Source organism: Photobacterium ganghwense, from assembly GCF_017329545.1.
Taxonomy (GTDB): Bacteria; Pseudomonadota; Gammaproteobacteria; order Enterobacterales; family Vibrionaceae; genus Photobacterium; species Photobacterium ganghwense.
In genome coordinates this window covers 1495248-1610590 of sequence record NZ_CP071326.1, presented here as the reverse complement: position 1 = coordinate 1610590, position 115343 = coordinate 1495248, and the positions used below count along the sequence as shown (strand labels likewise).

The following is a 115343-nucleotide window of genomic DNA, read 5'->3' as shown; positions in this document are numbered from 1 at the left end:
CAGATTAAATGAATCAAGAGTCATACGGTTTTCCTCACTATTTTCGTCGGTAGTGACTTTCTCGCTGGGAGCCATCACTGTTGTTGAGGTAACCATAGCAACAAAAAGAAACCTCACACAAATAAAATTGAAAAAGCGTTTTAAAAATATTGATGGAGATCTGCTTTTTAGGGTTATTAAGGGGTGAGCGGTTTCAAAATTTTGAAAAGCGATTTTAAAAAATCTGGTTCATGATGCATCTTGAGGTATAATCACCAGCAATCGGACACAGAAAGGATCAATAATGGAAAAGTCAACGCAGCCTGAAGCGGTTTCTTCCGTCCTCAAGGTTTTTAATATCCTTCAGGCTTTGGGTGAACAAAAAGAGATTGGGGTGTCTGAACTGTCTCAGCGCCTGATGATGTCAAAAGCCACGACCTACCGTTTCCTGCAGACCATGAAGTCAATGGGATATGTTGCTCAGGAAGGTGAGGCAGATAAGTACTCGCTAACTCTGAAACTCTTTGAACTTGGCTCAAAGTCGCTGGAATACGTCGACCTTATCGCACTGGCAGATAAAGAGATGCGCATTATTTCCCAGCAAACGAATGAAGCATTGCACCTGGGTGCGCTGGATGAAAATGCCATTATTTACATCCACAAAATCGACTCAGGCTACAACCTGCGCATGCAATCTCGTATTGGTCGCCGTAACCCGCTTTACAGTACTGCTATTGGTAAGGTGCTGCTGGCAGAACGTGATGAGCAGTTTGTGCGAGACACGCTGGCCGGTGTTGAGTTTATTAAGCACACGGAAAAAACATTGGAAAATGTGGACCAGTTGCTTGAAGAACTGGTGATGGTGAAAGAGCGCCATTACGCGGAAGACAATGAAGAGCAGGAGCCGGGTCTGCGTTGTATTGCGGCACCGATTTATGACCGGTTCGGAAATGTGATTGCTGGTTTGTCGATGTCGTTCCCGACGATTCGTTTTGATGTGGATAGTTTGTCGAGCTATGTTGGCATGTTGCAACAGGCCGGAAAAAACATTTCAGAGCAACTGGGTTACCACGATTACCCGGCATAAGCTAAGAGGAGCAGCCGCTAGGCTGCTTTTTTTGCCGTTAATCAAACCATCGAAACGCTGTTTCAATTTTGTGAGATAAGAGTATGGGAACATCACTGACCTGCAATATTTTTGACTTTCTGGTCACCATTGATCCGTTCGATAAACTGCCTGAAGCCCTGGTGCGAGCACTGTCAAAGGTTGTGAAAGTCCGATACCTGGCTCATGGCGAAGAAATTGAATTCAGCGCGCAGTGTGCGCAGCGGTTTCTTTACATCATTCGAACCGGCGCGATTGAGCAGCGTCGTTCAAACGGCGAACTTCGCGCACGTCTTGGTGCCGAGGATCAGTTTGGTTTCACTTTCCTCAAGCCGATGACGAATGCTGAAGATGGCTACCGGGCACAAGCGATCGAAGATTCGCTGTTGTACCTGATCCCGCATCAGGAATTACAGCGGATTTGCTCCGAATACCCCGAGTTTGAAAATTATTTTGCCAGTCAGGCACAAGTGCGTCTGCATTCTGCAGTGAATGACGTGTGCCGCAAGGAAGAGAAAGGTCTGTTCTTTCGGCGGGTCGGGGAAATCGCCAGTGAAAACATTACTATCGTGACAGAAGACACTCCGATACAGGAAGTGGCGCGTCGGATGTGCTGCGGCGAGCGCAGCTCTTGCGCGGTAGTGAAAAAAGGCGATGAGATTGTCGGGCTGGTCACCGACCGTGATATGACAAGCAGTGTCGTGGCGACCGGCATTGATACCCGTCAGCCTATCAGTACCGTGATGACTCAGTCGCCGGTACTGATTCAGAGTGATGATAAAGTCATTCAGGCGGTATCCCTGATGCTGCAATACAACATCCGTTGTCTGCCGGTGGTGAAAGGCAACGAGGTCACCGGTCTGCTGACCACTTCGCACCTGGTACATAACCACCGCACACAGGCTCTGTTTCTGATTGAAAAAATCAAGTATGCCAGCTCAGTCAATGCGTTGGCTTCACTCCGTGATGAACGCCAATCGATTTTTGAAGCACTGGTCGAAAGTGGCGTCAGCGCCGAGATTCAAGGTCGGGTGATGTCGATGATCATGGACGCTTTCACGCGTCGGATCATCCAGCTGACGGAAGAACTGCTTGGCCCGCCACCCTGTGATTATGCCTGGGTCGTCGCGGGTTCTCATGCCCGCAATGAAGTCCACATGCTGTCAGATCAGGACAGTGCTATCGTTCTGTCCGATGCCGTCAAAGAAGAAGATAAACTCTATTTCACGCATCTCGCGATGCGGGTCTGTAACGGGTTGGCCGCGTGTGGCTACCCGTTGTGTGACGGTAAGTATATGGCCGCCTCACCGAAGTGGTGCCAACCATTGTCACGCTGGAAAGAGTATTATCAGAAGTGGGTGAACAGCCCTGAATACAACAAATTGCTCAGTATCAGTGTGTTTCTGGAGGTTCGGGCGATTTACGGTAATGGCGAATTGGTCGAGCAGATGCAGCACTATCTGCATCAACGGATCCAGAGCAGTTATAACTTCATTCCGGCACTGGTAAAAGACGCCATTGAAACGCAGCCGCCGCTGGGGATCTTCAATAATCTGGTGCTGGAAAAAGGGGGAGAAAACAGTAACACCCTCAATATCAAGAAGTATGCGCTTAACCTTATTATTGATCTGGCTCGGATATTCAGCTTGTCAGCCGGTGGGTCAATGACCGGGACTGAAGAGCGGTTCCGATATGCTGCCGAGCAGGGCGCGATGTCGCAGGACAGCTGCGATAATATTATAGGAGCATACCGGTTTATCACTCAGGTCAGATTCAAACACCAGTTGCAGGCTATCAAGGCCGGCAAAGAGCCGAATAATCATATTGCTCCGGACAACTTCAGTAGTTTTGAGCGCAAGCATTTGAAAGATGCGTTCAAAATTATCAATGAGATGCAGGATGTCGCCAAGTTGCGTTACCTGAAAGGATAAGCTGTATGTTACGCAAACTAAAATCATCGTTGGCCAAGAAACCCAATCCGGAACAACATCGGCAATCGATTCATATTGATGCGCACTGGCCGGAAGGGGTGAACCGTTATCTGTCAACGCCGTTACCGGATATCCGCAGTCGGCTGGAAGATGTGTCTTTTGTGGCGCTGGATTTTGAAACAACCGGTGTCGAACCGGGGAATGACCAGATCCTGAGCATTGGCTTTGTGCCGCTGACGCTGAACGAAATTGCGGTTGAACAATCTGCCGAGCTGTTTGTGCGGCACGGACAGTTTGTAAAAGCAGTCAGTGCCGAGGTTAACCACATTACCCCGAAACTGCTGGAAAATGGGGTGAGCCTGGATCAGGGGATGAGCGATTTATTTCGTGCCATTGCGGGCAAAGTTGTTGTCGTTCATGGTGCCTGCATTGAAAAGGGCTTTCTTGAGCACTACTTTCGTACCCGTTATCAGTCAACCACCTTACCGTGCGTTATTCTCGATACGCTGCTGATTGAGAAACTCTGGACCTACCGAGGCAAGACCGGTGGCCATGCGAGTTTCCAGCTATCCGATTTGCGCGAAACCTACAAACTGCCCGCGTACCATGGGCACTCAGCAGCCATTGATGCGTTGGCCTGCGCGGAGTTGTTTCTGGCGCAGTACAGAAAAATCCCTGACCTGGCAACAGCTTCACTCTGTAAGCTGATGGTGCACTAATGGCCTCTTCTCGTGCGAATACGGGCGCCCGTTTTCTTTGCTAAACCGACTAATAGGAGAGGCGATTGGCTTTGGTTGTGCGATATTGCTCTGTTGAGATATTGCATCTGGCCTCATTAAGAGCCCGGATCGCTGACAGCAAACTCAGCCAGCAAAAACAGTTGCACCCGCAGTTGCAATGGATAGAGATAAATCTATTGAAAGAAAAAGAAAAAGAAAAAGAAAAAGAAAAAGAAAAAGAAAAAGAAAAAAAAGGCTGACCCCTGATTACGGTCTGGGTCAGCCCAAAAGGACACCTGAGCAGGTTGGCATGTCGTAAGGCTCAGGTGTGCCGGTGCGCATGAGTATGGTGGCACTTAGTGCCGCTAAATCGCTGCTAGGAAAGCTGTGTGCAAATAAGCAGTGGTTCAGATGTTGCAGTGACACAGTTGTTGCATTGGTTCAAATGGTTCAAATGGTTCAGTAGTAGCCAGAGCTCAGTAGTCGCAATAGCTCAGCAGTACCAAAGGTTCAGCTATAGCCGCAGTTCGTCAAGTGGTTACGTTGACGCATCAAGCTATCAAGCTATCAAGCTGTCAGGCTTACTGCAGGTAAGCGTTCAGCATCCAGGTTTCTTTCTCTTGCTGACTGATGTAATCGCTCAGTAGTCCGACGGTACCCTCATCACCCAGTTCACTGGCCGTTGTCAGAATCTGCCGTTGTTTCACCAGCAGGGTCTGGTAAGCCGCCAGCACATGTTTAATCGCCGCAGTCCCTTCAGTGACATCCAGTGTTTCACTGATATCAGACAATGCCAGGTATTTTGAGTAACCGTGAACCGGTTGCGAGCCCAGAGTCAGAATACGCTCAGCCAGCTCATCCACCTTCACCACCAGATCGGTATACATCTCTTCAAATTTTGCGTGCAGCTCGAAGAAATCGCGCCCCTTGATGTTCCAGTGGTATCCGCGAACGTTCATGTAGAGCACCTGATAGTCCGCCAGTAGCTTGTTCAGTTCGTCAGTCAGTGCCTTCGCTTCAGTTTTGTTCAGGCCAATCAGATTCTTTTCCATATGTCCTCCGGCTTGTTGCAATCGAATGTGACAGTAAATGCTTATTCCGTATCGGATATGGGATTAGATTACGGTGGATGTGTCTATTTGAGAAATCGATTGAAATTATTGTTTCGATAGGCAAAAACTATGGATGCGTGGGGGAGTGGCGTTAAGCCATCAAAAATTTCGTGCGCAAACAGATGTATGGAAGATCACACTTTTCATCTGAGGCACTGTATGGAAAAGGGGACAATGACACAAATTTATAAACTGGCATTAAAGTTACGGCAGATTGTTCAGATATAGTGACCACTTAGTCACTTATAAGATCAATGAGATAGCACTCGGTTAGGAGGGCTCCTCAAAAAATGATCAATCCACTCAGTTGCATTGGGACACTCAGAATGAAAAGAATAATCCTGCTGGTAGTCTGCGCTATGTTCGGCATTGCCGTCATAGCGAGTATGGCTTCGACTTACTTTATTTCCAGCCAGAAAATCGACGAAATCATATTAAATAAATCTCAGGTTCAGGCTGAATTTCTGGCTGAAAATGCGGCATACATTCTGGAGCATTCTGATCGCCCGCAAGCCGATTTGCAGGCATTGGTTGATTCTCTGAAGCAGCGCTCTGACATCAGCTATGCCATCGTTATTGATAGTCATGTGAAAGCCGTGGCACACAGTGACAAACAAAAGCTCAATAAGGTGTATGACGACAGCTATACCATAGACGGCGCGACCAAAGGTGTTCAGCAGTATTCAAAATGGTATGCCGATGTTCAGAAAGTCTGGGTGTTCGACATCATGTCGCCAATTTATGTCAATGGACAGCTGTACGGGACGTTAGATATCGGTATTCCCATCACGGAAGTCAGCGAGGCGACTAACGGGATCATCACGTATCAGCTGATTTCTATTGTTGCCATTTTCTTACTGTGTGTTGTTGTGCTTTCCGGATTACTGGGTCGACTGCTTAAGCCACTTTCAGTGCTGAAAAATGCCCTGCAGGACATTTCTAAAGGTGATGGTGATTTGACGGTGCGCCTGCCGGTGAAAGGGAATGATGAAGTGGCGCAAATTTCTTCTGCATTCAATACCTTTGTGAATAAAGTCCATGAAATTATCTCGCAGGTGGTGAATACCGGGGTTGAGCTCAACGGATCGGCCTTAGCGCTGCGTCAACAGTCGCAAAATGCGCTGCAACGAGGTCAGGAACAAAACGAGCAAACCATGCTGGTGGTGACCTCGATGAATGAAATGATCGCGACCGTAAACGAAATCGCTTCCAATGCGGCTGGTGCCGCAGATGCAGCCAGCAATGCGAATAACGAAACTCAGTCTGGTTATCAAACGTTGCAAAAATCGACTACGGCGATCAGCAATCTTGAAACCGAAATGAATAATACCTCGAATGTGATTTTGACTCTGGCGGATAAAACACAATCGATTGGCTCTATCCTTGAGGTTATCCGCGGTATTTCAGAACAGACCAATCTGCTGGCTCTGAATGCTGCCATTGAAGCGGCAAGGGCCGGTGACGCTGGCCGTGGTTTTGCGGTTGTTGCTGATGAGGTTCGCAATCTCGCTACGAAAACGGCACAGTCTACGGATGAGATCAATGCGATGATTAATCAGTTGCAGGCGGAAGCACAAAATGCGGTGACGTCGATGGAAAGCAGTAAATCGCTGATTAAGGAAGGGGCGAGCGAAACAGAGCTGGCACGTAAGGCGCTGGAAGAAATTTCCCGTCAGGTCATGACTATTCTGGATATTAATACTCAGGTCGCGACGGCAACAGAACAACAATCCACGGTGGCCAATGAGATTAATATGAACATGGATACGGTCAGTCATTTGGTCAAAGACGGGCTCAGCGCCAGCCAGGAGCTGGAAGTGTCCAGCAAGCAGCTCGCAGAGCTGTCTCAGGTGCTTGACCATCATGTCGGCGCGTTTAAAATCTAGCCGAGCATAAACTTCTGGCACAAACGACCAGGTGTGAATAGCTAAGGCATTTATTGCTAAGGTTTTTATCGCCAGGGGTTTCTCTGGTAACGCCTGCGCTATCGTGACCTGTGCTGGCCTGATGCTTCCGACCCGGAAAATAGCTTTCTGTCTCGCTTACAGGAAGCTATTTTTTTATCATTAACAGAGAGAACACCACGAATATGAACGACGTATTTATGCTGCGCGCATTGGAAGTGTCACGCAATGCACTTCCGCTGTGTCGCCCCAATCCTCCGGTTGGCTGTGTGCTGGTGAAGCAGGGAGTTATCGTTGCTGAAGGCTATACTCAGGCAATTGGCGGTAACCATGCTGAAGTTGAGGCATGTGCGGCTTACACTGGTTCGCTGGAAGGCGTAACGGCTTACGTCACGCTCGAGCCTTGTGCCTTTGTCGGCAGAACACCGTCATGCGCTCATATGCTGGCAAAGAGCGGGATAAAGCATGTTGTGGTAGCCATCCTCGACCCCGATCCAAGAAACAGTGGGAAGGGCATCGACATTCTCAGAACCGCCGGTATCAGAGTGGATATCGGGTTGTGCGGTGAAGCTGTCTCAGAATTCCTGATGCCTTATCTCGGCCACGCATAAGTGCGGCACTGTGCCGTGTCGTGTTGTGCCGTGAAGTGTCGCGCATCATCAATTGCGATGTGTTTCGTATGAGTTTGGCTGGCTTATCAGTAGAACTGCCGATGATTCTTTTAGTGCAAAGAAGTGGAAGGGGAAAAGTATTGATGGGTAATTCTGAACATGGTTATCAGGAGCAGCTACTGTTTATGATCAAACGCGATTCATTCCGGGTCAAAGCGCTCGATTGTGTTTGGCAACTGGGTCTGCCGCAATGTTATCTGGCTGCCGGTTTTGTTCGAAATTTGGTGTGGGATCATCTTCATCAGAAAGAGCATCCAACCGCCCTGAACGATCTGGATGTTGTTTATTTCGACCCAACCGAAGAGTGTGACGTTGCCTATTTAGACTTTGAAAGCAGGTTGCGGAAAATGATGCCTGAAGTCAACTGGCAAGTACGTAATCAGGCGAAAATGCACAGTCGCAACGGTGATATACCTTATACCAGTACGCTTGACGCTTTATCGTATTGGCCGGAAAAAGAAACAGCGGTGGGCATCAGAAAAATCAATCAGCATGACTATGAGTTGATTACCGCATTTGGGTGGGATTCTTTGTTCAATTTGCAACTGACGGCTAATCCCAAACGTTCTCACGCACTCTTTGCACAACGGGTCAGGGACAAACGGTGGCTAACACTGTGGCCGAAATTGCAAATTGTTGAGTCGATGCCTTGAGCGTCAAAAGCCATAACATGTATTCACCGAACAATGTCTATTGCTTCTGTTAGAGTGTGCCTGTCGCCGATAACCTGGCTGACTATTCTGGCGCCAGAATTTCAAAGCACCGGTTTTATCCATGAGCACTCCAGTCTGTCAATTTTCTGCCCGTGTTCTGGAAATAAAAAGATAACCAGATAAAAAGATAAATGGCGCGAATGCTTTTTCACCAAGATCCAACGCTTTATATTTTCGTAATACAAAAAATTGCTCAATATTATAAATTGATGGTTCTTTAGAATAGATTGATTGTTCTTCAGAATAGATTGAATACTCAACCGTAAAGTCTGATTGCGCGGTTGGATATTCCCAGATAAGCGCAAATCAGATTAATTTACCCTCCATATAAATAAAGTCGGGGATGTGGTTTTTTGCGCGCCAATATTTACCTAGCGGCTTTTGCTACAGCTACAGCGATGTTGATACCAGATATATAAGTGATTTGGTGACGCTGTCACTTATTGGGTGGCGGAACGTAATGCGTTTACCTGAGTTAGCCGATTTCTTGATAAGACGGTGCCGAATACGCGCTGACTGGTGCTGGCTGGGTACGGTTTGAATTTAACATCGTTGAGTCTGTTTATTCCCAAGGTCTTGATACCAAAAACAGTGAAGCGAATGCGATTAAATTCAATGCCATGAACCCATGACGAACCCATGACGCTACGTCGAACGGCAAGATGGTGGTCGCTTATGGTAAGCTGGCGAGCGGGAAAAACAGAGTGATACAGCATGCAAATTCCAAAGTCGGTCAACGTTGATGTGGTGACAGCGCTGGGCGCTGAGGCAATCAGACAAACAGCTATCATTCAGTCTTTGTGGGGCGGGTACGGGGAATTGTTTCGAGCCACCCTACAAGGCGGGGCATGGCCATCCGTGATTGTGAAGCATATTCGATTGCCTCAGCCGGAATCTCATCCCCGAGGCTGGAACACACCGGTATCGCATCAGAGAAAGCTGGATTCTTATCAGGCTGAGGTGAACTGGTATCGCCACTATGCCAGTCAGTGCTCTCCCGAAAGTCCGGTTCCGCAGTGCCTGTACGTTTCACAACAGGGGGATGAAATCTTGCTGGTCTTGGAAGACTTACATACCCTTGGTTATTCCAGAGTGCTGAAACAGGCAGATAGACCGGCGATTTTTGCTTGCCTGCGTTGGCTGGCCGAGTTTCATGCCCGGTTTATGGGGCAGGAGCCAGCCGGGTTGTGGCAGACTGGGACCTACTGGCATCTCTCGACGCGTCCGGATGAATGGGAGGCGTTGGACGATCCAATATTAAAAGCGGCGGCTGAGTGTATTGATCGTGCTCTGGCAGATTGCCCGTACCAGACATTGGTACATGGCGATGCCAAACTGGCAAATTTCTGCTTTACACCCGATCACAGCAAAGTTGCCGCGGTTGATTTCCAATATGTCGGTAAAGGCTGCGGGATGAAGGATGTGTGCCTGTTTCTGAGTAGCGTTCTGACCTTTGAGGAAAACGACATCCAGATAGCGGAATATCTGGAACACTATTTCTCCTGTCTGAAAGCAGCTGTCGAACGCCATCAACCAGCGTTAGACGGCGAGGCGATAGAGGCGGCCTGGCGGCCGCTGTACAGTGTCGCCTGGGCTGACTTTCAGCGCTTTGTGAAAGGCTGGAGCCCCGGCCATTGGAAGATAAATCCTTATACTGAAAACCTGACCCGTCTGGGCTTGGAACAGGTAGGGATAAAGGAAAGCCTGAATGCAGGGAGCGAGAGAAGGTCCTGATGATCTGCCGGGTGTTTTTGTGGTGAGATGAAAAAAAGAAACCCACTGCATGGCAGTGGGTTTTTTAGCGAGTCAGCTTAGCGCGCTCGATTGGTGAGACTCAGCCTCAACATCGCGATACTGGCGTAAGGGCTTTCAGGCTGTTTCTTCCAGCACGTCGCCGATGAAGCCACCGGTCTGATGTGCCCACAGCTGAGCGTACAGGCCATTTTTCTCCAGCAGTGCCTTGTGGCTGCCTTCTTCGACAATCTTGCCTTTATCCAGCACGATCAGACGATCCATCTCTGCAATGGTCGACAGGCGGTGAGCAATTGCAATCACTGTTTTGCCTTCCATCAGCTTGTACAAACTTTCCTGAATCGCCGCTTCGACTTCCGAATCCAGGGCCGACGTTGCTTCATCCATCACCAGAATCGGTGCGTCTTTCAGCAGCACCCGCGAGATGGCAATGCGTTGGCGCTGACCGCCGGAGAGTTTCACCCCGCGTTCACCTACCTGAGCGTCATACCCCACGTTGCCGTGTGGATCTGACAATCTCTCAATAAACTCATGAGCATGCGCCTGACGTGTGGCACGTAGCAGATCGTCTTCGGTGGCATCCGGGCGACCATAGAGAATGTTTTCACGGATCGAGCGGTGCAGTAGTGAGGTATCCTGCGTTACCATGCCAATCTGGCTGCGCAGTGAGTCCTGGTTGACGTCGGAAATGTTCTGACCATCAATTTTAATGGCACCGGACTCGACGTCGTGGAAACGCATTAGCAGGTTGACCAGGGTGGATTTACCGGCACCGGAGCGACCCACCAGGCCCACTTTTTCACCCGGTTTGATGGATAGGTTGAGTTTCTCCAGAACGCCTTCTTCTTCACCGTAGTGGAAGCTGACATTGTCAAATTCAATGCTGCCATGATTGACGTTCAGTTTCGGAGCATTGGGCTTGTCCTCAATCGCGATAGGTTTAGACAGTGTCTTCATGCCATCAATAACGGTACCGATGTTTTCAAACAGCGCCCCGATTTCCCACATGATCCACTTCGACATCCCCTGAATACGCAGAGCGATACTGATGGCGACAGCAATCACGCCGACGGTCACAGCCGCGTTCATCCACAGGCCAATCGACACTGCCGCCACGGTAAACAGCAACAGGTAGTTAATGGCATCAACACTCAGGACAAAACAGGTCGCCAGACGCATCTGGCCGTAAACTGTTTTCAGAAAGCCACGCATACCCTGCTCGGCATATTCCATTTCACGATTTGTGTGAGAAAACAGTTTGACCGTTGCGATATTGGTGTAGCTGTCAACGATACGGCCTGTCATTAACGATCGGGCATCAGCTTGTTCTGTGGCGACTTTTTTCATTCGCGGCACGAAATAGAACTGAATACCGATATAAGCTAACAGCCAGGCAAAGATAGGCAGCATCAGGTAAAAATCGGAGTTACCCATCATGATGATCATCGAGGTGAAATACACACTGATATACACCAATACATCGACAAGTTTCATCACGGTTTCACGCACTGCCAGTGCTGTTTGCATCACTTTGGTGGCAATACGGCCAGCAAAGTCGTCCTGATAGAAAGACACGCTCTGACGCAGCAGATAGCGATGTGCCATCCAGCGGATCGACATCGGATAATTACCGAGTAGTGACTGGTGCATGATCATTGAGTGGCAGAATGCCAGCACCGGAATTACCACGATCACCAGAAAGCCCATCATCATGATGGTTGAGCCTTCTTCTGCCCACAGTGTGTCCGGGTTGTGGTTGGCCAGCATATCAACCAACTGGCCCATGAAGCCCAGCAGGGTAACTTCGACAATCGCAACCAGCGCACTGAGTATCGACATGGCCAGCAGGGGAAGCTCAAACCCACGCGTGTAATGACGGCAGAACGCAAACAGGCTGCCGGGTGGCTGTTGCGGTTCCTGCCGGGGAAAAGCCGCCGTTAAGTTTTCAAAAAACTTGAACATATTTTCATCTATCCATTGTTTGGAAAAGCATTCAGACAGGCTCGGTTTTCAGCCTGAAGAGGGTATTCTATCTGACAATTACCAAAGATAAAAAAGTCTTTATTTTTAAATAATTAATAAAGATAAAAACCGGAGTTTGTCCACTTTTATAATAGGGTTTAGTGGCAAAATATTGGTGCTAAATACGAAAAATTGCCATTATGCAGTGTTATTAATATAAGTATTAATTAAATATGAAAGAGTTGATTTAAGGCATTTATTTTACCGCAAAATAACCACATAATACTAATGATAATAATTCCCATATTTATTACGAGTGGTATTTCGAGGTATTTAAACGGATGTCGCCGACAATTCTTCCGATGCAAAGCAAACTTGCCCGCCTGATCAAGCAAACCTGCCAGGCACCTCTTTTTCCCCTTTCGCTGGCTGTGTTGTGTACACCGGTTGTCGCGCAGGCCAGTGAGCAGGCTCAGGCACCTGATGAAACCATCGTGGTAACAGCCTCGGCGCTGAAAGTGGCCACGCCGATGGCAGAATCGCCGACTTCAGTCTCTGTGGTCAATCGGGACGATCTGGACATTCATCAGGTTCAGAAGCTGGATGAAGCATTTCGCTATAACGCGGGTGTGCTGTCGGCGCCATACGGTGCAGATAACGATACAGACTGGTTGAAGGTTCGTGGTTTTGATGCGGCAACGTATCTCGATGGCAGCCGTCTGTTCAAAGACGGTTACTACGGCTGGATGATTGAACCTTATGGTCTCGACAGGGTTGAGCTGCTCAAAGGCCCGGCCTCTATCCTTTACGGTGAGGCACCTCCGGGTGGGGTGATTAATGCGGTCACCAAAAAGCCAACGTACGAGCCGCGCGGGGAAATTAATGTTCAGGCTGGCAACAAAGACCACAAACAGGTTGGCATTGATGTTTCCGATTCGGTGAATGGCCGCGATGATATGCGTTTTCGTATCGTGGGTATGTTCAAAGACGGCGACGGTGAGCTGAACGGCACGGAGAACACCCGTTACTACTTCGCGCCAAGCCTGGTGATTGATCTTTCTGCCGATACCACGCTGACCCTGCTGGCCAGCGTGCTGTATGACGACGGAGTGCCGACCAACGGTTTCTTCCCGGCGTACGGTACCTTGATTGACACGCCGTTTGGGAAAATCGATCCAAGCACTAATCTGGGTGAGCCGGATTATGATCGCTACCGTCGTACTCAGGTCTCTCTGGGCTACCAGCTTGATCACCAGATTAACGATACCTGGGAGTTCGCTCAGAACGCCAAATACGGTTACAACAAGTTGTTGCTGCGCAGTACTTATGCTTTCCCGAGCGATTCATCGACTACGCTGCAACGCGGTCTGGTTTTCCGCGATGGTGATACCGAAAGTTTCACCGTGGACAACAAAGCGGTAGGGCGCTGGTATAGCGATTATACCGAGCAGACTCTGTTGCTTGGCCTCGATCTGCAATCGCACCGCAACAGTGGCAAAGAGCTGGACAGCTACAGTTTCGGCACCATTGATGCGTTTGACCCGCAATACGGCAACTTTACCCCGATTGACCCGAATACGGCGATTGATCGCCGCATCAGTAAGCAGCAGGCGGGTTTGTATGCCCAGTATCAGATGCGTTTGTATGACCAGTGGGTAGGTATTGTTGGCGGCCGTTTTGATTACGTCGAAACACAGAACAAAAACGGCACGGCCGATACCCGCGAAGCGCGTTACGACAGCGAGTTTTCGCCGAATGCCGGTCTGATGTACCTGGCTGAGAATGGTATGTCGCCTTATGTCAGCTACTCAGAATCGTTTGAAGTGCTGACCACTATCGACACAGCCACGAACGAACTCTATAAACCGCTGAAAGGCAAGCAAACCGAAGTCGGTGTGAAATATACGCCAGATGCGTTTGACGGTTACATCAACCTGGCCTGGTTTAATCTGGAAGAGGAAAATGCGCTGGTGACAAACCCGAACACCTGGGTGAAAACCCAGACCGGGGAAGTGAAGTCTAAAGGCGTGGAGCTGGAAGGGGTCGGGTACATTACCGATGACCTGAAACTGACCGCCAGTTACACCTATACCGATGCACGTACTGATGAAACCTACGGTAGAGGCAAACAGCGTGCCGGGATGATTCCTCGTCATATGGCTTCGGCATGGTTTGACTATGATTTTACCTCAGCAGGTCTGGAAGGCTTCCGCCTGGGCAGTGGCATTCGCTATGTCGGCACGACGGTGGACAATCCGGCGAGCAGTCATCGTCAGGTCGCAGCGTACACCCTGTGGGATGCGGTGGCGCAGTATAACATCAACCGTGCATGGCAGGCACAGCTGAACATCAACAACATCACCGATAAAGAGTATGTATCGAGCTGCGATTACTACTGCTACTACGGTGAATCACGCCGCGTAGTGGCCAGCCTGAATTACCGTTGGTAATGCACTTCAGCGCGCCGATCATATCTGGCGTTAATGACTAAGCCGAGTCGGGTGTTTTGCCCGGCTCGGCTTGCCTATTTCAGTAACAGCCTTTTTGGGGAAGACTGAACCATGTTTGAACTGAATAATATACGTATGCATCGCGATGGCCGGGATATCCTGGCTATCGAGACACTGAACATCAAAAGTGATGCCTTGACGGTGGTACTTGGCCACAATGGCTCCGGAAAATCGACGCTGGTGAATCTGCTGTCGGGTCAGGTAGCTCCGGATGCCGGTACCGTCAGCCTGAACGGGCACATTCTCACTGATTTGTCAGCTAAAGGACTGGCCCGCGAAATCGCATTCTTGCCGCAGAAACTGCCGGAAGTAGCCGGACTGACCGTCCGGGAGCTGGTTCGGCTAGGGCGTTTCCCGTGGCGGGGTACCTTTGGTCGCTGGCAGAAACAGGACAATGACATTATCAACGAGGCGATGGCACAGACCGGGACATTGCCTTTTGCTGATAGTCTCGCGGATCAGCTGTCCGGCGGGGAGCGCCAGCGGGCATGGGTCGCGATGTTGCTCGCTCAGCAGTCGCCGGTATTAATTCTGGATGAGCCGACCTCGGCGCTGGACATCAGTCATCAATACCAGCTGATGGCATTACTGGCCGACCTCAATGCCCGTACTGGCTGTGGAATTATCGTGATCCTGCACGATTTGAATCTGGCACTGCGTTATGCCACGGACATCGTGGCGCTGAAGCAGGGCCGAGTGGTGTTTAACGGCCCGAGCCGCGAGATGCTGAGTGAAGCGCAGCTGTCTGAACTGTACGGCACTGACATTAAACTGATTGATCATCCTGTTCCGGCGGCATCGTCACAATCCAATAAGGTAGCCGTGGTATGTTAATGCTTACTTCTCTATTTTCCTTCGCAGGCTCGGATTCAGCCTCAAAATCAGCCGGTGGACCGCGTTCTTCATGGTTATCTGTGTCGCGGTTTTTCCCGTCACGGATTTGGCTGAACCGGTACATCAGGGCTGCGGTGATCGGTACGGGCTGTCTGATGAGCCTGCCGGGCGTCGCTGCTATCACTGTGACAGACAGCCGGGGACAGCATGAGCTGCAAACTCCGCCCAAACGCATTGTTGCACTGAACTGGGATCTGGCAGAGCAGCTGCTGGAGCTGGATGTTGTGCCGGTTGGCGTGCCAAATATCAAAGATTACGGCGAGTGGGTGGTCAAGCCTGCGATGCCTGATGGGGTGGACGATCTTGGCACCCGCGCTGAGCCGAATATGGAAAAGCTGGCCGCGCTGAAGCCGGATTTGATCCTGGCGGCGACCCCGCAAAAAGACCTGATCCCGCGTCTGGAAAGCATCGCGCCAGTGCTGTATTACAGCACTTACAGTAAAGAGACCAACAGCGCCGAAATGGCGATTCAGAACTACCGCTACATCGCAGAAGCGGTGGGTAAATCCACGCTGGCGGAGCAAAAATTGGCCGCGATGGATGCCCGTTTTGCAGAGCTGAAAACCCAGTTGACCACGGCATTTGGTGAACCGTTGCCAAAAGTGGCGGCGATGCGCTTTGCCAACAAGACCTCGGTGTACATCTACGGTGAGAACTCCACCACCGAATACGCGTTGCAGAAGCTGGGCTTGCAAACGGCCTTGCCGCAGCCTGCGACGGAATGGGGCATTGTGCAAAAGCGGATTACCGATTTGCAGCATGTCGGCAATGGTTATGTACTGTATTTTGAGCCGTTTAATGATGCCGAGGCATTGAAGAAATCTGTACTGTGGAAAGCGATGCCGTTTGTACGCCTGAATCATGTTAACAGTGTGCCATCGGTCTGGAATTATGGCGGCGCGATGTCGATTCGCTATATCGGCGAGGGAATGGCACAAAGCCTGCTGGAGATCGCACCGAAATAATGTCTCGTTCAATGACTTATGTGCCATTTCTGACGCTGGGCCTGGGCCTGGGCCTGGGCCTGCTGGCTGCAGGTAGTCTGCAAATTGGCAATGATGTAACACTGGCTCGACAGATTGATTTGCTGTTTGGTACACCGGCGGAAGAATTTGCCGATTTTGCTTTTGTTTACGCTCAGTTGCCGCGAATGGTGATGGCAGTGATGGTGGGCGCGATGTTGGGGCTGGTGGGCAGCCTGATGCAGCAGCTGACCCAGAATTCACTGACCTCGCCGCTGACGCTGGGAACCTCCTCCGGTGCCTGGCTGGCGCTGATTATTCTGAATGTCTGGTTTCCTGATAATGCCGCCGATTTGCAGGCACTGGCGGCGATGGTCGGGGCGATGTCGGCGCTGTTGTTGGTCATTACCATTGCCGGGCCGCGTAATATGACCGGTTTACCACTGGTACTGGCCGGAATGGTGGTGAATATCCTGTTGGGTGCCTTGGCGACAGCCATCATTCTGCTTAACGAGCAATATGCGCAGAATGTGTTTATCTGGGGAGCCGGTGATTTAACCCAGAATGGCTGGGAGTGGGTGCAATGGCTATGGCCGCGGCTGACAGTGTCGGTGCTGATCCTGCTGTTCGCACCGCGGGTACTGACGTTGATGCGGTTAGGTCATCAGGGAGCAGCAGCCCGCGGCTTGAACGTGATCCCGATGTTTATCCTGCTGATCGGGCTGGGATTGTGGCTGGTGGCGGCTTCAATCACTGCGGTAGGCGTGATCAGTTTTATCGGGTTGTTGACCCCTAACATAGCTCGCGCAGTGGGGGCTCGTACTCCACGTACTGAGCTGTTGGTGAGTATGTTTCTCGGTAGCCTGCTGCTCCTGCTCACTGACAGCGCTGCCCTCTGGCTGAGCCAATGGACAACGGATGCTCTGCCAAGTGGCACAACGGCTGCTGCTATCGGCGCACCGGCGCTGATTTGGTTTGCCCGGCGCAAACTCAAAGCGCAGGATCAATTGTCGATCAAACTCCCGCCAAGCCGTGATCGGCTGGCAACCGCAACGCTTCCTGTGCTGGGTCTGATGATTATCGGGCTGGCGGCGCTGAGCCTGACATACCATCCCGCCGAGTCGGGTGCTTCTTTTGCGTTACCGGGGGACTATCAGTGGGCACTGCGCTGGCCGCGGTTGCTGACTGCAATGTGTGCTGGTGTCGGGTTGGCCCTGGCCGGGACCATTTTGCAGCGGCTGATTTATAACCCGCTTGCCAGCCCGGATATTCTCGGGATCTCTGCAGGGGCGACGTTTGCCCTGGTGGCCAGCAGTATTTTTCTCGGCAACAGTATCTTTGCCGCCGGATCGCTGACTGCATTTATTGGCAGTATGGCGGTACTGGCTGTGATTTTGCTGCTGGGACGACGCCATCAGTTTGCCCCGTCCAGTATGATTCTGATTGGAATTGCCGTCAGTGCGCTGATTGAAGCACTGGTCCAGTTTGCCCTGGCTCGGGGAACGGAAGACAGCTACAGCATCATCAGCTGGCTGGCAGGGTCAACCTACCGGGTAACGCCGGAGAAAGCCCTGCTGTTGATGGCCGTAGTGGCTGCTCTTACAGCCTTCACGCTGGCGACATCCCGCTGGTTAACGCTGATTTCCGCCGGGCGGCAGTTTGCGGCTGCACGAGGGCTGAATGTGCAACTGACCAGTGTGATTCTGCTTGGTGTGGTGGCGCTGCTGTGCGGATCGGTGACGGCGACAATGGGGCCGGTGGCCTTCATCGGATTGCTGGCGCCTCACATGGCAGTGATGCTGGGGGCAAAAGTGGTGAAGTCACAACTGACGGTGGCGGCGCTGGTGGGAGGCTGCTTGATGGTATTTGCTGACTGGTTGGGGCAAGTGATGCTGTACCCTATGCAGATCGCTGCGGGTACACTGGTGTCTGTGATAGGTGGCAGTTACTTCCTGTTGCTGCTGATCCGGGGGCGTAGCCACACCTGATTGGGTTTCTGAAAGCTTTACCTTGAAACCTGCACCTGAACTTGTATCTGAAACCTCGACGTCAAGTGTTTACGTCGTGACGTTACAGACAATGGCTCCGTAAGACGGAGCCATTTTTTTATCCTGTGACACAGGTTGCAGAGCAGTACTATGTCAGTACTACGATTTCAGTACTACTATGTCAGTACAACCCGACAGCATAGCTCGGCAACACAATCCGAAATTCTGCAGAGGAAACGGGGCTTAGTCGCTTAAACCGGCGTCGGATGCCACCCCTTTCAGCCAGTGGCAGAAGGCATCAATCGCCGGGTTGGTATGGTGCTGAAACAGATAGTATCCGGCTTGTGCAGGCACCGGCTCAAACGGAGAAACCAATGAGCTGCGTGTTCCGGATGTTGCTTGCTCTGGTGTTTTCACCTGAGTTTGGACTTGGGATGGACTGATCAACGCCCGTCGAGCCATGGCAATACCCAGCCCGGCCTCTGCGGCAGCCATTGCCATATCGGTTCGGTTGAAATAGTGCCCCTGGGTGTTTTCGTAGGCCCAGCCCTGACTGTCAAACCAGAAACGCCATTCATCGTCTTTATCGGCTCCCTGCCACGGCATCGCATCGTGCAGCAGGGTGACATTCTGCCAGCTTTTAGGCAGATGCCAGTCAGCGCCGGAAAAATAATCCGGGCTCATCACCGGTACCAGATACTCTTCCATCAACAGTTTGGCCTTTGCCGGTGCATTGGCAGACTGGCAGTAATCAATGATCAGATCGACACCGGAATCTCGGTGATCAACCAGCGCGCCATCGGCAAAGGTCAGTACCTTGATGTCAGGATGCAGGCGATAAAAATCCTGTAATCGCGGCACCAGCCATTTAAATGCAAACGACGGTGTGAGCTTGAGCCGTACTTCATTGTTCTGCGAGGGCCCTTGTAACTGCTCCAGCACTTTTTCGATGGCTTCAATGCTGTTATTGACCACCATATACAGCTGTTTCCCCTCCGGCGTCAGGGTCAGGCCGCGCGAATGGCGTTCAAACAGAGTTAAATCTAACCGCTGTTCTAACAGCTTGATCTGCTGGCTTAATGCCCCGGTTGTCAAATGCAGCTGTTTCGCAGCCTGAGTCAGGCTTCCGTGACGGGCTACGGCCTCGAAGGTTGCCAGTCCGGCGAATGTGGCGCTTTTCATGTGTCAGACGAATTCCTGATAGATTTTATGGGTTTGTTTGACTGACTCGGTAAGACAAACAGAATCCGGATTTTAAAGGTTTTAGAAAAACTAAATACTGCTGTTAAATAATATCGATTGTTAGGGAAATGTAAATCCCGCATTCTTCACTCGTTTTCATTTATACCAATAAGAATCAGCCATAAGTGAGGAAAGGGATGGAAGTTATCGTATTAGGTAGTGGCGTTGTCGGTCTGACATCAGCCTGGTTTTTACGTCAGGCAGGTCACGATGTGACTGTGATCGACCGTCAGCCACGCAGCGCAGAAGAAACCAGTTTTGCTAATGCCGGCCAGATTTCTTACGGCTACTCATCGCCGTGGGCTGCTCCGGGTATTCCGACCAAAGCGATCAAATGGCTGATGCAAAAACACGCGCCGTTTAAAGTACAACCTTCAGCGTCACCTGAGCTGTACCGTTGGGCGGCACAAATGTTGGTGAACTGTAGCTACCGTCACTATCAGGTGAACAAATCACGTATGCTGCGCATCGCGAACTACAGCCGTGACTGCCTGATTGACCTGCGCAAATCACACGATCTGAATTACGAAGGCCGTCAGCAAGGTACGCTGCAGGTGTTCCGTACCGAAGCTCAGCTGGAAGCTGTGAAGAAAGACATCGAAGTACTGGCTGAAAGCGGCACGCGTTTCGAAGAAATGGACGTGGCGGGCTGTATCGCTGTGGAACCAGGTCTGGAAGGCGTGAAGCACAAGCTGGTGGGTGGTCTTCGCTTGCCTGACGATGAAACGGGTGACTGCTACCTGTTCTGTCAGCAACTGACTGACATGGCTGAAAAAGCCGGTGTGAAATTCCTGTTCAACACACAAGTTGAGCGTCTGGTGGAAGAAAACGGTCAGATCCGTGGCGTTCACACCGACAAAGGTCTGCTGAAAGCTGACAACTATGTTGTTGCAATGGGCAGCTTCTCACCGCAGCTTCTGTCACCAATGGGTATCAAACTGCCGGTTTACCCTGTTAAAGGTTACTCACTGACAATGCCTGTTACCAATGAAAGCGAAGCACCGGTTTCAACGGTAATGGATGAAACTTACAAAGTGGCCATGACACGTTTCGATGACCGTATTCGTGTTGCCGGTACTGCAGAGCTGGCTGGTTTTAACTACAACTTGCCACAGAAGCGTAAAGAAACCATCGCGATGGTTATCAGCGACCTGTTCCCGAACGGTGGCGATATCAGCAAAGCGGAATACTGGACTGGCCTGCGCCCAATGACGCCGGACGGTACCCCAATTATCGGTAAAACGCACATCAAGAACCTGTACACCAACACAGGTCACGGTACTCTGGGCTGGACGATGGCGTGTGGTTCTGCTCGTCTGCTGGCTGACATCGTGAGCGGTAAGCAAACGGATATCGACTCAACAGGTCTGGATGTATCTCGTTACGCTAACTAAGCTGACGGGGTATTAAGAAGCTAACGAGGTTAATGTTGCAGTGATGCGTCAGTGGTATTCGCTGATGCATCATATGAAAGTAGCTTTTGAGTAGCTTTTGAGTAGCTTTTGAGTAGCTTTTGATCGTAGCTTCTATCTCGTCCGTGATAACGACCATACAAAAAAACGCTGGTTACCTTAACCAGCGTTTTTTTATTTTTTGGCAGGCAAGAATCAGCAATTGCCTTTCTTGGCTTGGCCCGGAGGGCAGAAGCCGCCACCGTGGCTGTGTGGACCGCCGTAATCACGATCATTGGTGGTTGCGCGAATATTAACGCCGTCAACTTCACCTTCAACATGTGTCAGTTGGCAGCCTGTGGTTGTCAGCACCATCAGCATTGCTGCAAACATCGCCATTTTTTTCATTGTCATTACCTGTAATGGATAAGAGCCATTGGTTTCAGTATGTTGTCAGCACATATTGTAAACGGTGATCTTCGCCAGAAATGTCAGGGAAATGTCAGGGTGAATCGGCACCAGTAAGAGGCAGATTGCCCATACGTTTTGACGTCAATGTAGTAAAATTATTAACACACCCGTCAATATCGAAATGTCAGGAGGCCGAAATGATTCGGGTCTTTTACATTAGCGATGACTTAGACGACCTTGAGTTAGTGGAATATGAATTAGAACTGAGCGGGATAGGCTCTTCACAAATCCACGTACTTACCGACAATGATGCCGAGGTTGCCAGCCATCATCACCTGCATCCGGTGAAATCTTTTTTGCGCAATGATGTGATTCATTCAACGGAAATTGGAGCTGTTATTGGGGTAGCCGCTTCCGGGCTGATTTTATTTTTTGCGTATATGTCAGGCGTGACCGACACCGTAGGTTGGTTGCCGTTTATTATGTTGGCAATTGTTGTACTGGGATTTATTACCTGGGAAGGCGGGCTGTTTGGTTTTCAGGAGCTGCATTATCAGTTCAGGAAATTCAAGCAGGTGCTGAAATCCGGTCGCCATGTTCTGATGGTGGACGTTGAGCCCGAGCAGGAGTTGACGCTGGCGAACGTAACGCTGGCGCATAATAAGCTGCAGCCTGCCGGTACCGGTAAATCGCCACCGCGATGGTTGGTCTCACTGCATAACCGCTGGGACAGGTTTCTGCATGTGATGCCGTAAAGTAGATAAGTAGATGTGACTGGTGAGCCAGACGTAATTCGTAGTTAGAATTAATTGTTAGATAGAATTAATTGTTAGATAGAAGTAATTGTTAGGAGCCGTTGATTGTTAGAATCAACCAGATTACGTACAACGAGCTTACAAATAGAAACTCCCCCTGCTATTTGCTGGGGGAGTTTTTTGTGGGTTCCGCGAGGTCATTCCGGATTTCTGACGTTTCTTCTAATATCGACTTCATCTCGAATATCGATGACGGCGATGATATCGACAATGCCTCTGATATTAAGTGTCAGAGTGAATTCAGCTAAGAGTGTTCAGCCTGATAATGTTGTAAAGAAAAACTCGCGGAGCTGGAAAATGTAGTCAGCTTCAGTCGCCATGAGGCCGATTAATACCAACAATACCAGCGGCGGCAGAAAGATCGTATAAACCAGTGCCAGCCTTTCCCAGCGCATGTGCATGAATACTGCAGCGATCAGCCCGGCTTTCAGTGCCATAAACAGCAGGATCAGGCTCCAGCGCAACAACCCTTCCAGATGAAAATAATCCACCAGGTAGGACATGGTGCTGAGAAAAAACAGCATCAGCCAGACCTTCAGGTAGATGCCAATCGGGTGTCGCTGCCCCTGAGCGGTGTGGCCGGAACCTGTTTCGGTTGGCGAAGTGGTATTGTACATACATCCTCCTTGCTGCCGGACTGGTTTAACATTCGATGAAAGCGGGTATCACCACAGATAGAACAACGCGAAGATGAATACCCAGACCAAATCTACAAAGTGCCAGTACAGACCAGCAATTTCGACGATTTCGTAATTGCCCCGCCGCTCATAGTCACCCCGTAACACTTTTAAGGCGACGGTTAGCAGATAAATGACCCCGACACTGACATGTAACCCATGAAAGCCAGTGATCATAAAGAAACTGGCACCAAACTGGGCTGCACCGCTTTCATTCCCCCAGGGACGGAAACCTTCTGCAATCAGTTTGCTCCATTCAAAGGCCTGCATGCCGACAAAACTCATGCCGAGCAGAGCAGTGATCACCATCAGCAGGGCAGTCATTTCCCGCCGTTTCTGATACCCGAAATTCACCGCCATCGCCATGGTGCCGCTGCTGGTGATCAGGATAAAGGTCATGATGGCGATCAGGATCAGCGGTATCGACTGTCCTCCAATGGTCAGGGCGAATACTTCACTGGGCAACGGCCAGGGATCTGTGGTGGTCATCCGTACTGACATATACCCGACCAGAAAACAGCTGAAGACGAAAATATCGCTGAGCAGGAAAATCCACATCATGGCTTTCATGGGCGAGATGTGAAATACCGCCTTATCACCGGCATAATCTTCAATAATGGATGCCCACTGACCGTCGTCGGGCAATGTGTCTGTGGTAACCGTACGGGAGGCAGGTTCATTCATAATGGGAATCCTCAGGTAAAGCGCAGCAGTCCGAGCAGAAACAGCCAGACGAACAGCAGAAAATGCCAGTAGCGGGTACACAGTCGAAGCGCCGGGTTCAGTTTGTTACGCTGACCGCGAAAGGCTTGCCAGACCACCCAGCCAAGGGCGAGCAGGCCGCCCAGCACATGCAGTCCGTGCATACCGGTTAACAGATAAAAAAAACTGCTGGCCGGATTGCTGCTGACTCCCAGTCCGCTGTCTATCAGAGACTGCCAGGCCCATAACTGTGAGGCGATAAATGCCAGTGTAAACAGGACGGTCATCCTCAGCAGGGTAATGCTCGCACGAAGAGAAGGCAGTAGGGTTGATTGGCGGTAGCACAAATGCATGGTGATACAGCTCATCACCAGCATGGCAGTGCTGATGCCAAGCTGCCACGGTTCATTGAGCGTCTGCCAGTCAGGCAGGGTCATGCGTATCCGGTAAGCGGCGGTAAACAGCAGAAACATCACGGTTATGACCATCATGAGTACCCACAGTCCGGTGGATGCGGGAGGTGTGATGCCGCGTGGGATGTACCGCGCATCCGGGTCTGTGGTCAGCGTCGCCAGTCGCATTGTTACTTCGGGCTTAGACTGCGGTGAAGATGCCGGTTTGGAATCGGGATTGGCCATCATCGCTCCTTATTTGCTTTGACGGGGGTATCCGGGCCACCCCCTTTTGAAGCTGCAGTGGGGGATTCTGGCTCAGGACTTTCCGTAACGGGGTGTTGCGGTTCTGTCTGCGGAATGAAGTCTCGGTCATGACCCGGCACGCTGAAATCGTACGCCCAGCGATACACCACTGGCAGAGAATCGCCCCAGTTGCCGTGGCCGGGTGGGGTTTGTGGTGTGAACCATTCCAGTGAGGTGGCTTTCCACGGGTTACTGTCAGCGACTTTGCCGTATTTTCGGCTCCAGAACATGTTAAACAGAAAAATCAGCTGGCCCGCGCCGACAACCAGCGCCGCAATGGTGATGAATGCATTCAGACTTTGGGCAGACTCCGGAATAAAGGTGTAATTCTCATAGGCGTAATACCGGCGGGGCATGCCCATGATGCCGAGGTAGTGCATCGGAAAGTAAATGGCGTAAGTGCCAATAAAGGTGATCCAGAAGTGGATATGTCCCAGTGCCGGATTGAGCATGCGACCGGTGACTTTGGGATACCAGTGATAGATACCGCCGTAAATCACCAGAATCGGGGAAACCCCCATGACCATATGGAAATGTGCCACCACAAAGTAGGTATCAGACAGCGGAATATCGACCACCACATTACCCAGGAACAGTCCGGTCAGCCCCCCGATAATAAAGGTGCTCATAAAAGCAATGGCAAACAGCATCGGCAGGCTGAGATGAATATCACCGTTCCACAGTGTCAGCAGCCAGTTATAGACTTTGATTGCAGTGGGAACGGCGATCACTAGCGTTGTGGTCGCAAAAAAGAAACCGAAATACGGGTTCATCCCGCTGACATACATATGGTGCGCCCACACAATAAAACTAAGCGCTGCAATACCCACAATGGCCCACACCATCATCCGATAGCCGAAAATGTTTTTTCGGGCATGAATACTGATGAGATCAGACACAATCCCGAACGCGGGCAGGGCAACGATGTAAACTTCAGGGTGGCCGAAGAACCAGAAAAGGTGCTGGAACAGAATCGGGCTGCCGCCGCCGTAATCGGCCTGTTGTCCCATGGAAATGACGGCGGGCATGAAAAAGCTGGAGCCCAGCAGTTTATCGAACAGCATCATGATGGCGCTGACCAGCAGGGCAGGGAACGCTAATAAAGCCATCACAGATGCGGTAAATATTCCCCATACTGTTAGCGGCAGGCGCAGCAGCGTCATACCCTGGGTACGCGCCTGCAAAACCGTCGTGACATAGTTCAGGCCGCCCATCGTCGCGGCAACGATGAAGACCGCCAGAGAAATCAGCATCAGCACGATGCCCCAATCGGTACCGGGTGTACCGGGTAAAATGGCCTGAGGCGGGTAAAGCGTCCAGCCTGCGCCGGTCGGGCCGCCAGAGACAAAAAAGCTGGCAACCAGAATCAGTGACGCAACCAGATAGAACCAGTAGCTCAGCATGTTGAGAAACGGGAATACCATGTCTCGCGCGCCAACCATGAGTGGTATCAGATAATTCCCAAATCCGCCTAAAAATAGGGCCGTCAGCAGGTAAACCACCATGATCATCCCGTGCAGGGTCAGTGACTGGTAATAAGTATGTACATCAATAAAATCAAATTGGCCGGGAAAGCCGATTTGCAGACGCATCAGCCATGACAGCACCAATGCGATAAAACCCATCGCGATTGCGGTCAGCGAGTACTGAATCGCAATCACTTTATGATCCTGACTCCAGACGTATTTTGTCCAGAAGGACTGGGGATGAGCTTTGGGGGCATAGTCACTGGTGTCAAACATTACTCGGCTCCTTCTGACTGGTTACTGCCTGTCGGTTCCCCGGAAGGCGGCGGAGCAGAAATCGCTTTGATATAGGCAATCAGGGCATCCACTTCCTGATCGGAGAACTGGTAAACCGGCATAATACTCGGAAACCCTTTGACGATTTCGGCACTGGCATTGAGGATCGACTTTCTGAGATAGGCGTCATCGACCTTGACGTTCGTGTCGTCCGACAGCGTTTCGGTTTTGCCGTATAAGCCTAGCCAGGTTGGTCCCACGCCGGGTTTACCGTCCAGACTGTGGCAGCCGATGCATCCGTTCACTTCAGACAGTGTTTTGCCCATTGCCACAAGATCGGTTACTTCGCCAGCCTCTTTAGGCTGCTGCGTCTGGGCAAAGGTTGGTTGTTGTGCCAGCCAGCGGCCGAATGCCGCATCGTCTTCAACCACGACCCGGCCTCGCATGTTGAAGTGGCCGACACCACAGAGCTCCGCACAGAGGATGTCAAAGGTGCCGCGTTGGGTCGGGGTAAACCAGAAATGGCTCACGGTGCCGGGCACCAGATCCATCTTGGCGCGAAACTGAGGAACGTTGAAATCGTGCAGCACGTCTTTGGAGCGGAGCAGCACCTTATACGGGGTATAAAGGGGTAAATGCAGTTCAGGGCTGACGATGATTTTGTCATCGGCAGAAGCCGGATCATTCGGATCCAGCCCCAGCGGGTTGCCGGGGGAGACAAAACTGATACTGGATTTTCCCAGTTGATCATCGTCGCCGGGAAAACGAAAGCTCCATTTCCATTGCTCCCCCACAACTTCAATGATTTTAGCGTCGTCCGGCACACTGACAAATTTGGCGTAAACGAACAGGCCCGGAGCCAGCAGGCCGATAATCCCTATGGTAGTCAGTCCTATCAGCCAATGTTCCAGGCGTTTGTTATCCGGCTGATAAGAGGAAGTGTGGCCTTTACGATGGCGAAAGCGAATCACTAACCAGGCGATAAGCAGGTTAATGCCGATAAAAAACGCCCCGGTAATGACAATAGTCAGTGTCAGGGCGTCATCAATTTCCCCCCAGTTTGAAGCAGCAGGCGTTAACCACCAGGGGCTGAGGAAGTGGAATGCGATTGAAGCTATGACAATCACAATCAGGGCAATGGCAATTGCCATAGGCACAAAACCTCGCACAAGCCAGCTGTGTCCTTGGCAATGAGCCTTATGATTAACCGGGAACCCCTAAAGTGACATAACCCAATGAGCAGTCAGGTAATTTATGTCTAGCTACATAAACAAATAATGGTAATATCCTGTTACATTTTAGTGGGCGTTTGCTGTCATCGCGAGATAATCAGCAAAAATAAAATTGTTCACTAAGGTGTGTTGGCCTTTCAGGATGGCGCTTATCAGGGCCTGTCGGGATGCTTTTCTACTGAACGATTTTCCGCCACGAAAGGCTAACTGGCCCTATGGTTAGAAACAGTAATATCGATAAATATTGAGGTGTCTGGTGGCTGGAGCAAGTTTATTAACCCTGTTAGATGACATCGCAACGGTACTGGATGATGTCGCAGTCATGAGTAAGGTCGCGGCGCGAAAAACAGCAGGGGTGTTGGGTGATGACTTAGCCTTGAACGCACAGCAAGTGGCTGGTGTCCGGGCTGAACGAGAAATTCCTGTCGTCTGGGCAGTGGCCAAAGGGTCGTTTCGGAACAAGCTCATTCTGGTGCCGGCAGCCTTGCTCATCAGTGCCTTTGCGCCTTGGCTGATCATGCCGATGCTGCTCATGGGGGGGCTGTTTTTGTGTTTTGAAGGCTTCGAAAAGGTGCTCGAAAAAGTGCTGCACCCTGCTCGCCCTGAAGAGTCTGATCAGTTGGAGATGATGGATGCGGCTGAGGATCTGGTTGAATTCGAACGCAATAAGATCCAGGGGGCAATCCGTACGGATTTTATCCTTTCTGCTGAGATCATCGTGATTGCCCTCGGGACGGTGCAGGAGGTGCCTATTCTGACCCAGGTGCTTGTGGTCAGTGCTATTGCTATCGTTATGACCATCGGAGTTTACGGGCTGGTGGCCGGCATTGTTAAGCTTGATGATCTCGGGTTGTATCTGGAAAAACGGAGTGAACCGGGAACGTTTAAGCGTGGGATCGGCAACAGCCTGATAAAATCAGCACCATATCTGATGAAGACGCTGGCCGTTGTGGGCACTATCGCCATGTTCCTGGTCGGGGGAGGTATTGTGGTGCACAGCATGCCACACTCGCACATTATTCTGGACCATCTGGCTGAGCGGGCATCGGTGGTGCCGGGCGGTAGCTGGATGTTACCGGCGTTTGTTAACGCGGCTGTGGGTCTGTTTAGTGGGGCTGTTGTGTTGGTGGTTGTTAAGATGTTCAGCCGTCTGAAATCGACGTTCGTGGCGGCTAAATAAGTACAATAAAACTGATTCAATAACCTCTATCCAATAAACAAGGCGTTCAAAATGAGCGCCTTGTTTATTTGCTCCGCATAAAAGAAGCAGAAAATGCCTGAGCGGGTGTCTGGAGAAAGGCTTTAACCCAGTTACCGGTTATTTCGTCAGAATCGATTCCAGCGACGCCTCTTCCATGAACAGCGCATTTTTCTTGTAGAAAAAACTGCGGCATTCATGGCGTGCTGGCTTGGTAAATGATTTATCAACCTGATAAGGCGTGCCTTTCGCCATTCTCCACATAAATTGCTCTGCGGCCTGATCAAATTGCTTTTCGTCCAGCTCTGGAATGGGATGCATAAAAATAAATCGCGTCAGACCGGACTTTATATCGGCTTCAAGATGGTGTCTGCTGACTTCACGGAAGCCAAATACGGACGCCTCCGGTTCAATGCCGCCAGGCAAAAGATGTGCAGGGAGCGTCAGAGTCGCTTGAACGAGGGACATTGTTCCTCCTTATCATTGAATTTATCCGTCATCTTGGCATAACAAGCATGATTCGTTTCAATTAATATGCGCTATGTTGGTCACTGTTTGCCAGTGTCTATTTACAAAATGAAGCAAAAATCAACAAATGTCCCCTTGGTGGCGGCTAAGTAATCACTTGGTTTCTATGTGCCTTTACAACCTGAACGGACTCCATTACTATGCCTGCACTTACGGAGAGATGGCTGAGTGGTTGAAAGCACCGGTCTTGAAAACCGGCATACGTTAATAGCGTATCTAGGGTTCAAATCCCTATCTCTCCGCCACATTAAAAAAAGCCGCTGTTTAACAGCGGCTTTTTTGTATCTGAAATTTGGCTCATCCAACCCATACAAATCCAATTTTTCTGAGCTCTTAGAGAGCTAGTCCTTGGAATTTAAAGGGCTTGGCGTCATGAAAATGTGCTGAGACTTCGCCCGCGTAGATTTGGCCGGATGAGACATCCAGCATTTTTGCCGAACTGCTTTCGGAAAAATCCAACTGTTTCAAATCTACCCAGAAAGTGTTGGGTGAGAGAACTGTTTCAAAGGTATATCGTAAATTTGTCTGATCGGCGACGACTCGCCATTGAGTGCTGGACAAATTCGGATGGCCCGCGATGGAATAGCCATACGGTACTGAGGTATGACGCATGATGCTCATGAGAACGGCTGTCGCCACGCGTTCATCATCCGTTTTTGGGGTATTGTTGATAAAGTAATTCGCTCTGACAAATCGATCGGATGATTTTACCGTACCCGGCATAAAATCAGAGCCGCTAATGGTTTGCCAGTACTTCTGAATTGCTAATTGTTCAGGGTACGGCGGATCGTTTGTCATGACGAGATAATCGGGGTTGTGATGAATCACCAGTTTCCCGTCAATATACTCCAAAATGGCACTGTCACCCGTAGCATCCGAGATAGACATATGCACCGTAGTCATTTTCTGTGTGCCCGGAATCATGTCCGTGACGACAACAAATGACTCTTTTGATAATTGTTCTACTGACTCAGCAACTGTTGCAAAGTTATCTAACACATATTGCGCCCACATCGAAATAGCCAAACCAGGATGAGTTGACGAAGGTGCTGACTCCGGATAGCGACTTTCCAGTAACCACAGCAAATTCGCGACTAACCCTTTCTCATTCATTCCGTCTGTTGTGGCAATATCCCAAGAACTGGCGATCAGACTGCCATATTTTGACTTCCATTGAACGGAATGCGGACCCACACTACCGTCTCTGTCCATTCCTTTTGGAAACAGCCACAGATTGGCCGGAATAGGCAGGCTAAAATCCATGTTTCTTCCTGTCATGACCAGGTTCTCTGTTCCTTTGTAGATCACCCGGGTACAGGCCTGAGCCGTATTAATTATTGCTCCTGTCCCTAGGGTAAGGGCAATGCCCATCAGGACTTTTTTGATGTTATTCATTGTATCCTCTGGCAAGAATTGTGAATTGAGGGCAGCTTTTTACATATATTAGAATATCGAACCAAACCCATAAATGGGAGATTTAATTCTCTGAAATAAGAAGATTGATTTTAATTTATCTTCCTAATTTGATAGATGTTTACGGTATAAAATAAATATGAGAATAGTCAGTTATTTAATATGGCTTGATACCTGTTTTTTTAAAGTGGGCTTGTTTTTAAAAAATAAATATAAATTAGTGATCTATCATTTTTATTAAAATGATTTCAATTAAGTCATTTTAGGAAAGTCAGTCAATAAAACCGTACCAGTCCAATGAAAAGCAGTCTTCGTGGTATGGCTCGGCAGTGAGGAAAGGATGCTGTCTTTCTTTATCTGTGATCTCACGGTGTTGCTGCCTCTATCTCAGTACTACAGTTACTTCACTTGAGTGCTCAACCGTGCCTGCCGTTATTGGGGTGAGACAGTGAATTTTAGATTCTCTTGAAATACACCCTCTTTTCTGTTTTTTCAAATGTTTGCTGGGTGTTTGCTGGGTGTTTTTTAGTTGTGTTGTGTCTCAGCAAAGTGACTCAATAGCCGGGCGTATCAAGAAAGGAATGATGTGACTTCACGATTTGGTTCATGATTATTAGGTGAGCTAAGCGCCGAAATACATCATTACTGAAGAGATGCAAAATAAAGCTGACCAGTTATGGCATGAGATGGCATCGGAAGATGCGATTGATACCCTGAACGCAAACAGAGACGGGCTGTCTTCTGATGAAGCAGCGAAGCGTCTCAATGCCTATGGTCCCAATTGCTTACCGGCTCCTCCTCGACAGCATCCCTTTCTCCGCTTTTTGCGTCAGTTTCACAATATTCTTATCTACGTGCTTCTTTGCTCTGCGGCGATGACGGCGGTGCTGGGCCACATTGCCGATACCTGTGTAATTCTGGCTGTTGTTATTGTGAACGCAGTTATCGGGTATTTTCAGGAGGGGAAGGCCGAAGAAGCAATGGATGCTATCCGCCATATGCTGGCACTGAAAGCCTCGGTGCGACGGGAGGGTATCCGCCGTTCCATAGATGGGGAAGAACTGGTGCCGGGTGACATTGTGCTGTTGGAAGCCGGTGACAAGGTATCTGCCGATTTGCGACTTGTGCAGGTCAACGGGTTGCAAATTCAGGAAGCGATACTGACCGGTGAGTCTGTTCCCGTGAAAAAAGACACTGATGCCGTTGCGCCCAGCACGCCGCTTGGTGATCGGGTATGCATGGCATACAGCGGTACACTGGTGACCAGCGGGATAGGATGGGGAGTGGTGGTGGCCACCGGTGCTAGCACTGAGCTTGGCCGGATTAGCGGTATGCTTTCCACCGTTGAAACTTTAACCACCCCGCTGCTCCGGCAAATGGATGTGTTCGCTCGTTGGTTAACCGCCCTCATTTTGCTGCTTGCCGCCGTGCTGCTGGTTTTTGGGTATGTTGTCGAAAACTTTGCATTTTCCGATATGTTCATGGCTGTGGTTGGCTTGTCCGTTGCGGCTATCCCGGAAGGGCTTCCGGCGGTACTGACTATCACGCTGGCCGTAGGTGTACAGGCCATGGCGCGTCGCAATGCGATTGTCCGGCGTTTGCCTGCGATTGAAACCATAGGCGCAGTATCGGTGATCTGCACGGACAAGACCGGCACTCTGACCTGTAATGAGATGATGGCGGTGAGTGTGGTAACGGAATCGCACGTCTTTTCCCTGGATGGTGTGGGATACGAGCCGGAAGGAGAAATCCGCTTAAATGAGGTGGCAGTCAGTGCGAGCGAGCACGCTATTTTGGATGAGATTGGCAGAGTGGCGGCGCTGTGTAATGACGCGACCCTGCATTGCAGTGACGGTGCATGGGCGGTGCTGGGTGACCCGATGGAAGGCGCTTTGCTGGCACTGAGTGGCAAGCTCGGTCTTGATCTCACCGACGAGCTGTCAGGATGGATGCGAACTGATGTGATTCCGTTTGATGCCAAACACCGCTTTATGGCGACCCTGATTCATGACCACGAGAACCACGCGTTTATCGCAGTGAAAGGAGCGCCGGAGCAGATTTTTGTGATGTGTACCCGGCAACGTACGGTAGTGGGCGACAGTGAAGTGTTTGACCCTGGCTACTGGCATGAGAAGGCAGAGGATATTGCGTCGCAGGGACAGCGCGTACTTGCCTTTGCGGTCAAACCGGTACCGCCGGAGCATACCGTGCTGGAATTTACCGATGTTGAGCAGGATCTGGTTTTCATTGGTATGGTCGGGCTGATTGATCCGCCGCGCCCAGAGGCCATTGCTGCGATCGCTGAATGCCATACCGCCGGGATCCGCGTAAAAATGATCACCGGCGATCACAAAGGAACCGCGGCGGCCATTGCCAAACAGCTCCGGCTGCAGAACCCTGACAAGGTGTTAACCGGTGCTGATCTGGCTGGCATGGACGATAGCTCGCTGGCGGCGGCAGTGATGGAAACCGACATTTTTGCCCGCACCAGTCCGGAAGACAAATTGCGGTTGGTCATGGCACTGCAGTCGCATGGCCTGACGATTGCGATGACCGGCGACGGCGTCAACGATGCACCTGCACTCAAGCGCGCCGATGCCGGGATCGCCATGGGGCGAAAAGGCAGTGAAGCCGCGAAAGAAGCGGCGGAACTGGTGTTGGCTGATGATAATTTTGCCTCAATCGTTGCCGCTGTGCGTGAAGGGCGAACGGTCTATGACAACATCAAGAAGGTCATCAGTTGGACCTTGCCTACCAATGCCGGTGAAGCGCTGACGATCGTGGTTGCGCTCCTGTTTGGTATGACGCTGCCGATTACCCCGATCCAGATCCTCTGGGTGAACCTGATCACTGCGATCACCCTTGGGATTGCACTGGCGTTTGAACCGACAGAAAAGAACACCATGCAACGACCGCCGCGACCGCGGTATGAGCCCATTCTGAATGGTGAGCTGGCATGGCGAATTATTTTTGTGTCACTCTTGCTGCTTGGCGGGGTGTTCGGGATGTACGCCTATGCTGTCGAGCAGGCGTATTCCGTCGAATTGGCGCGTACCATTGCCCTGAATACGCTTGTGGTGATGGAAATCTTCCATCTGTTCTTTATCCGAAATATTTATGGCACGTCATTGAAATGGGAGTTGATTGTCGGAACCAAAGTGGTTTGGGCAACAATCGTGTGTGTCACGGCGGCACAGTTTGCCATGACGTATCTGCCGCCATTGCAGGCGCTCTTTGCCACCGAGGCCGTGCCGTGCTGGGACGGGGTGATCATTGTCGTTGTCGGAGTGGTGTTTTTTGCAATCATCGAAATTGAAAAGCGACTTCGTTTGCTGTTGCATGATATTCGTACCGGCTTGCTTCCGCCGAGATCTTGATTGGCTGCGTCCTGTAACTCTCATTTTTCAGAGAATCGTATTCAGGTGCGCGCGTTCAGATAATTCACCAAAGCGGAGAACGATCTGATTTGCGGGTAGTCAGACTCCGGAATGCTGACGCCGCAGCTTCGTTTCAGGGCATCCAGCAGATTGAGGAAATCCATTGAATCGAGGTCGCATTCCTCGCGCAGATCTTCATCAGGATCAATATCGCTTTCGGTGATTTCCGGCGCAATGTTTTGGATAGCCTGCATGACCAGGTCCCTGATGTTGTCGTTATTGCCGTTGGTTGTCATAGCTGCTCCGGTTTTTGTAATTGCTGCGACAGGGCATGTAAAAACTTCGCCCCCTGTATGCCGTCACTGACCCTGTGGTCGGCACTGAGCGTGACCGTCATGGTGTCGCAGATAGCGATTTGGTTGTAACCCTTGTCATCGGTTCTGACCTGGAGCGTCTGGCGTAAACGACCCGCGCCCAGAATCGCGACTTGCGGTGGGTAAATCACACCAAACACACTGTCAGAGCCTCTCTCACCGATACTGGTCAGGGTGATTGTGGCGTCGGTCAACTCAGAGCTGCGCAGGCGGCCAGTACGGCTCCGGTTGCTGATATCGCGCAGTGCCAGCATGGTGTCATCGACCGAGAGCCGGCTAACATCATGAATAGCCGGCACCATAAGCCCACCTTCACGCAGGCTGATTACCGTCCCGATGTGCACCGCTTTCTCAGGTTTGAACTCACCATTTTGAAAATAACCGTTTAAAGATGGGAAGTTAGGCAGAACCGTTGCAATGGCTTTGAGTAGTAAAGCAGGCAATAGGAGACGGTGTTCGGGATCACGCCCGGCGTTTTGTTCATTTAGCCATTGTTGAGTGCGGGTAAGATCCACGTCCAGGCTTAGGTAATAATGGGGAATTTCCCGTTTCGATTTTTCCATTGCTGCGGCGATTGCTGCTCGCATCGCGGCCGGATCCCGGTTGTCGCGGCTGTCACGGGAGGCGGTGTTTTCAACACTCTGGGTTGAAGGGCCTGCTGCGGTGGCCATCGCAGCAGGCACGGCAGTTTGCTGAGCAGAAGCGGTTGGTTCGACGTTGTAGCCCGATACCACTTGATGTGCGGTGTCGAGATCCCGCAGCAAGATGGCACCCATCGGCCCGCTGCCGACGATGCTTGCTAAATTCAGATCGTGCTGACGGGCCTGTGTTCTGGCTGCGGGGGAGGCCAAAATTCTGATCTCTGATGGTGCAGGTTGTGCCATGATAGGCCCGGAGATGCTGGGTTCAGAAACGTTGGGCCCAGAGATGCTGGCTTCAGAGACGTAAGCCTGCGGTGAAAGCGGTTCCGGTATTTCCGGTTGAGACGTCTCCGATTGAGGTATATCGGGCGGTGCCATAACCTGTTCGGCGGTCGGCAGTGTGTCAGCCTCTATCGTGTCAGCCTCTATGCTGGCCAGGATGGATCCGACCGGCAGACTGATGACCGGCTGCACCAGAATTTTGCTGATGGTGCCGCTGTGGTAGCTTTCCATCTCAATAGCGCCTTTACTGGTTTCAATGACGGCGATGCTGTCACCTTTGTTGACATGGTCACCTTCGGCCACCATCCATTCCGTCAGGGTGCCGTCTCGCATGTCAGCACCCAGTGAAGGCATCACAATATCAAATGACTGGCTGCTCATCAGCGGCCATCCATCGTCGCTAAGGCGGCGGCAACAATCTGTTCGACCTGAGGCAGGGCCGCCTGCTCCAGATGCTGAGGATAGGGGATGGGGACTTCCGCGCTACAGATTCTTTTGACCGGGGCATCCAGGCTCCAGAATCCGTCCTCCATGATGATGGCACTGATTTCGCCTGCCAGGCTGCCGGTTTTCCAGCCTTCATCAATGATGACAGCGCGGTGCGTTTTGCGAACGCTTTCCAGCAGTGTTGATTTGTCCAGCGGGCGCAGGCAGCGCAGATCCACCACTTCGGCTGAAATGCCATCCTGTTCCAGTTGCTCGGCGGCCGTCAAGGCTTTGTGCAGGTTACCGCCGTAGCTGATGAGGCTGATGTCGGAGCCCAGACGTCGAATAAGGGCTTTTTCCATCGGGGCATCCGGCGAATCCGGCACGGCGCCGGGTTCATTGAGCAGCATGACATGCTCGAAAATCAGCACTGGGTCCGGATCAGCCAGCGCCTGCCCTAACATATGCCGCGCATCACCGTGCGTCGCCGGGCTCAGGACTTTCAGGCCGGGAATATGGGCGTAGAAATTTTCCCAGCTGTGTGAGTGCTGGGCGGCAAGCTGTCTGCCGGCACCGCAAGCCATGCGGATAACCAGAGGAACATTAAACTGACCACCTGACATATGGCGTAGGGTGGCTGCGGTATTGACGATCTGATCCATCGCCAGCAGGCTGAAATTGACGGTCATGACTTCGACAATGGGTCGCATCCCGCCGAGAGCCGCGCCAATGCCGACCCCGACGAAACCGGATTCGCACAGCGGAGTATCGATGATGCGGTCAGCACCAAACTGAGCAAGCAACCCCTTGCTGACCGCATAGCAGCCCCCATAGCGCCCGACATCTTCACCCATCAGGAAAACCCGCCGATCCTGTGTGAGTGCTTCGACCAGTCCGGCCCGCAATGCCTCACGGTAGCTCATGGTTTCTGAGCTTGTCTCTGGATTTGTGTCTGAGAGCATGGGTTTACCCCCTGTATTCCGGTCTGCTGTTGTGGTCTTTAACTCGGCAGCTAGTTCGTCAGCACGTTCATCAACACGTTCTGTACGGGCTGTGAGCATTTGCTGGTGCCCTGTCATCACTTTCTTTGTGGGCTATAGACATCCCGAGCCAAGTCTTCTATCGGCTCCCAGGCTCCGGCTTCAGCAAATTGGACGGCGGCCTGAATTTCTTGTTCCACATCTTTTTCCAGCTCATCCAGTTCGTTATCCAGCAGGTGGCTGTTGTTTCTCATCCATTGCACCAGTTGCTTCACCGGCCCTTTTTCTTCCCATAGCGCGATTTCTTCTTTTTCGCGATAGAGCTGGCTGTCAAAACTGGAGTGACCGCGAAAGCGATACGTTTGGCATTCCAGAAAATAGGGTTTCTGTTCTTTGTGAATGTAGTCGCAGGCTTCAAGGGCGGCTGCCTCTACATTGACCACATTCATGCCATCCACTTGTGCGGCTGCGATACCATAGCTACGCGCTTTTTGAGCGATGTTGGTTTCAGATTCGGACAGGGCAAGGGCGGTTCCCATGGCATAGCGGTTGTTTTCACAAATAAACAGTACCGGCAGTTGCCATAACGCTGCCAGGTTAAGACTTTCATGAAATTCCCCTTCGGCTACCGCACCTTCACCGAAGAAGCAGGCTGTCAGCGCTGTCCGTTGCATTTGTTTATTGGCCATGGCCAGTCCGGTTGCTAACGGCAGGCCGCCACCAACAATGGCGTTCCCGCCGTAAAAGTGGGTTGCCCGATCAAACAGATGCATGGAGCCTCCGCGTCCGCGGCTGCATCCGGCGGTGCGACCGTACATTTCAGCCAGAATACTGCCCATGCTGACGCCCCGCGCGAGCGCGTGCCCGTGTTCACGATAGGTGGCCACGACCTGATCATCGCGGCTGAGTGCGCTCATAATGCCGACAGCAATGGCCTCCTCGCCGATATAAAGGTGAAGAAAACCACGAATTTTCTCCAGGGCGTAAAGCTCGGCACATTTTTCTTCAAAACGGCGAATGCGCAGCATTTGCTTAAGTTGCTGCAATAAATGGGCTCGGTTGATATGGAGTCTGCTGGTCATTGTTCATCGCACTCCAGTGTAGAGGTATCGCCTTCAGGCAGCCCCAGTTCCCGGGCTTTGAGCAACCGGCGCATGATTTTTCCGCTTCGGGTTTTTGGCAGGCTGCGGCGAAAAACGATTTCTTTTGGTGCAACTGCCGCTCCCAGCCGTTTGCGGGCAAAACCCAGCAACGTTTTTTGCAGTCCCTCGTCCGGTTCAAACCCGGTTTTGAGGGTGACAAAGGCTTTAACTATTTCACCTGCGACAGGATCAGGTTTGCCGATGACCCCGACTTCGGCGACCGCTTCGTGTTCCATCAGGGCGCTTTCAACCTCAAATGGGCCGATTAAGTGGCCTGAGGATTTAATGAGATCATCCTTGCGACCGACAAACCAAAAGTAGCCGTCTGCATCGCACATGGCCAGATCGCCGCTCATGTACCAGCCGTTACTGAAACAGCTGCGGTATTTGTCTTCCTGATGCAGATAGCCGCGGAACATGGAGGGCCAGCCCGGCTTCAGTGCAAGTTCGCCGACTTCCATCGGCGTGGTGATGACGGACCGGGAACCATCGTCGTTCTGTCCCAGAATCGCCGCTTCAATGCCGGGTAGCGGCCGGCCCATCGAGCCGGGTTTGATGTCCTGACTGGCGGTATTGGCGATCATGATGCCGCCGGTTTCGGTCTGCCACCAGTTATCGTGGAACGGGATCGGAAGCGTTGTCTGGCTCCATAAAACGGCTTCAGGATTGAGCGGTTCGCCCACGCTGGCGATAAACCGCAGGGCGGATAAGTCGTAATTCCGGCAAATCGCCGCCCCGGCTTTCATGAGCATACGGATGGCGGTCGGGGCGGTATACCACACTGTAACCTGATGGTGTTGCAGGATGTGGTACCAGCGTTCGACGTCAAATTCGGCTTCATCAATGATCATCGTCACCCCCAGGCAGAGCGGCGCGATAATGCCGTAGGAGGTGCCGGTTACCCAGCCCGGGTCGGCTGTACACCAGTAGATATCGGACGGTTTCAGATCCAGCGCCCAGTACGCCGACAGCTGGTGATAGGCTACCGCCTGATGGACATGAATCACCCCTTTGGGCTTGCCGGTTGTACCACTGGTGAAATGCAGCAGTGCCATCTCTTCCGGCTGCGTGCTGACGCAGGGGAAGGCGGGATCGGCCTGTTGCATGAGGTCGGACAGGCGATAGCAGCCTGAGTCGGGCTCTGATTCACCATCAATTAACAGGATGGCTTGGAGATGGGGCAGTTCGTGACACCACGCTTTGACTTTTTTTTGATAAAGGCTGTGCGTGGTCAGCAGGACCTGCGCTTCGCCGATTTCCATCCTTGAGCGGATAGGCTCGGGGCCAAAGGCGGAAAACAAGGGGGTAAACACACAACCTGCCTTTAAGGTGCCCAGCGCGGCGATATAGAGCTCTGGCCGTCGCCCGGAGAGGCTGAAAATACGTGCTCCGGGCGGTAAACCTAAACGGTGCAGTACGCTGGCGAACCGACTGGTCAGCTGGCACAGGTCACGATAGCTGTATTCCAGTATTTCATCATTTTTGCTGATCCAGCGGAGTGCCAGTTTGTCTGCGACAGGGGTAGTCAGATGGCTGTCCAGTGCCTGGAAACAGATATTCAGCCCGCCATCCGGCAGGTGTTTCAGCGTGGGTTTGCCGCCTGTTGAGTCATCAGGCTCAAGGGTGAAATCTGTGTCGAGGCAGTCACGTTGATAGTCGGATAAATAGTCGGATAAATTGGCAGAGGCCGCATCAGCGGATTTTTTGATGATTGGTACCGCCATTCCAGTTTCCCCCTGTACACGACATGCTGATCTCACGCTGGCAATCGGTGTTGCTGCTGGTGTCACTTTCACTGCTGGGTATAAGAATAGTGTGTTTCGCCGCAAGAATACGTGGATTCGGTGAGACAGAAAATAATCGGTCAGGTCAACCAATTGATTTATCTGGAATGTTTTCGTTGAGAATTGAGCCGGCTTTCTTGTTAAGACATGGCATTACCTGCCGGGAGGCTACACTCTGTACGCGAAGGCGTATCCGCTGCTCATTGCAACCTGGAGAGTCAACCTGAACAGCGACCAGTAAATCGCTTTCTTATGACTGAAGCGAGAATGAAAGATGGCAGATATTTATGGCTTTGATGCTTTTTCTCCGAAGCAAATTGCTGAAAAGGTTGACAACATAGGCGTGACTAAAGCGCGTCTGCCGCTGTTGTCGATGGTCATGCTGGGGGTTCTGGCGGGGGCGTTTATCGGCTTAGGGGCGCTGTATTTTGTGCTGATAAAGTCGGACGCTAATTTGGGGTTTGGCACCAGTCAAATGCTCGGCGGGCTGGCGTTTTCACTGGGCCTGTTGCTGGTGGTGGTAGCCGGTGCGGAGTTATTTACCGGTAATAACCTGCTTGCGATGGCTTGGGCCGATAACAAAATCACGACCACAGAGTTGCTCAGGAACTGGCTGGTGGTTGCTTGCTCAAATTTCATTGGGGCGGCAGGGCTGGCCGTGCTGGTTTATGTGTCGGGACACACCGAGCTGAACCACGGCGTGATTGCCGAGCGTTATCTGCAAATCGCACAGGCAAAATGCAGCTTACCTTTCTGGACCGCTTTTTTTCGCGGCGTGCTGTGTAACATTCTGGTTTGTATGGCGATTTGGATGGCCATGGCTGGCAGAAGTGTGGTGGATAAGGCGGTTGCCATTGTTTTTCCGATTTCGGCTTTTGTTGCTGCCGGGTTTGAGCACAGTATCGCGAATATGTTTTTCATTCCACTGGCCATGTGTATCAAGGCTTTTTCTGGTACGGCGGCAGCAACGGCTACTGACGCTGTAGGCTGGCTGGGGTTTATCGGTAATCTTATTCCGGTGATTCTGGGAAATCTGGTTGGCGGAAGCGTGCTGGTGGGGCTGGTTTATTACGTGATTTACCTGAGAAAACCGGTATTACCGTCAGATAAGACGTAATGTTTTCAGGGTAAACGCGGGTATTGGCGGCAATTCCCTCAGAACTGTGTGGCTATACTCAATGTCAGAATCCACCGATTGATTGTGAGCGACCATGGTTTCCTCTAAGGCGGTTTCATCTAAAGCGGCTTCACCTAAAGCGATTGTCTCTGAGGCTGCGGCTTCAACGATGGCTTGTGCGACGACGGCCACTTCCATAGTGAAAACCGTTTGCCCCTTTTGTGGCGTCGGTTGCGGGATCAACCTGAAAGTGGATGCGCGGGGCAATCTGGTTGGGGTTGAGCCCCAGCAGAGCCATCCCATCAGCCGCGGAAAACTGTGTGAAAAAGGCTGGAGCACGGCTTATGCTATCCGGCCGGACAACCGCATCACGGAACCGCTCAAACGCATAAAGGATCGCTTTTATCCTATCAGCTGGGATCAGGCCCTGAGTGAGATCAGCGAAGCGATCCGCGATATTCAGGCGGAATCGGGCAATGATGCCATGGGTGTCATCAGCAGTGCCCGCGCCACCAATGAAGACAATTATGCCGCGCAGAAATTTGCCCGCGCCGTCCTCAACACCAATAACATCGATCACTGCGCCCGCATTTGCCACAGCCCGACGGTGGCCGGATTAAAACAGACTTTAGGCTCAGGGGCGATGACCAACAGCACGAAAGACATCTTCGAGACGGAGTTGATTGTTGTCATCGGTGCCGATCCCACAGAAAATCACAGTGTGCTGGGCGGGCAAATTTTTGATGCCCGGCAGCGCGGAGTAAAGCTGGTGGTGATTGATCCCCGGGTAACCCGGTTGGCAAAAGTGGCCGATATCCATCTGCAGTTGAAACCCGGCAGTAATATCGCACTCATTAATGCCATGCTGCATGTGATTATTGAGCAGAAACTGTGTGATACCTCTTTCATTCATCAGCGCTGTGAAGGTTTTGAGGGGCTGGCGGCCAGCGTGGAAACCATTACGCCGGAGTCGGTGGAAAACAGTACCGGGGTCAGTGCCCGGCAGATCAGGGCCGTGGCTGAACTCTATGGTCAGGCCAAAACAGCCATGATTTTGTATGGAATGGGCATTACCCAGTTTGTCAGCGGGACCCAGAATGTGATTGCCCTGTCTAATCTGGCGTTGGTCTGTGGCCAGATTGGCCGCCCCGGCACCGGGATCAATCCACTCCGCGGACAGAATAATGTGCAGGGCGCGTGTGATATGGGCTGTCTGCCGAATGTATACCCCGGTTATCAGGCAGTTACCGATGCCACGGCGCAGCGTAAATTTGCACAAGGCTGGGGCCAGCCAATTGCGCTACAACCCGGTCTGACATCACTGGGAATGACCAAAGCAACCTTGGCGGGGGCATTTCGTGGTCTGATCATTTTTGGTGAAGATCCGGTGGTAACGGATCCGGATCAGAACCATGTCCGGGCCGCCATGAAAAAGATGGAGCTGTTGGTGGTGGCAGAGCTGACCATGACCGAAACCGCCAGACTGGCCGATTATATTTTACCGGCTGCCTCTTTTGCCGAAAAAGAGGGGACTTTTACCAACTGTGAACGGCGGGTTCAGCATATTGCTCCGGCCTTGTCGCCTCCCGGAATTGCGATGGGTGACTGGCAATGGCTGAAAGCGCTGGCGGAAAAACTGGGGAGTCAGGCCCTGAGCTGGAGCTGCAGTGAAGCGGTGTTTGACGAAATGGCCTCGTTGACTCCGTCCTATCAGGGCATGAGCTATTCGCACCTTCAGCAGGCACACGGTCTGCAGTGGCCCTGCAATCAGAGTGCGCCGGAAGGGACGGCCATTTTGCATCAAACTACGTTTCCGATTGGCAAAGCCCGACTGATTCCGGTACACCAGATTGCGGTGGATGAGCCCCCTGACGACCAGTATCCGCTTATTCTGACCACCAACCGGCTGCATTTTCACTACGGCTGCGGATCCATGACCCGAAAATCGCCACTTCTGGAACGGGAAACCCCGGCCGGTCTCTTGTTTATCAATCCGCAAGATGCCCGAAACCTGCTCATACATCGCTACTCGCCGGTTGGCGTGCGCTCGCGTCGTGGCTATATCGAGACACGTGCGATGATCACTGACGATGTACCACCTGGCTTGGTGGCCATGCCATACCACTTTCGGGAAGCGCCATCGAATCAGCTGACAAACACCGCTCAGGATCCTGTCACTAAGATGCCGGAACTCAAAGCATGTGCCGTATCGGTCGAGCCTCTGCCTCCGGGACAGGAGCCCAAAGACATCGATCGGTTATTGGAGGAGCCATAATATGCAGCAGTATTTGCTCGACTCACTTCATGAACTGCAAGCGCATTTAGCTCAGTCCTACCAACTTTATCAGGTCATCGACAACGACGGTGATACCAGCTGGCAGCATGTGGTGCAAGCACCTTACGGGGAACTGGTGTCAAAGCTGCCGCAGAGTTCAGCCAAGGGCTTTTTCTTTACGGAGCAGGAAACCCTGTATGTTTTCGACGGGCAGTATTTTCGCGAAACCATTCCGCAACCGGAACCCTTTGTGTTGTTCGGAGTGCAAAGCTGCGACCTGATGGCTATCCACTATCAGGATATCTTTTTTGAAGAAGACCCTTACTATCAGGCTCGACGGCAACAGGCATTGCTGGTGGGCATAGATTGTGTGCAACCTTGCCAGCAGGGGTTTTTGCTATCTGGTGAATGCCGGGCCGGGTGTCAGGGATACCACCGCTGATCTGATTCTGCACCCGCTTGAAAACAGCCAATGGTTACTGATTGTGGTGTCTGAGCGGGGGAACGCTGCCCTGCATGGGCTGACGCTGACACCCGCCTCGAGCGATGACAAAAAGCAGCGCTGGGATAACCTGAGTCAGTGCGAGCATCAGTTTGGCGATCATTCCTATATTCTGGAAGGCATTGATAAACTGAACCGCGATTTGCCGTCTGATGCATTCTGGCAGCAGGTGGCGGTGCAGTGCATTGCCTGTTCCGGATGTACGACCTTGTGCCCGACATGCTCTTGTTACGGAACCCAGACAAAGGTGATGGTGCCGGCAGCCGCCATCAACTCACCTGAGACGGGAACTGAAGGTGGGGAACCCAACGGGGTGAAATCCTCAACGGTGCGATTCTGGGATTCCTGCCTGTACGAAGGGTTTCAGCGCGAAGCCAGTTTTCATAACCCGTCGGAACAGGCGGGTGATCGGGTAAAACGCTTCTGGTATCACAAATTCAGTCATGATTTTGTGCCGGAATTCGGGCGGTATGGGTGTATCGGTTGCGGACGCTGCGAGCAAACTTGTCCGGGAGTGATTGGGGTTCACTCGGTCATGAAGAGGATCGTCAAAGATGCATAACCTAACGCCAATGGCTATTCGTCTGCTTGATTTCTATGAGGATGGCGAGCACACGCGCCATTTCACTTTTCGTCTGTTAGATCCAGAGCCTGATAATCCTGAATCTCAGGTTTCTGGAATAGCCGAATCTGAAGAAGCAGGAACTGAATCTCCAGTATCGGCGCGGCAAAGTGACTGGATGAAAGCCCAGACAGGACAATTTTTTATGTTGTGTCTGCCTGCGGTTGGCGAAGCGCCGTTTACTTTTACTCAGCTTCCGGATCAGCAGGGGACATTTCGTGCGCTGGTCAGAAAAATGGGCAGCGTCACCTCCGCCTTGTTTCAACTTGAAGCGGGGCAGATTCTGGGCGCCCGCGGGCCCTATGGCAAGGGCTGGCCGATGGCAGAGGTGATAAATAAAAGGGTACTCGTTGTGGGAGGCGGCTGTGGCCTCGCACCGCTGGTCGGCGTGGTGAATCAGTTGATCGCGCAACAGGAATACACCCAACTGATGGTGGTGTATGGTGCCAGAAGCCGTCAGGCGAAGATGCTGACACCGGAGCGTAAACACTGGCAGCAGGTTGTTCAGGTGTTCAATACCATTGAGGACGGCGATATCGATACCGGTGAGAATGAGTATGCTGGCACTCCGCTTGATATTCTGCCGATGGTGCTCAGTCAGTTTGATGAAACGCCGGATGTGGTACTGCTGGCAGGACCCCAGGCGATGATGTTCGCAGTAGCTAAACAGCTGACTGCCGGTGGTATTGCGGAATCGGCGATCTATTTGTCGATTGAGCGTCGCATGCACTGCGGCCTGCAGACCTGCGGGCACTGTTACCTGAAAGATAAGTACGTCTGCACGGATGGCCCTACATTCCGCTGGGATCAGTTGAAGCAGCACCTGCCTGACAGTTATTAGCTATTAGCGAATAGCTAATAACTAACAAGTAATCAATGATAGCGGTTTTATCACGAAGTGACCCGATGTGTATAACCGCTATCATGTTGTGACTCAGCTTTTTGTTTATTGTGTTGTCTATTGTCCTGTCTATTGTCCTGTCTATTGTCTTGTTTATTGCCGTGATTATGTTTGTGGTGGCTTAATTTTCTGGTGGTTTGACGTTTTGGCGTTTGCTTTCCGCCAAGGCGATTTGTTGGCAGCCTCTGGCGACGGAATCGGGATTCAGGGAAATCGAATCAATGCCGCAGTTTACCAAAAACTCCGCAAATTCAGGATGATCCGACGGTGCCTGCCCACAGATGCCCACTTTGCAGCCATACTGGTGCGCGACGGTGATGACCTGAGCAATCATGTCTTTGACCGCATCGTCTCTGGCATCAAACAGAGGTTTCAGCTCAGCGGAATCCCGGTCAATGCCCAGGACCAATTGAGTGAGGTCGTTACTGCCGATGGAAAACCCGTCGAAACGCTGGGCGAAACGGTCAGCCAGAATGACGTTCGAAGGGATTTCGCACATTACATACACCTGCAGGCCATTTTTTCCGCGTTTCAGCCCCGCTTCCGCCATGACTTCCAGCACTTTGTCGGCTTCACCTGTGGTTCGGCAAAACGGAATCATCACAATGATATTGTCAAAGCCCATCACTTCGCGGGCCTCGACAATGGCCTGGCATTCGAGCTTGAACGCTTCACGGTAAAGCGGATGGTAATAGCGAGAGGCACCGCGCAGGCCGAGCATCGGGTTTTCTTCGTTCAGTTCGAAAAACTCTCCCCCCAGCAGGCCTCGGTATTCATTGGATTTAAAATCAGACATTCTGACAATGACCGGGCGCGGGTATTGTGAGGCCGCGATTTTTCCGACTCCCATGGCAAGATTATGGATAAAGTAATCCGGCTGATGGGGGTAACCATGGGTGAGCTGGGCAATTGTCTGGCTGATGGTTGGGTCTGTGACTTTTTCAGGATGGATCAAGGCCATGGGGTGAACACGGATCTGGCTTGAAATGATGAACTCGATACGGGTCAGGCCGATGCCGGCAACCGGTAACTGCCACCAGCGAAACACGCCATCCGGCATTGCCGCGTTAATCATGACGGCGGTGTTGGTACGGGGGATGTCATCCAGATTGACCTGTTGGGTGTCATAACGCAGGATGCCGTTATACACTTTTCCGACGGCACCACCGGCACAGCTCAGTGTGACGGGTTGACCGGTTTTCAGCGTTTGGGTCGCGCATCCCGTTCCCACAATTGCAGGTACTTTGAGCTCGCGGCTGACAATGGCGGCATGACTGGTGGGGCCGCCGGTATCGGTAATAATCCCTGCGGCTTTTCGCATTAAGGGCACCCAGTCCGGATCGGTGCGTTCGGTGACAAGAATGGCTCCGTCCGGAAACTGGTCGACATCACGCGGATCTGTGATAAGAAATGCGTTCCCGGTGGCGATTGCACTACCCACACTGGCCCCTTCCAGCAACAGGGTCGATGTTTCTTTCAGGCTGTAGTTCACCAGCACGGCCTGGCGTTTTTGTGACTCCACTGTTTCGGGGCGGGCCTGAACCAGATACAGTCCGTGGTTGCCTTTTGCCCATTCCATATCCATCGGACAACCGTAATGGCGTTCAATGATTACCGCCCAGCGAGCCAACTGCAGTACGTCATCATCGGTGAGCACGAGCGTGTTTTGCTCTTGTTCTGTCGTGGCTAGTGTTTGGGTTGCACCCGTGATGTTGCTGAAGGTTTCAGTAGTCACTTTACTGATTGCTTGGTTGTTATCTTGGCTTTCAGTGTGGCGTTCCGCATGGCTTTCAGGGGCATACACCATTTTCTGCAGCTTATCCCCCAGCTGTTTTTCAATAATGGGGCGTTTTCCTGCCACCTCAAGCAGCGGTTTGTACACCATGAACCGATCCGGTGTGACGCTCCCCTGTACAATGGTTTCGCCCAGTCCCCATGCGCCGTTAATCATCACAACGTCAGGAAAACCATTTTCGGTATCTAAACTGAACATCACCCCGGCAGCTTTGGATTCGACCATTTGCTGCACCCCGACGGAGAGTGCCACTTGCTGGTGTGCAAACCCTTTTTCCTGACGATAGACAATGGCTCTGTCAGTATAGAGCGAGGCAAAACAGTGTTTACAGGCCAACAGAACGTCCGCCTGACCGCGAATATTGAGATAGCTTTCCTGTTGCCCGGCAAAGCTGGCGTCAGGCAGATCTTCCGCGGTAGCTGAGCTTCGGACGGCAACACTGACATCGGGTATCTCCAATTGCTCGCACAACTGCTGATAGGCTTCAGTAATGGCATGTTGTTGCTCGTCGCTGAATGTGCCCTCGGCGATCAGCATCCTGATTTTAGCCCCTGTCTCTGCCAGCGTTGCATTCCCCGTATCCATATCAGCCAGAAGCCGTGAGATGGGCTCATCGAGGCCATTTTGTGCCAGGAAATCGCGATACAGCTGGGCGCTGGTGGCAAAGCCAATGGGAACCCTGATACCGGCGTCTTTTAATTGACTGATCATTTCGCCCAAGCTGGCATTTTTACCGCCGACATAAGGAATGTCGGTGGTACGCAACTGGTGATACCAATAAATGGCTGATTGGGCGGTACTTTGAATGGCGGAAGCGTGAGACTCCGGATTTTGTTGCTCTGGAGATTGTTGTTCTGGGGATTGATGTTCAGAAGCTTGATGATCAGATGCCATGCTGCTCTCCTTCAGGTCGCTCTGGCGCTCATACATAACCCGGGGCGTGGACTCGTCGACAGGGACTCATTTATTTTAGGTGCAATTTTTTTGAATCGTGCAAAAAGCCCACATTAAACGTGGGCTTTTTTAGTGCTTTTGATGGGCTGCCTGCGGCTTGCTATTTCTAAGCATCTGGCAGCTAAGTCGCAGTCTGCTTTACAGCATCATTACCTGAGCGATAAGCAGCAATGAACCAAAGCCAAGCAGGAAGATCACGATAGGCAATACGAACTTCACCCACTTGTTAAAGGGAATATCGAGCATTTGCAGGGTCACCAGTACCAACCCGGTTGGCGCCAGGAACAACATGGCATATTGCCCCCAGTTATAAGCAGAGACAACGATGTCACGCGGAATCATCACGGTATCGGCTAACGGTGCCATGATCGGCATCGACAGTACCGCCAGCCCGGATGATGACGGAACCACCAGACCCAGCAGGAAGAAAATAAACATCTGAGACACGGCAAACACGCTGCCATGCATACCCGCAACCAGCTCAGATGCCCAGGCGAGGATGGTATCGGACACCATGCCTTGCTCAAGAATGATGTTAACGCCGCGGGCCATCCCGATAATCAGGGAGACTGCAACCAGTTCTGAAGCGCCCTGGGTAAAGGCTTCAACGGCTTCTTTCTCTCTCAAACCGGAAATGAAGATGATCACAATGGCAATCGCCAGGAAAGAAGCCGCCATTTGGCCAAACCACCAACCCTGTGTTGACACGCCCCAAATCATCATCGGGAAGGCGATGGCGAAAAGGGTTAAAATAATTTTGCGGCGCAGGGTAAAAGGGACTTTCTCGTTGAGATCTTTGCCTTTGAGGAAACGCTCTCTGAAAGCGTCACGGTCTTCATAGGTATAAGAAAATGACGGATCCGCTTTGATTTTCTTGCAATACCAGTACAAGTAGCCAATGACAACGGTCATACCCACGGCTAAGCCGAACGTCCGTACGCCAATCCCTTCGGTGAAAGAAATCCCCGCGGCGTTGGATGCGATAACAACGCTGAATGGGTTGATGGTTGAAAATGCCGTACCGATAGAGGCAGCCAGAAAAATGGCGCCGACACACACGATCGAATCAAACCCTAAGGTCAGGAAAATCGGAACCAGAATGGGGTAGAAAGCCACGGCTTCTTCTTCCAGGCCACAGGACGTGCCCCCGAGCGCCATGACGATGCAAACCAATGCGACAAACAGGAACTCTCTGCCTTTGGTTTTCTCTGACAGGGTGACCAGTCCGGCATTAAATGCCCCGGTTCTGTTGATGACGCCTATCATGCCCCCGAGAATCAAAATAAACACAATAATATCGGCACCTTCCACCGTCCCTTCCACCATGGAGATAGCGATGTCACTGAGGCCTTTGGGGGATTGCTCCAGCTTTTCGTAAGTGTCGGGAATAGCGATAGGCTTGCGTATTGTTCCGTTAATGAATTGATCGATACCGATATTGATTTGTCGTTTTTTTAGTTCCTCCTGATTGGCCGGTACGATAGTGACGTCGCCCTGAGGGTTCTCTACCAGCAAAGTATTTTGTGAAGCATCGTAAGACAGTTTGGAATAGGATCCTGCCGGGACAATCCAGGTAAGACCGATAGCAAAAAGCGTGATCGCAAATAAAATGGTGAATGCAGTAGGGAATTGAAATGTTCTGGTTCTTTCTTTTGTTAGCAGCATAAGAATTTCCTCTAAGCCGAATAGCTAGATAAAAAATCATTCAACCTATTCACTTAAAGTATTATGTTGCAAATTGTAATAACACAGCGGTGATCACAAATTAAACAAGATGAAAATAGGAATAACTTAGCCAATTATTCCGATTAAATATCCATGGATTGAATAAAGCATGATAACTATATTCTCGTTTACAGTTTTTTATTGTGGTGTGAATATATATAAACAGAAAAAATTGTAATGTGAAATTAAAATAATGATTCTTATTGATACGTATATTTAAAAATATACGTATCGGATATCAATACTGTTTTCATGTAATAAAAAATAAATAAAAGTACAAAAGAAAATCAAGATAGACGTATAATCAATGACCTGCCGGCATATCGCTGGCAGGGTGCCTCAAAATCCAGCAGGCTGACTGCTAACTGTTACACTTGAAAGTACCTTTTAGGTTTTGAGGTTATTCACAATGAAAACTCGAACAGCAAAACCAGCCGGACGGGTACATGCTAATCAACCACTTCTGCTCTGTTCACTGACGGCTCTCGCCATGCTTTCTGCCTCCTATGCTTATGCTGATCACCACAAGCTGACGGTGGCTATCGCAACGGATATGCCACCTTATGTCTCAGACAGTGCAAAGACTGGGCTGGAAGTTGATATCGTCAAAAAAGCCCTTGATGGGTATGTCGTTGAGTTTGTGCAGATGCCGTACAGTCAACTGCAAGACGCGGTGCAAAAGCAAAAGGCGGATGTATCTATTGGCGTGGTTGCGGATAACACGGATAACACGGATAACAGTGATGTGTTTTATTCCGACCCGCTCATCTCGTTTGCAAACTTTGCCATCAGTAAAAAATCTGACAACCTTGATATAAACAACATGGACGATCTAAAAAAATATCAGGTGTTGACCTGGCAAAACGCCTATCTTGAATTGGGTGATGAATTTAAAAAGCTGTTTTCACCAGAGTCTGAATACCGGAAAAATTACCATGAATTCTCCGATCAGGCGGAGCAGGTGGCACATTTTTGGAAAGAGAGCCAACAGGTAGCGATTATCGATCGAAATATCTTTGCTTATTTCACTAAAGCCCTTAAACCGTCTGACGGTGAGGTTGTCCACCACAGTTTGTTTCCCGCTGTAACTAATTTCTCCGCCAGTTTTAAAGACGAATCTGCGATGAAATCTTTCAACAGTAAACTCAAAGCGATGTGCCAAAGCGGAGAGTACGGTAAACTGCTGGAAGAGTATGAGGTTCAATTAGAAACGACGGTCTGCGGCGATAAGTGATTTTTAAAGCGTAAGCACACACTGTAGGTTATGCAGTGTGTGCAAAATGGCTTTTAATTATGACATGCCTTTCATTGGTGATATGGCTTTCATTGGTGACATGATATTTATCGATGGCACAGCTTTTTATTGAGGACACAGCTTTTATCGATGCAAAATCCTCCTCAGAAAACAGCCTATTTTTCGGTGAAATTCCTGAGTTATCAGAAAATAAATGGGATCAGTGAGCGGCGCTTAAATCTTAGCTATGTTTGTGGCCTGCTTTGGTTCATGGAAAAACCGAATATCGAGTCAGATATTTGAGCCACTCATTCAAGTTATTTACGTGCGATGCATAAGCGGCTCAGGTATGAGACGTCAGCAAGACAAGGAGGTCAATTGAACATTTTGGTGTTAGGCGGCACCGGTTTTTTAGGTGCGCAAGTCGCTCAGCAGTGCCTTGTTCGGGGCCATAATGTGAGCGTTTTTAGCCGCGGGTTATTCGTCGAATCACCAGGCTATCGCCTTGCTGGCATGGCTACCCTGAAGCATGTGCAGCATTTTTATGGCGATCGGAATAAGGGCATTGACGCTCTAAAGGTGTTAGACGACTGCTGGGATGTCTGTATTGATCTGTGCGGCTACACCGCACCACAGGTACGGGAAAGCACTACTTGGTTGCGTGACAGAGTCCGGCATTACATTTATATCAGTGCCGTTCGTGCATTTTTGCCATCCCCTGAGCGCATGATTAATGAAAGCAGTGAGAGATATTCACCGATCGATGAAAATATCACATGTGTCGACAATGAAACGTATGGCCCGTTGAAAGCGGCTTGCGAGTCTATTGTGAATGAAATATTTGAGGGTCGAAATACCATACTTCGTCCTCAGGTGATGGTTGGTCCTAACGATCTATCCGGAAGAATGACCTACTGGTTGTTACGTGCCAAGAATCAACCAGTGATGTTGCCCGGTGATGGCAATGATTTTCTTCAGGTGGTTGATGTTACCGATGTCGCCAGCTTTATTGTACGAGTCAGTGAAAACAGGTATCTCGGTGAATTTAATCTGGCGGGACATAAAATAAGCTGGCGAGCGTTTTCGCAGTTGCTGGGTATTCAACACGGTGTGTGGGTAAACAATCAAATAATCAAGAACGCAGGCTTAACGTTCAGGGAGCTGCCACTGTTTCGGCCCAGAGGTAATAATGAAGCGTCTTACATGAATATCTCTCACGACAAGGCCGTGTCATGTGGTTTCAGGATCAGTGAAATGAGTGACACAATATCAAGAATAATGGAATGGATAGGTCACACTGATATTACGAAGATGATTCCCGATGATATTCAACATGAGCAATTAAGCCCGGAAGCGGAAGCACAGCTCATCAGAGAGCAGTTGTTCTTTCGGGCAATTCAGGGATGGCCATTCACAAAAAGCTATTGAATAAGAGCGAATAAGAGGACTTATTCAAAAGACATTTTTAAGAGAACAATTAACAAATGAAAAAAGTCAGTGCTAAAGGCTGTAAACAGAGGTTCATTGGCTTTAGTATCACGTTATTGAATATCTCACAGGTTAGTGGGTTATCTATGGAAAAGGAGTTTCCAGATGACACTTGAAATATGGATGGTTTATGCATTAGCCGTGTTGGTTTTAACGGCTTCACCCGGCCCCAGTTCTCTTTTATGCATGACCAAAGGCGTGACCTCGGGCTGGAAAGCGGGGGCATATACCGCTTTGGGCAGCTTAACTGCTATCACAGCCATAATGACTTTGTCTTTTACCGGGCTGGGGATGGTGATTGCGTCATCTGAACTGGTGTTCAATATCGTGAAATGGACTGGGGCGGCTTACCTCGTTTATCTGGGAGTGAAAGCACTGACATCATCCCAGGACAGATATGAGCCGGTCACTATGTGCGGTGACAGCCAAACTCGATTTACGCAGCACTACGTCAGTGGCTTTATTGTCGGTGCCAGTAATCCCAAAGCTATCCTGTTTTTTACGGCATTGTTTCCACAATTTATTAATCCTTCTGCGGGGATGCTGACTCAGTATCTGGTCTTTGCGGCGACCTTCGTGACGTTAGAACTCTCTTGGTTACTGACGTATGCCTATCTGGGATCAAAGTCATCGTCCTGGGTATTTGGTTCAGGTAAGGCGAGGTTGTTTAACCGTATTACGGGAGGCGGGTTTATCGGGGCGGGTGCTTTACTGGCGTCGGTGAATCGTGGTTAACAGAGTATGAGGCAATGTGTGACATTTATTGACCTGTGTGATGTTCCGCCAAAAGAACTTGTCGCTATGTTGAATGAGTGTGAGGTCAGGGCGCATTTAATCAAACATGAGTTGTTTACGGTTCAGACGGCTTACGAGTGGGTAAGCCGTAAAGCTGAAATGAATGCCATCAAAGGCTGTTATATCCAAGCTATTGACGTTGACGGTCAGTTAGCCGGATGGTGTGGAATCCAGCCAGACGGTGATGACTACGAAGTCGCCGTTGTATTGCGGCAGCGTTATTGGGGGATCGGTATTTCGGTTTTCAGGGTGTTGCTCGACAAGGCGAAAAGTATGGGACACAAAGAAGTGGTGTTGAACCTGCTAAGTACGCGTCCAAAGTATGAAAGTCTGGTGCGTCGGGCGAGTAAAGTGGAAATCAGGCAAATACACGGAGGTTGTTTTACCTCGTATTTTATTCCGCTGTAATGTGGCGGCTTTTATGTTGTTTTACTGTTTAACAGACTTGAACCCGTGGACGGGGAATGCACTGTTTTCATTGAATGGTCACGGCAACAAAGTAAGGATAAATGTTGAAAACTGGCATCAGGATAAGTTTGGCTCAGATTCCGGTCGTAAAAGGAAATGTGGTTGCAAATCTTTCCAACCATCTAACTATGATTGCGCAGTCTTCATTGTACGGCGCGAATGTCGTCGTATTTCCAGAATTATCATTAACTGGATATGAACTGGAGTTGGCTCAAGAACTGGCTTTTAGCCCGCAATCACCGCATTTTTCTACGTTATCCCGAGCTTCAATTGAAAATGACATCGTAGTGATTGCCGGTTGCCCTCTTAACATAAAAAACTCAGCCAAACCGACAATTGGCGCGGTTATTTGCTTTCCCGACGGAACCATTGAGTTTTATTCAAAGCAATATTTGCATGAAGGGGAAGGGACGTTTTGCGCGTCAGGTTCCGAGGACTATGTCTTCAATGTCGAAGGTTATCGAATTGGGCTTGCCATATGTGCTGATTTCTCATCAACAGCGCATTCACTCAACGCTCGAATGTTGGGTGCCGATGCTTATATCGCCAGTGCGTTGATTTCGGACTCGGGCTTTGAGGCTGATACCAAAATATTGTCCAACATTGCATCAAAACACCGTTTTCCGGTGCTGTTAAGCAATCATATATCTTCGACAGGCGGTTGGTCTGCATGTGGGAACAACACCATTTGGAATGCTAGCGGTGACGTTGTGCTGAGTTCTGCATCAAAAGAGCACTGTTTGGTCATGTGTTCAATAAACGGACATGAGGTTTACGCCGCTCAAGTTCAGCAAATTACCTAAAAGGGTTGGTACGTGTAACCGGTTTTGCTTGTGTTTTCTTTGTCATTCGGTTGCTTCGGCATTCTGTTGCTGAAACATTGTGCATTGTGCATTGTGCATTGTGCATTGTGCATTGTGCATTGTGCATTGTGCATTGTGCATTGTGCGTGGTTTGATTGTTTCGCTCTTAACTCTAAAAAGTCGTTTTTGAAAGGAAAAATAAAAGTGGGATTGTTTCGTAAAGTAATGGTATGCGTTTTCATATTTCTTATAGCGGGTTGTTCCCACAGGGAATTTTTGGAATCTAAGTCGCTTACGGAATCTGTATGGGAACAGTCATCCTATCAGGAGAAGATAAAGGGATTCTATGTCGATGAGAAAGCGTCAATGTTGCTCATTCTGGGAGAACAGTTTAGCTATGTGATTAATTGTGATGACTTGCTGTGTGACTATGCGAAAGCAAGCAGAGAGATTGATATTAATCTTGAAATTTTTGACTTAAAGCTGGTCGAAGGCGGTCTGGTTAAAGGCAAGCTTTTAATTAAACCGTATTCTACTTACCCAACGCCACATTATTCAGATTTTTATGATAAAGAACTTATCAATAGATATATAGATTTAAATGTACTGGAAACCAACGATAAAGGCGAAATAAAGTATCAGTCAAAAGGCTTCAACTTTGAAGCTAAGCGATATGAGATTGAAGGCGATTTCCCCTTTGACGTGTTGGAAAAACCCATTGTCGTTAATATAAAGAACGTAGTTCCAGATTCAGCAATAGTGAAAGCAGGAAAAATATCAATCACTCCGGTGACTGTGATCATTGATGGGGTGATATTCCCAATAAAACTTCTGTCATTTGCGCCTTATCTTCTGTTTTATAAGCATTCAATTTAAAGGATGCATGTTGCAACGGATATCAATTAAAGAAGTGATGTATGAAGCATTAGGAATGAAGAGTTAGGAAGAAGCATTAGAGATGAAGGCAAAGTCTGGAAGGATAAATACGTAAATACCCGCACATATTTATTCTAAAAACAGGCCCTATTTATAAGGGCCTGTCATCAATCACTTCTTACACTGAGCGTTAACAATGTAACTTGTCTGATCAAACTGTGTCCAAGCCCCGGTTCCAATACCATCAACAACCAAGATTGAAACGACACCAAAATCAATAAATACCCCTAATAGGGTGGTAGCATCGAATGACTTAGAGACGGGAATGGTCACAGAGGTGCAGTTGTCTTCTTCGACACGGATCGTGTAATCGTATTTCTTCTTAAAAGAAGTGATGACGTTTCCATCACCCAAATAGGCCTCATTAACATAAATGCGGGCATCAGGATTTTTACTGCGAATTGAAACTTGCTGGCTTGTGCCATTAAACATTGCTGCGCAACCACTTAGCGTGAATAAAGTGATAAAAGCAATTAGTAATTTTTTCATAGAGTTGTGATTCATAAAGCGTGCAAAGGGCGGCATTATAGAGATGGCCTGCACATATGTCTATTTCCTGAGTTATCTATCATCAAGAGAAGTGACTCTGTTTTTATACCTAAAACGAAAAAAAAAGCGGGATGACGTTTAATGCAATGTCATCCCGCTTTTAACATTTGGTTTTATTGTCAGCTTATAAATCGTTTTTCTGGAAAATTTACTCCTCTCAGACGACTTATCTTACACGCCAACCGTCATATGCAGACCATAAAAGACCCCGCGGCCAATCAGTTCTGAACACAGCACCAAGATAAAGCTGAGCGCGATGATCGCAACTCCCGGACGGCTATTCATCAGGCGGGGAATAAACCACACTGCGAGGGCTCCAATCAGTAAGCCGACCCGCAGGATCTGTAACTGAGCCAGATTCGGGATCAGCTCGGAAGCGCTGACGACGGCACTGTGAATTTCACCCAGACTCAGCATCTGACTGATTATTGCCACCAGACTGACTGCCACGGCAATTGCCCCAAACAGCGGAAGCGCGTTATCCAGCCTTGCTAATTTGTGCTGCGCGCCTGCCAGAATCAGGTGACCAAAAATCAGCCCCGAGATGATGGTGGTCAGCACAAAAGCCAGTGGGGTGTACACTGTGTTCCAGGTAGGCACGGTATCAATCAGGTACACCTTAATCATGGAATACATGAAGGCGATACCAACGGTCATTGCTGCGAGAAGCAGAACTTTACGCAGGCTTTGTGCCCCCTTATCGAGGATTTCCAACAGCCAGTAGCCACCCCCCAGGGCAAAGAACAGGCTGCCGGTGAAAATCTCATTCGACAACCAGGAACTGCCGACCTGATTCAGGGCATTAAAAGCACGCAATGGACTGCCAAGGTGCATGGTGGAGGCCATAAATCCCAGCCCCATTAATACCCAAATAAAGAACATGCCTTTGTGCAGGCGGTCAGTAACCCCGACGCAGAGCTTGTTGCCCAGAATCACCGCCCCCAGCAGCAAAAATGCGCCAACAGCGGTTTGTGCCAGTACCGTGAACAGAATCAACGGCCATTCATGCCAAGCCATGTTATACCTCCTTCGGATTGACCAGGAAGCCGCTTTGATCGCCGGTCGGGCGCGCATGGCGGTTCGGTTTGATGACAATATTCGGTTTGGTTTTCAGTGACGACGGCAATGGTGCCACGTCAGCATTGGAACCATATTTGGCTCGCAGTTCGGCGATAGGGCCAAACTCCAGGGCTCGCAGTGGGCATGAACCGACACAAATCGGCTCCAACCCTTCAGCCACGCGTTCGTAGCAGCCGTCACACTTGGTCATGTGGCCTTTTTCTTCGTTATACTGTGGCGCACCATAAGGGCAGGCCATTGAACAGTATTTACAGCCGATGCAGACATCTTCATCGACGATCACGAAGCCGTCTTCCCGCTTGTGCATGGCACCGGACGGACACACCTTGGTGCAGGCTGGCTCATCACAGTGGTTACAGGCAATTGATAAATAGTACGAGAACACATCCTGGCGGAAAGTGTCTCCCTCTTTGACCCAGTTGCCGCCGTTGTATTCATAAACACGGCGGTAGTTAACGCCGACATTGAGATCTTTGTTGTCTTTGCACGACAGCTGACAGGTTTTGCAGCCGGTACATTTACTTGAATCAATATAAAAACCGTATTGTTTCATGGCTTAAACCTTATGCTTTCTGCACCAGTTGCACTTCCACCAGGTTGGTGTGCTGTGGATTGCCTTTTGCCAGCGGGCTAGGACGCTGAGTTGTCAGAACGTTGATGCAACCACCGTGATCCACTTTCTTACCATCCGGCGCATACCATGCCCCTTCACCCAGGGCGACAACGCCAGGCATCATCCGAGGGGTAACTTTGGCATTGATATGCACTTCGCCGCGATCGTTAAAAATACGGATCAGATCGCCGTTTTTGATCCCGCGGGAGTCGGCATCCATCGGGTTAATCCACATCTCTTGCCGGGCGGCTTCTTTCAGGATATCGACGTTACCGTAGGTTGAGTGACAGCGTGATTTGTAGTGGAAACCGGTCAGCTGCAGCGGGAATTGGCTGCGCGCTGGATCATCCCAGCCTTCAGCGGTTGACGCATAAATCGGCAACGGGTGAATTACATCACCTTCCGGTAACTCCCACTCTTTGGCAATTTCAGCCAGCCGCTCAGAATAGATTTCGATTTTCCCGGACGGTGTGCTCAGTGGGTTATTCAGCGGGTCTTCACGGAACGCTTTATACGCGACGTAATGGCCGTTCGGATCGCGACGTTTGACGATGCCCTGTTTACGGACAGTCTCAAAGTCAGGTAGCGACGGATCTTTTTCGCGTGTCAACTGGTACAGATGACGTAGCCAACCTTCCTGATCACGCCCTTCAGTAAAGGCCTGCTCTACGCCAAGCCGCTTGGCCAGCTCGGTACAAATCTCGTAAATTCCTTTGGATTCAAATTGCGGCTCAATGGCTTTATCGGCATAAATGAAGTAAGGCATATTGGCGGCTTTTCCATCCATACAGAAGTCCGCCTGCTCGGAGGTGGTTAAATCCGGCAGCACAATGTCGGCGTACTTAGCGGACGACGTCATGTGGTTATCGATCACAACAATCATTTCACAGGCTTTGTCGTCCTGAAGGATTTCGTGAGTGCGGTTGATGTCTGAATGCTGGTTAACGAGGCAGTTCCCGGCGTAGTTCCAGATAAACTTGATTGGCACATCGAGTTTGTCTTTACCACGAACCCCATCTCGGGTGGCCGTCATTTCCGGGCCACGAATGATGGCGTCAGTCCACAGGAACATAGAAATGGCCGTTTTGACCGGATTTTCCGGGATCGGGAAGCGGACAAACGGGATGTTGTAGTCCGATTCTCGGGCACCGGTGCCGCCACCATTGATGCCTACGTTACCAGTCAGCAGTGCCAGCATGGCAATCGCGCGGGATGCCAGCTCGCCATTGGCGGTACGCTGCAGTCCCCAGCCCTGGAAAATGGCACATGGCTTAGCCTGACCGATTTCGCGGGCCAGTTTGACAATGATGTCGACCGGAATACCGGTAATCGGCGAGGCCCATTGCGGCGTTTTCTCAATGCCGTCTTCACCTTGACCCAGAATGTACGATTTATAGTCTGAATTGGCAGGGGCGGAAGCTGGCAGGGTTTTCGCATCGTAGCCGACACAGTATGTGTCCAGAAACGGCTGATCGACCATATTTTCGGTGATCAGCACGTGTGCGATGGCTGCAACCAGCGCGGCATCGGTACCGGGACGAATTGGGATCCATTGATCTTCCCGGCCACCAGCCGTGTCGGTGTAACGCGGATCGATCATGATCATTCTGGCGTTGGATCGCGCTTTGCTTTCCATCAGGTGGTGGATAAGCCCGCCACCTGACATGCGGGTTTCAGCCGGATTGTTACCAAACTGCACAATCAGTTTGGTGTTTTCTAAATCAGAAAAACTGTTGTTGTTTGCCCAACCACCGTAGGTGTAGTTCAGACCAGCCGCAATTTGCGCCGTGGAATAATCGCCATAGTGGTTAAGGTACCCACCGGTCAGGTTCATTAGCCGGGCAATCAGGGTGCCGCCCGGCGGCCAGGATTTGGTCACAGTCCCGCCCAGCGTGCCGGTGCCGTAGTTCAGGTAGATGGCTTCGCTGCCGTATTCTTTGCGGATTCGGTTCAGACTGTTCGCGATGTCGTCGTACGCTTCTTCCCAAGTGATCCGCTTGAATTTTCCTTCTCCGCGTTTGCCAACCCGTTTCATCGGGTATTTAAGGCGGTCAGGATTATAGACACGGCGGCGCATTGACCGGCCTCGCAAGCAGGCCCGAATCTGGTGGCTACCGTAGGTATCATCCCCGGTATTGTCGGTTTCGACCCATTTGATTTCGCCGTCCGCAACATGCATACGTAGCGGGCAACGGCTGCCACAGTTAACCGTACAGGCACTCCAAACGACTTTTTCTTCAGATTGAGGAGAGGCAGGCTCAGATGCGGCCAGGGCAGGGTTGGACTTGAATGGCAGGCTCATACTGCCGGCTACGGCGGCCAGGCTCCCCAGCGCTGAACTTGATTTGACGAAGTCCCGCCGGGTGAACTTAGGTGCCAATAGCTGTTTTAGTTTTGATTTCATGACACGACACTCTTTGCAACGCACACACACCACTTTGGTGGTAGTTCCTGTTATCGATTGTCGTTAAGGGAAAACGTTTAACCTTGTTGTTTGTCAATAAACCATACAGAAAGTACGTATACCGGGCAGGTATCAATAAGTAATGTGAAACCGATCACTGATAGAAGAAAAATAGTGCCTCTACATCAATGTGTTATAAGTGATAACCGTTCGTGTTTGCTTCCTTGTTTAAGAAGGTTATCGGGAAAAGGAAAGTCGTCGCGTGAAAAGGCTAACTTTGTTCTAAAACAAGTTACTGTCGGGTCTCTTAGGCTAAGTTATTAGCTGATAACTTGCTTGATTACACTGCCTGATAAGGCCGGGTGACAATCACAGCGACACAAACCTGGGGATGGAGAGCCTGTATTTATGGAGCATATTGCCACCATTGCAAAACTGCTTGGCAGCCTGTTTTATTATCCGGTTACACACAAAAATAATCAGTTGATGTGCCATACGTTACGGCAGAGTGAAGGATGGCAGGAGAGTCCTTTTGCCCCCGTCTTGGTGGCTATTGAACAGGAATCGGCAGCGCAACTGGCCGACGATTTTCAGCAGCTGTTTGAAGGCTGTGACGTGATGCCAGCACCGCCATGGGGCTCTGTGTATCTGGACCGAGAGCAGGTAATTTTCGGGGAATCGACCATCCGATTCCGCCACTTTTTAAAAGATAACCAACTGGCGTTGGATACGGGTATGCGAGAGCCGGAAGACCAGTTCGGACTCATGCTGATGGCACTGGCAAAGCTGGCTGATGAGCAGGATGGCCTGTCGGTGGATAGGTTGCTGCAAACCCACCTGTTACCTTGGGCTTACCGGTATCTGACGCTGGTGCAGGAACATGCCCGGACTCAGACTTATTGCTTGTTAGCGGATATTGCCCGGCAGTGGTTACAGCTGGTTCAGGAAGAACGGGGTATTACTGCGGAGAACCTGAAGGTGTATTTCTGATGAGCAATCATCCTGATCCCGGCAGGGACGAGCGGTATTACAAGGCGTGTCTTGAGCATTACACCGTCAGCCGGCGTGGTTTGTTTCGGGGGCTGATCGCCGGTGCGCGCAAAGCATCAAAGCATATTGAGGTGCCGCTGGTGATCAGGACGGTACCTCGCCCTCCCGGGGCGGTCGATGAAGTGTTGTTCCTTGAGTTTTGTGAGTCTTGTGACCTGTGCAAACAAGCGTGCCCTAATGGCGTGATTGAGAAGGAGAAGGAATTTCCTCAGCTTAACCTGGAATATAATGACTGTAGTCAGTGTGGTGCCTGCCAACGAGTGTGTCCGACCCCCGCGTTATCTTCTGCCTGTCGGGATATCGGAGTAAGACCGTACTTTTCTGATGGGTGCGCAAATCGCATGTCTGGTGCATGCCATGCCTGTGCTGAGCAGTGTCCGCAGCAGGCGATTAGCATATCTTATGGCCAGATCCCTCGGGTTGATGACTCGCTTTGTGATGGTTGCGGGCAATGCCGTACTGCGTGTTATCAGGGGGCTATTCAGTTGCGTTTCAAAGCGTACTAAATTTAAAGCGTAATAAATTTAATGATTAAAAAGAGAGTATTTTAAACGCCAATGCTTTACTCACTTAACTAAATGCTCTCTGTTATAACTCTGCGATATCTTTGCTTTATGGTTCTATTGGGATAATCCATTGGATTTAATTTTTCTCTGTTATTCAAACATTGAGTGCTTAAAAAAACATCCCTCTGTTCGGGGTGAGCAGAGGGATGTGTGAGCCGCTTAGATATTAATCTTTGAGTCGGTAGATGACCGTGATGAAATTTTTAGCCATTACTGACTTTGGCCAGTGTGCTGGTCTGGGCTTTCTCCTGGTGCCAGTGGCGGAAATCGCTGCCGGTAGGGGCTTGCGCCACACGTAAATCAAACTCCGACATAACCGCATATAAATGGTCAAAAATATCGGCCTGAATGCGTTCGTATTCTACCCAGGCCGTAGTGTTAGTGAAGCAGTAAATCTCCATGGAGATACCGTCATGGCTAGGAGCAAGCTGGCGAACCATTAACGTCATGTCTTTGCGAATTTCAGGGTGAGCGCGCAGGTAACGTTCCAGATAAGCTCGGAAACTGCCGAGGTTCGTCAGACGGCGGCCATTGATACAACAGCTCTCGTCCACATGGTGTTGAGCATTGTAGTCAGTGATCTCTTTCACCTTGTGTTTGATATAAGGTTCCAGTAACTGTGCCCGGTTTAAATGGTTTATTTCCTCTTTGCTCAGGAAATGCACGCTGGTGGCATCAATCAGTACATGGCGTTTAATGCGTCGTCCGCCGGACTCGGTCATGCCCTTCCAGTTTTTGAAGGAATCTGAAATCAGCGCATAAGAAGGGATGGTGGTGATGGTTTTATCCCAGTTCTGGACTTTCACTGTCGTCAGGCTGATATCAATCACGTCACCGTCAGCACCGTATTTCGGCATTTCCAGCCAGTCCCCAACACTCAGCATTTTATTGGCTGATAGCTGAATACCGGCAACCAGCCCCAGAATAGGATCTTTGAACACCAGCATGATGACAGCGGTCATTGCACCTAAACCACTGAGCAGAATCACCGGTGATTTCCCGATTAAAATCGAGGTGAACATTAGGGCCGCAATAACGAATAGGACAATCTTGATGCTCTGAATAATGCCTCGCAACGGCAGATTGCGGCCTACCTGAGTACGCCCAAGCAGGGTTTCCAGCACACTGAGCAAAGAATACAACGTCAGCAAGGTGTACATGACCACCCAGAGGTTAACTAACGTCAGGAGAACTTCCCGTACGGCGCTGTCTTGGGACAACCACAGGTTGGCCTGAATCCCAATCACGATCCCCTGAATCAGCAAAGCAATACGACTGAACAGGTTGCCGCTAAATAACGCGTGGTGCCAGATGGCCTGTGATTTGTCAGCGCGTCGCTTAAGCCATGACACTACACCACGGTGCAGAACAAGGTGAATGATCACCGCGATAAGTACAATCAACCCCAACGCTTCGGCAAGTTGGGTAAGCTGCGACATTTGAATATTATATTGACTGAACCAGTCTTCGATTGACTGCAACATAATTGTCTCCAGATTATAAGAGTAATCGTTTAGGTTTGATTTTATGTTAGGGAAAAGACTACTACGCGTATATATCAGACACAACCCCTGACATTATTTATAGAGAGCATGGAATGTAATAAGTGAAATTAAATAATGTTCAAAGTTGAGATATTTACCCAATAAATCATATAGCAATGTTTATATATGAATTGAGGCGGTTCTTGCTTGTTTTTAACAATCTTGAAATACTCCGTGTCACCCCAGTGATTTGTCAGTAGACACGTTAAAAATCCGGGTATATGCCAGCGGAAAAATGCAAGCTGATAGACTGCGGGAACAGGGGACGCCGGCCTGTATCCATCCGGATGGCTCTTCTGTCAGGTGAGTGTCAATTTTTCATCGCAAGTTACATTTAACCTCTTTGACATTAATCAAAACTACTATATCGTGCGAAAAATCTGACACATGTATTTGTAATGTAATTACCGCAGTGAAAGATAAACATAATATTAACAACTATCCGGTTTATTCGGGAGAGATAGGATGACTGTCGAGTCAAAAAATATTCCGCTTGCTGACAATATTAATCAGGTTAATGACTGGTTGATTGGGCATTCTGGTTTTTTTATTCAATATGGTGTGAATATTGTTTCTGCCATCATCATTTTGTTTTTGGGCAACATGGTAACGAAAGTAATTTCGAATAACGTTGCTAAAATTTTGCAAAAAAACAAAATTGATGATGCCGTCAGCGCCTTTATTTGCAGCATTATTCGTTACGCTTTGTTTAGCATGGTGCTGGTCGCGGTACTAAGCCGAGTCGGTATTCAGACTGCCTCCATTATTGCTGTTATTTCGGCCGCAGGCCTGGCGGTTGGTCTGGCACTGAAAGGATCGCTGTCTAATTTTGCTTCCGGTGTACTTATTGTTGTTTTCCGTCCTTTTAAATCCGGAGATTTCATTGAAGCGGGTGGTGTTGCTGGCTCGGTTCAATCGATTCAGCTGTTTCAGACAGTACTGAAAACATCGGACAACAAAATGGTAGTGGTGCCAAACACTTCTATCATGCGCGGGCCGATTACCAATGTGTCTAAATACGACACCCGCCGCATCAACTTCGTGTTCCGTGTATCGTACAAAGCGGATCTGCAGAAGGTGAAACAGATTCTGAAAGAAACAGTGGAAAGCGATCCTCGTGTTTTGAAAGATCCTGAGGTGGTGATCGGGGTAACAGAGTTGGCAAATTCGTCAGTGAACCTGGTGGTACGTCCTTGGGTACAGCGCTCTGATTATTGGCCGGTTACCTGGGATTTGAATATGGCGGTTAAGGAAGCACTGGAAGCGAACGGTATCGAGATTCCATATCCACAAATGGATGTTCACTTAAACACTGAGCCTCAACCCCTGACTAAAAACGCCTAATACTGACGTCAGGCTTTAAAAGTTTAAGGTTTACGATCATCGGGCGGCAACGGCAGTTGTCGCCTTTTTTATATCTGCCTTTTTTCAAAATATTAAAAAGCCAGTGTTTTATTTAATCTTTGTTTTATGTCACCGTTGGCACTTTCAAAAGAAACATTCATGTGCGTACCTGAGAGAGAATCACGGCATTAAACGCATAACTCTGGCCGCAGTATTGGCTGAGTCATCTACCCTGAATAACCCTCTCGCTTACCTGAATGACACCACATTTCGATTGAGCATTTCGGGCGCCGGACTGTAGAGCCGGGGCGCAGTATGTTGCGGCAGGTGGATCAGGTTCAGGTGGTTCCTGCGTGCCCATTGTACGGTCAGCGCCGTAGGGGCTGAGAGGGTGACCAGCGTCCCGATACGGGCGCGAACGGCCTTGTGGATCAGCTCCAGGCTGCACCGGCTGGTCATCACAGCAAACCCTTCACGGGGATTAATCCGCTCCGTTGCCATGGCGCCAATGAGTTTATCCAGTGCATTGTGACGGCCGATATCTTCCCGGCACAGCACAATATCACCGCTCCGATCGGCATACAGGGCCGCATGCAAAGCGCCACTTTTACGCGCAACAATTTGGGCTTCGCTGATACGATCCCGCAAACCGGCAAACAACGTTGCATCCGGCGGAGTGACCGGCTGCAAGGGTTCAAGATCCGGCAGGGCTTGCTCCAACGCTTCTACGCCGCAAATACCACACCCGCTGGTACCGGCTAACTGACGACGGTGGCTCTTAAGTGCCCAGAAGGCTCGATTGGAAATCTCAACGGCGGCGTGGTGTGACTCGCAGGCGGCCGATAACTGAATATCGTAAATCTCACTGAAAGAATTAACGATACCGGTGCTTAAACTGAAGCCTTTGACAAAATCTTCGATATTTCCCGGCGTCACCATCATGACGGCCTGATTGATACCGTTGTAGCTGATAGACAGTGCTGATTCACTCGCCAGCGCAAAATGGCCAACGCTGCTTTCATCCCCCAGCGTTTGATAGCTGAACGTATCTGGCGAGGGCGGGGCAGAATTGACGTCCGGAATATCGATGAGGTTTATCGCAGAATCAGTCATGATGATGTTTTCCTTAAGTCCTGGTCGTAACGGGAAACGCCTGAGTGTTACAGCGTGCTGTCAGCGGCAAAAATGGCCTGTGCTTCTGCAAAGCATTTTTCGGCCAACGCTGAGCGAGGCTCAGAACGCCGCATCAGCAAGCCGATGGGCGATTGCACAATGGCACCGTCAATGGGCACGATTCGCAGGTAATCATTCAGATCCTCCAGCCCGCTGTTCAGCGGCATAATGGCGCAGCACATACCCGCGCTAACGGCTTGAATAAGCTGGAATGTAGAATCACCCTCGACAACGATATTGGGGGTTAGCCCTTTACTGCTGAACCGGATATCAATGGAATGGCGGTAATGCATCCCTTTGGTCAGCAAGCCGAGAGGGATTTGGTCAAGACCGTCCCAGGTGAGCTCGGACTCAGGAAACGCAAAATGTCGGACGTCATGCAGCAACCCCATGCTGGTGGCTGAGAGTTTGATGACGTCAAAGTGCGTGGTATCGACCTGATCCAGATAGCAAAGCCCTAAGTCCAGCTGGTTGCGATTCAGTCCATCTATCACTTGTTCTGAAGTCATCGATAACAGTTGAAAACGCAACTCGGGATAGCGTTGGGACAGCGGTTTCAGGAGTTGCATCGGATTCTGGCTTGCCAGCGGAACCATACCCAGGCGAAGGCTACCGACCAACTGACCGCGGCAGTTAGCCGCTTCTGCCTGAAGGCCGTCATGTGCTGTCAGTACGGTACGAGCCCAGGCCAGGATTCTTTCACCGGCCTCGGTAAAACCTTCAAAACGCTGACCGCGTTCGACCAGAACCAGGTTGAGCTCATCTTCCAGATTTCTGATGCGCATCGACAGGGTCGGCTGCGTAATATGGCACAATGCGGCGGCTTGCCCGAAGTGTCGGGTCTTATCGAGCGCGATGAGATACTTAAGCTGTTTAATATCCATGAAACTTCCTATTTTCAGCGTCTTGTTGTGCTTAGGCTCAGGCGCTTTATTTCTTCAATCTTGTGAGAGCTGACTTAAATCACTTCGGATCTTTATTCGTTTTATTATTTCTGTACATGTACATATGACACCTGTGTTCAGGTTCAGGTTCAGGTTCAGCTGAGTACATAGTCCACCGGTTGAAGCGAAGGTGGCAGCTCTGTGGCACCCAGGGCATCAAGAATATCGCGTTCTATCGTGCGCACCATGGCATCCAGCGGCAGATCGTTTTCTTCACGGCCGAACGGATCTTCAAGCTCATCCCCGATAGCGTCCAGACCAAAAAAGGTATAGCTGACGATGGTGGTAAAAATCGGGGCTATCCAGCCAAGTGGCTCTGCCATGGCAAACGGCAGCAAGATACAAAAGATATAGTTGGTGCGATGAAACAACAGCGTATACGGAAACGGCAACGGGGTTGTTTTTATTCGCTCACAGCTTGCCTGGGCTTCCGATAACTTCTGCAGTCGCTCTTCAAGCGTGACATAGCGCCAGTCACTGATAATCTGATCCGTGGCCAGTTTTGAACAGCGCTCGCTGATCACCCGTAAAATGCCGTCACACAGGTTGTGGCCGTATCGTTGCCGGGGTTGCGACAGCCAGTTTCGTGCTGCTTCAAATTCATCATCACCGCGAAGCTTGGCGCTGAGTGCATGGGTGTAACCGCACAGCTCTTTGAGTAATGTTTCACGTAATGCCTTGTCTGGAATCACGGCGCTGGCCCGCGAAAAGGAGCGAACTTCGGTGATCACATGACCCCACGCCTGACGTCCTTCCCACCAGCGCCCGTAGCAGGCATTGTTGCGAAAACTCATAAAAATAGAGAGTGAGATACCCAATAAGGTGAACGGTGTTGCGTTCACATGGGTAAAAAATGCCGGTAGCAAGCCTTCAACCAGCACAATCAATGCGGCTAATACCGTTACCATAAAACTGCGCAGGGCAATACGTTTCGCAATCGAGCCTTTCAGAGAGAACAGGATATTGAATAAGTTGGGTTTGGAATGAACAATCATATCTGTTTCGTTCTCGGCTGTACTCTTGCTTCAGGCAGTTATTTATTCTTTTAGGTCGTGTCTAAATAAAAAGTGTTCTGGATAAATTCTGTTTATCACTGTGCACAGAGAAAGAAAGTACCAAGTAGGATTATCGAGTATGCTTTTTTGCAGCTTTGCAGCTTTGCAGCTTTGCAGCTTTGCAGCTGGTCGATGTTTTCTTGACCGCGCTGAAATACTTTCTTACACGTCGTTTGTAGAGTCGGTGAAAAACTCGTTGTGTTTTTGATCTAAATCAAGAATAGGGATGGCTATACCCTCGGTCAAATCAGTTATTTTTATGGTGTGATAGATATCATCTATTGATGTTTAAGTCCGTTGATTTACAGGTCTGGCAGGCTGTTTTGCGGGATTTCTCCGCGGCCATCAGTCGCTTGTTCTAGTAAGACATCAATAATTTTAGATAAGTGATAAGCGATATCGATGATGAAAAGGGGAAACGCGCCTGACGCTATTTTGAGTCCTGTTCAAAGCGGGAGCGAAGATGGAGTAAGTCGTTAGCCCGCCCAAGGGGCTGTCTTATATATCTGATTGAAAATAATAAGGTTATTAATCGGTGTGGGTATGGATTTTAAAGGGACTAAAACGTCGTGATAGATGATATCTATGATGGGGTAAATGTTTTCAATTGGACGGTTATTCACAAACTCAATAATCTTTGATGCAGATCAATGTAATTGCATGTCTGCATTTTTGTCGCAATTGCTTGTACCGAACTATCAATGAGCGATTCACAGCTCGTTTGAGAAAAACCCGTTTTCTGATAACCCGTTTTTATTCAAACGCCCGGTGTCTGTACCAGGTTCAGAATACTTGCTGTCTCGTTCATTGTTCTTCCCCACTGAGGAGCAACTTCATGAGTCAAAAAGAACATATCAGGGATTATAACGCACCGGCTGGTGGCTGGGGAGCCCTGAAAAGTGTCACGAAAAGCTGGCTGGGCAGTGAGAACGCATTCCGTAACCTCAGAACCATGTTAAAAACGAACCAGAATGGCGGGTTTGATTGTCCGGGCTGTGCCTGGGGTGAATCGCCTGAAAATGGCATGGTTAACTTCTGTGAAAACGGTGCCAAGGCGGTGAACTGGGAGGCCACCGGCCGTCTGGTGGACCCGGACTTTTTTGCGAAATACAGTGTGTCCGAGCTTGCCAACCAGACCGACTACTGGCTGGAATATCAAGGACGGCTTACTCACCCAATGCGCTACAACGCAGAAACTGATCGCTATGTAGAAACGTCATGGGAAGAGGCTTATGCACTGATCGCTCAGCACTTGAATAATCTTGACTCTCCGGATCAAGCCGAGTTCTATACATCGGGTCGAGCCAGCAATGAAGCCGCCTTTATTTATCAGCTATTCGTCCGTGCGTTCGGCACCAATAACTTCCCTGATTGTTCAAATATGTGCCACGAAGCCAGTGGCCTTGGCATGTCGGAGACTATTGGGGTAGGTAAAGGCACGGTGGTGTTTAAAGACCTCGAAGAGGCCGATGCCATTTTCGTGATTGGTCAGAACCCGGGTACTAACCATCCGCGAATGCTGGATCCGCTGCGTGAAGCGGTAAAACGCGGTGCTCAGGTGATCTGTCTGAACCCGCTGAAAGAGCGTGGCCTGGAGCGATTCCAGCACCCACAACATCCGATTGAAATGCTGCGCAATGGCTCAGAGCCAACCAATACGGCGTATTTCCGTCCGGCGCTTGGCGGCGACATGGCTGTTTTCCGTGGTATGGCGAAATTCCTGCTTAACTGGGATCGGGAAGCGCGGGAAAACGGGGAACCTGCGGTTTTTGATCACGCCTTTATTAACAAGCACACCACAGGGCTGGATGCATACCTGAACGCTGTGGATGCAACCAGTTGGGGCCACATTGTTGAGCAATCAGGCTTAACGATCGAAGAGATTGAGGTGCTGGCTCGGATGTACCGCCGGGCGGACAAAGTGGTGATGTGCTGGGCGATGGGACTGACTCAGCACCGTCACTCTGTACCGACTATTCAGGAAGTGGTGAATTTGCAACTGCTGCGCGGTAACGTCGGTAAACCGGGCGCGGGTTTGTCGCCGGTTCGAGGCCACAGTAATGTGCAGGGTGACCGTACCATGGGCATTAATGAGCATCCGCCAAAAGCGTTGCTGGATGCGTTGGAAAAACGTTTCAAATTCAGCGTGCCACGTGAGCATGGCCACAATTCGGTTCAGGCGATTCAGGCTATGGAAGAGCAACGATCCAAGGTCTTTATCGGACTGGGCGGAAACTTTGCACAGGCCACGCCGGATACGACAAGAACGCACCGTGCGCTGCGCAGCTGTGAACTGACGGTCCATATTGCAACCAAGCTGAACCGCTCTCACCTGGTGACCGGGCGCGATGCGCTGATTTTACCTTGTCTGGGACGGACTGAAATCGACATGCAGGCGGAAGGGCCGCAGGGCGTAACAGTCGAAGATACCTTCAGCATGGTTCATATCTCTTTTGGTCAGCTAAAACCGCGTTCGCCGATGCTGCGTTCTGAAACGGCAATTTTAGCCGGTATCGCCAAGGCGACGTTGGGTAACCATCCGATTGACTGGGATTGGGCCATTGCCGATTACAGCCGTATCCGTGATTTGATCGCGGAGACTATCCCCGGTTTTGATAACTTTAATGAAAAATTAAAGCATCCGGGCGGTTTTCACTTGGGTAACGCGGCGGCTAACCGGATCTGGAACACGCCGAGCGGTAAGGCGCAGTTCAGTGCAGCGGCACTGCCAACACAGCTGGTCAACGAAGGTGTACTGGAAAAAGGCGACAAGCCGGATCTGATCTTGCAAACCATGCGTTCGCATGATCAGTACAACACCACACTGTACGGGTTGGATGACCGATACCGTGGCGTGTTTGGTCTGCGTGAGGTGGTGTTTGTCAATGAAGAGGATATTCGCCGCTTAGGTTTTGAGCCGGGCGAAAAAGTAGATTTGGTTTCGCTGTGGGACGACGGGCGTGAGCGTCGAGTGTCTGATTTTGTGCTGGTGGCTTACGATATCCCGGCAGGGCAGGCGGCGGCCTACTATCCGGAAACGAATCCACTGGTACCACTGGAAAGTTACGGGGATCGTACCTTTACACCTACTTCGAAGTTTATCGCAATCAAGATTGAGAAAGCGAAACCCAGCCAAACCATCTTAACCACGGCTACTTTTGAAACGGCTACCCCGACAAAAGCAGAACCCGGCACAGCAGCGTAAACCCGTTTCTTACTGGAGCCGGTTCGCTTACAGCGTGCTTTAGCGTAACAAATGCGCTGGTAAAGCACTTTGTGATAAAGCCTCCGTTATCGACTCAGATAACGGAGGCTTTTTGTTTATTAACGTTTACGTTTTAGCTTGGAATCAAACCGTCCGGACTGAGGTTACCGCGCGCTGTTAACTGCGCATGTTGGACCAAGAGCTTTAACCGAGCGTGATTTTTCAAAAGCGATTAACCACTAGCGATTAACCACTAGCGATTAACCACAATCGATTTATTCGTCGCGACTAACTAATAACAACCCCAATACTGAGCAATACCATCACCATAGCGGTCAGCATACCAATCAGTGGGCCAATAAAGCGTAGCCAGGAAGAGTAAGCCACCCGCCCGATTGCCAGGCCACCCATCACGACGCCGGAGGTTGGTGTCACCAGATTCGGTAATCCGGAAGCAGACTGATAAGCCGTTACTACCAGTTCACGCCCGACCCCGACAAAATCGGCCAGTGGGGCCAGTACCGGCATCGACAGTACCGCCAGGCCGGAGGATGATGGCACCACCAGACAAAGCACCGCTTCCACCCAGTAAATCGCATTGATGAACGCAATATCATTCAGCCCGCCCAACAGACCTTCGGCATAGTGCAAAATGGTATGGGTGATATTCCCGTTATCCATGACGACCACCAGCCCCCGGGCAATTGCGATGATCAATGCCACACCCAGCAGATCCCTTGCGCCGTTGACGAAACTGTCCGTGATTTCTACTTCCGACATCCGGCCGACAAAGCCGACTACGATACTCGCGCCGATAAACAGCGCCGACAGTTCGGCCATCCACCAACCGGCAACTGAGACACCCCACATCATGACGGCGAACGTCAGGCCGAAAATTGCCAGAATCGCTTTGCGGGTTGTCGTCAGCTCTGGTGTTTGTTGCTGCTTACTGTGCAGGAAGTAACTGAGGTTGTCTTCGCGCTGGTGGGCGACAATAGACTGTGCAGGATCTTGTTTGACTTTTTCGGCATAGCGCATGACATAAATCACACAGACCAGCCAGCCAAGCACGAGGATAAGCGCACGCAGGGCAAAGCCATCCATAAAATTGATTTCAGCGGCATTAGAAGCGATCACCGTCGCAAATGGGTTGATTGTTGAGCCCAGGCAGCCGATACCGGCCCCCACCATGATGATTGCGACCCCGACAATACTGTCGTACCCGGCTGCAATCATGACCGGGATCAGAAGGGCATAAAAAGGAATGGTTTCTTCTGCCATGCCATATACGGTGCCGCCGAGCGCAAACAGCCCCATCAGAATCGGAATCATCCATTTTTCCCGCCCGGCCAGTCGTTTCATGGTGCCTGAGATACCGGCATCAATGGCGCCAGTTTTGGTAACCACCGCTAGAAAGCCGCCGATCACCAGCACAAACAGGGCGACGTCGACGGCCCGTGCCGCATAGCTGCTCGGGTCATAGAAACCCTGAATCGGAGCCATCAGTACTTCGACCATGCCTTGCGGATTCGCATCGACGATCTGGTACGTACCAACCTGCGGCACCATGCGCCCGAGCGTTTCGTTTTTCTCCATCTGATACTGTCCGGCCGGAATGACCCAGGTCAGCACCGCCATCAGGACGGTCAGTATCATCAGAATGGTGTAGGCAGAGGGAAATTTGAGTTTTGTCATAAGGGTGTCCTCTTATCTTTCAATGGGGCCGTAGCCCCATCACGCGGGCGTTGTTCGCCTCTTGTTGTGCAATCTTATCCGTCGCATGTTGTTGATGCGTTTACGCGACGAAATCCATGATTTCCTGTGCAGACAGGTTATCCAGTCCCATTTTTTTCAGCGTTCTGCCTGTCTCGAAATAGTTGGTTTCGTTATAGGCGTTGTCGATGTGCAGGCATGAGGTCACCATGGGGGTATCGATCCCTACCAACTGTCCCAGCTCATAACACGGCACCAGCAAATAAGCCGCATCTTCCGTGATATAGCGGTTGCTAGCGGAATTCGGCGCGCTGTTGAGTTTACCGTGGGTCTCTGACGTGCGGTTCACTTCGTACACACTTTCACACGCCATGTTGTACAGGGCGTTCATGGCATCCAGTTCCGGTTGCAACGTCAGGCCAAGTGCTTTGCCCACGGCCTGCCGTTCAGCTTCCATCACTACCGCCGCTTTTGCCGTCGAGACGGAGCAGCAGTCCTTATAGTAATTGAACTGGCCGTCAAAGTTCTCCAGCAATCCCATGTTGAGGGTGGTCAACAGGGGGTGGCCGCCAAAGTTAATGTTTTCTAACCCGGCTTCTATCACGTTCCCCAAGGGTTTCAAAGGCAGAGGCATAACAGGTTGCAGCTTGGTTATCGCCGCTTCGGTTTGTGTGGCAGGAAAAGCCGCCACAGGCAGAAATTCTTTCATTCCGAGAATCGCGATGTCAGCAGGGCCGACAATTCGGGTTGCCCACGGAATTGAAATGGCATCGACAAACGTGATGTTGAGGCTGCCGTAGCCTTGCTCCTGCTTAATGCGGTTCAGGACCAGTGAGCCATAGTTGCCCGGCATCAGCATGATAATCTGGCCATCCCTGAGGTGTGGCAGCATCTCAGTGAACAGGGGCTCCTGGGCAAAGGAAGGGACGGGTAAAATCAGCAAATCGCTGAAGGCGATAGTTTCGGCCAGATCGCGGCTGATGGTGTGGATCGGCTGAAAGCCAGCATAGGTCAGGGGCACATCGTTGTAGCGGGACAGCGCACGGATGCCGCCCCGCTGTTCGATGTCCCGTAGCGGCTGATCAAAGCCCGGCGCACCATACAGGCACACATTCGCACCCTGCAGAGAGAAGTGATACGCCGCAGTCAGACCGGCATTACCTGAGCCGATGACGGAGACACGAGGGTTCATAGGTTCATCCTTTTTGTTATCTGGTTTATCCGTGTTCCAGACTAGGGAAGAACCGTATTCAGCCGCCAATGAGCAAGGTGGCGACCACTATGCAAAAAAGTAATACTCTGTGTGTGATATGTTATTAACTGTTTGATTTGTTGGTAATTGCTTTGAGTTAGGCCGCTATCACCAACAGGCGTGTTAGTGTGAAGTGAAGCGGCCAAGGTCTGTTTAAGACCTAGCCGGGGTGGTATTCATTCAGATCACGCATTGGACCAATTTTCAGGCGAATGTCCATTTGATCAGCCTGCAGCATGAACTGCTCAACAAACTGCTCCGCATGGCGATGGATAGGCTTGAGCGCCGGGTAAAGAATATCGAACTCAAACGGCAGGCTGAAAGCCAGCGGCCGCATCACAACTTGCGGATGCTCATCTTCCATGTAGGCCGTAAAGGGGTCAGTGATGGCAATTCCTACGCCTTCACGAACCAGTGCCGCCGCCGTGCTGGCCAGCGAGACTTCGATTTGTTCTCTGGTCGTCAAATCGTACCGGCGGAGCAGGGCGTCGATCCGACGCTGGGTAACATCTTTTTCATGGCGGATAAGAATGTGCCCGGCCAGGTCGGTAATGTCGACCACCGGAAGCAAGGCCAGCGGTGAATCGGCAGGTAGCAGGCAAACACATTCACTTTCCACTCTCTGCGCTTTCACACCGGCAAGAGATTCATCCACAAATGCAAAGCCGATATCGGTCGTCTGGCTTTGTATCCGGCGAATGACTTCCTCTGAGCGGTAAGTTTTAAAGCCAACTTTTAATTGCGGTGCATTGGTCAGGAGTTTCGCCAGAATACGGGGCAGAAACGCGTTTGACAGCAGCGGCATGGCTGCAATATTCAGGCTGCCGAAATGGTGGGAGCGGATGGAATTTGCGGCATGGTCCAGCCCGGATACGGCGTCGAAAACTTTGGCAACTTCCAGGTAAAACGCTTCCCCTTCATCACTGAGTTCAAGCCGGTTACCTTTGCGGATAAACAGCTTGAACCCCAGCCTTTCTTCCAGGGCGGCTAACAATCTGCTGACGGCGGGCTGACTAAGATTAAGACGCGTTGCGGCGGCGGTTACGGTCTGGCATTCCACGACGGCTTTAAACGCATTGAGCTGAGCTAACTTCATACTTTGCCACAAAAGCGGCCGAGCTTTGGCCGCAACACAATAAAGGGTCAGTTATAAGCAGTAACACCGTAAGGGGCAATGGTTTTGAGTGATTGCCTCCCCAATTTGCCTGTGTCATCAACCTCTGAATCGGACAAACTGGGCTGACCCGCACGTATACGCTTGATTTGTGATGTACTCATGATCTTCAGTGAATCCTCTGTACCCACTGATCATTACCGCCTTAAGTATTGACATCACTATCGTCATTAGGCTAATTTGCCGCCAATTGTTTTTAAACAGCTCTCTACCATGTTGTACATTCTTTTTAAGAACTTCCTTAGAAGACGTCGCTCCGCGCAGATACACGATGAAGTGTTGCTCGGAGCTTGATAAACCTGAATCTTCATCAGATGTCATGTGCGTATTGGGCGCAGGTGTTATAGCACCTGTCGGTTACCTGTAGGACAACATCTGATTTCAGTAAGAGAAACAGGTAGAGAGAGTCGGCCGGTGATGCTTCATCACCGGCTTTTTTGTATCTGAAATTCGTCAGTGAGCGATTCAGGTACAAGGTTTAATCGAAAGAGTAACCTCGGGGCCGGTGCATTCCATGCATCCGGCCCCTTTTTTATGGTTTAAAAACATGAGCTTATTAACTATTAAATATCTGACTTATCAGGTGGCAGACAAACTGTTGTATCAGCAGGCAAATTTCTCGCTTCATCCTGGTGAGCACCTTGGTGTAACCGGAAACAATGGGGTAGGAAAAAGTACCTTGCTGAAATTGCTGCAGGCGGAGTATTTGCCGGATCAGGGCGACATTAGCTGGCAACCCGGCGTGATCGTCGGGTATCTCGATCAGCATGCGCAGGTTGATCTGACCCTGTCGATTCACGCTTATCTGGCTTCGGCATTTGTAACGTTATTTGAGGCTGAAAAGGCGCTGATGGCCTTATATGCCGATATGGCGACGGATGCTTCGGCATCTTTGCTGAACCGCGCGGCGCAGTTGCAGTCTTTGCTGGAGAAAGAGCATTTCTACAGTCTGGATCACCGCATTGAACAAGTGGCAAATGGGCTCGGGATCGACTGCTTCGGTCTGAGTACACTTATGGGAAATTTGAGCGGTGGCCAGCGCCATAAGGTGATGCTGGCGAAACTCTTGCTGCAACAACCGGATGTGTTGCTGCTGGATGAACCAACCAATTACCTCGATACCGATCACGTCACCTGGCTGGGTGAGTTTCTGAGTCAGTATCGGGGAGCTTTCATGGTGGTGTCGCACGATACGGCGTTTCTCGACAAGATTGCAAATGGCATCTGCGACATCGACTTCAGGCAAATCCGCAAATACAAGGGGCATTATGCCAAGGCGATGGCGCAGAAAGCACATGAGCTGAGCAATCAGGCCAAACAGTTTGATGCGCAGCAACGAGAGATCCAAAAACTGGAGCAGTATATTGCCAAAAATGGTGCCGGGGTGAATGCCAAAATGGCTAACGGACGTAAGAAGCAACTGGCGAAAATTGAGCGTCTGGACAGGCCGGAGCACAAACTGACGCCGGTGCTGAACTTTGCCTCTGCGCCGCTCAATGCCCAGCAAGCTATTGTGGCTCGCAACCTGCACATTGGATATCAGCATCCGTTGTTACCCGCTATTAATCTGCATGTTCAGCGTGGTGAGAAGATTGCGATCACCGGCTTCAATGGCCTGGGAAAATCGACATTATTGAAAACCCTGATTGGGGAAGTGACACCGCTGGCGGGACAGGTAGAAACCGCCAAAGGGATCCAGTGGGGCTATTTTGCCCAGGATTTGCACTGGCGTTATCCCGAGAGCACACCGCTGCAGGTTGTACGGGCGGCATGTTCGGCACTGAATGATAAAACGGCGCGTCAGAAACTGGCGCAGTTCGGGATTTCTGGCCGCAAAGCACAGCAAGCGCTGGCAACGCTGAGCGGCGGGGAGCAGACCAAAGTCAAACTGTGTTGCCTGGCCGTGACCAACACCAATGTGCTGATTCTTGATGAGCCGACCACACATTTGGATGTGGATGTGAAATCGGCGCTGAAAGAGGCACTGATCCGTTATCAAGGCACTGTGGTTATTGTCTCCCACGAGTCTGAGTTTGTCAGCGGCTGGCCGGACAGGGTGCTGGATATTTCGCGGCTGGGGCATAAGCACCAGATCAGTGAGCATCAGGAGACCACTCATGGTTAATCGTCACCACAACCCAAAAATAATGCCTTTTGTATTGTTTATGGTGGCGTTTCTGGTGGGGGCCGACGAGTTGCTGCTGGGGCCGATTCTGGCACCTGTCGGGGACGACCTCGGCGTGGCACCGGAGCGGATCACCTTGTTCATTACGGCTTACAGCCTGGCCATTGTTTTTGCGGCACCGTTCTTTGGTCGATTGTCAGACAAGATTGGCCGCATACAGGTAATCCTGCCGGCTTGTGCTTTGTTTGGCCTGTCGTCGGTGGCGACCGGATTGACGGATCACTTTGGTCTGGCGCTGGCGACACGGGTGATGACCGGATTAGCCAGTGCAGGCATGCTGCCGATTGCGTTCGCATTGGCCGGGGATCAGCCGGGATCAAAATCAATGAAACAGATCGTGCTGGTACAGGCGGGGCTGACGCTGGGAATGATCACTAGTCCGGGGATCGGCGCATTGCTGACAGCGTTTCATTCCTGGCGATTTGCGTTCATTGCGCTGGGCTGTGCGGCGTGGTTGGTCACGCTGTTACTGTTGTTGGTCAGTCGGAAAGCAACACCGCCCGCATCGGCGTTATCTGCAACGGCTTCTGAGCCTGATTTGTTAGTGCCGGATTCGCCAGTATCTGATCCGTTAATACCCGAGCCGTTAATACACGATCTGTTAGTACCCGATCTGTTAGTGCCTAGGCAAGCCAGCTTCCGCCCTCTGTTGATTCCAGGAGCACTGGGTGCATTGCTGGCCATGGGGTTTGGCCTTGGCGGCGGCATCGGGATCTTTAATCTGGCAGGGCAACACTTGCGGGATACAGAAGGGCTGACTGTCGGATGGACAGGCATGATGTACGCGGGACTTGGGGTCGTCAGTGTGCTGGGGAACATGGGCACATCTCATGCGATGAAGCGGTTAGGGAGCGGTCGTGCTGTGATGCGGAGTGCGCTGATGGTGTGCATGTTCAGCAGTGTTTGCCTGTTTAGTCCGCTCGGGGAACTCAGTAGTGAGCAACAGACGAGTTGGTGGGCTATTACCTTGTTGCTGGTGGCGTGGTCACTGGCTGGAGGCGTTGGCTCTCCGGCCCTGCAAAATCATATTTCGCAGCTTTCAGAATGCCACCGAGGTGCACTGATGGCATTGGGCATGAGTATGATGCACCTTGGCGTTGCCGTGTGGTCGGGCACTGCCGGTTTTGCTTACACGCAAGGGGCCGGATGGGTCGCCGCTTTGTCTGCGGTGCTGTTTTCTGTCGCCATTATTGTATTGAAACCGGCAGAGCGGCCAATGGAGACCTCGGCCACCGAATAAACGACAGCAGAGCGAACCCATAACCCGATAACGTCCAAGGCGGCTTTCTGCAAAGACAGCCGCCTTTTTATTAGGTGCAGGTTTGCCATATGTGCTGAATCGGATTCTTCGCTTAGCTGAAGAGTGTGATCTTTTGTCCTCTGAATTGTAACCATCACAAGAAATGGCAGGCCATTTCTTGTAGCGACTCGAAGGCTGTATAAAAAACAAATTGCGTATGCTTGTCGAAGTTGATGTATGTCTATGGAGTCATATTCTTATTTCACTGTGTGAAATAAATAAGGAAAAAAGATGAACTGGACTGCTTCTGCTATCGCGCTCACCGTTGGGGCTGCGTTGTGCTCTTCCCATGCTTTTGCTTTGACTCAACAGCAAATCAATCAGTTAGGTGACACCGTTGATCTTTCGTATCACGTTCTGGATAACACGCAAGATGAATGGCGTACATTCCGCGGTAAAATCACGCTGAATAATACCGGACAAACCGAACTGCCGGCCTCTGGCTGGTCTATCTGGTTTAGTCATATCCGCCAAATCCCGACTGTGTACAGTGACCAGTTCACTATCAGTCATATTAACGGCGATATCTTCAAACTGTCGCCTACATCAGCATTTAAAGGATTGGCAGTCGGACAATCACTGGATATCGTTTTTGATGGCTCAGACTGGGCAGTAGCAAAAACGGATGTCATGCCAAACTGGTATTTTGCCTCTGAGCATCAGGGGGGACAGGTGACGGCACTGATTAAAAGCACCAGTAACTCGGTAGCCGGTTCGGTACCGGTGAAACCGGATGAAGAATTACCGTTTGTGGCGGATTTTACCAGTGCCAAGCAATGGAAACGTTACGACTCCGCGAGTCTGACTGACCACTATGATCCTTTTACCCCAGCACAACGTTTCGAACGCAACGCAGAACTCACGGCGCTGGTTAACCCGGTAGGCATTGTGCCCGCACCGAACGAGCTGGTGTTGGGAGAAGGACAGGTCAGCCTGGATGACAGCTGGAGCGTTGTTTATGACGCGGGTTATGAAGTGGAAGCGGAATACCTTGCCAAACAATTGGGTCTCAACGCAGTGCCCTGGTCACCACAAACAGCCAAGACCATTAAAGTCGGCTGGGGGCAGGTGTTGCAAGACCATAAACTTCGCTGGCGTGAAGCATATCAGTTGAATGTCAATGCGGCACAAAATCACATTCAGATCCATGCTGTCGATGCCGCCGGTGCCTTTTATGCCGCTCAATCACTGTTGCAGTTGGTTGATAACCGGATCGTTCCGGCCGTGAAAATCAGCGATGCCCCGCGTTTTGATTACCGAGGCTTCTCGATTGATACCTCGCGTAACTTCCGCAGTAAAGACAATATCCTGAGCCTGCTGGATCAAATGGCTCGGTTTAAGCTGAACACGCTTCATTTACGATTGGCCGATGACGAAGGCTGGCGAATTGAGATTGCGGCACTGCCGGAGTTAACGGACATTGGCGCAAAACGCTGTCACGACCCGGATGAGCGTACCTGCCTGATGCCATTCCTTGGCGCAGGGCCGGAAGGCACCCCAGAATCAGACGGTTTCTACACCGCAGCGGACTATCGTGAGATTCTCGCCTACGCCAAAGCGCGCAATATTACCGTGATTCCGGAAATTGATATGCCGGGCCACGCCCACGCCGCAATCAAAGCGATGGAAGCTCGTTATCATCGCCTGATGGCAGAAAATAAACACGCTGAAGCGGCTGAGTTCCTGCTGAGTGATCCGCAGGATACCACGCAGTATTTGTCTGTTCAGATGTTCACCGATAACGCCATCAACGTGTGTCTGGAATCCAGCTTTAACTTTGCCGATGTGGTCGTTAAAGAACTGGTTGCGTTGCATGACGGTATCCAGCCGTTAAAAACGTTCCATTTTGGTGGCGATGAGATTGCCGGAGCATGGAAAAATTCCCCGGCCTGTGCAGATTTCTTTGCCAGCAATGACAAAGGAATCACCAACGCTGATCAGTTAAGCCAGTATTTTGTTGAGCGTATCTCTGCGATTACCGCCGGATACGGCCTCAACTTAGGTGGGTGGGAAGATGGCCTGATGCATGGCGAAGTGTATCCACGCAGCGCGATGGTAAATGCGGAAGTGACCGGAAATGCCTGGCAGAATATCTGGGAATGGGGTGTGGCCGATCGCGCTTACAAGCTGGCGAATAACGGCTTTAACGTAATACTCAACCACGCCACTCACCTGTACTTTGACCATCCATATGAGCCGGATCCGGCGGAACGTGGTTATTACTGGGCACCACGTTTTATCGACACTCGTAAGACATTCGGTTATATGCCTGATGACGTGTATGGCAATGCTGATTTCACCCGCGCTGGTGTCGCGATCAGTAAAGCAGAAGTGCTGGCATCGGCCTCGGATGATGCGAAAAAGCTGGTTCATCCGGAAAATGTCGTAGGAATCCAAAGCTCACTGTGGGCTGAAACCGTGCGCACAGAATCTCAGTATGAAGGTATGGTCTTCCCGCGCCTAATTGCGATGGCCGAGCGTGCCTGGCACGAAGCCGGTTGGGAAGCGGATGATCGTGCAGGCAAGGCGGCAGATGTAACTTATCGTGACCAGGACTATAACCGCTTTGCGAACCTGCTGGGCCAACGTCTGTTCCCGATGCTTGAGCAAGACGGTATTGCTTTTAACCTGCCGGTGCCGGGAGCGAAGTTAGAGCAGGGCGTGCTATTGGCCAACTCCCCATTCCCAGGGCTGGCGATCCAGTACTCCACGGATCAGGGAGCAAGCTGGCAAGCCTACAGCAGCCAGAATCCACCGTCAGTCACTGGCCGTGTATGGCTTCGCACTGTATCTGGTGAACGCAGCAGCCGCATTGCGAAACTGCACTGAGGTTCGTTTGATTAGTTGAAACGAAATAGCCCGGACATATGTTCGGGCTTTTTACTATGGAAATACTGACTGCTTATCACTCATAGTTAAAAATCAACAGATACTCCTGCAGATAAATAAGAATATGGATGTCCAAAGAATGAGGCCGTTTGTTGGTTATAAGTTCCAGGATAAATACCGAGAGTATAATTAGAGGCCGCGTGCCAACTAGCAAAGATTGATGTGTTGTTTGTTAAACTATACATCAGTCTTGCATCAACGGTGGCGTTAAATTTCTCCTTGTAGCCTTGCTCATAATTTGATTCAGTTACGTAATATCCGCTTAAGGCAGTAATCCCTTTCAATTTTTCATTAAATGACAAAAGATAGATAAGCTTTACATCAAAAATATGCTCATACCACTTATCATTTTGCGGGGACTTTCTTTTCAAAGTACTTATATGATCTCGAATAGCAGATCCATTTACTTCCATATCAAGAAAATTTTCATCTTTGATATGGAACAGTCGAGAGTCAACCTCTGGTGTAATTTCAGACAATCGGTATCCAATAGAAAAATGTAATGGCTTGTGTGGTGTAAGCTTTGTTAAATAGTGAAATGAAGTGCCTATCTCTTTGTTTTCTATTTCGAGTAAAGGCAATGGTTTCAGAGTTGTCGGATCGTATAACACAATATCCTCACCAAAAATTACATTTCCAATTTGGTACTTATGAAATTTTTTATTTGGGAACTTACTGTGATAAAATCCAAATTCAAAGCCGTTAGAGTTATCTTCATCCATAAGTTGTAGTTTTATGGCAAGTCCATATTGATCAACTTCTAAGCTTTTAGGCTCAACCGTTCTATCAACTGATAACGTTCGGTAGAATATGCTACCCCGAGAAATTATTGTATAATCACTTAATTTATAATTAGTATTATAATTAAAACCTAAATTCACAGAAAGCTCATTATCAAATTTAGTTGTGCTTGATACTTTTTCTGAATAATTAAAAGCATCAAATTTCTCAGTTGAATATGAAGTGTTTACCCAAAACTCATTGATTTTTGATGCATCAATAGGTAAATCAAGTATAGAGGGGTAGGCACCCCTCGATACTAGAAGCAAAATGAAAATAGCAAACCGCATAACTGGCTATTTCCTATAGTGTAGAGTTTTGGTTAGTGTTGCTGATGCACCACCAACAACATCTTTAACAGTTATTCTTAATGAATAAGTTCCTTCGGCGATATTTTGCATGTCAATGTTCGTATCAAAGCTCTTACCAGTAGTGTCTAACACATTAATACTTCCTAGTGTGACAGTGATTCTAACTGGATTATTGGTTGTGCCTATGTTCCCGAGAACACGAAGTGTATTGCCTTTAACGTCGCTGTTTGATGGAGACAATAGATCAATAGATATTGGCACATTTAGTTTTGAGTGGATCTCTCTTTTCTCCCCTCTGTTAGACTCAGCAAGAATTGTATAGAAGTGGGAACCAGGCAGCAGATTGTTTAATGGCCAAGTATATGCGTTCTTGTCTTTACAATTATTAGGGTAAACTTTGCAGTAGTTTTGTGAACGATACCATGTTGAGTTAGGTGCAGTGAGTCGAATTGGAGCCATGTCGTCCATTTGCAACTCTAGGTAACTGATCCCTGTATCATCAGAAGCCGATACTTGGATTTCATAATCTCCGATATCCGGCGTAGTTGTGCTACTAGATCCAGTATGGATATGTTGGCTGATTTTTGGGCTAACAATCTGAGCTGGGTTGTTACTTGAAAAGCTGGATTCAACATCAATATAAGATGATTGTTGCAGCATGGCCCGAACTATTACTGAATGGATTCCATCGGCCATTCGTGTTGTGTCTATCCGACAAGATGGCTCTGTCCCAGTGCATTTATGTGATAAGTCAACATACCATGTGATGTTTGATATTAATGTGGATGGATCACTAATCGTTGCATTCAGTAATCCCACAACAGGGGATGACTGGTCGTAAACTACAGTTGGATGATAGTCAGCATTTGCAACTACAACTCCTGGTTTAAGCAGCGCGTCGCCATCAGGTAGCATTGCAAACACTCGGTAGTAGGTGCGTTCACTGACATTTCGTTTCCATGACAATGGTAACCCGCTTTCTGGTGAGTAAGCTAAAAGTTCAGCTGTTTCCCAGCAGTCACAGCTTTCCCTATACTTTTCAACTTTAAATCCTATTTCGTTCTGCCATTTGTCTAGCCAGGTTAATTCCAGCAAAGATGTCTTAGTGTTATAAATTGCTTTAAGTGATGCAGTTTCTGTTGCGGTGTCATCAGTAATGTTTAGTCTAACCTTAGAAACATTTGAATCGAGGAAACTGTCATTAACTTTATAACTAAAGGCATCATCAACCAAAAGGTCAGGGCTTAATGGAGCATAAACTACCATTCCTTCATTGGGATCGGTTAATGTTGCAGTTCCAGTAATAGCTGGATTAACTTTTGAAAATACGAGAGGGCCGGTACCGCCATATCCAGTTAATTTCACTGACTGTTGAATTAGCTGCCCCTGCCTTACCAATAGAGTTTTATTGACATTTTGAGTTAATGGCACTGGCTTATCAGTGACATTAAAACCACCACTAAAAGAGGTGAAGTTTTCACCATAGGAGTCTACTGCTGGGAAGTTTGAAAAGTTCACTTTGTATGAGTAATAACCATTCCTCATACCTGTATTGCTCAAAGCTACACCTAATTGCTCATCATCGAAAAGCGAAGCAACATTAAATAACAGTGAATTATTTGCATCTACACTGAATATTGATGAATCGTTTTCAAGCTTCAGTCTTACGGCTAACTCTCCGTCTTTTGTGTAGTAGGTGGCTGTAGCGGTACCATTTTGGGTTGGATTGATTTCTAAGGTTGTACCATCAGAAATCCAATCGTACACATAAGAGAATGTTACTTGACGTTCACCGATTGAACGAACCACATCAGAGCCATCAACCAATGTCACTTCGATTGTCGTTGTTCCTTTTGCTTTTGGTAATTGAGCAACATTTAAGCTTACTGAAGGAGCAATGGCGCCATCTTCCTTATCCGCTAATGCCTTGAGGTTGAGTGCACTAATCGCAGCTGGTGAAGCAAGGTCAGCAACAATATTGGCTTCAATATTTTTTCCGCTAATAGAAAAAGTGCGGGAGGTAATACCGTCTGGGTAATCTATAAATTGAATATTATTTGTATTGATAAGAAAATGGCCTTTAGGAGGGGCTATATCTGAAATGTTAAATCGAATTTCACCTTCCGTAGACTGATTTTTACCATCATCAGCAACATAGTAGAAGGTATCAACCCCAGAATAATCATTGTTAGGTTGGTAAGTGAATTCACCAGTGAGTGAGTTGAATGTAATAATCTGTCCATTGGTAGGGTTTTGAGTTACTGCATAGGTTATACGATCATTTTCAATATCTGAGGCAGAAAGTACACTGGTTAATGAAGTATTGATGGCAGTATTATGTATAGTTAATGCAGGAACAGTTGGTGGAACGTTCTCTCCTGGTGATTGGTTATAACAGGTATAATGCTGGGTTATCACTTCATCATTGTCCAGTACACCATTGCGATTGTTATCCGAACCAACTAATACTACACTACCGCCAAAATCACAGCTTTCGCCGGGACCTTCGCCACGGATACGTACTAAGAAAATGTAGTCATCATTTCCATTGTGGCCACTGCTGTTACACATAAATGATGTTTCTATAATCTCACTTTCTGAGAGTTTGCTATCGCCATTAACATCCATTCCAATTGTAAACTCACTGCCACCGTTAGCGCAGTGAGCACCAGAAGGAATTGATTTAATATCAATTAATGACGCATTTCCAATGCTTCCATTACAGATGGTTTGGTAACCAGTAATTTCATTTGGTTCAAGAGAGCCATTGCCATTTAAGTCTGTTCCCATTACTATTTCTAGTCCGCCACTGGTACATTGCTCAGAAGCAGGGATAATTGATGACTTAACTAGAGTTCGGCTTCCTAATTTAGTTTCTGGATCATCACTGTTTCCGCCACCACAACCAAATAGCGTAAAAGCAGTCAAAACTGCCATACTTCCTAATATGCGCATTTTTTTCCTCAAAATTTAGATAAAATACTTTTTAAGTCCACGTAAATTTCTTAACTTAAAAAAGCATTACTTAGTAAATTAATAATAACCACCGTTTACTGCATTGAAATTTATTCATCGATGGCTAGGTTATATTTTGTTATGTGCATGTGTCAAAGAGCTATGGATAAAAAAGTGTACGTCTCTCACATATATGAATCACTTTAACGATAAAATGATAGGTGCAATATATGACTGAATAATTACGAGTTTCCTATAATCATAACAATATCTTTAATGATGATTTTAGTTATAATTAAAATTGTAATTTAAGGTGATATTGGGATTTATTATTATTTTTAGTATTATTGTTTTTAATGTTTTGGTGTGTATGAAATTAAATTGAAAAAATCAAATAAATTTAATTTATGAAAAGTGTTTTTAGCTCAACAAGGCAAAAAAATTCTTAGAACGTTCTCAATGTTTCATCTACTACCATCAAATTACCCAATCTTCACAACAAAAAAAATTTGATTTCATTGCCCTAATTTTTTATTGCACCAGTAACTTTATGACCTTACTATCGCGCTGCTTCTTGATGATAGCCAATCCGAGTACATCACATCACGTTTTGTGGCAAGGCGATAGAGCAACTATCCAAGAGTGACTTTGACTGCGCAACTGCGCTTTTTTTGACGCTCCACTTTTCATCACTATGTAAATGAAAAGTGCTTATGTACTGGAGACTTGCAATGGCTCACGCTCATTCTGTTCTGGATTTCCAATCTTTTTCTTCTCAGGCGCTTTCTGCTGACGAAACACAATTAATTACATCGTCGGTAGAGCAATTTGGTGCACCGTTACTTCTGCTTGATTGCGACGTGATTCGCCAGCAGTACCGTGCGCTGCACAATGCGTTGCCGGGAGTGACTCTTCACTTTGCGTTAAAACCTCTGCCGCATCCGGCAGTAGTCAGGACGCTATTGGATGAAGGCGCAAGCTTTGATTTGGCAACCAGTGGTGAAGTTGAGTTGGTCGCGCAGGAAGGTGTACCTGCCGAACGCACAATTCACACACATCCTATTAAGCGTGATGCTGATATTCGTGATGCGCTGGCTTATGGCTGCAATGTGTTTGTTGTCGATAACCTTAATGAACTGGCGAAGTTCAAAGCGTATCAAAATGACGTTGAGTTGTTGGTACGCCTGAGCTTCCGTAACTCAGAATCGTTTGCTGATTTGTCGAAAAAGTTTGGCTGTTCACCAGAACAGGCGCTGACCATTATCGAAATGGCGAAAGAATGGAATATTCGCATTAAAGGCCTGTCATTCCATGTCGGGTCACAAACCACGAATCCACAAAAATATGTTGAAGCCATTCGCACCTGTAAAACGGTGATGGAGCAAGTGGTTGCACGTGGTCTGCCAGCACTGAGTACGCTGGATATCGGTGGCGGTTTCCCTGTTTCTTACTCTAAGCAGGTGATGCCTATTGATCAGTTCTGCGTGCCAATCAACGAAGCGCTGAACGAGTTGCCTGAGACTGTTCAGGTGCTGGCTGAACCAGGACGTTTTATTGTGGCGCAGTCTGTCACCAGTGTGGCGTCCGTTATGGGACAGGCCGAGCGTGAAGGTCAGATGTGGTACTACCTGGATGACGGTATTTACGGCTCGTTCAGCGGACTGATGTTTGATGATGCTCAGTACCCGCTGGTGGTGCTGAAACAGGAAGGCGAGTATGTACCAAGCGTGCTGGCCGGACCAACCTGCGACAGCATTGATGTGATTGCTGAAAATATCATGCTGCCGAAACTGGATAATGGTGATTTGGTGGTTGGTCGTATGATGGGGGCTTACACCAGTGCGACAGCAACCGATTTTAATTTCTTCAAACGAGCGCAGACAGTACTGCTGAACGAGCATGCTGAGAACAGCGAACGTATGATTGGCTGAGTCAATCAATAACTGATTGCAACGGATTATTGCTCAGCCTGATTACAGAGCTGTGACTGATTAATCGGCTAACGAATCCAGAGAAGCTCTCACCTTGGTGAGGGCTTTTTTATTGGTGATTGATTTTGCGCTTAGCTGACCCGTTTTCATGCTGAACTTGTCCCGGCCTTTATGCACAGCGTTTAAGCATAGCATTTATGTACTGCCTTCATGCGCTAAATTCCGATGTTGTTTTCAGATAACAGATGACGATAAGTCTAAAGTCATTCTTTCCAGAGACTCTTTATCCAGCAAAGGATGGGGATAGACGCCGGATACCAGCGCAATGTCCACCGCAGGAAGAGGGGGCATGTTGTCGAGAATGCGCAAATCGTCAGTGACGCTGAGCCTGCCCATGGCTCCAATGGCCAGTCCTTCCCTGACAATCGCCCGTTGGGCGGATGCGGTGTTGCAGCAGGCAAGCAACAAATAGGACGTGCCCCGCTTGGTTAAGCCGTCGATTGCGGCGGCGTGATACTTACAGTCTGTCTGGAACAAGGCCAGAGGCACAGGCTGGGAGTCATCCAATGCATACTCTTTGCTTGCAATCCAGACCCCCTGATCGTGCATCAGCCAATGGCCTTCTTCGCTACCGGGTGCTCGTGTGAGAATCGCGGCGTCGATTTTGCCTTCATCGAGCCATTCTCTCAGCGTCACACTCGGCTGGCTGTAAACCTGAATAGAGCAGGTGGGTTCGGCTTGCTTAAGCACACGAATCACTTTAGGCAGGATAATATCGTTGTAGTCTTCCGGACAACCGAGCCGAAGCGAGCGTTTGTTCTCGTAGCGTTTTACTTGCTTGAGGGTTTTATTGTGCAATGCGACTAACTGCTCGGCATGGGTACGTAGCGCCAAACCCGCTTCGCTTAAGACGAGGTTTCGGCCTTCTTTCACAAACAGGCTGACGCTCAGCTCATCTTCCAGTTTTCGCATTTGTGCACTGAATGCAGATTGGGTGCGGTGAATCTGCTTCGCTGCGCGAGTAAAACTGCCGGTTTCAACAAAAGCAAGAAAGCTTCTTAGTGCATCAATGTCCATTCAGGCGGCAATCCATCGTTTTTATTAATATGTGCTATTAAAACTATCCGTTAGTGCTTATGAAAACAATCCCTTACTCTGCAAACACTCAGACAACACGCAGGGAGCTCAGATGCAACTTTTTATTGGAAACCAAAATTACTCAACCTGGTCGTTACGTGCCTGGCTTATTTTTGCACAGAATGATCTAAACGTAGAGGTGGTGAAGCTCAAACTGTTCAGTGAGGGGTTTTATCAATCACTGGCCGAGGTTACGCCAACCGCTAAAGTCCCTGCCTTGATCGACGTTGAGGTGGTGGTATGGGATTCACTCGCCATTTTGGAATACGTTAATGAAGCCTACCTGGAGGGCAAAGCCTGGCCACGTTCACCCAAAGACAGAGCCAAGGCGCGTGCTGTTTCAGCAGAAATGCATTCAGGCTTTTTCAGTCTGCGTAATGAATTACCGATGAACTGCCGGGCAAGCCGAAAAGTTGAACTGAGCCAAGAGGCACTCAATGACATCGCTCGCATTGATGCGATCTGGTCAGAGCAAATGGCGCTCTATCCTGATGGTTGGCTGTTTGGTGAGTGGTCTATCGCAGATGCGATGTATGCCCCTGTTGCATTGCGCATGCAAACGTACGGTATTCCGTTGTCTGCTCAGGCCAAAGCGTATCAGCAAAGGGTACTCAACAGTCAGGCGATACAGCGCTGGTTAGCGGAAGCCAGCCTGGAGACGGATATTGTCGTTGAGGATGAAGCCGGCGAGCCGGTATAAAACCAGAGGGCCAGTATAAGGCTTCAACTGGTATTACCGCGAACGGCTCAGTGATGAGCCGTTCATCTTTATGGCCTGCCATTGATGCGGTTGTCGTTGTGGTTGGGGTTTCGGCTGTGGTGATGGCATGAAGCGTCATTGGTTCGCTGAAGGAGTCTTTAAAATGTTCCACAGCTGCTGGATTGCTTGATTCTTGTCTGGCTGGGAGGTGACTTTCTCCGTCATCAGATAATACTCGTTGCCCGTGAGAAGTGTCTCGGGTGAATAAATCACTAAGCGCTGGCTTTCCAGCTCCTCTTGTATCAGCCGACAATCGCATAACCCAATCCCGAATCCTTTCAACGCGGCCTACGTGACTTGTTCTAATGTCGAGAAGTAGGTATTTGCGCCGGTTATGCCATCACCATATTTTTTCTGCCAACGCGCCCAGTCATCCTTTTTACTGTGGGCGTGCAGGAATACACGGGGAGCCGGAGACGGTTTGGACATGGCGGCTAAATACACGGGACTTACGACCGGAATCAGGCACTCTTCAAATAGACATTGATAGTCATAGAGTTCTGATGATAACGCTTTGCCGAAAACAATTTTGGCGTCAAAGTCATCTAAGCTTTTACTGTCGTCATGTTGATAGCTAGACGTCAGATTCACGCAGATATCAGCATGTTCGGTATTAAACGTACCAATTTTTGACAGAACCCAGGACGTAGTACACCCCGGCGCGCACAGGTTGATGTGGTTGATGGTCGTTGATGGAGGTTCCACGAATGCCGTGAGCGTTTTAATTACCTCTTGTGCGATGGGTAACAGTTCATGTCCTGCCGCCGTAAGCCTAAGCCCACGCGCCTCCCTGTGAAATAACGGTTTATCGAGCTGTGTTTCCAGATTTTTGATCTGTTTGCTGACGGCTCCTTGCGTGAGAAACAATGTTTTAGACGCCGCCGAAATATTGAGGCTTTGTGCCACAACGACAAAAGTTTGCAGTGCTGAGGTGGAGGGGAGTTGAGGTTTCATTGTGTCAGCCTATTCCGGTCTGGAATACCGACTATATCTTTTTTTCGATTTTCATGACAGGTGTCCCGTGTTGTTATTGTCGCTACGTAATGAGTTGTTTTTATATAAATTAATTAAGGTGGCGAGATGATTACAGCAATCGTAAAAGCGCGAGTTATTGAAGAAAAAATGGGTGACATTCGGCGTGTTGCGGCTATTTTGCAATATGAATACGCACCTGATGAACCCGGTTGTTTACAGTATGAGTCTTATATAGACGGTGAACAGTTTGTCACGATTGAGCGCTGGCTTGATCAAGCGCACCTAAACCAGCACTTGGCAGCAGAACACGTCAAAGAGTATGTCCCTCAACTGAGAGCTTGTGTTGTCGGCGGCATCTTTGACGTGCTGTTTATTGACTCCGAAGGTTGTCGGCACGTGACGATCTAACTCTCTCTTCATGTTTCCATCTCACCGTGCAGATTCACACTAATTGGCCATAGAGGTAAGCCAGCTCGGCGACGGTTTTGGCGGAGAACTTTTTCAGCAAACTGGCGCGATGGACTTCCACGGTTCTGACCGCAATACACAGTTCATCGGCAATTCGCTGATTGCGCTTGCCCTCAATGATCAGCCGCAGGATATCTTTTTCGCGTTCAGTCAGGGAATGATAGGCCGATTTTGCGTCGGTCATATCCTGACTGGTTTGCGAAACGTTAAAGCCGTGCCGTATTGCCTGTGCCAGTTCACTGCCTTTGACCGGTTTCTGGAAAAAGTGAATCGCGCCAGCCTGCATGGCATCTACGGCCATTGGCACATCACCGTGACCGGTCAGGTAGATCACCGCCAAAGGGCTGTTTTTCTCACGTAGCAGCTGGTGGACCTGCTGGCCTTTGAGCTTAGGCATGCGGCTGTCGAGGATCACGCAGCCTGGCAGAGCGAGGTTAACGCGATCCAGAAATGCCTGACCGTCTTTGAAGGTCGTGACCTTGAACTCGTGTTCTTCCAGCATGAAAGCCAGCGAATCCCGAACTGACTTATCGTCATCGACAACGTACACGGGCAAAACGGAGGATGTTGTGGTCATGAAACACTCCTTGTTTGTGAGGTGGAATGGGTGGCAGCCATAGCAATTCCGTCATAGGGTAGGGTGATCGTGGCGATACAGCCTTGAGGCGCCTGATCTGTTTGAGGTGCCCTTTCTGCTTGAAACGTCGAGGGGGCTTGATGCTCGCGGTTAGCCAGTGTCAGTTCGCCACCGTGTGCTTCAATAATGTCACGACAAATAGCCAGTCCCAGCCCCAGTCCGTCTGGCTTGCTGCTGTTAAAGGCGCGACTAATGTTCTCTTGACTTCCTGCCCGTAACCCTGTGCCGTTGTCGATGATTTGAATGCGTAGTGCGGTAGGCATATAGTTAGTGCATACTTCGATTTGGGCTCTGTAATACAGAGCATCGCCTGATTGGACGCCCTCAGTGATGACAGAAAGCACTGCGCCGTTATTTGTGCCTTTTTTCGTGTCATTTTTCTTATCAATGACTGCATCGATATATGGTTCAATATTGGTGTTAATGTTTGTATAGGTGACGGTATCGCTTGTCATCATTGTTTCTGTCGTCGCTTCTTCACAGGCATCCATCGCATTGTTGAGTAGGTTAACCAGCACCTGCTGAATGCCTACCGCATCGATGAGCAGCGCGTGTGGAGCACCCTGACAGGTGCGTGACACGGTCACCCCTTGTTTTTTCAACCGGAATGCCAGCAGGGCAACCGTGTCGTGGATCAGCGATTCCATATCACAGGACGTTTTATCGACGCTGCGTTTTTGGATCAACGTACGCAGGCGGCGAATGATGGCATCGGCGCGATCTACCTGCTCCTGAATTTTCTCCATCACCGGAATAATTTCTTCATGTGGCTTGTGTTTTTGCAGCCTCAGCATTCCCCCTTCGCTGTAATTGCGAATAGCGGCCAGCGGCTGGTTGATCTCGTGGGCCAAACTGCTACCCAACTCGCCGACAATCGCGACCCGCTGGGCATGTTCCAGCAGATCACTTTTTTCTTTCAGACGAAGCTGGGCGGCTTCCAGCGACTTCTGACTGCGGCTGAAGCGGTATTCCAGCCAGAAATGGTAGGCGTTCAGGAACACGATCAACATGATCAGCCCCCATCCCCATTCCTGATGTGCTTTTAGCCAGCGCAGGGCTTCCTGCCACCAGGGCTGCTGAAGTGGGTGAATATCCAGCTCTTGATAGAGCTTGTCGATAGCCAGCAGGCTGACGGGGGACGTCCACCCGGAAGCGCCGGCCGCAATCGCCGCGTGGCTGTCTGCAGGCATCGCCAAGAGAGCACGGGAAACTTGTTTTGCCAGACTGGCAGAAGTGCGCTCTGTTTTGGCAAAAGACCAGTTGGGGTAAAGTGCCGTTGAAACCTCGCAGGGGAAGCCATCGGGCGCGCGATTGTTGATCACCCGAAAAGCATCAGGCTCAAGTAACCCTTCTTTTACCATGTTTTCCAGCAGGCAAGCAGGTACCACTGCGGCCTCGACCGTGTGATCACGAAGCTGGTAAAGGTTGGCATCAATGGGAAATCCAAGGAAATGTACGTCGGCAAAGAACTCATCCGGATTACCGCCAGACAGAGTGATTTGGTAACGCAGGGTCAGATACCCGCCAAAAGCATTCTCAGCAACGGCCGCAACAGGGTGACCTGCAATGTCTTCCCAACGTTGATAGGGGGAGTCATTGCGTACCACCAGTGTAGAGCCGATACCGTGGTTCTGGCTCACCGGTGCCGTGCTGGATAAGGTCGCCAGCCACGACAGGGCATATTGTCGGCCCAGTCGGACGGCTTGTCCCGGGTTGGTCAGTACCAGGTCGATGTGCTGGCTTTCAACGGCCGCAGCCATTTGCGGCAGATCCAGAGGGCGTAGCACAAACCGGGTGTCAGGAATCTGCGATTCCAGCCAGTCGAGTGTTGGTTGCCAGCGCTGCTCGGCGTAGAGGTGTCCGCGAATTGCCAGCACGCCGACTTCGATTATCCGCTTTAACTCAGCTGTTGACTCATATTCTGGCTTTGATGAGCTAATGGCAGAAACATCGGAGGTATCCGCAACGGCTAAAAGCGAACAGAAAGAACTGAATAAAAAGACCGACACAAACGACAGCGAAGCAAGAATGTGCCTGGCTGAAAAGCGCGTAGCCGGTTGTTGATGCGGGCTTTTGGCAGAGAAACCATTTGCCCTCCAGACTGTCATCCATCACTCCATGATCTTGAGCTGCAATCGCTTTTTAAACAGGTAACCTGTTATTGCATCCCACTTTTTCGGGATGTTTTGGGCTTGGCGTTAGGATACCAGCAGTACCGTGAAAACCTCATTTGTTTTGGATCAACTTTGCTTCGGGTATGTGGAAAACCACAATATCAGCCCAGTGATGGAAGGCCGACAATACCCCTGAACTCTCTACGTATTTTCAGGCAGGTGATGTATGGATTCCACCAAACGACGCTTTCTCAGTGCTCTGACTGCGGGGGCGGCACTGATACCGGTCTCTGGGGCCTCGGCGGCCACCACTGTTATTCGCAATAACAACCAGCCCGATCGTAAAGGCATGGTCGGGAAACGCTACGCAATGGTGGTTGATCTACGTAAATGTGTCGGCTGTCAGGCTTGTACGGTGGCGTGCAGTATTGAAAATCAGGCACCCATTGGCCAGTTCCGGACCACAGTCAAACAGTATGAGGTGACGCTGGATGATGGCTCTACCATCACCCAAAACGTGAAGTCGTTCATGCTGCCTCGTCTTTGCAACCATTGTGACAATCCCCCTTGTGTCGCGGTGTGTCCGGTGCAGGCCACGTTTCAGCGAGAGGACGGCATTGTGATGGTCGATAACCAGCGCTGTGTAGCCTGTGCGTATTGTGTTCAGGCTTGCCCTTACGATGCCCGTTTTATCAATGAAGAGACCCTGACTGCGGACAAATGCACGTTCTGTGCTCATCGTCTGGAAAAAGGGCTGTTACCCGCCTGTGTGGAAACGTGTGTAGGTGGTGCACGGATCATCGGAGATATGAACGACCCCAACAGTACCGTCAGCCGCCTGCTTTCTTCCCATAAAGATGATCTTAAGGTGCTCAAGCCAGAAGAAAACACCAAGCCGCATGTGTTCTATCTCGGGATGAATGAGCGCTTTACCAGTCACATCCATGGCAGGGCGGCGATTTATGAGCCTCGGGTTTATGACAATGCGCCTGCGAAAGAACACGCAGCGCAAGAACAAGCACAAGGAGATCAGGTATGAATATCACCGAAATCTTGGTGCCACCACAGGCCATTGCCTGGTTGCCGTGGGCGGTGCAGTATTTTTTCTATATCGGCTCGGCGTATGCTGCCGCCATCATGTTTTTGATTGCACTGGCCTTTGAGAATCATACCAGTCACCGTCTGCGCGCCGCACTGGCACTGACGATGGCTATCGGGGCGATTGTTGGTCCCCTTGCGTTAACCGGCGATTTGCACCAGCCGGGGCGAGCCTGGCATTTCTACCCCCATTTTACCCCTTGGTCGTGGATGTCGTTGGGAGCGGTACTACTTCCACTGTTTACCGGACTGGCCATTGTCACCACCTGGCTATATCTGCGACCGGATTTGATCGCCCTTCAACGCAACTCGAATAAGGTTCTGGCTCAGTGTGGCAAGTTAGCTTTGGGACAGTGGCAGACTTCCCGCTCAGTCATGCTGTTCAGTGCTGGCGGTACAGTGTTGTCAGGGGTGTCTATTGCCTTGTATACCGGCGCTGAAATTGCCGTGGTGACCAGTCGGCCGTTATGGCACCAACCGGCGTCACCGGTACTGTGGTTTGTGACGGCATTTTTGGGGGCGGTCGGTTTTTCGCTGATTATCTGGCTGCTGTTTCCCTCCGCCGGACGAGATGAACTGACCCGTACAGATCTGCGTCTTTACCGCCAGACAATGATGCTAAGTGGCCTGCTGGCGTTGTTACTGGTGCCTATTTGGGCATCGAACAATCCCGCCTTTTCGCTCTATTCAGACCCGCACTGGCTCACCAGCCTGATTGTGCTGGCTGCCGCATTGTTTGCTTGTGTGATTCTGGCGCTGGGTGTGTTACGAACAGGTGCTTCAGCAACAAGCTCGGCAACAAGTCAGGTAATGGAAGGGTGTCGACAACCCCGTCGTTTTCCAGGAAAAAGCCGTCTATGGCTGGTCGCTGTGGTGTGTTTGCTGGCCGGGTGGTTCACCCGCTGGGTAACCATGATGCAGGTGCAGACGATCCCAAAAGCCGATGTGGGCCCTTATCCCTACCATTTACCGCTGGACGGGAATGGCCTGTTGGGGATTGCCGGTATGTTCGGGCTGTGGCTGGCCCTGGCTTTACTGGCTTCTGAATTGCTTCAGCCACGTCAACCCGTGTCCGTCTCCCCGGATCAGAAGTAAGAGGATGTGATTATGGATAACAAACGTCGTCAGTTATTGAAATCGGGCCTGGCGGTCGGTGGGCTAGGCACTTTTGCTGCCGGTTACGCAACCACGGCCAAACACATGGTGGAAGGGGCGATTGAAGGTACGGCAGGGCAGAAAACCCATCATGACCATCACGGTAACTCACTGGAGCCGGAATACCACACCACGAAAGAAGGCAATCTGATCGCGAACCCTAACCAGCGAGTGGCACCGTCAATGTGTTTTGGCTGCTGGACGCTATGTGGGTTGCGGGTCAGGATCGATAACCACACGGATGAGATTTTGCGTATTGGTGGGAACCCGTATCACCCGCTTTCGCATCATCAGCAGATTCCGTTTGAGACACCGGTTAAAGACGCCTATCTCGGACTGGCAGGAGAAGCCGGGCTGGAAGGCCGTTCTACTGCCTGCGCCCGGGGTAACGGGATGATCGAAATCCGCAACAGTCCTTATCGGATCACTCAGCCGCTGAAACGTGCCGGGAAACGGGGCGAGGGAAAATGGGTGCCGATCAGCTACGAGCAGTTGATCACTGAAATTGTTGAGGGTGGGGATTTATTTGGGGAAGGGCACGTAGACGGCCTGCGGGCCATTCGCGACCTCGACACGCCAGTGGATGCGGATAACCCGGAATACGGTCCTAAGGCGAACCAGTTGCTGGTGACCAATGCCAGCAACGAAGGACGTGACGATATCCTGAAACGTTTTGCGTTTAACAGCTATGGCACCCGAAATTTTGGTCATCATGGCTCGTACTGTGGCTACGCCTTTCGCGCTGGTTCAGGGGCGTTTATGAACGATCTCGACAAGTTTTCCCACCTGAAACCGGATTTGGAGCATGCGGAATATGTGATGTTTATTGGCATGTCCCCGGCGCAGGCCGGGAACCCGTTCAAACGGCAGGCACGTCAGCTGACGCAGGCGCGCACCAGCGGTAAGTTCGAATACACGGTGATCACGCCAAGCTTGCCTGCCGGATCATCGAGTTTGGCGGCCGAGGACAATAACCACTGGATTCCGATCAAACCCGGCACGGATTCGGCGCTGGTGCTGGGGATGATGCAGTGGATCATTGCCAACAACCGATACAACCATCAGTTTCTGGCGCAGCCGGGGGAAAATGCCATGCAGCGGGCCGGTACCGCACATTGGTGTAATGCAACTCACCTGGTGATCAGCGATGAGTCTCATCCTCGGCATGGCAATTTCCTGCGCGTATCTGATCTGGCTACGTTGCCTGACCTGAAGATTTCGCCCGCGCTGAGCCTACCGTTTGACGGCGAGCCTCGTTCGGAGGCCGATCCGTTTGTGGTGGTTGATGCACACTCTGGTGCGTTGTCTGCTCATACCCAACACGGAGAAGCGGCACTGTTTGTCGATCAGACAGTCATGACAACCAAGGGCGAAGTCCGGGTGAAGTCGTCGTTGCAGCGTTTAAAAGAAGAGGCATTTAAATACGATCTGGATTTTTATAGTGAGCAATGTGGCATTCCCAAAGCACAAATTATCGAGCTGGCAGAACGGTTCACCAGTCATGGCACGAAGGCCGTCGTCGATACTCATGGCGGGAACATGCACACCAACGGGTTTTACAATGCCTTCACCATCGTCATGCTCAACGCGCTGATCGGTAACATTAATTGCAAAGGCGGGGCGATGGCCAAAGCCGGTGGCTATCCGACTTCCGCGGCGGGGCCGCGTTATGATTTCACCCACTTTGACGGCAAAGTCGCGCCTAAAGGGGTGTTTTTGTCCCGCAGTAAATTTCCGTATCACAAAACCAGCGAGTACAAGCGTCGGGTCGCGGCAGGGGAGTCCCCTTATCCCACGCGTGCGCCCTGGTACCCGATCTCAGCGCCGTTGCTGACCGAACATTTATCGGCGGCTATCGACGGGTATCCGTATCGAGCCAAGGCGTGGATCAACCATATGGCGAACCCGATTTATGGGGTGCCCGGTTTGAAAACCTTGCTGGAGGCGAAGCTCAAAGATCCGCAGCAGCTTGGCCTGATTGTTTCTGTCGATGCGTTTATTAATGAAACCACTGCATTATCGGATTACATCGTGCCGGATACGGTGACTTACGAAAGCTGGGGGATGACTGTGCCTTGGCATGGTGTACCGACCAAAGCCGTCACGGCCCGCTGGCCGATTGTTGATGCGAAAACGGACAAAACACCAGATGGCCGCCCTATCAATCTGGAAAACTTCATCATTGATGTGGCGAAAAAAATGGCTTTGGGTGGGTTTGGTGACAAGGCGATTGTGGATGCACGGGGTGAGTGGCATGACATTCACAATGCGGAAGATTTTTATTTGCGCTCCGCGGCCAATCTGGCGTATGTGAAGGGCGGGGTGCCGGATGTCAGCGCGGAAGATGTGCTCTGGTCAGGGCTGCAGCGCCTGCTGCCGGCAATGCAGAACACGCTCAAACCGGAGGAGCTGAAAAAAGTGGCCTTTGTGCTGTCACGCGGTGGGCGATTTGAAAATGCCGATCAAGCCTACAATGAATCACTCATGAAGCACAAATGGCAGAATCCGGTTGCGATCTGGAACGAAAAAGTCGGTACATCGCGTAATACCCTCACTGGAGAGTTCTATAGTGGTTGCCCGGCCTGGTATCCGCAAAAGCTCAGCGACGGCACGCCAATGGAGGCGCAATACCCGACCTCTGAATGGCCGTTCAGGCTGACGAACTTTAAATCGAACATTCACAGTGCGGTGTCAAACCTGTCGCCACGCCTGAATTCAATCAAAGGTGTTAATCCGGTTTACCTGCATCCGACAGATGCTGAGCAGGCCGGTATTCAGACCGGAGATACCTTCGTGATTGAAACACCGGGAGCCAGCACGACAGCGTTAGCGATGGTAGTGGATGGGATTGGCCGGGGAACGCTGGGGTTTGAGCATGGTTTTGGTCATACCGAGCTGGGCCAACGGGCGCACTGGATCGGGGATAAGCAGCAACCGGTGAAAATGAAAAGTGCGGACGGCGTGAATATCAACGATATAGGGTTGATCGATCCCACCCGAGAAGGGCCGGGTGTCTTGCTTGACTGGGTGGTTGGTGCAGCCGCCCGACAAGCGCTGCCGGCACGAATCCGCAGAGCTTGACGCTTTAGTCGGCGGTCAGAAAGCCGATGCCATAAAATTGCTGCCATAAAGCGATGGCTATAAAGTTCGAATGCGGTCATAGGGCAGAAAAAAGCACTGAAGTGGTTTGCTTCAGTGCTTTTATTGTTTCACGACGCGTCCGCTATATTTTGCTATATCCAGCTATAGATTAAACATTAAAGCAGGACACGGCATGCCCGCTGGTGTTTTTGACCAGCACCGGCGCTTCCTGAGAACACTGCGCAGTGGCATTCGGGCAGCGCGGGTGGAATGCGCACCCTGACGGCGGATTTAACGGGTTGGGCACTTCACCAGTGACAGGTGTTCGCTCTTTGTTGATTTCATCCATCGACGGGATCGCATCCATCAGCATCTTGGTATACGGATGTTTGGGCTGCTCGAAAATCTCGTCGACGTTGCCGACCTCAACCAGCTGTCCCAGATACATGATCCCAACACGGTCAGAAAAATGGGAGACAACCGACATGTCGTGGCTGATGAATAAATAGGTCAGCCCCAGTTTTTCCTGTAACTCTTTCATGATGTTCAGGACTTGAGCCTGGACAGACACGTCGAGAGCGGAAGTCGGCTCGTCGCAGATCAAAAACTCTGGTTCACTCGCCAAAGCGCGTGCAATGGAGATCCGCTGGCGCTGGCCACCTGAAAATTCATGTGGAAACTTAGTCATGTCATTTTCGCTCAGCCCCACCTGGCGCAGCAGTTCGCCAACCCGTTGTTTGCGTTCCTGCTTGTCCGGTAAGAGCCCAAACAGCTCTAAGGGCTCGCCAATAATGCGTTCAACTTTCCAGCGAGGATTCAAGCTGGCGAACGGGTCCTGAAAGATCATTTGAAAGCTTTTTCTCAGCTCCTTCATTGTCCGTTTGTCCACTTTTGCCATGTCATGGCCCTTGAAGTGGATCCGGCCGCCGGATGGCTCATACAACCCCGACAATAACCGTGCGACGGTGGATTTACCACAGCCGGACTCACCCACCAGACTGAAGGTTTCGCCCGGGTTGATTTCGAAATCAATGCCGCGCACCGCGTGTACGTATGTTTTCTTTTTCTTCTGCAACAGGCGAGTAAGAAGAGGCGCTGAAATATCGAATTTGATTTGCAGATCTTGTACTTCAATCAAAGCATTTCTCATATCATGCGGCCTCATGCTGGTTTTGTGGAAACAGGCAGGCAACAGCCGACGCGCCAGTGAGGTTTAACTCAGGCTCACTGGACAGGCATCCAGCCTGACAATGCGTACAACGCGGATGGAACTTGCATCCGTCAGGTAAGGCATTCAAACGTGGCATTGCGCCGGGAATCTGTTCCAGCCAGCGTTTTTTCTCACCAATTCGAGGAATAGAATTCATCAACCCGATGGTGTAGGGATGCTGAGGCCGTTTTAACACATCCCGTACTGAACCTAACTCAACCAGTTTTCCGGCATACATTACCGCCACTCGATCGCACACTTCCGCGATCACGCCCATGTCATGGGTGACCAGCATGACAGTCGCACCGTGTTGCTTACACAGACGTTTGAGCAGTTGCAGTACTTGCGACTGAACCGAAACATCCAGCGCGGTGGTCGGCTCATCGGCAATGATGATTTGAGGATCGACGCATAAGGCAAGGGCAATAACGATCCGTTGACGCATCCCTCCGGAAAACTGATGCGGGTATTGGTCAATCCGCTGCTCGGCAGCAGGAATACCAACTTCTTTCATCAGGTTGACGGCTTTTTCTCTGGCTTCGTTTTCACTCAGCGGAAGGTGAGTCTGTATCGTTTCTATCAGCTGCTCGCCAATGGTCAGCACCGGATTCAGGCTGGTGAGCGGATCCTGAAAAATCGCGGCGATTTCTTTTCCCCGCATCTGACGGCGGGCTTCTTCATCAAGGTTATCAATGCGTCGCCCGTTGGCATGGATAGAGCCGGATTTAATCCGGCCTGGGTGCTCCAGAAGACCGGTAATCGCCGAACCGGTAAGCGATTTACCGGCACCGGACTCGCCGACTACCCCTAAAATTTCCCCCTGGTACATATCAAAGGACACATCGCGAATGGCCTGCAAATTTCCTTTTCGGTGCACAAACTCGATACTTAAATTCCGGATCGATAAAATGGTTTGTCTGTCTTCCATAACGCTTACCTCAATTTTGGGTTTAGTGCATCGCGCAACCAGTCGCCGACTAAGTTTACGGACAAGGCAATCAGCACCAGAGTGAGGGAAGGAAACGCGACAACCCACCATTGGCCGGAGAAGAGATATTGATTGCCCTCATTGATCAATGTGCCCAGAGAAGGCTGGTTCGGCGGCATACCAACCCCAAGAAATGACAATGTGGCTTCGGTCAGGACCGCAAGTGCCAGATGCAGTGTCGCAATAACCAGAACCGGGCTGACCACATTCGGCAGGATGTGCTGAAACATGATGCGGGCGGTGCTGCTGCCCATCACTTTCGCAGCCTGTACATACTCTTTGTTGCCTTCGAGCAGGGTTGAACCCCGAACGGTACGGGCGTATTGCATCCAGCCCGTCAGAGTGATGGAGAAAATAATGATATAAACCGCAATGTCGCCATGCATGTCCTGAGGAAAAATACCGCGTGCCGCACCACTGACCAGCAGGGCAAACATAATGGTCGGAAAGCTCAGCATGGCATCGGCTACCCGCATAATGAGGGCATCGGTTTTTCCGCCGACGTAACCACTGATAACCCCCAGGCTGACGCCCAGCAGCATGGAACAAAAGACGCTGATCACACCCACAATCAGGGACACTCTCAGCCCATAAAGGATCAGGGATAACACATCACGCCCCTGAATATCCGTGCCCAGAGTGAAGCGCGGATCGCCTTCGCTTTCCCAGGCTGGCGGCAGCTCAGAATCCAGCAGATCAAACGCTGTCGTATCAAACGGATTGTAAGGTGACAATTGTGTCGCAAAGCTCCCGGCCAGCAGTAGCACTAACAGCAATGCGGCGGCAAACATCGTGAGTTTGGATTGGGTGAAGCTGTACACAAAATCACTGTCCATAAAGGTGTGACATTGTGTTTTGAACCGGCTGAACCAATGCGGTGAGCGTTGCTCTGCAGCCGCGGTACCAGAGTGAATCTTTTCCATGATAACGCTCCCTTACTTCGCTCTCATTCGCGGGTCAACAAACTGATAAATAATGTCGACAACGGTGTTGATCGTGACAAAAATCAGCGAGATAAAAACCAGATAGGCGGAGATCACCGGAATGTCGACATAGTTGACCGCCTGGATAAACAACAGCCCCATTCCCGGCCACTGAAAGATGGTTTCTGTCACCACGGCAAAGGCAATGAGACCGCCAATCTGCAGTCCGACAACAGTAATGACGGGCAGCAGAGAATTTTTCAGAACATGCTTGTAACGGATGCTGCGTTGTTTAATGCCGCGGGCTTTGGCAAATTTGATGTAATCGGCGCGGAGGGTTTCCTGCATTTCACTTTTCAGCAGGCGCATCACCATGGTTATCATAAACAGAGCCAGTGACATTGCCGGCAGGATGATGGATTGCCAGCCGGTGACCGTCAGAAGTCCGGTAGACCAACCGCCAATCTCGGTAATTTCCCCGCGGCCATGTGATGGGAACCAGCCCAGCCAGACAGAAAAGACAATGATTAGCAGGATCCCAACGACAAAGCTGGGTAATGAAACACCCACCAGTGATAAGGTTTGCACCAGCGAAGTCATCACGCGATTTTTCGAGAAAGTGACCCACACGCCCAAGGGGATACCTATAGCCAGTGACATCACCACAGCGACAAACACCAGTTCCAGTGTGGCGGGCAGCCGCTCGGCAATCAGTGAAAACACATCACTCTGGTTGTAGTAGGAAATCCCGAAGTTACCCTGGGCGATATTTCCGACAAATCGGGTGTACTGAGTGAGCACCGAGTCATTTAGCCCCAGCTTGTTTCTCAGTTCGTCCCTTTCAATCTGGGTGGCGTTTTCCGGCAGCATGCCGTCTACCGGATCGCCCACAAACTGGAACATCACGAAAGCAATCAGTGCCACGGACATCATTAGTCCGCAGGCCTGTAAAAAACGCTGGATCAGGAAAGCAATCATAAGCAATTACCCTATCTAGATTATTGGATCTGTGCTTTCCACAGGCGAACAACGTTGTCCGACTGCTGCGTAATGGACAGTTTCTTCGACGTTACCCAGGCAACCGGTTCAAAATGCAGTGGCATATAAGGCAAATCGTTTTGTGCTTGTTTCAGCGCCGCAGCCATCAGGGCTACACGTTTGTCTTTGTCCAGCTCGGTAGAGGCTTGCTCGATGTAGGTATCGACTACGTCGTTACGGTAAGTCGGAATGTTGAAAGCGCCATAGATGCCGTTGTCTTTTGAATGCAGGAGTTGCTGGTTGATACTGTACGCATCAATTAACGGAAGGTTGGCCCATCCCAGCACGGCAATGTCCGTTTTACCCTGGTCGCGGATGGTGGAGTAGGTGCTGCGCGGGTGCATGTTCAGGCTGGCATTGATGCCCACTTTTGCCCAATAGCGCTGCACGGCCTGACACCATTGCTCAGCATTAATATACGCCCCCTGAACACAATCGAAGGCAATATTGAAGCCATCCTGGTATCCCGCTTCTTTTAATAGTTGCTTCGCTTTGTTCGGATCGTAGGGTAATTCAAGCTGAGAAGAGGCATCGTAGCCGGCAATCCCGGGGGCGACATAGGTGTTGGCGACTTCTGTCATATCTCGCATGATTTTCTTCACGATCACATCGCGATTAACCGCCTGAACCAACGCCTGTCTGACGCGAATGTCTTTCAGTGGATTTGCGTCAAAGTCATTTTTTGCATTGAGTGAATCTGCCATGTTGAAACTCAGGTAATCCACCCGCAAAGACGGCTTAATTTTCACGGTCAGCTTCGGATCTTTTTCCAGCCGAGGAAGATCCTGTAGAGGGACATCGGTGGTGATATCGAACTCGCCAGACATTAATCCGGCCAGGCGGGTGGCATCCGAAGAGACGGGTTTGAACACCACCTTATCGATGTTGTGCTGCTTCTGAGCGTTGTTCCACCATTTTTCGTTCACTTTCAACACCATCTGAGCATCGCGGCGACGGCTTTCCAGAATGAACGGCCCGGTACCATTGGCGTTGTTGGTTGCGAAACTCTCAGTGCCGAGGCTCATGCTGCTTGGCATCAGTGCGTTATTGGCGGTCAGCCACTCTTTGTCCATGATGAGCACGCCGGTGAGTTCATTGAGCACAATCGGTGATGAAGGCGTGGTTTTGATTTCCACTTCGTAGTCGCTAAGTTTTCGGGCGCTGACGACAGATGAGGCATTCCCGCGGATCCCGGAATCAGGGTGGGTGACGCGTTCAATCGACGCGACGACATCATCAGCATTAAACGGGTTGCCGTTATGGAACGTGACGCCCTTGCGCAGGGTAAAGCGAATTGTCTCGTTATCCACCTGTGTCCAGGCTGTTGCCAGTGCCGGGGCAATGTTGAAGTTGTCATCCCACTGCACTAGCCCTTCATAGATGTGGTTTTGAAATGCTAAGGCTGACGTAGACGCGAATGCGTAGGGATCCAGGGTCGGGATATCAATGGACTGGGTCCAGACCAGTGAATTTTCTGCCATTGCGGCCTGACTGAAAAGTGCAGTAAGGCCAAGAGTAAGCATCGTTTTTTTCATCGCAATATCCTTATAGCGCTGGTTAGCTGAGAGTTCCCTTACCTCTGAGCGGGATGTTTTGTAGCAAGCTCAACACGAAATGTTTTTTGCTTGTAATAATATTGTTAGCAATGGATGCTGTAACAATCAACAATAAATAATGATTTTTTATATCAATAAGAGATGTCGGATTCTTTTTGGGTATCTGGTTTTTATTTAATTAATTGATTTATATTGTTTTTGTATTCTTTGGTTTAATGTCTTCTAAGATGCAATGGATTTCCTGATTGTTAACAATGCGTTTTATTTTGTTGTTTTGTTTGATTGACTATCTAGGATTGTTGGCAATATGATGATTAAAAGTTAACAATTAAGAAGGGAAGGATCTCGATGGCTACTTTACTACTCAAACAAGCACAACTAGGGACGGCCAAGCACAAAAGTGATGTGCTGGTGAAAGACGGCAGCATTGCTGAGATAGCATCACTGATCAATGTCGAAGCAGACACTGTGCTGGATGCCGATGGGCTGGTTATGCTGCCGGGCTTGATTGACGGGCATGCACATATTGATAAAACGCTGTGGGGAATGGAGTGGTATGAAAACGATGTTCCTCGAGATCTTCAGGCAATTGTAGAAAATGAACGGCGGTTCAGAGCAGAAACGCCCTTTGACTCGCAGCAACAGTCGGAGCGCATTGCAAAAGAATACCTGCGTTTGGGAACAACCCATATCCGCACCCACATTGACGTGGACACGGAAATGGGGTGCCGGCATGTAGAAGGCGTGCTGGCCACCAAAAAAAAGCTGCGTGGTTTAGTTGAGATAGAAACCGTGTGCTTTCCTCAAAGCGGGATGTTAGGTCGACCAGGCACTTATGATGTGATGGACCAAGCCATGATGATGGGGTGCGATTTGGTAGGCGGGATTGATCCTTCCTCTTTTGAACGCGATCCGGTTCGCCATATTGATTGTTTATTTGAGTTAGCCCAGAAGCATGGCAAAGGTATCGACTTACACCTTCATGAAGCGGGTGAGCTAGGTGCCTTTTCTGTGGAGCTGGTGGTAGAACGTGTTCAGGCGACGGGAATGCAGGGCATGGTCACGATCAGCCATGCTTTCTGCCTTGGCGAGGTTGATGACGGTTATCAGCGAAAACTTGCTGCGTTGCTGGGGCAAAACGATATTCGTATTGCCACCACTGCACCATCGAATCGAACAGTCCCGCCATTTGAGCTGCTGCGCGAGCATGGGGTTATTATCAGTGCGGGCAATGATGGCATTCGAGATACCTGGAGCCCGTATGGCAATGCCGACTTATTACAACGGGCAATGTTTCTGGGGCTGAAATACCGCTGGCGAAAAGATAAGGAGCTGGAGCAGGCATTGTACGCCATCACTGAGGGTGGTGCTCAATTAATGGGTCTGGAAAATTACGGTCTGCGCCCAGGGGCTGATGCCGATTTTGTCTTGGTTAAAGGTCAGAACTTTGTCGAAGCAATTGTTTCCCAGCCAGCACAGCGAACCGTCTTCAGAAAAGGACGCTGTGTTGTCAATAATGGCGAGTGGGTAGGAGGGGCACTATGATCACCCGGCTGAGTGCGAAATGGATTGTCGGTTATCAGAACGGTGCCCATTGTCTCTACGAAGATGCTCAGATTGTCTATGAGCAGGGCGGCAAAGTTCTGTTCGTGGGTCATGACTATCCGGGCGTCGTGGATGACTCTATCGATTTGGGCAATGTCTTGATTGGCCCCGGGTTTATCGATCTGGATGCCATTGTCGACCTTGACTCCACGGTGCTGGCTTTTGACCACCAACCCGGCTGGAAGAAGGGACGTTTGCCTTCGTCTGCCTGGCAGCGGCGCGAAACCTACAGTAATGCGCAGCTGGATTTTAATAAGCGGTACGCGTTCAACATGTTGCTGCTCAACGGCATTACGACCGTAATGCCGATCACTTCGATTTTGTACCGGGAATGGGCAGAGACGTATGACGAGTTTGTGCGTACGGCGGATATTGCCGTTGAGGCCGGCATCCGTGCCTTTCTCGGCCCAGCGTATATGTCCGGTTATGGGGTGGTCAACCCGGACGAAAGCGTCAGCATGGTGTTTGACGAAGCGAAGGGGCTCTCCGGCCTGCGTCAGGCAATTCACTATATCGAGCGTCTGCGTGCCGATTACCCGGAGACAATTGAGGGGGTGTTAGCGCCGGATAGAATTGAAGGCTGTACGCCTGCGCTTTTGCAGGAAACGGCCCGTGCCATGCGAGATTTACAGTGCCCGGTGCGGTTACATAGCTGTCAGGGCGAGTTCGAACTGAAAATGATTGATCGTCTCCATCAGGGGAAATCATCCATTGAATATATGGCAGAAGCGGGCTTGCTCAGCAGGCATCTTTTATTGCCTCACCTGCAATTTCTGGGGGGGCTGACACCGACAGACGCAAGGGTCAATGATGAGCTGGCGCTGATTGGTGAAAGTGGTGCCAGTGCAGTGATTTGTCCGCTGGTTGCAGGGCGTCATGGTAAATACTTTTCAGGTGTTTCCCGCTTTAAGCAACACGGCATTAATTTATCGCTCGGAACGGACACTTTCCCGGTCGATATGATCCAGAACATGCACATTGGCTGTATTCTCAGCCGGGTTAATGAGAGCAACATTACTGAGGCTTCGGCCCTCGATTATTACAATATGGCCACCTTGGGCGGAGCGAAGGCGCTGGGGCGGGATGATCTGGGACGGCTCTGTGAAGGGAGTGCCGCCGACATGATTATCTTTGACTTCAATAACATATATACTGGTCAAAATTTTGACCCAATCACAACCATGGTGATCAACGGGAATGGGCGAGATATTAAGGGAGTCATAGTCAACGGTGTGCGCCGAGTGTGGGATGGCAAATTAACCCATCAGGAATGGGACATGGCCTTACTGCACCAGCAAGCTCAGCATCAGTTTGATTACTTTAAATCGACCTACCCGGAACGGGCATTTGGCTCTCAGTCATTGGATGAAATTTTTCCTCCTTCACTGCCCGTTCATCGCCGCCAATAAAAGCAATCATGGACATTACCATGCGAGGAGTTAACGTGCGCCAGACAGACGAAAAGCAACGTGTATATTCTGACATTTATACCGCCATTGTTACTTTAAAACTGCCTCCATCAACTCGAATGGTAGAAACCCGTCTGGCTCAGGCTTTATCAACCAGCCGTGCAACGGTTCGTGATGTGCTACGTGAGTTGTCTCTGGTCGGGCTCGTTGAAATACAGCCCAATAAGGGGGCCGTGGTTGCTTCGCCAACCCGTGATGAAGCGCGCGACATAATGGATATGCGATTTATTCTTGAGCAAGAATCAACCAGCCAGGCGGCACAGAAAATAACGGCGGAAGATATTGCAGAGCTTGAGAAGTACATCGCTGATGAACAGGCAGCAATTGATAATGATGAATATGCGAAGTCACTGGATTGCTCGTTAAATTTCCACCTTAAATTAGCCAAAGTCTGCGGGAATCAGTTTTTGGTGAAATCTTTACAAGAAATGCTGGGGCGTTCCTCGCTGGTATTTAACATGTACAGTATCAAGCGTGAAGGCAGCTGCCATTGTAAAGAGCACACCGATATTTTAAACCTTTTAAGAAAAAAGGATCATCAGGGCGCGAGAGAGTCAATGCGGCTTCATCTTGAGTCTCTTAACAGCAATCTTGATCTTAAAGAGTTTGATGCCGAAAACGTGGATTTTGAATCTATATTCTCGAAAAGGATAAGTTCCGATGTTGATTGATGATCCGCTTTTTTATCTGATCTCAATACCTGCCGTCATATTGTACGGCATTGGTAAAGGGGGATTAGGTGGCGCGTTAGGAGATATCGTGGTGCCTATGATGGCACTGACGATATCAACCAGCTTAGCCGCAGCGATATTACTGCCAATTCTGATGGTGATGGATGCTTCTGCGATTCGCTATCATTTTCACAATGCCAGCTGGCCACATCTGAGAAAGATGTTGGTTGGGGGTATCGCTGGTGTCTTTATGGCGGCACTTTTGCTCTCCAGTTTATCCAGTGCGGGGCTGCAGCTTCTGGTTGGTGCCATTTCTATTGTATTTGTTTTGTTGTATGTCTTTAAAAAGGAACAGAGTAAACCGGGTGGTACCGTATCCGCTTTTCTCTGGAGTTCAGTCGGCGGCTTTTCTAGTACAGCAATCCATGCTGGTGGTGGCCCGGTCAGTATTTATCTGTTACCACAGACATTAGACAAAAAGAAACTGATAGGCACCATTGTCTGGTTTTTTGCAATCCTTAACTACTTTAAGCTTACGGCCTATGTCAGCCTTGGGTTAATTAATATGCAGAATATTATGTCGTCGCTAGTATTAGTGCCTTTTGCATTATTAGGCGTCAAACTTGGCGTGATGTTACTGGATAAAATTAATCAGGAAGTGCTGTATAAAACGTGTTATTTCTTCCTGTTCTTTTCAGGATTAAAACTGATTTATAATGGCCTGTTTTAATTATTCATTTATTGTTAGCGCCTTTCTCCGACACTAAGTTTTTATTTGATTTTTATCTCCTCTGATTGCCAGGCCTGTGGCTGGGATAGCTGTGTGCATGGGCTAACTGTGTGCGTGGAATAGCTATGTGTAGAGGAAATGTCATTATTTGTTTAGGTGAAGCTCTGACGAGAAACTCTTTTACGGCAGAGGTTTCCTGTGGTGTCGGAATGTTTTACAGCATCACTGTCTGGATAAATTGACGTTTGGTCTTGCTGCTGGCACCGTTTCTTCCGCATGAGACAAGCGTTTCAGGACGGAGACCTTACATAACTCATGGATTTAAAAAGGAAAGAAAAGAGAGATCGTATTGTATGTAAAGTTTACATACTACACTGCCTGAAAATTAATACATAATGATTTCAGTGGGTTGCATATTGGTACGCATAATGCTTTTAAGACTTACCAAAACGCAAAAACAATATAAATACCAATAAAGGAGCAACACCATGAACTCATATATTAAATCTGGTCTTTTCACTCTTGCACTTGCCGGTACTTCAATGAACGCATCGGCTACGTATTTGGATTTCACGGATGGCTCTTACGCAAGTCTGAATGGGCAACAGTCAGCGACTGTCGGTGATATTACTTTTTCATCCTACCGTTATTTCATTGATGGTGTGGGGAACATTGCTAACCATTCCTTCATCACGGGCGATCAGTCATTAGTACAGCTTTCTTCCGGCAATCGGGGAATTGGGGTAGATACCATTCCGACAAATATTGTAGAGAGTGTCTTTGATGATAACGATAAAGTCGATGGCTGGGAGTTTTTAGTATTGAGCTTCAACCACCCGTCAACGGTGAATGGTCTGTATATCAATAATCTTAATCTTCTGTTTGAAGCGGCAACGGCCTTTATCATTGATGACCGACATCCGGAATTTGAATTGAATGTGAATACGGATCTGCTTCATCTGGATACGTTACTGGATAAGCTGACTCCGGATGCGTTTAACTTCGATAACCAGTACTGGGATTTTGAGGGCGAAGACTACGTCAAACATATTGTACTGTCCGGGGTAGGGTTGTCTGACTTCCGTCTCGCAGGGCTGGACTACTCGTACGGCGGCTACCCTAATCCTGTCCCAGAACCAGCGAGTCTGCTGCTGATGGCATCGGGTCTGGGCTTTATTGGCTGGCGCCGCACCCGTCGCCAGCACGGGAAAGCGAATCAAGCGCTTCTCGCCTGAGTGTTTTGGTTCAATTTTCCAGCAAATAAGTGCTGCTGGCCTGTCTACACTGATATGCCCACTCTGGTCTGAATAGGCAGTTAACAGGCAAGCAGCGCTGTATGAAAAGTTGTAAGTCATGACAAGTTGCAAGTAATGAACAGCCAATCAATCGCGCTACAAGCCAAAAAAAGCCCCAAAAAAAGCCGGTGCAACTCGCACCGGCTTTGTGTTTTTACAATGATCGTATCTGTTGCCCTGATCGGATTAGATTCACTGTCTGCCTGCAGACTGAATCAACGTCTTCCGTTAACGGCGTAGAAAATCCAGTAACCAACGGGTGACCTGCTGGCTGTCGACCGGTTTTTCCAGTGAAGTTAATCCATTATCTAACACCGGCTTGGGCAAAATGTTTTCCCGATAGAGCATCAAATCCCGGGAATACGCTTTGCTGAATTCCGGATGACCCTGTACACCTAAAAAGTGGGTGCCAACCTGAATCATGTAATTGGGGCAGAACGTACTGCCTGCCAGCACTTCACTGTTTTCTGGTAACCCGACGACCTGATCCTGATGACTGACAACCAGTGACAGGGTTTCAGGAAGGCATTGCTCTTCATCCAGCCAGTCTGGCGACTGCAGCAGGCTGTGGGTAGCTACCCCGACTCCCCAGCCCTGAGGCGCCTGGATTACATCGCCGCCCAGCGCCTTGGCGATAAGCTGGTGACCAAAGCAGATCCCGACCAGCTTTTTTTCCTGATCATGTAAACGCCGTACGAAGTCGAGCAAATTGGCTATCCAGGGAAACGGGTCATTCACGCTGTGGCGACTGCCGGTCGTCATGTACGCATCGCACTCATCAATGTCTGACGGCAGTTCCCCGTCGAGCGCACGGTAAAAAATTAACTCCAGTGAATCATCCTGTTCATGCAATAAAGCTTCAAACATTGCCGGATAATTGCCATGTAGCTGTTGTAACTCAGGAGTGACATCATCGCATTGCAGTATTCCGATCTTCATTACGTTTCCTTTTATTGGCTTGAACTAGGACTCACTCAGTCGGCCGATGACCGCATCGGTAAAAATCCGGCTGTAAACGTCTGCGGAAAAGGCGATGGGGTTGCCTCCGGCGGAAGGGTCGGCCACGGCCATTTCACCGACCCGCTGGGCATCTTCCAGCGTGATATCAATGTCTGCCAGAGTATGCGGAATATTCATCGCCTGACGGAAATCCAGTATCCAGGTCATAAAGGCATCGAAACCCGGTTCAGGCAGATCCAGATAGCGGGCGAGGTTTGTGATTTTATCTTCAATAGCGACCCGGTTAGCCTGAAGGACATAAGGCATCAGAATGGCATTGAGCAGGCCGTGGTGTTTGTCATACAGCGCCCCAAGGGTGTGCGCAATAGCGTGCATGCCTCCCAGACCTCGCTGGAACGCTGTTGCCCCCATGCTGGAGGCAACCAGCATCTGGGTGCGTGCTTCAATGTTCCCGCCGTTTACAACGGCTTCAGGCAGGTAGTGCTTGATCAGGCGGATCCCTTCCAGAGCAATTCCTTCCGCCATCGGGTGGTAGCTGGTGGCGCAAAAGGCTTCCAGATTGTGTGAAAGGGCGTCCATCCCCGTTGCTGCGGTAATATGCGGCGGCAGGCCGACAGTAACGGCAGGATCCAACAGGACTTTTACCGGCAGCATTTTCGGGTGGAAGATGATTTTTTTGACGTGATGTTGGGTATCGGTAATCACCGAGGCCCGCCCGACTTCAGAGCCGGTGCCGGCGGTAGTCGGAATCGCGATCACGGGCGCAATCGCCGAAGCATCGGCCTGAAGCCAGTTATCACCAATATCTTCAAACGCCCAGAGCGGCAGCGTCTGGCCTGCCATAAGGGCAATGGCTTTTGCAGCATCCAGGCTGGAACCGCCGCCAAAGGCAATCACACCATTAAAACGCCCCAGCCGATACACTTGCAGACCATCTTCGACATTCTCGCCGGTCGGGTTCCCCTGAATACGGCTGAAAATATCACACTCGATCCCCGCTTGGCGGCAGTAATCGAGTGTGGCGGCGACCATCGGAAGGTCGGCCAGGCCGGGGTCGGTCACAAGCAGTGCTTTAGTAATGCCAGCCTGCTGGCAGGCTTGCCCCACTTGAGCCAGGCATCCTTCACCGACTGTAATCGAAGTGGGATAGTTCCAGTTTCCTTGTAGTTGCATGGTGCTCTCCTTGTCGCCGCCTTCCGTCCGGAAAGCGGCTGTCGACTTGTAACTGAAAGTGATAACGTTAGCGAATTGCCGGTGTTATCAGGCATGTTTGATATGGAAGGATTTAGGTCGCGTCAGCGCGTCAAAACCCAGTTCAGACAGCGTACAGCCGCGGCCGGAATGCTTGACGCCGGTCCAGGCCAGAGCCGGATCGAGATAATCACAGCGATTGATAAAAAATGTGCCGGTGTCCAGTTGCTCGCCAAGGGCAATACCGGTAGGAATATCGCGGGTGAAAATGCTGGCGGTCAGGCCGAACTGGCTATCATTCATCAGCGCGATAGCTTCCTCGTCGCTGTTGACTTTCATGACTCCGACCACCGGACCGAATGACTCCTCATTCATCACCCGCATTGAATGGTCAACCTGCGTGAGCAGTTGCGGCGCCAGATAAGGAGTGCCCGTTTGACTGGCCGGGAACAGGGCTTCGTCAATGTGGGCAATGGCACCCTGCGCGACCGCGTCCTGAATCTGGCTGCGTACGAAATCCGCCGCGCTGGTGCGTACCAGTGGCCCCAGAGTGGTGTCCGGCTCATCTGAACGTCCCAGCTGGTAGCTTTTGACCAGTGCAACCGCCTTCCGGACGAATTCATCGTATTGGCTGTGATGGACATAAATGCGTTCTATCCCGCAGCAGGACTGACCGGAGTTGAAAAAGGCGCCGTCAATGGTCGTTTCGACCGCCTGATCGAGGTCGGCATCTTCCCGGATATAGGCCGGATCTTTGCCGCCCAGTTCAAGCCCGACACCGATAAAGTGGCCTGCCGCAGCCTGCTCAACCTGTGCGCCACCTTGTACCGAACCGGTAAAGGCGATGTGGTTGATGCGATTGGACTGAATGATCGATTGGGTGTCCTGATGGCTCAAGTGCAGGTACTGAAAAACGCCGTCGGGCAGTCCGGCCGCCTGAAACGCCTCGACCAGACGTTCCGCGCACAGAGGGGTTTGGGCGGAATGCTTCAGGATAACGCAGTTTCCGGCCAGCAGTGCCGGTACAATGCTGTTAATGGCGGTCAGGTACGGGTAATTCCACGGGGCTATCACAAAAACAACGCCAACCGGTTCGCGGGTAATATAGCGGGTGAAACCGGTTTTTTCCGGAAGTGTCAGCGGCGCCAGCGCGTTTTCACTGACTTCAATCATGTAGCGGGCACGCTCTGCCAGACCATTTACTTCCCCCTGTGCGTAACGAACCGGGCGTCCCATCTGCCAGCAAATTTCATCGCTAATGACTGGCTTGTGCTGCTCAAGCCAGTCAATGGCTTTACTGCAAATAGCCTGTCGTTCTTTGAGTGCCGTCTGTGCCCAGTGGGGGCGGGCATCGCTTGCTTGTTTCAGGCTGGTTTCAATATCGGCCTGAGTGGCCAGCGGGCGACTGACATAAACACTGCCGTCAATCGGTGAAATCGTGTGTTGCATCGTAGTCATGGTGTCTTCCCTAGATGATTTCAAAGTAGCGATCCATTTCCCAGTCGGTCACGTGTTTTCTGAATTCACGCTCTTCCCATTCGCGGCTGGCAGCGAAGTGATCGACAAACTCATCACCGAACATGGTGCGGGCGGCTTCCGATTGCTTGAAGCGCTGGGCGGCATCCCACAGGGTGCGGGGAAGCTCAAGCTCCGGTGCATGCTGCTGATCATAAGCGTTGCCTTTTACTTGCTCATACGGTTCCCACTCCTGCATGATGCCGTATAAACCGGAAGCGACAGCCGCGGCCAGCGACAGGTAAGGATTGGCATCGGCGGCGCCCAGGCGGTGCTCGATGCGTTGTGATTTCTCAGATCCAGGGATCACGCGTAGCGCTGTGGTGCGGTTTTCCACCCCCCAGGTGGCGTGGGTGGGGGCCCAGAACCCGGGAATCATTCGAGTATAGCTGTTAATTGTCGGGGCAATGAGGCAGAGAAACTCTGGCATCAGGCGTTGCTGACCGGCCAGAAAATGACGCTGAATTTTGCTCATGGAGTGGGTCTGGCTGCTGTCAAAAAACGCAGATGAGCCATCTTTATTTTTCAGCGAGACATGGATGTGACCGCTTTGTCCCGGGTAGTCGCCCGACCATTTGGCCATAAACGTTGCCAGCAGGTCGCGCTTTTGTGCCAGCACTTTCATAAAGGTTTTGAACAGGGCTGCTTTATCTGCGGCGGCTTCCGCCGCATCCACCGCCATCGCGGCTTCCAGCACGCCCGGTCCGGTTTCAGAGTGGATGCCCTCAATTGGGAAATCCATCTGCTCACTCATCTGCAAGATGTCCTGATACAACCCGGAGTGTACCGAATTGCGGATCATCGAATAGCCGAACCAGTCTGGAGTAATGGTTTCCAGGTTTCTAAATCCTTTCTCTCGGGCGGAATGTGGGGTTTCGTTGAACATAAAGAATTCGTATTCCAGAGCCGCAAACACATCGAACCCCATTGCGTCGGCTTTTTGCAGTGTTCGGCGCAACGCCCCACGCGGGCAGACTTTTTCTGCTTCACCGTCAAACTCGGCAATAAACAGCAGCATTCCCTCTTCGCCATGCACTTCCCGGCAGGTGTGGGGCAGGATGCGCACTGGGGCATCGGGATAGCCGGTGTGCCAACCGGTGTAGCGAGTGTTGTCGTACAGCTGATCTTTGGAATCCCAACCTAGTACGACGTCACAAAAAGCAAATCCGTTTTCAAGGGAGGAAAAGAATTTCGATTTCGACATGTATTTGCCGCGCATGATGCCGTCATTATCAAACAGCCCAACCTTAATGTGCGTCAGCGAACGCTCTTCCACGATAGCCATTGCATCAGCGATTGTTTTAACATTTCTTGGTTCCATGTATACCTCTCATCCGGAGGGCTCTTTCCTGAGCCTGTAGGTTATGTTGTGTTTGCAAGGACGGCAGCACGGTGTGTTTTGTGATATCCGTCCTTATCAGTTTGATTGTTATAAGAAAAGTATTAGCTGAGTTCAGACTCTGCGCTTGAAATCAGGGCAAATTCTTCTTCAGGGGCATTGGCAACAATGCGGTGTCGGCTGTAAAGCAGGAAGTACGTGAGCATCACGACGTAGAACAGGGCTGACCACAAGGCGGCTTGGGTACTGACCACGAACGTCGATGCCAGTGCGACCAGAGACAGTACCAGCGCAATGCCGGAAGTCAGGGTGCCGCCTGGTGTTTTGTAAGGGCGCTCCAATTGCGGTTCTTTTTGGCGCAGGATGATGTGAGACAAGCTCATCAGGGCGTAGGAAACCGTAGCGCCAAAAACCGCCATGGTGATCATCAGATCCCCTTCGCCGGATAATGACAGCAGGAAACCCAGCACGCCCGGTACTATCAGAGCGTAAACCGGTACTTTTCGTTCACCGGACAAGGACAGGAAGCGGGGCAGGTA

Annotated in this window: 91 protein-coding genes and 1 tRNA gene (2 of these 92 cut by a window edge); 46 read left to right on the top strand and 46 right to left on the bottom strand. The window is 50.2% G+C overall.

The window, feature by feature from the left end:
* Positions 1-24, bottom strand: partial view of a 2-dehydro-3-deoxy-D-gluconate 5-dehydrogenase KduD gene (gene kduD, locus FH974_RS23410; protein WP_047886193.1) — the 5' end (the start) only. Its footprint begins 738 nt before the window's first position; 24 of the gene's 762 nt are visible here — the first part of the coding sequence; its start codon is at positions 22-24; its stop codon lies beyond the left edge, outside the window.
* A 259-nt stretch (positions 25-283) separates the two neighbouring features.
* On the opposite strand from kduD, the gene kdgR reads away from it, so the two are divergent.
* The 4 genes from kdgR to FH974_RS23390 all read left to right on the top strand — a co-directional run bounded on the left by kdgR (position 284) and on the right by FH974_RS23390 (position 3994).
* The gene (gene kdgR / locus FH974_RS23405) at positions 284-1066 is read left to right on the top strand and encodes a DNA-binding transcriptional regulator KdgR (protein WP_207103816.1); all 783 of its coding nucleotides are present in this window, start codon (positions 284-286) and stop codon (positions 1064-1066) included.
* Between the two features lie 83 nt (positions 1067-1149).
* Positions 1150-3015, top strand: a complete 1866-nt coding sequence (locus FH974_RS23400) for a DUF294 nucleotidyltransferase-like domain-containing protein (protein ID WP_207103815.1) — start codon at positions 1150-1152, stop codon at positions 3013-3015.
* Between the two features lie 5 nt (positions 3016-3020).
* A complete protein-coding gene (locus tag FH974_RS23395; protein ID WP_047886190.1) occupies positions 3021-3734 on the top strand; it encodes an exonuclease domain-containing protein in 714 nt (237 codons plus the stop codon).
* 65 nt (positions 3735-3799) lie between these two features.
* On the top strand, positions 3800-3994 hold the full coding sequence (locus tag FH974_RS23390) for a hypothetical protein (RefSeq protein WP_207103814.1): 195 nt from the start codon (positions 3800-3802) through the stop codon (positions 3992-3994).
* Positions 3995-4315: 321 nt separating this feature from the next.
* Here FH974_RS23390 and FH974_RS23385 read toward each other — a convergent pair whose 3' ends face one another.
* Complete coding sequence (locus tag FH974_RS23385) at positions 4316-4786, bottom strand: Dps family protein (protein ID WP_207103813.1); 471 nt, start codon at positions 4784-4786, stop codon at positions 4316-4318.
* A 386-nt stretch (positions 4787-5172) separates the two neighbouring features.
* On the opposite strand from FH974_RS23385, the gene FH974_RS23380 reads away from it, so the two are divergent.
* The 4 genes from FH974_RS23380 (at position 5173) to FH974_RS23365 (ending at position 9868) form a co-directional block, all read left to right on the top strand.
* Positions 5173-6732, top strand: coding sequence for a methyl-accepting chemotaxis protein (locus tag FH974_RS23380; RefSeq protein WP_207103812.1), 1560 nt, complete (start codon positions 5173-5175; stop codon positions 6730-6732).
* Between the two features lie 203 nt (positions 6733-6935).
* On the top strand, positions 6936-7361 hold the full coding sequence (locus FH974_RS23375) for a bifunctional diaminohydroxyphosphoribosylaminopyrimidine deaminase/5-amino-6-(5-phosphoribosylamino)uracil reductase RibD (RefSeq protein WP_207103811.1): 426 nt from the start codon (positions 6936-6938) through the stop codon (positions 7359-7361).
* 143 nt (positions 7362-7504) lie between these two features.
* Complete coding sequence (locus tag FH974_RS23370; protein WP_207104258.1) at positions 7505-8074, top strand: nucleotidyltransferase family protein; 570 nt, start codon at positions 7505-7507, stop codon at positions 8072-8074.
* A gap of 774 nt (positions 8075-8848) precedes the next feature.
* Positions 8849-9868, top strand: a complete 1020-nt coding sequence (locus FH974_RS23365; protein ID WP_207103810.1) for a phosphotransferase — start codon at positions 8849-8851, stop codon at positions 9866-9868.
* A gap of 135 nt (positions 9869-10003) precedes the next feature.
* Here FH974_RS23365 and FH974_RS23360 read toward each other — a convergent pair whose 3' ends face one another.
* Positions 10004-11848: an ABC transporter ATP-binding protein gene (locus tag FH974_RS23360; protein ID WP_207103809.1), complete on the bottom strand. Its 1845-nt coding sequence runs from the start codon at positions 11846-11848 to the stop codon at positions 10004-10006.
* Positions 11849-12189: 341 nt separating this feature from the next.
* On the opposite strand from FH974_RS23360, the gene FH974_RS23355 reads away from it, so the two are divergent.
* The 4 genes from FH974_RS23355 to fhuB all read left to right on the top strand — a co-directional run bounded on the left by FH974_RS23355 (position 12190) and on the right by fhuB (position 18202).
* Positions 12190-14298: a TonB-dependent siderophore receptor gene (locus tag FH974_RS23355; protein ID WP_242551917.1), complete on the top strand. Its 2109-nt coding sequence runs from the start codon at positions 12190-12192 to the stop codon at positions 14296-14298.
* A gap of 111 nt (positions 14299-14409) precedes the next feature.
* Positions 14410-15192: an ABC transporter ATP-binding protein gene (locus FH974_RS23350; protein WP_207103808.1), complete on the top strand. Its 783-nt coding sequence runs from the start codon at positions 14410-14412 to the stop codon at positions 15190-15192.
* A 104-nt stretch (positions 15193-15296) separates the two neighbouring features.
* Positions 15297-16217: an iron-siderophore ABC transporter substrate-binding protein gene (locus FH974_RS23345; RefSeq protein WP_479724824.1), complete on the top strand. Its 921-nt coding sequence runs from the start codon at positions 15297-15299 to the stop codon at positions 16215-16217.
* Positions 16217-18202, top strand: coding sequence for a Fe(3+)-hydroxamate ABC transporter permease FhuB (fhuB, locus tag FH974_RS23340; protein ID WP_207103807.1), 1986 nt, complete (start codon positions 16217-16219; stop codon positions 18200-18202). Before FH974_RS23345 ends, fhuB begins: the two co-directional genes overlap by 1 nt.
* A gap of 243 nt (positions 18203-18445) precedes the next feature.
* Here fhuB and FH974_RS23335 read toward each other — a convergent pair whose 3' ends face one another.
* Complete coding sequence (locus FH974_RS23335; protein ID WP_207103806.1) at positions 18446-19384, bottom strand: LysR family transcriptional regulator; 939 nt, start codon at positions 19382-19384, stop codon at positions 18446-18448.
* Between the two features lie 197 nt (positions 19385-19581).
* Between FH974_RS23335 and FH974_RS23330 the strand changes: the two genes are divergently transcribed.
* Positions 19582-20838, top strand: a complete 1257-nt coding sequence (locus tag FH974_RS23330) for a D-amino acid dehydrogenase (RefSeq protein WP_047886179.1) — start codon at positions 19582-19584, stop codon at positions 20836-20838.
* Positions 20839-21051: 213 nt separating this feature from the next.
* On the opposite strand, the gene FH974_RS23325 is transcribed toward FH974_RS23330, so the two are convergent.
* Entirely contained in the window at positions 21052-21243 is a 192-nt protein-coding gene (locus FH974_RS23325) for a hypothetical protein (RefSeq protein WP_047886178.1), read from the bottom strand.
* Between the two features lie 200 nt (positions 21244-21443).
* On the opposite strand from FH974_RS23325, the gene FH974_RS23320 reads away from it, so the two are divergent.
* Positions 21444-22001 (top strand): hypothetical protein, encoded by a 558-nt coding sequence (locus tag FH974_RS23320; protein ID WP_047886177.1) that lies wholly within the window; start codon positions 21444-21446, stop codon positions 21999-22001.
* Positions 22002-22315: 314 nt separating this feature from the next.
* Here FH974_RS23320 and FH974_RS23315 read toward each other — a convergent pair whose 3' ends face one another.
* Genes FH974_RS23315 through FH974_RS23295 form a run of 5 tightly spaced genes read right to left on the bottom strand, consistent with a single transcriptional unit; the run spans position 22316 to position 27031 of the window.
* Positions 22316-22678: a cytochrome C oxidase subunit IV family protein gene (locus FH974_RS23315; protein WP_047886176.1), complete on the bottom strand. Its 363-nt coding sequence runs from the start codon at positions 22676-22678 to the stop codon at positions 22316-22318.
* A 48-nt stretch (positions 22679-22726) separates the two neighbouring features.
* On the bottom strand, positions 22727-23422 hold the full coding sequence (locus FH974_RS23310; protein ID WP_084712628.1) for a heme-copper oxidase subunit III family protein: 696 nt from the start codon (positions 23420-23422) through the stop codon (positions 22727-22729).
* 11 nt (positions 23423-23433) lie between these two features.
* Positions 23434-24078: a cytochrome c oxidase subunit 3 gene (locus FH974_RS23305; RefSeq protein ID WP_242551915.1), complete on the bottom strand. Its 645-nt coding sequence runs from the start codon at positions 24076-24078 to the stop codon at positions 23434-23436.
* Positions 24078-25880, bottom strand: a complete 1803-nt coding sequence (gene ctaD, locus FH974_RS23300; RefSeq protein ID WP_047886175.1) for a cytochrome c oxidase subunit I — start codon at positions 25878-25880, stop codon at positions 24078-24080. Before ctaD ends, FH974_RS23305 begins: the two co-directional genes overlap by 1 nt.
* A complete protein-coding gene (locus tag FH974_RS23295; RefSeq protein WP_047886174.1) occupies positions 25880-27031 on the bottom strand; it encodes a cytochrome c oxidase subunit II in 1152 nt (383 codons plus the stop codon). Before FH974_RS23295 ends, ctaD begins: the two co-directional genes overlap by 1 nt.
* 337 nt (positions 27032-27368) lie before the next feature.
* On the opposite strand from FH974_RS23295, the gene FH974_RS23290 reads away from it, so the two are divergent.
* Positions 27369-28292, top strand: coding sequence for a DUF808 domain-containing protein (locus FH974_RS23290; RefSeq protein ID WP_047886173.1), 924 nt, complete (start codon positions 27369-27371; stop codon positions 28290-28292).
* Between the two features lie 138 nt (positions 28293-28430).
* Here the strand turns inward: FH974_RS23290 and FH974_RS23285 are convergent, their stop codons facing one another.
* Positions 28431-28778, bottom strand: coding sequence for a hypothetical protein (locus tag FH974_RS23285; RefSeq protein WP_053061894.1), 348 nt, complete (start codon positions 28776-28778; stop codon positions 28431-28433).
* A 214-nt stretch (positions 28779-28992) separates the two neighbouring features.
* On the opposite strand from FH974_RS23285, the gene FH974_RS23280 reads away from it, so the two are divergent.
* Positions 28993-29083: transfer RNA gene (locus tag FH974_RS23280), tRNA-Ser, on the top strand.
* 88 nt (positions 29084-29171) lie between these two features.
* Here FH974_RS23280 and FH974_RS23275 read toward each other — a convergent pair.
* A complete protein-coding gene (locus FH974_RS23275; protein WP_053061893.1) occupies positions 29172-30233 on the bottom strand; it encodes a linear amide C-N hydrolase in 1062 nt (353 codons plus the stop codon).
* 671 nt (positions 30234-30904) lie between these two features.
* Here FH974_RS23275 and FH974_RS23270 point away from each other — a divergent pair.
* A complete protein-coding gene (locus tag FH974_RS23270) occupies positions 30905-33628 on the top strand; it encodes a cation-transporting P-type ATPase (protein WP_047886172.1) in 2724 nt (907 codons plus the stop codon).
* Positions 33629-33669: 41 nt separating this feature from the next.
* Here FH974_RS23270 and FH974_RS23265 read toward each other — a convergent pair whose 3' ends face one another.
* From FH974_RS23265 to acsA, 5 genes are all read right to left on the bottom strand, one after another.
* Positions 33670-33924: an acyl carrier protein gene (locus FH974_RS23265; RefSeq protein WP_047886171.1), complete on the bottom strand. Its 255-nt coding sequence runs from the start codon at positions 33922-33924 to the stop codon at positions 33670-33672.
* Entirely contained in the window at positions 33921-35306 is a 1386-nt protein-coding gene (locus tag FH974_RS23260; protein WP_047886170.1) for a dihydrolipoamide acetyltransferase family protein, read from the bottom strand. Before FH974_RS23260 ends, FH974_RS23265 begins: the two co-directional genes overlap by 4 nt.
* Positions 35306-36313 carry an alpha-ketoacid dehydrogenase subunit beta gene (locus FH974_RS23255; protein ID WP_047886396.1) on the bottom strand — a complete coding sequence of 336 codons (1008 nt, stop codon included), beginning with the start codon at positions 36311-36313 and terminating at the stop codon, positions 35306-35308. The genes FH974_RS23260 and FH974_RS23255 overlap by 1 nt, the downstream gene beginning before the upstream one ends.
* A gap of 116 nt (positions 36314-36429) precedes the next feature.
* Entirely contained in the window at positions 36430-37413 is a 984-nt protein-coding gene (pdhA, locus tag FH974_RS23250) for a pyruvate dehydrogenase (acetyl-transferring) E1 component subunit alpha (RefSeq protein ID WP_047886169.1), read from the bottom strand.
* On the bottom strand, positions 37410-39197 hold the full coding sequence (gene acsA, locus FH974_RS23245; RefSeq protein ID WP_047886168.1) for an acetate--CoA ligase: 1788 nt from the start codon (positions 39195-39197) through the stop codon (positions 37410-37412). Before acsA ends, pdhA begins: the two co-directional genes overlap by 4 nt.
* 334 nt (positions 39198-39531) lie before the next feature.
* Between acsA and FH974_RS23240 the strand changes: the two genes are divergently transcribed.
* From FH974_RS23240 to FH974_RS23225, 5 genes are all read left to right on the top strand, one after another.
* Positions 39532-40374 (top strand): formate/nitrite transporter family protein, encoded by an 843-nt coding sequence (locus FH974_RS23240; RefSeq protein ID WP_047886167.1) that lies wholly within the window; start codon positions 39532-39534, stop codon positions 40372-40374.
* A gap of 94 nt (positions 40375-40468) precedes the next feature.
* Positions 40469-42649 (top strand): formate dehydrogenase subunit alpha, encoded by a 2181-nt coding sequence (fdhF, locus tag FH974_RS23235; protein WP_207103805.1) that lies wholly within the window; start codon positions 40469-40471, stop codon positions 42647-42649.
* Position 42650: 1 nt separating this feature from the next.
* Positions 42651-43091, top strand: coding sequence for a hypothetical protein (locus FH974_RS26280; RefSeq protein ID WP_242551914.1), 441 nt, complete (start codon positions 42651-42653; stop codon positions 43089-43091).
* Positions 43054-43713, top strand: a complete 660-nt coding sequence (locus FH974_RS26275) for a 4Fe-4S dicluster domain-containing protein (protein WP_242551913.1) — start codon at positions 43054-43056, stop codon at positions 43711-43713. Before FH974_RS26280 ends, FH974_RS26275 begins: the two co-directional genes overlap by 38 nt.
* On the top strand, positions 43706-44614 hold the full coding sequence (locus tag FH974_RS23225; RefSeq protein WP_047886165.1) for an iron-sulfur cluster-binding protein: 909 nt from the start codon (positions 43706-43708) through the stop codon (positions 44612-44614). Before FH974_RS26275 ends, FH974_RS23225 begins: the two co-directional genes overlap by 8 nt.
* 181 nt (positions 44615-44795) lie before the next feature.
* Here the strand turns inward: FH974_RS23225 and ppsA are convergent, their stop codons facing one another.
* Both ppsA and FH974_RS23215 read right to left on the bottom strand, forming a co-directional pair.
* Positions 44796-47363: a phosphoenolpyruvate synthase gene (gene ppsA, locus FH974_RS23220; RefSeq protein WP_207103804.1), complete on the bottom strand. Its 2568-nt coding sequence runs from the start codon at positions 47361-47363 to the stop codon at positions 44796-44798.
* 198 nt (positions 47364-47561) lie between these two features.
* A complete protein-coding gene (locus tag FH974_RS23215; protein ID WP_047886164.1) occupies positions 47562-49088 on the bottom strand; it encodes a YfcC family protein in 1527 nt (508 codons plus the stop codon).
* Between the two features lie 595 nt (positions 49089-49683).
* Between FH974_RS23215 and FH974_RS23210 the strand changes: the two genes are divergently transcribed.
* The 6 genes from FH974_RS23210 (at position 49684) to FH974_RS23185 (ending at position 54812) form a co-directional block, all read left to right on the top strand.
* On the top strand, positions 49684-50382 hold the full coding sequence (locus tag FH974_RS23210; RefSeq protein ID WP_207103803.1) for a substrate-binding periplasmic protein: 699 nt from the start codon (positions 49684-49686) through the stop codon (positions 50380-50382).
* A 378-nt stretch (positions 50383-50760) separates the two neighbouring features.
* Positions 50761-51810, top strand: coding sequence for an NAD-dependent epimerase/dehydratase family protein (locus FH974_RS23205; protein ID WP_053061891.1), 1050 nt, complete (start codon positions 50761-50763; stop codon positions 51808-51810).
* A gap of 165 nt (positions 51811-51975) precedes the next feature.
* Positions 51976-52605 carry a LysE family translocator gene (locus FH974_RS23200; RefSeq protein ID WP_207103802.1) on the top strand — a complete coding sequence of 210 codons (630 nt, stop codon included), beginning with the start codon at positions 51976-51978 and terminating at the stop codon, positions 52603-52605.
* Between the two features lie 18 nt (positions 52606-52623).
* The gene (locus FH974_RS23195) at positions 52624-53073 is read left to right on the top strand and encodes a GNAT family N-acetyltransferase (RefSeq protein WP_207103801.1); all 450 of its coding nucleotides are present in this window, start codon (positions 52624-52626) and stop codon (positions 53071-53073) included.
* Between the two features lie 104 nt (positions 53074-53177).
* Positions 53178-53936, top strand: a complete 759-nt coding sequence (locus FH974_RS23190; RefSeq protein WP_207104256.1) for a carbon-nitrogen hydrolase family protein — start codon at positions 53178-53180, stop codon at positions 53934-53936.
* 204 nt (positions 53937-54140) lie between these two features.
* Positions 54141-54812, top strand: a complete 672-nt coding sequence (locus FH974_RS23185; RefSeq protein ID WP_146149704.1) for a hypothetical protein — start codon at positions 54141-54143, stop codon at positions 54810-54812.
* Between the two features lie 171 nt (positions 54813-54983).
* Here the strand turns inward: FH974_RS23185 and FH974_RS23180 are convergent, their stop codons facing one another.
* The 4 genes from FH974_RS23180 to FH974_RS23165 form a co-directional block, all read right to left on the bottom strand.
* On the bottom strand, positions 54984-55361 hold the full coding sequence (locus FH974_RS23180; RefSeq protein ID WP_047886391.1) for a PEGA domain-containing protein: 378 nt from the start codon (positions 55359-55361) through the stop codon (positions 54984-54986).
* Between the two features lie 231 nt (positions 55362-55592).
* A complete protein-coding gene (locus FH974_RS23175) occupies positions 55593-56438 on the bottom strand; it encodes a DmsC/YnfH family molybdoenzyme membrane anchor subunit (protein ID WP_047886159.1) in 846 nt (281 codons plus the stop codon).
* 1 nt (position 56439) lies between these two features.
* On the bottom strand, positions 56440-57054 hold the full coding sequence (locus FH974_RS23170) for a DMSO/selenate family reductase complex B subunit (RefSeq protein WP_047886158.1): 615 nt from the start codon (positions 57052-57054) through the stop codon (positions 56440-56442).
* Between the two features lie 10 nt (positions 57055-57064).
* Positions 57065-59518, bottom strand: a complete 2454-nt coding sequence (locus tag FH974_RS23165) for a DmsA/YnfE/YnfF family dimethyl sulfoxide reductase (RefSeq protein ID WP_047886157.1) — start codon at positions 59516-59518, stop codon at positions 57065-57067.
* Between the two features lie 408 nt (positions 59519-59926).
* On the opposite strand from FH974_RS23165, the gene dmsD reads away from it, so the two are divergent.
* Both dmsD and FH974_RS23155 read left to right on the top strand, forming a co-directional pair.
* Complete coding sequence (gene dmsD, locus FH974_RS23160) at positions 59927-60508, top strand: Tat proofreading chaperone DmsD (protein WP_047886156.1); 582 nt, start codon at positions 59927-59929, stop codon at positions 60506-60508.
* Positions 60508-61074, top strand: coding sequence for a 4Fe-4S binding protein (locus tag FH974_RS23155; protein ID WP_047886155.1), 567 nt, complete (start codon positions 60508-60510; stop codon positions 61072-61074). The genes dmsD and FH974_RS23155 overlap by 1 nt, the downstream gene beginning before the upstream one ends.
* Positions 61075-61337: 263 nt before the next feature.
* Here the strand turns inward: FH974_RS23155 and FH974_RS23150 are convergent, their stop codons facing one another.
* Positions 61338-62618, bottom strand: coding sequence for a mechanosensitive ion channel family protein (locus FH974_RS23150; protein ID WP_047886154.1), 1281 nt, complete (start codon positions 62616-62618; stop codon positions 61338-61340).
* Positions 62619-63143: 525 nt separating this feature from the next.
* Here FH974_RS23150 and FH974_RS23145 point away from each other — a divergent pair.
* Positions 63144-64022, top strand: a complete 879-nt coding sequence (locus FH974_RS23145; RefSeq protein ID WP_047886153.1) for a mechanosensitive ion channel domain-containing protein — start codon at positions 63144-63146, stop codon at positions 64020-64022.
* 249 nt (positions 64023-64271) lie between these two features.
* On the opposite strand, the gene fdhD is transcribed toward FH974_RS23145, so the two are convergent.
* The 3 genes from fdhD to FH974_RS23130 all read right to left on the bottom strand — a co-directional run bounded on the left by fdhD (position 64272) and on the right by FH974_RS23130 (position 67134).
* Entirely contained in the window at positions 64272-65135 is an 864-nt protein-coding gene (gene fdhD / locus FH974_RS23140; RefSeq protein ID WP_047886152.1) for a formate dehydrogenase accessory sulfurtransferase FdhD, read from the bottom strand.
* A 47-nt stretch (positions 65136-65182) separates the two neighbouring features.
* A complete protein-coding gene (locus tag FH974_RS23135; protein WP_047886151.1) occupies positions 65183-66079 on the bottom strand; it encodes a LysR family transcriptional regulator in 897 nt (298 codons plus the stop codon).
* Positions 66080-66234: 155 nt separating this feature from the next.
* Positions 66235-67134 (bottom strand): bestrophin family protein, encoded by a 900-nt coding sequence (locus FH974_RS23130; protein ID WP_047886150.1) that lies wholly within the window; start codon positions 67132-67134, stop codon positions 66235-66237.
* 895 nt (positions 67135-68029) lie between these two features.
* On the opposite strand from FH974_RS23130, the gene FH974_RS23125 reads away from it, so the two are divergent.
* Positions 68030-70399, top strand: a complete 2370-nt coding sequence (locus tag FH974_RS23125; RefSeq protein ID WP_207103800.1) for an FdhF/YdeP family oxidoreductase — start codon at positions 68030-68032, stop codon at positions 70397-70399.
* 288 nt (positions 70400-70687) lie between these two features.
* Here FH974_RS23125 and FH974_RS23120 read toward each other — a convergent pair whose 3' ends face one another.
* From FH974_RS23120 to FH974_RS23110, 3 genes are all read right to left on the bottom strand, one after another.
* Positions 70688-72094 carry a YfcC family protein gene (locus FH974_RS23120; RefSeq protein WP_207103799.1) on the bottom strand — a complete coding sequence of 469 codons (1407 nt, stop codon included), beginning with the start codon at positions 72092-72094 and terminating at the stop codon, positions 70688-70690.
* Between the two features lie 100 nt (positions 72095-72194).
* A complete protein-coding gene (locus FH974_RS23115; RefSeq protein WP_207103798.1) occupies positions 72195-73304 on the bottom strand; it encodes an NAD/NADP-dependent octopine/nopaline dehydrogenase family protein in 1110 nt (369 codons plus the stop codon).
* Between the two features lie 220 nt (positions 73305-73524).
* A complete protein-coding gene (locus FH974_RS23110; protein ID WP_207103797.1) occupies positions 73525-74460 on the bottom strand; it encodes a LysR family transcriptional regulator in 936 nt (311 codons plus the stop codon).
* Positions 74461-75085: 625 nt separating this feature from the next.
* On the opposite strand from FH974_RS23110, the gene FH974_RS23105 reads away from it, so the two are divergent.
* The 3 genes from FH974_RS23105 to FH974_RS23095 all read left to right on the top strand — a co-directional run bounded on the left by FH974_RS23105 (position 75086) and on the right by FH974_RS23095 (position 80852).
* On the top strand, positions 75086-76663 hold the full coding sequence (locus FH974_RS23105; protein WP_207103796.1) for an ABC-F family ATP-binding cassette domain-containing protein: 1578 nt from the start codon (positions 75086-75088) through the stop codon (positions 76661-76663).
* The gene (locus FH974_RS23100; protein ID WP_047886144.1) at positions 76656-77963 is read left to right on the top strand and encodes an MFS transporter; all 1308 of its coding nucleotides are present in this window, start codon (positions 76656-76658) and stop codon (positions 77961-77963) included. Before FH974_RS23105 ends, FH974_RS23100 begins: the two co-directional genes overlap by 8 nt.
* Before the next feature lie 291 nt (positions 77964-78254).
* The gene (locus tag FH974_RS23095; RefSeq protein ID WP_207103795.1) at positions 78255-80852 is read left to right on the top strand and encodes a family 20 glycosylhydrolase; all 2598 of its coding nucleotides are present in this window, start codon (positions 78255-78257) and stop codon (positions 80850-80852) included.
* A gap of 86 nt (positions 80853-80938) precedes the next feature.
* Here the strand turns inward: FH974_RS23095 and FH974_RS23090 are convergent, their stop codons facing one another.
* Together FH974_RS23090 and FH974_RS23085 are read right to left on the bottom strand one after the other, a co-directional pair.
* Positions 80939-81982, bottom strand: a complete 1044-nt coding sequence (locus tag FH974_RS23090) for a hypothetical protein (protein ID WP_047886142.1) — start codon at positions 81980-81982, stop codon at positions 80939-80941.
* A 6-nt stretch (positions 81983-81988) separates the two neighbouring features.
* Positions 81989-84958 carry an Ig-like domain-containing protein gene (locus tag FH974_RS23085; RefSeq protein WP_207103794.1) on the bottom strand — a complete coding sequence of 990 codons (2970 nt, stop codon included), beginning with the start codon at positions 84956-84958 and terminating at the stop codon, positions 81989-81991.
* A gap of 731 nt (positions 84959-85689) precedes the next feature.
* Here FH974_RS23085 and FH974_RS23080 point away from each other — a divergent pair.
* Positions 85690-86889 carry a type III PLP-dependent enzyme gene (locus FH974_RS23080; protein WP_047886140.1) on the top strand — a complete coding sequence of 400 codons (1200 nt, stop codon included), beginning with the start codon at positions 85690-85692 and terminating at the stop codon, positions 86887-86889.
* Between the two features lie 234 nt (positions 86890-87123).
* On the opposite strand, the gene FH974_RS23075 is transcribed toward FH974_RS23080, so the two are convergent.
* Entirely contained in the window at positions 87124-87966 is an 843-nt protein-coding gene (locus FH974_RS23075; RefSeq protein WP_047886139.1) for a LysR family transcriptional regulator, read from the bottom strand.
* A 112-nt stretch (positions 87967-88078) separates the two neighbouring features.
* On the opposite strand from FH974_RS23075, the gene FH974_RS23070 reads away from it, so the two are divergent.
* On the top strand, positions 88079-88726 hold the full coding sequence (locus FH974_RS23070) for a glutathione S-transferase family protein (RefSeq protein WP_047886138.1): 648 nt from the start codon (positions 88079-88081) through the stop codon (positions 88724-88726).
* A gap of 348 nt (positions 88727-89074) precedes the next feature.
* Here the strand turns inward: FH974_RS23070 and FH974_RS23065 are convergent, their stop codons facing one another.
* Entirely contained in the window at positions 89075-89740 is a 666-nt protein-coding gene (locus FH974_RS23065; protein ID WP_207103793.1) for a LysR family transcriptional regulator, read from the bottom strand.
* A 126-nt stretch (positions 89741-89866) separates the two neighbouring features.
* Between FH974_RS23065 and FH974_RS23060 the strand changes: the two genes are divergently transcribed.
* Positions 89867-90169, top strand: coding sequence for a putative quinol monooxygenase (locus tag FH974_RS23060; RefSeq protein WP_047886137.1), 303 nt, complete (start codon positions 89867-89869; stop codon positions 90167-90169).
* A 34-nt stretch (positions 90170-90203) separates the two neighbouring features.
* On the opposite strand, the gene FH974_RS23055 is transcribed toward FH974_RS23060, so the two are convergent.
* Positions 90204-90806: a response regulator transcription factor gene (locus tag FH974_RS23055; RefSeq protein ID WP_207103792.1), complete on the bottom strand. Its 603-nt coding sequence runs from the start codon at positions 90804-90806 to the stop codon at positions 90204-90206.
* Entirely contained in the window at positions 90803-92974 is a 2172-nt protein-coding gene (locus FH974_RS23050) for a sensor histidine kinase (RefSeq protein ID WP_084712624.1), read from the bottom strand. The genes FH974_RS23055 and FH974_RS23050 overlap by 4 nt, the downstream gene beginning before the upstream one ends.
* Positions 92975-93206: 232 nt before the next feature.
* On the opposite strand from FH974_RS23050, the gene dsrO reads away from it, so the two are divergent.
* From dsrO to FH974_RS23035, 3 genes are read left to right on the top strand one after another with little or no spacing between them, the layout of a single operon-like run.
* Positions 93207-94019 (top strand): sulfate reduction electron transfer complex DsrMKJOP subunit DsrO, encoded by an 813-nt coding sequence (dsrO, locus tag FH974_RS23045; RefSeq protein ID WP_047886135.1) that lies wholly within the window; start codon positions 93207-93209, stop codon positions 94017-94019.
* The gene (nrfD, locus tag FH974_RS23040; RefSeq protein WP_047886134.1) at positions 94016-95173 is read left to right on the top strand and encodes an NrfD/PsrC family molybdoenzyme membrane anchor subunit; all 1158 of its coding nucleotides are present in this window, start codon (positions 94016-94018) and stop codon (positions 95171-95173) included. Before dsrO ends, nrfD begins: the two co-directional genes overlap by 4 nt.
* A gap of 12 nt (positions 95174-95185) precedes the next feature.
* Positions 95186-98314, top strand: coding sequence for a tetrathionate reductase subunit A (locus tag FH974_RS23035; RefSeq protein ID WP_207103791.1), 3129 nt, complete (start codon positions 95186-95188; stop codon positions 98312-98314).
* Positions 98315-98483: 169 nt separating this feature from the next.
* Here the strand turns inward: FH974_RS23035 and FH974_RS23030 are convergent, their stop codons facing one another.
* From FH974_RS23030 to FH974_RS23010, 5 genes are all read right to left on the bottom strand, one after another.
* Positions 98484-99464, bottom strand: coding sequence for an ABC transporter ATP-binding protein (locus tag FH974_RS23030; protein WP_107193888.1), 981 nt, complete (start codon positions 99462-99464; stop codon positions 98484-98486).
* Between the two features lies 1 nt (position 99465).
* Positions 99466-100452 (bottom strand): ABC transporter ATP-binding protein, encoded by a 987-nt coding sequence (locus FH974_RS23025; RefSeq protein ID WP_047886131.1) that lies wholly within the window; start codon positions 100450-100452, stop codon positions 99466-99468.
* 5 nt (positions 100453-100457) lie between these two features.
* Complete coding sequence (locus FH974_RS23020) at positions 100458-101348, bottom strand: ABC transporter permease (protein WP_047886387.1); 891 nt, start codon at positions 101346-101348, stop codon at positions 100458-100460.
* Positions 101349-101447: 99 nt separating this feature from the next.
* Complete coding sequence (locus FH974_RS23015) at positions 101448-102413, bottom strand: ABC transporter permease (RefSeq protein WP_047886130.1); 966 nt, start codon at positions 102411-102413, stop codon at positions 101448-101450.
* A gap of 20 nt (positions 102414-102433) precedes the next feature.
* A complete protein-coding gene (locus FH974_RS23010; protein WP_047886129.1) occupies positions 102434-104008 on the bottom strand; it encodes an ABC transporter substrate-binding protein in 1575 nt (524 codons plus the stop codon).
* A 369-nt stretch (positions 104009-104377) separates the two neighbouring features.
* On the opposite strand from FH974_RS23010, the gene FH974_RS23005 reads away from it, so the two are divergent.
* From FH974_RS23005 to FH974_RS22985, 5 genes are all read left to right on the top strand, one after another.
* Complete coding sequence (locus FH974_RS23005) at positions 104378-105574, top strand: amidohydrolase (RefSeq protein WP_047886128.1); 1197 nt, start codon at positions 104378-104380, stop codon at positions 105572-105574.
* Positions 105571-107043 (top strand): chlorohydrolase family protein, encoded by a 1473-nt coding sequence (locus FH974_RS23000; RefSeq protein ID WP_207103790.1) that lies wholly within the window; start codon positions 105571-105573, stop codon positions 107041-107043. Before FH974_RS23005 ends, FH974_RS23000 begins: the two co-directional genes overlap by 4 nt.
* Before the next feature lie 35 nt (positions 107044-107078).
* Positions 107079-107774, top strand: coding sequence for a GntR family transcriptional regulator (locus FH974_RS22995; RefSeq protein ID WP_047886126.1), 696 nt, complete (start codon positions 107079-107081; stop codon positions 107772-107774).
* A complete protein-coding gene (locus FH974_RS22990) occupies positions 107764-108504 on the top strand; it encodes a sulfite exporter TauE/SafE family protein (RefSeq protein WP_047886125.1) in 741 nt (246 codons plus the stop codon). Before FH974_RS22995 ends, FH974_RS22990 begins: the two co-directional genes overlap by 11 nt.
* A gap of 488 nt (positions 108505-108992) precedes the next feature.
* Positions 108993-109739, top strand: a complete 747-nt coding sequence (locus FH974_RS22985) for a PEP-CTERM sorting domain-containing protein (RefSeq protein ID WP_047886124.1) — start codon at positions 108993-108995, stop codon at positions 109737-109739.
* A gap of 288 nt (positions 109740-110027) precedes the next feature.
* On the opposite strand, the gene FH974_RS22980 is transcribed toward FH974_RS22985, so the two are convergent.
* The 5 genes from FH974_RS22980 to eat form a co-directional block, all read right to left on the bottom strand.
* Positions 110028-110738 carry a glutamine amidotransferase-related protein gene (locus tag FH974_RS22980; RefSeq protein WP_047886123.1) on the bottom strand — a complete coding sequence of 237 codons (711 nt, stop codon included), beginning with the start codon at positions 110736-110738 and terminating at the stop codon, positions 110028-110030.
* Positions 110739-110762: 24 nt separating this feature from the next.
* Positions 110763-111932 (bottom strand): iron-containing alcohol dehydrogenase, encoded by a 1170-nt coding sequence (locus FH974_RS22975; protein WP_047886122.1) that lies wholly within the window; start codon positions 111930-111932, stop codon positions 110763-110765.
* 87 nt (positions 111933-112019) lie between these two features.
* Positions 112020-113408, bottom strand: coding sequence for an aldehyde dehydrogenase family protein (locus FH974_RS22970; RefSeq protein WP_047886121.1), 1389 nt, complete (start codon positions 113406-113408; stop codon positions 112020-112022).
* 10 nt (positions 113409-113418) lie between these two features.
* Positions 113419-114786: a glutamine synthetase family protein gene (locus tag FH974_RS22965; RefSeq protein WP_047886120.1), complete on the bottom strand. Its 1368-nt coding sequence runs from the start codon at positions 114784-114786 to the stop codon at positions 113419-113421.
* Between the two features lie 122 nt (positions 114787-114908).
* A protein-coding gene (gene eat / locus FH974_RS22960) for an ethanolamine permease (RefSeq protein ID WP_047886119.1) crosses the window boundary here: on the bottom strand, positions 114909-115343 show its 3' portion. Its footprint extends 999 nt past the window's final position; 435 of the gene's 1434 nt are visible here — the last part of the coding sequence; its start codon lies beyond the right edge, outside the window; the stop codon is at positions 114909-114911.

Bases quoted from the DNA above. Each gene is read 5' to 3' on its own strand.
- FH974_RS23070 (WP_047886138.1), top strand. From the start codon at position 88,079: ATGCAACTTTTTATTGGAAACCAAAATTACTCAACCTGGTCGTTACGT.
- acsA (WP_047886168.1), bottom strand. From the start codon at position 39,197: ATGGCGGTACCAATCATCAAAAAATCCGCTGATGCGGCCTCTGCCAAT.
- FH974_RS23150 (WP_047886154.1), bottom strand. From the start codon at position 62,618: ATGTTGCAGTCAATCGAAGACTGGTTCAGTCAATATAATATTCAAATG.
- FH974_RS23365 (WP_207103810.1), top strand. From the start codon at position 8,849: ATGCAAATTCCAAAGTCGGTCAACGTTGATGTGGTGACAGCGCTGGGC.
- FH974_RS23060 (WP_047886137.1), top strand. From the start codon at position 89,867: ATGATTACAGCAATCGTAAAAGCGCGAGTTATTGAAGAAAAAATGGGT.
- FH974_RS23370 (WP_207104258.1), top strand. From the start codon at position 7,505: ATGGGTAATTCTGAACATGGTTATCAGGAGCAGCTACTGTTTATGATC.
- FH974_RS23325 (WP_047886178.1), bottom strand. From the start codon at position 21,243: ATGAAAAAAATGGCGATGTTTGCAGCAATGCTGATGGTGCTGACAACC.
- FH974_RS23270 (WP_047886172.1), top strand. From the start codon at position 30,905: ATGCAAAATAAAGCTGACCAGTTATGGCATGAGATGGCATCGGAAGAT.
- FH974_RS23025 (WP_047886131.1), bottom strand. From the start codon at position 100,452: ATGGAAGACAGACAAACCATTTTATCGATCCGGAATTTAAGTATCGAG.
- dsrO (WP_047886135.1), top strand. From the start codon at position 93,207: ATGGATTCCACCAAACGACGCTTTCTCAGTGCTCTGACTGCGGGGGCG.
- FH974_RS23335 (WP_207103806.1), bottom strand. From the start codon at position 19,384: ATGAAAAGCGCCACATTCGCCGGACTGGCAACCTTCGAGGCCGTAGCC.
- FH974_RS23035 (WP_207103791.1), top strand. From the start codon at position 95,186: ATGGATAACAAACGTCGTCAGTTATTGAAATCGGGCCTGGCGGTCGGT.
- FH974_RS23310 (WP_084712628.1), bottom strand. From the start codon at position 23,422: ATGAATGAACCTGCCTCCCGTACGGTTACCACAGACACATTGCCCGAC.
- FH974_RS23170 (WP_047886158.1), bottom strand. From the start codon at position 57,054: ATGAAACAATACGGTTTTTATATTGATTCAAGTAAATGTACCGGCTGC.
- FH974_RS23180 (WP_047886391.1), bottom strand. From the start codon at position 55,361: ATGAAAAAATTACTAATTGCTTTTATCACTTTATTCACGCTAAGTGGT.
- FH974_RS23305 (WP_242551915.1), bottom strand. From the start codon at position 24,078: ATGGCCAATCCCGATTCCAAACCGGCATCTTCACCGCAGTCTAAGCCC.
- FH974_RS23320 (WP_047886177.1), top strand. From the start codon at position 21,444: ATGATTCGGGTCTTTTACATTAGCGATGACTTAGACGACCTTGAGTTA.
- FH974_RS23260 (WP_047886170.1), bottom strand. From the start codon at position 35,306: ATGAGCAGCCAGTCATTTGATATTGTGATGCCTTCACTGGGTGCTGAC.
- nrfD (WP_047886134.1), top strand. From the start codon at position 94,016: ATGAATATCACCGAAATCTTGGTGCCACCACAGGCCATTGCCTGGTTG.
- ppsA (WP_207103804.1), bottom strand. From the start codon at position 47,363: ATGGCATCTGATCATCAAGCTTCTGAACATCAATCCCCAGAACAACAA.
- FH974_RS22975 (WP_047886122.1), bottom strand. From the start codon at position 111,932: ATGCAACTACAAGGAAACTGGAACTATCCCACTTCGATTACAGTCGGT.
- FH974_RS22980 (WP_047886123.1), bottom strand. From the start codon at position 110,738: ATGAAGATCGGAATACTGCAATGCGATGATGTCACTCCTGAGTTACAA.
- FH974_RS23065 (WP_207103793.1), bottom strand. From the start codon at position 89,740: ATGAAACCTCAACTCCCCTCCACCTCAGCACTGCAAACTTTTGTCGTT.
- FH974_RS23225 (WP_047886165.1), top strand. From the start codon at position 43,706: ATGCATAACCTAACGCCAATGGCTATTCGTCTGCTTGATTTCTATGAG.
- FH974_RS23075 (WP_047886139.1), bottom strand. From the start codon at position 87,966: ATGGACATTGATGCACTAAGAAGCTTTCTTGCTTTTGTTGAAACCGGC.
- FH974_RS23120 (WP_207103799.1), bottom strand. From the start codon at position 72,094: ATGACAAAACTCAAATTTCCCTCTGCCTACACCATTCTGATGATACTG.
- FH974_RS23175 (WP_047886159.1), bottom strand. From the start codon at position 56,438: ATGGCTTGGCATGAATGGCCGTTGATTCTGTTCACGGTACTGGCACAA.
- FH974_RS23125 (WP_207103800.1), top strand. From the start codon at position 68,030: ATGAGTCAAAAAGAACATATCAGGGATTATAACGCACCGGCTGGTGGC.
- FH974_RS23085 (WP_207103794.1), bottom strand. From the start codon at position 84,958: ATGCGCATATTAGGAAGTATGGCAGTTTTGACTGCTTTTACGCTATTT.
- FH974_RS22990 (WP_047886125.1), top strand. From the start codon at position 107,764: ATGTTGATTGATGATCCGCTTTTTTATCTGATCTCAATACCTGCCGTC.
- FH974_RS23005 (WP_047886128.1), top strand. From the start codon at position 104,378: ATGGCTACTTTACTACTCAAACAAGCACAACTAGGGACGGCCAAGCAC.
- FH974_RS23330 (WP_047886179.1), top strand. From the start codon at position 19,582: ATGGAAGTTATCGTATTAGGTAGTGGCGTTGTCGGTCTGACATCAGCC.
- FH974_RS23095 (WP_207103795.1), top strand. From the start codon at position 78,255: ATGAACTGGACTGCTTCTGCTATCGCGCTCACCGTTGGGGCTGCGTTG.
- pdhA (WP_047886169.1), bottom strand. From the start codon at position 37,413: ATGACCAGCAGACTCCATATCAACCGAGCCCATTTATTGCAGCAACTT.
- FH974_RS23215 (WP_047886164.1), bottom strand. From the start codon at position 49,088: ATGCTGCTAACAAAAGAAAGAACCAGAACATTTCAATTCCCTACTGCA.
- FH974_RS23155 (WP_047886155.1), top strand. From the start codon at position 60,508: ATGAGCAATCATCCTGATCCCGGCAGGGACGAGCGGTATTACAAGGCG.
- FH974_RS23380 (WP_207103812.1), top strand. From the start codon at position 5,173: ATGAAAAGAATAATCCTGCTGGTAGTCTGCGCTATGTTCGGCATTGCC.
- FH974_RS23240 (WP_047886167.1), top strand. From the start codon at position 39,532: ATGGCAGATATTTATGGCTTTGATGCTTTTTCTCCGAAGCAAATTGCT.
- FH974_RS23285 (WP_053061894.1), bottom strand. From the start codon at position 28,778: ATGTCCCTCGTTCAAGCGACTCTGACGCTCCCTGCACATCTTTTGCCT.
- FH974_RS23100 (WP_047886144.1), top strand. From the start codon at position 76,656: ATGGTTAATCGTCACCACAACCCAAAAATAATGCCTTTTGTATTGTTT.
- FH974_RS23375 (WP_207103811.1), top strand. From the start codon at position 6,936: ATGAACGACGTATTTATGCTGCGCGCATTGGAAGTGTCACGCAATGCA.
- FH974_RS23030 (WP_107193888.1), bottom strand. From the start codon at position 99,464: ATGAGAAATGCTTTGATTGAAGTACAAGATCTGCAAATCAAATTCGAT.
- FH974_RS23110 (WP_207103797.1), bottom strand. From the start codon at position 74,460: ATGAAGTTAGCTCAGCTCAATGCGTTTAAAGCCGTCGTGGAATGCCAG.
- FH974_RS23050 (WP_084712624.1), bottom strand. From the start codon at position 92,974: ATGACAGTCTGGAGGGCAAATGGTTTCTCTGCCAAAAGCCCGCATCAA.
- FH974_RS23295 (WP_047886174.1), bottom strand. From the start codon at position 27,031: ATGGCAATTGCCATTGCCCTGATTGTGATTGTCATAGCTTCAATCGCA.
- FH974_RS23165 (WP_047886157.1), bottom strand. From the start codon at position 59,518: ATGAAATCAAAACTAAAACAGCTATTGGCACCTAAGTTCACCCGGCGG.
- FH974_RS23015 (WP_047886130.1), bottom strand. From the start codon at position 102,413: ATGATTGCTTTCCTGATCCAGCGTTTTTTACAGGCCTGCGGACTAATG.
- FH974_RS23255 (WP_047886396.1), bottom strand. From the start codon at position 36,313: ATGCTCTCAGACACAAATCCAGAGACAAGCTCAGAAACCATGAGCTAC.
- fhuB (WP_207103807.1), top strand. From the start codon at position 16,217: ATGTCTCGTTCAATGACTTATGTGCCATTTCTGACGCTGGGCCTGGGC.
- FH974_RS23355 (WP_242551917.1), top strand. From the start codon at position 12,190: ATGTCGCCGACAATTCTTCCGATGCAAAGCAAACTTGCCCGCCTGATC.
- FH974_RS23055 (WP_207103792.1), bottom strand. From the start codon at position 90,806: ATGACCACAACATCCTCCGTTTTGCCCGTGTACGTTGTCGATGACGAT.
- FH974_RS23265 (WP_047886171.1), bottom strand. From the start codon at position 33,924: ATGACAACCAACGGCAATAACGACAACATCAGGGACCTGGTCATGCAG.
- FH974_RS22985 (WP_047886124.1), top strand. From the start codon at position 108,993: ATGAACTCATATATTAAATCTGGTCTTTTCACTCTTGCACTTGCCGGT.
- FH974_RS23010 (WP_047886129.1), bottom strand. From the start codon at position 104,008: ATGAAAAAAACGATGCTTACTCTTGGCCTTACTGCACTTTTCAGTCAG.
- FH974_RS23395 (WP_047886190.1), top strand. From the start codon at position 3,021: ATGTTACGCAAACTAAAATCATCGTTGGCCAAGAAACCCAATCCGGAA.
- FH974_RS23080 (WP_047886140.1), top strand. From the start codon at position 85,690: ATGGCTCACGCTCATTCTGTTCTGGATTTCCAATCTTTTTCTTCTCAG.
- FH974_RS22965 (WP_047886120.1), bottom strand. From the start codon at position 114,786: ATGGAACCAAGAAATGTTAAAACAATCGCTGATGCAATGGCTATCGTG.
- FH974_RS23350 (WP_207103808.1), top strand. From the start codon at position 14,410: ATGTTTGAACTGAATAATATACGTATGCATCGCGATGGCCGGGATATC.
- FH974_RS22970 (WP_047886121.1), bottom strand. From the start codon at position 113,408: ATGACTACGATGCAACACACGATTTCACCGATTGACGGCAGTGTTTAT.
- FH974_RS23200 (WP_207103802.1), top strand. From the start codon at position 51,976: ATGACACTTGAAATATGGATGGTTTATGCATTAGCCGTGTTGGTTTTA.
- FH974_RS23385 (WP_207103813.1), bottom strand. From the start codon at position 4,786: ATGGAAAAGAATCTGATTGGCCTGAACAAAACTGAAGCGAAGGCACTG.
- fdhF (WP_207103805.1), top strand. From the start codon at position 40,469: ATGGTTTCCTCTAAGGCGGTTTCATCTAAAGCGGCTTCACCTAAAGCG.
- FH974_RS23360 (WP_207103809.1), bottom strand. From the start codon at position 11,848: ATGTTCAAGTTTTTTGAAAACTTAACGGCGGCTTTTCCCCGGCAGGAA.
- FH974_RS23115 (WP_207103798.1), bottom strand. From the start codon at position 73,304: ATGAACCCTCGTGTCTCCGTCATCGGCTCAGGTAATGCCGGTCTGACT.
- ctaD (WP_047886175.1), bottom strand. From the start codon at position 25,880: ATGTTTGACACCAGTGACTATGCCCCCAAAGCTCATCCCCAGTCCTTC.
- FH974_RS23315 (WP_047886176.1), bottom strand. From the start codon at position 22,678: ATGTACAATACCACTTCGCCAACCGAAACAGGTTCCGGCCACACCGCT.
- FH974_RS23020 (WP_047886387.1), bottom strand. From the start codon at position 101,348: ATGGACAGTGATTTTGTGTACAGCTTCACCCAATCCAAACTCACGATG.
- fdhD (WP_047886152.1), bottom strand. From the start codon at position 65,135: ATGACTGATTCTGCGATAAACCTCATCGATATTCCGGACGTCAATTCT.
- FH974_RS23105 (WP_207103796.1), top strand. From the start codon at position 75,086: ATGAGCTTATTAACTATTAAATATCTGACTTATCAGGTGGCAGACAAA.
- FH974_RS23145 (WP_047886153.1), top strand. From the start codon at position 63,144: ATGACTGTCGAGTCAAAAAATATTCCGCTTGCTGACAATATTAATCAG.
- dmsD (WP_047886156.1), top strand. From the start codon at position 59,927: ATGGAGCATATTGCCACCATTGCAAAACTGCTTGGCAGCCTGTTTTAT.
- FH974_RS23090 (WP_047886142.1), bottom strand. From the start codon at position 81,982: ATGCGGTTTGCTATTTTCATTTTGCTTCTAGTATCGAGGGGTGCCTAC.
- FH974_RS23130 (WP_047886150.1), bottom strand. From the start codon at position 67,134: ATGATTGTTCATTCCAAACCCAACTTATTCAATATCCTGTTCTCTCTG.
- FH974_RS26280 (WP_242551914.1), top strand. From the start codon at position 42,651: ATGCAGCAGTATTTGCTCGACTCACTTCATGAACTGCAAGCGCATTTA.
- FH974_RS23000 (WP_207103790.1), top strand. From the start codon at position 105,571: ATGATCACCCGGCTGAGTGCGAAATGGATTGTCGGTTATCAGAACGGT.
- FH974_RS23135 (WP_047886151.1), bottom strand. From the start codon at position 66,079: ATGGATATTAAACAGCTTAAGTATCTCATCGCGCTCGATAAGACCCGA.
- FH974_RS23275 (WP_053061893.1), bottom strand. From the start codon at position 30,233: ATGAATAACATCAAAAAAGTCCTGATGGGCATTGCCCTTACCCTAGGG.
- FH974_RS23400 (WP_207103815.1), top strand. From the start codon at position 1,150: ATGGGAACATCACTGACCTGCAATATTTTTGACTTTCTGGTCACCATT.
- kdgR (WP_207103816.1), top strand. From the start codon at position 284: ATGGAAAAGTCAACGCAGCCTGAAGCGGTTTCTTCCGTCCTCAAGGTT.